Consider the following 115343-nt stretch of genomic DNA (forward strand, 5'->3'; position numbering starts at 1 on the left):
GACGATGCTGGATGCTTGTTGGATGAGGCCTGGAAGCTTTATGAGAAGCACTGGACGTCAGGCAGGCCGATTCGGCTTCTAGGGATTACGGGCCAAAATCTAGTAGCAAAGCAAGAAGCGGCCGTACAGTTGGATTTGTTTGATTTCGAGCGTCAGCCGAAGCGAGAGCAATTGATAGAGACGATGGATCGGATACGAGATAAATATGGAGAAAATGCGATTGTTACGTTAGGAATGCTTGGAGATGATCCTTCTACATTGCTTCGCAATCACCGTGTTCGGGGTACTTCCCTTCAAACCGATACACTGCATGGATCAGACGAGTAATTAATAATTTTCAAATCATTTAAAAAAGTTGGAAATCGTTTGAATTCCAAGCTTGTTTGTATTATATTGATAACGGAGGAACCAAGAAGATCTGTACGATTACAGGAGGGAACTGACCAATGGCAAAATATACTTGGGTTGATAAAGACACATGCATCGCTTGTGGAGCATGTGGCGCTACTGCACCTGACATTTATGACTACGATGATGAGGGTATCGCAGAAGTTATTTTTGAAGGTGACAACAACCAAGGGGTAACCGCTATCCCAGACGATCTGTTTGACGATCTGCAAGATGCTGCAGACGGCTGCCCAACAGATTCTATTAAGATTGCGGACGCACCATTTAACTAATCTACTGGAAGCATACTACACACATAGAGAGAGAAATACCTACACGATCCCCGCGCCTCCCGCGGGGATTTTATTATATCTGCTCACCTCAACTAATTACTGCATCAAAGCAACAATTCGCAAAATTCGACAAAATTCAGCTTGAAATAACCAATATCATCGTATACGCTCATACAATATGATAGATTAAATATAGCAGAATATATCATTCTTGATTGTAGCAATAAACTGGTTCATGCTGCCAAGGTGAAGTAGGTGATTTCGAGATGAGAAAATTCGTTGTCCCGGCATTGATCGTATCGCTGCTGACCATGATTATGGTATATGTGTACACTCATGGAGCTGGTGGCGTGTTTCATATGGCGGAGCAGGCATTTCGTGATGCTTTGCGAACGAAGAGTATTGAACAGCGGCAGCCCGATGATCGAATCAAGATGATAGCGATTGACGAGCCTTCATTAGCACAACTCGGCTCTTTTCCATGGTCTCGCTCCTATTATGCCGAATTAAGTGCAAGGTTGATGCATGCCGGTGCCCGGGCGGTCGTCATCGATTTACTGATGCTTGATCCCTCTATGCATGAAGAGGAGGACGAACGCTTATCTGAACAATTGAGTACATACCCGTCAATATACTTGCCGGTGCAGGTTTCACTTCTTCCTTTACAAGAGAATGCCCATTCTCTCGAAGCGTCTGGTGTTGAGCGGCCTCCATCTTCCATTCGAGTTGCTGATAGTCAACTCGGACATGTGAATGTAATTCCAGACGGTGACGGCGTTATTCGAAAAATTAGTTTAGGCATTCCGGATGAACATGGAAAGATGATTCCTTCTATAGATGTTCTAGCCGCGAATCAGTTATTGCCAGAAGATAAGCAAATTCGGTGGGATGGGTTAAGCGGCCGTTGGTATCGGGGGGAGAAGGTGATTCCGACAGAGAATCGGGATCAAGTCGCATTCGATTATTTCTCTTCCATTTATGGCGATAGCACGGACAATCTGTACGGCTATGATCGTCAGTCGTTTGCAGATGTATGGAATGGTACTGTTGATCCTTCCTATTACAAGAACTCCGTCGTCTTAATAGGCCCCTATGCAGCCTCATTAAGCGACCGGCACATGACGCCGCTTAGTCGATCAATGACACTTTATGGCGTGGAGATTCACGCGAATATGGTTCAATCGCTAGTGGAAGGTCGCTTTTATAAGGAAGCTCCGTTTTTTTGGAATGTGATTGCATTACTTCTAGGAATTAGCATTGTAGGTTGGAGCGCATCGCGAATTCGAGGCGTTCAAGGTGTTGCTGCAGCAATAGGTATCGTCTTTGTATTTACAATCGTATGGATTGGTATTTACGAGAGTGGCTCTGTCTTCATTCCCTACTTTACTGAGCTTTGCGGAATGGGGGCTTCTTTTGTTCTCATCGTTGCCTATCGGGGCCGAGAAGAACGCAGAGCAAGACAGCATGTTGAAGATTTATTTGGCAGGTATGTATCACCTGCGGTTGTGATGAAGCTGCTGGAATCACAAGCACCTGTTAAGGCAGGAGGAGTACGTACTGACATTTCGGTTATGTTCATTGATGTAAGAGGATTTACTCCATTGTCTGAAAGGCTCGCTCCTGAAGTAACGATCCAACTTCTGAATCAATACTTGCATTTGTGTGCAAACACGATATTTAAGCATAATGGAACCTTGGATAAATTTATGGGCGATGGCGTTATGGCAATCTTTGGAGCGCCGCAGCATCTTGATAATCATGCTGAACACGCAGTACGAGCCGCATTAGAGCTTCAACGCTGTGCTGAGCAATTGCGTACTCAATTATTGCAGGAAATTGAGCTGAGTGACCGATTTGGAATCGGTATCGGTATTCAGAGTGGGGAAGCGATAGTTGGAAATGTCGGTTCTGAGCAACTGCGCTTGGACTATACGGCCATCGGAGATACCGTCAATGTAGCTTCGCGATTGGAATCACGAGCCTTGCCGGGGCAAATTGTTGTTGGAAAGGAAACCTATTTGAGAATTTGCAATCGTTTTGAAGTGACAAGTATTGGAGCACTTCAATTAAAAGGGAAATCGGAACAAGTATTAGCTTATGAAGTTCGTGCTGAGCGGGAAGGAAACTGAGTTGGATAGATTCGCCAACATGTTCATGATAGCGGTTCTAGAAATGAATCTTATGTCTGAGAAATGAGGAGAGCATGGAAGAATGCGAAAGAAACGCTTGTTGCAAAGCAGTCTCGCCTTTATGGTGGTGTTTTTTACACTGTTTGGAGCTGGATCATGGGGAACTGCATATGGTGCAGAGGGTGCAGCCAAAGCCGTACGAGTGGGTATTGTGAAGGAATGGAAAGGCAGTGTGTCGGTTACCAAGGCCGGAGGAGATAAGCCGATTCAAGTATTTAAAAAAATGAGTATTAATCAAGGAGATCGCCTTCGTACCGGAGATAAATCCCGAATTGTCATTCAATTGGTCGGGGGAGATAAAGAGGATGAACTGACGATTGGCGCAGATGCAGATGTTAGCTTTACCGAGTTAAAAAAGGACGGCGGTGTGAAGACTCGCATCGGTGTATGGGCAGGTTCCGTCTTTACCAAGGTAAAGTCTATTGCAGGAATCGATGATCGATTTGTGCTGGAGACGCCAACAACGGTTATGGCGGTTCGCGGCACGCAATTCGGGGTCAAGGTCTATCCCTTAAATGGACTGACACAGTTGTATGTTACAGCGGGGATTGTAAGAACGGAATTCCCAATCAAGGTCAGCAGCAGTTCTGATTTATCAGGCAGCCAGCCGCAAAAAAAGGATACATCATTCGGTAAAAGTAAGGTCGTGACAATCGGCCATCAAGATGTATTTCCTGCACAAACGGCTGCGTTTACTTTATCAGGGTTAGGAACTGACTATAAATATGGGTATGCGGATGCAGGGACACTGCTTACACAATGGGATATGGCAGTTGTGAAAGCGATGATTGCTGGTGCGGCAGATGCAGAAGAGGAGAATAAGACGACCATGAAACAGTGGTCAGAGGGAAAATGTGAAGGAGCCAGTCTACAGTTGCGTGCATGTGAGGTTCTTCAATCTTATGGGATGCTGCAGGGGAAATTTAGCGGGATACTGCGCGGAGGCTCTGATCAACTTATCGAGAATATTGCGAATAGCGGCAAGGCGGAACCACTTGAGAAACGGGTCGCTCATAATATGAGCAGCTTCATTGCTTATGTGGTTCGAACTGCTGTAGAGTATGGAAAGCTGACAGAGCAGGAAGCGAACCTGAGCGGGTTACCATGGAAAACAGCAACGCTATTATTGACAAAGGAAGAATCTCAGCAGCAGACCTTCATACATAAGCATGTAGAGGAACAGGCGGGGTTGGGAGAGCTAGAAGCAAATGATGGGCTGAAAAAGGAAGGAGCCCTTGAGCAGCAGCGAAAGGCTGCGGAGCTTCAAGAACAGGGACAAGTAGAGAAGAATTATGAGGCCTCACTGAGCTCGGAACTTATGAAGCAGCAATTTATAGAAAATTTAAAAAAAGCTCAACTGGAAGTATGTGAAAATGCATACGAAAATCGAGTATGTCAGGAATCTAACAAAGATAAGGATTTTCAAGGCGGAGCGGTCAATCCGAGTTCCCCTGATCCAAGTCGTCCGGATCCAGAGAAACCAGATCCAAAGCCAGATCCGAAACCGGATCCAAAGCCGGATCCAAAGCCACAAGAACACGTTCTTGAACTGGCCGCTGATAAGGATGAAGTCAAGTCAGGTGATCAATTCATTGTGACGGCGATACTGAAGCGCCTAACCGCCCCTGTAAACGCAGCTTCATTGCAGTTCACCATTGAGATAGAAAAGGGAGCTGAACTAGACACAGGGGAATTGCAAGCAAATAAAGAGAAATATCGAGATGGCGGTGGCAAATTTCAAATTGCACACCAACCTGGAGATTATGCAAAGAGCAATAGTGTCGATTCCGTGGTGACCGCAACCCAGTCATTAATCACATATCGCATTATGATGACTACATCTGGATATGTAGCACTCAACAGCGACGATACGCTCGTCAAGCTGCCGTTTAAAACAAATGGAAGCAATAATCCAGTGTCATTAAAATTGACGAATGTTCGTTTTTATGATGAAAAAGGTTTGCTGCTGCAAGTTAATACGATGGAGAAACCGCTCGAAATCAAGCTTATTCCGTAACGGTTGAAGGAGATATTGGAAATGAAAGTCGGACAAATCACGGGAAAAATGCATCTTGTCATCGTCTTCATATTAATAGCTGGTACTGCAGCGATGGCATCCTCTGTCGAGGTATATGCAGCAGCCCCATCGTTGAACAAGAAGTCTGAACAGGCTCAAGCCTTTGAACACTTTACTTCCCCTGCAATCGAGATGACTGCCTGGAAGGCCGCATCACATTGGTATGAAACGGTGCACCTATCTGGCAAAGCAATGGCCAATAAGCAAGTGGAGCGCCTGCAATTCCCCACAGGAATTGCAGCAGGGGAAAATCAATCGATTATTGTTACCGATACGCGTAATCATGTACTTCGTCGCTTGGATGCTGAGGGACGCATAACGGCAACTATAGGAATGATCAATAAGCAGGGCTGGGAGGATGGAGAGCAGGCTCAGGTACAATTCGATCAGCCGACAGGACTTGCAGCAGATAAAAAAGGAAATCTATACGTGGCGGATGCAGGAAACCATGTCATTCGTAAAATAGATGGGGCTGGAAAAGTGACCACAGTAGCCGGCGATGGTATTCCTGGCTGGAAGGATGGTGCAGCAGGGACAGCGCGCTTCCATACGCCGCGAGCCATAGCCGTAGCGGATGATGGAGCGATATATGTTACCGATTCATTGAATCACGTTATTCGACGAATTGATGCAATGGGGATGGTCACTACATTAACTGCCCGTTCTTCCCGTATCGTGGAATATTCACCGGGGTCAGTAACAGGAGCAGGTGATTTTAAAGACGGCAACCTGACAGAAGCGATGTTCAATGAACCGAGCGGGATTGCCTTGATGAATGATGGCAAACTAGCTGTTGCAGATACGGGCAACCAGCGTATTCGTCTCATTGATTTGAAACAGGGAAGTGTATCAACGATTGCAGGGAGCAGTTCTACTGCCGGGTATACCTTACCAGGTGTCCAGCGAGTACTGTATGCGCCAGGAGGATATCGCGATGGCGCTGCTTCGAATTCGATATTCAATAGCCCTACAGGAATTGCAATTACGAATGAAAATGGGATTGTAGTCGCAGACAGATGGAATCATGTTGTCCGATATATATATAAGGGAGAGGTTGTTACACTAAGCGGACAAGCTGGCAAAAGCGGTGATTTGGACGGAATTACTTCTTATGCTAAGCTGCATGAGCCGACAGCCGTTGCTGTGCTCGCGAATGGGTCAATAGCGGTGGCAGAAGGATTTAATAATGCAATCCGACTTATTCGCCGTTATGAGCTTCCTGAATGCGTTATGGGACCTTTGGATCAATCGCGCGCATCTCAGGTTCAGTTAGTATACAATCGTATGCCTTTGTATACGGATACGGCGCCGATTATTCAGGGCGACAGAACCTTTTTGCCATTAAGGGTTCTGGCAGAAACCTTGGGTTATAAGACGGAGTGGCGAGCAGGTAAGCGAGTGGTTCTTCAACTTGGGGAGAGCAGCATCGAACTGCGTCCAGGAAGCAACCAAGTGAATGTGGAAGATAACGGTACATCATCTGTATTGAAGCTTCCTACAGCTCCCTTCATACAGAACGGCAGAATATTAGTGCCTGTCCGCTTTGTGGCTGAACAATTCGGCTTCGATGTCCAGTGGGTTGCACAAGCAAGGGCAGTCGTAGTAAGAGACCGAATTTTCCTGCGCTATGCGGCAACGGGAACGTGCTTCCCGCCTCAGCGAATAACAGCTAAATAATGTGCCGGAGGGAGGAATGTAATTGACTTCTTCATCGGATGGAAAACATCCACTCGGATCGAAGAAAGACCAAGCATATATAAAGGAGTATATTGAGTCGCATCCGGATAATCGGATGGCCTGGTATCTGCTAGGCAAGCAATATGAGCGAAATGGTGAGCAAGGCAAGGCGAATTATTGCTTCAAGGAAGCAGGGGACATCTATCATGCCTTTGAGAATGTGCCTCGTCTATCTGAGGAGATTGAGGAATTGGCAGAGAACACCGAGCGGCAGCAAGCAGCATCACACATCTCCCGAAATGGGAAGAAGCGAATTGGCATTGCTATTCTGCTCTTTCTGCTGCTCGGCTCGATAGCTGGTGAAGTGAAAGCTCCTTCTCGAATGTATCCTGCTTCTGTTGAGAGTGAAGCTGGGGAAGCAAAAGACGATGCGATTTCTAAAAAAAAGGATGTGCATCTACCGAATGGTGCTTTATCGATTCCATCTCAAGCAGGCATACTCGTTCCGGAACAAGACGATGCTGCATTCGGCCATGCGTTGAAGGATGCCAAACACATTGCCTCCAAAGTGAATCATGTTCACTATCTGCTTCATATTCGCACTCATCAGCAATGGTGGATGTGGAAGGCTCCACTGCGTCCCGACTACCGGCTGTCTGCAGATTCAAACGGGCAAAACATCGTTGTGACTCCGCTGCAAGGCAAGCAGTGCAAGTGTGACGCTGACCGTGTACAGGCAAGTTCATTTGTACAGCAATGGATGCCAAGAAGTGTGGAGCGGCTGGTAGCCAAGTCTGCACTTACGGCTGTATTGCAAATGAATGATCAAGCGCCTAAGCAATGGTCGAAACTAGCAAGCAAATACCCGAACAATGTAGTGTCAGGCATTACTCCTCAAATCGCCCAAGCCTATGACGAGATAGCTGCATCGTATATGTCTCATATGAAAAAGGCGAAGCAGATAGCCCCTAAGAAGGCGAAGCAGCAGGCACTTCAAAATATATGGAGCGATGAATCAGATCCGTTCAGAGAGCCAATGCGTATTTTGGTCGATAGGAAGCATCATCGACTTGCGGTCGTAAGTGGTAAAATTATGCTGAGAAATTACAAAGTTGGTCTTGGTGGCAAACGAACTCCATTGGGCTCGTTTCGAATTACCGAAAAGGTAGTGGATCCGAACGGGTCGTCAATTGGCGACTTTGGCAGTCGGGGGATGACTTTGTCAGATACGTTGTATGCCATTCATGGCACGAATGAGCCGGATAGCATTGGATTGGATAAGTCGCTTGGCTGTGTGCGGATGTCGAAGGAAGATGTTGAGGAATTGTTCGATATGGTGCCGATCGGAACAGAAGTCGTGATAGGTTCTGATATATTGCCAGAGGAGCTGCTTGTGCCGGATAAGGACAGCCGCTATCGACTTAACTTGAGCCCGAAGCAGGACAATCCGAACAAGAGATATCGCTGGCTGTAAATATGATGCTCTTATCAAGAAGAAGAGCCGGAATTCTCAAGTGTGACTTGAGTTCTGGCTCTTCTTCGTAAATAATGGGAAATGCTATCCATTTACAATAAGCAGTGTAGATACGATTATGACAAATAGCAAGAGAACCCCTCCGACCCATAAGATCGCCTTTTTGTTCACTTCTTCTGCATGCTTAGCCGGTATTGTTGGGGATTTGCGTTTCACTGCCATAGGTCATCACCTTTCTTTATAAATCTTCTATAAAACCTCTATATGCCTATTGTAATCGTTTTCTAAATGTTTGACCAGTCAGGGTTGGATGACATATGTACTTTTCTTTTGTGCTAGAAACCTTTAAACTATGACATGGAGCCTTTTTTATGCCCGCCAAGGATGTTACATAGCATATTGTTAGGATTTAAGTATAAGTCTTGCGCGGTACGGTAACTATACGATGTTGTCAGTAATCATGGCTTACATGTATGGCACAATGAACGGAGTGGAACCTTTGTTATATCGCAACATAGCTAAACCGATATTTTTCAAATTAGATCCTGAAAAAGCGCATCACCTCGTTATAGGTGGCATGGCGCAAGCAGCGAAGGTGCCCGGTGCGCTTGCCATGATGCGTGGAATGTATGGAGTCAAGGCAGATCCCGCCATGACGACTTCACTGTTCGGTCTCACATTCCATAGTCCGATTGGACTTGCGGCAGGACTAGATAAAAATGCGGAGGCCGTCCGCGGATTCTCTTCCATTGGCTTCGGATTTATGGAAGTGGGTACTGTCACGCCCAAAGGACAGCCTGGCAATGATAAGCCGCGCATGTTCCGGCTTCCTCCAGACGAAGCGTTAATCAATCGAATGGGCTTCAATAATGAAGGAACGGAAGCTATGCACGAGCGATTGACAGCGATAAAGGAGCGACCAATTCCGGTATGGGTCAATATCGGTAAAAATAAAGCTACCCCGAATGATAAGGCGTATGAAGACTACTTGAAATGCATACAAACGATGTATGATGTGGCAGATCTGTTCGTAGTCAATATCAGTTCACCAAATACGCCCAATCTGCGGAATTTACAGCATGGTGACGAGTTGAGGGCACTATTGAACTTAGTCGTAGATGAAATGAATCGCCAAAATGCGGCTCATGGCCAAAATAAATCTATTCTCGTCAAAATCGCTCCGGATGTATCGGATAGCGAATTGGAAAGCATGACCGAGACGATTGTACAGAGTGGAGTATCGGGGATCATTGCTACAAATACTACGCTGTCTCGCATGGGAGCAACCCATGTCCATCGCTTGGAAAATGGGGGATTAAGTGGAAAGCCGCTGACAGAACGCTCGACTGAAGTTGTGTCGCAAGTATATCGTATGACCAAAGGGGCCATCCCAATTGTTGGGTCGGGTGGCATATTCACTGCAGAAGATGCGTATCAAAAAATTCGTGCCGGTGCGAGTCTGGTCGAAATATATACGGGTCTCATTTATAAGGGGCCTGGAATTAACCGTGAGCTGGCTTCAGGCTTGAAGCGACTAATGAAGCAGGATGGATTCAAGCATATTTCAGAAGCTATTGGGGCTGATCATCGATAAGAAATGGTCGTATCGTGATACACCACAGGTTCACTGAACGAATGGTTGGAATGGACAGGAGGCATACAAATGGACGGAAGAGATTGGGGAAATTTTTTGCTGCCTTATGCACAGGCCGTCGAAGAGCTGAAGGTCAAGTTCAAAACGTTGCGAACTGAATTGAAGAAGCGAGAAGAATATTCACCTATCGAGTTTGTAACGGGCCGGGTGAAGAGAATTTCCAGCATACTAGAAAAATCGAAGCGCCTTGAGGTGCCCCTTGATCAACTGGAGCGGGGAATTGAGGATATCGCAGGCATTCGGATTATGTGCCAGTTCGTCGATGATATTCATCGAGTGGCAGACTTAATTCGCAATCGCCAGGACATGAAGGTCGTATATGAGAAGGACTACATTACCAATTATAAGGAAAGCGGTTATCGCAGTTTCCATATGATTATCGAATATCCGGTTCAAACGGCGCTTGGCCAGAAAATGATTTTGGGAGAAATCCAAATTCGTACCCTGGCGATGAATTTTTGGGCGACGATTGAACATTCATTGAATTATAAATACAAGGACAGCCTTCCTGAGGAAGTTCGCCAGCGGCTGAAGACGGCAGCGGAAGCGGCATTTGTATTGGATAACGAAATGTCCAGCATCCGTCAGGAAATTCTCGTCGCACAACAGAGCTTCGAAGATAAGTCGAAGATTGTGCAGAAATGCCTGTCCTTTATTCAAGAACTGTATTATTATCACCGTATTTCTGAAGCCATTCAATTCCAGAATCGCTTCAATGAAGTATGGGAGAAGGATGATATTACAGAACTGAAAAATTTAGAGGAAGAGATCACGAGGGAGCTGGAGAGTGCGAAGAAGAACGGGGACATTCAGCTATGAATGCCGAACAGGCTCTCCCTTATGATAGGCTGTATGTTCAGTTCATCAAGCTGTTCAATGAGGAGCGGGACTACTATCAATGTCATGATGTCATGGAAGAGTTATGGCTTGAGGAGGGGCGGAAGCCTCTTCTCCAAGGCCTGCTGCAAGTAGCGGTTGGACTGCATCATTTTCAGAACGGCAACCGTTCCGGAGCGGTCAAGCTTCTTGTGGCCGCGCTTCAAAAGCTGCACGCCTATCCTAATCTTGTGCTGGGGATTGACTTACATCAACTGCGCACCGATGCAGAAGAAGTGTTGGACGCCTTGCAGCAGCATGAGGATAATTTGCCGCCATTTCAAGACATTACGATTCGGATTGTCGATCAAGAACTTCATTTCCTTATTTCGAGCTGTGAGTTGCCATCCTTGCATGACTAAACATGTCATATTCGAATAAACGGAGATACAGAACACCATTTCATGACGAGGTCGGAAATGGTGTTCTGCTGTAATATCTACAGTTTTTACGAATTAGGCAATGACAAGGGTTCCGAGACTGTTAGTTGGAGCGATCACCAGAGTGTCACCCGGCAAAAACGTTCTTGTAAATGTCAATGTCAGTAAGAAGATACTGTTCAGTGTTCCAAACGGAACGCATTGTTTGCTATTAAAGAGAGTCAGGAAGTCTACATCAAGTGATATTACAGGCGGGCTCAATACCAATGTTTTTGATTCGAAAGTTGTCTGCACTTTCAATGAGGCGAGCTGTGGCGGGATGCCAAGGTTATTCTTAGTAGCAATGTGAAGGTCGCATAGACTTTGATTTATGCCATTTTGAAGCACAAGCTCAAACTTATTTCTACCTACGAGCAATTCAGACAAATTATCGAATATTAGTGTTCTATTAAACAAAATAGCCATCACTTCACCCCCAATCTTGCCGGTCTGCAAAATTATTATATGAGCGGTAGAATGAGGTGGCTTGTATGGTTACACCGGATGCGATGATTTCATACAAAATTGGTTCTACAGCGTATAGGAGAGCATGCGCTCGTGCAATGACGCGTGATGATGTTATTTTTCTGGAGGACTGGAATATCAATAACGATAGAAGTCATTTTCCGACTGTAGAGGCTTTTGTTTTCCTTTCCTGGAACCTGTATAATATGTGGAAATAAGCTTCATATTTTGTATCTAAAGGAGACGAATAATGGATTTACCCCCGAGTATCAGCTTCATTTTAGTAGCAATACTGATTATCCTTACCGGCTTTTTTGTAGCCACAGAGTTCGCAATCATTAAAATCCGCTCCAGCCGTGTTGATCAATTGGTTCTGGAAGGACGCAAAAATGCGCTTGCGGTGAAACAAGTGACGAGCAATCTTGATGGCTATTTGTCAGCGTGTCAATTAGGCATTACGATTACAGCGCTGGGACTTGGTTGGCTGGGAGAACCTTCGGTTGAGAAGGTGCTTCATCCCGTATTTGTATGGTTATCTGTTCCACAGCAGGCAGGGTCTATTCTTTCCTTTGTGATTGCATTTATCGTCATTACGTTCCTTCATGTGGTGGTAGGTGAGCTTGCCCCGAAGACACTGGCGATTCAGAAGTCGGAGAAGATCAGCTTGCTGTTTGCAAGACCGATTATCTGGTTTCACAAGGTGATGTATCCGTTCATCTGGTTGTTGAACAGCTCTGCAAATGGATTTATCCGCTTATTTGGATTGAAGCCTGCGAAAGAACAGGAAGAAGCTCATTCCGAGGAAGAGCTCCAAATTATTTTGAATGAGAGCTATGAAAGCGGTAAAATCAATAAAACCGAGTTTGGATATGTAAGCCGCATATTTGCATTTGACGAATTGCTGGCTAAGGAAATTATGGTGCTTCGAACCGATATGATCTGCTTGTCGGAAGACTTGCCTGTCGTAGAGAGCATCCCCGTAATGAAGCGAGAGCAGTATACCCGATATCCCATTATCCGTGGAAGCAAGGACTTTATTGTGGGCATGATCAACACAAAGCAGTTGTTCCTGCAGTATGATGAAGCGGCTGATAAGAAATTGTCTGACATCATGCTTCCTGTTCTTACCGTCTCTGAATCTACACCGATCAATCAACTCCTGAAGCGCATGCAGAAAGAAAGCACGCATATGGCGATCCTGATTGACGAGTATGGCGGAACATCAGGCATGATCACGATTGAAGATATATTGGAAGAAATCGTTGGCGACATACGCGATGAATTCGATAAGGAAGAGCGTCCTGAGATTGAACGAGTGAATGAGCACACCTTCATTTTCGATGGCAAGGTGCTGCTTACCGACGTGAATAACTTGCTCTCCACTGATCTTGAGCATGAAGATATCGATACAATCGGAGGATGGTTGTATGATCGAATGCCGGACTGCAAAAAGGGTTCTCAGTTGGAATGGAATGGCGTTCAATTCACCGTGCTTGAGCGGGAAAAACATCGAATTCGCAAAGTTCAGATTGCGACAGGTCAACCTGTTACGATGCTGGAGTTCGATGACATAGAAGCTGAGCAATCTTCGCTCTAATGTAAAAAGAAGCACCCTCAGAACCATTTAGGTTTTGCAGGGTGCTTCTTCGTTTCATCTAATCAAACTGAACCGCATTATGCTCTATACCGCTAATTTCAAAGAAAGTACGAATTATTGCAGTACGACCGTATCGCCTTCTTTAAGTCCTTCCAGCACCTCGGTCTTTTCACTTGTCTCCAAGCCAACCTTGATATCTTTACGCTCTACTTGACCATTTCCTTTATCCAGCATGACGTAGACGCTGTCCTTCTCACGCATTACCGCAACAGTAGGAACGACAATCGCATTCTCTTTACGCTGCGTCTCGATTTGGCCAGTAAGGCTAAGGCCGGCAATCAGGTTCTCATTGGCATCGAGTCCGATGATGACTTCGAATTGTGCAGGCTGATTGCTTTGTTCTTCGGATACAGCCTTAGCGAACTTGGACACCTTTAGAACTTTACCTTGAAGCTTGACATTCTTCATGGCGTTCATCTTTACCTCAACAGCCATGCCAGGCTTAATCCGGAATACATCTTGTTCGCCAACAAGAGTGACGAGCTGCAATTTCTTCAAATCTACGATTTTACCGACGCGATCATTTTCCTTTAATGCTTTCGGAATTTTGTTCGGGTCATCATACAGGAAAATGCCAGGCGAAGGGGCGATGTATTCGGATGCATCCACCTTTTTCTGCTTCTGAGCAATTTCCTTGCGTTGAATATCGACCGTCACATTGTTAAGCTCTTGCTGCAGCTTGGTCGTTTCTTTTTCGACGAATTTTTTCTTCATTTCGGCCTCCGTGGAAGGAAGGGCTTGATCTTCTTCCCCGAGGGCGGATTGGTATTTCGCAAGCTGTGTTTCCAACTGCTGCTTCTTGATGGCAGCTTCCGCTTGTGCGATTTCATTCGTTAGCGAACTTGGATCGAGGCGGAAAATGAGGTCGCCCTTTTTCACCTGCTGTCCGTCTTTCACTGCCCATTGCTTCACCTCGGCACCGAATGGAGCATATACGATTGTTTCCTTCTCGTATGTCGATTTTCCCTTTACCTCGATATGGTTGACAAGTGTTTCCTTCGTAACGGGGAAGGTGATAGCACCTGCATTATCCATTGGAACTTCCGGCTGCGCAGGGTTGGCGAATCGGTACAATCCAAAGCTGATACCGCCTAAAATAAGTATGATAATTGACCATTTTAATATCGATTTCATATGGTTATGTCCTCCTCTATGTGGAACAACTGCGGACTGCAATTGAACGATGGCACTTAGTCTCGCTTAATAGCGGTTAGAGCATCGGTACGAGAGGCGCTGATGGCTGGATATATACCAGACAGAATGCCTGTCACGATCGCAAAAATAATTCCGATTGGAATATTGGATAAGGAGATGAAGATAATCGCATCTCCTGTACTCTCTGACATTGTACTTGCTGTCACCCCGTTAATGGCCCATACGATCCAGTAAGACAGCATAACTCCAATCAATCCGCCAACCAATCCAAGCAGTGCCGCCTCAATGATGAACATATTGCGAATTTGTCTCAGGTTCGCCCCGAGTACCTTCATGATGCCGATCTGTCGGCGCCGCTGATAGGTTGACATGGTCATCGCGACCACAATCGAAATGGAAGCGATGAAAAGAACAAATAGGCCAATGCCCAGTGCAATCGTTTTAATAATGGCGAAGTTCTCCTGCAAACGATCCTTCTGGTGCAGGTTTGTTTGTGTGTTCAGCGTTAGCTTCTTAATTTGCTTCTCGACTTGTCCTACATTCGCTTGATCGTCTACTTTCACGATGACATTGTTATATGTACCATGTTCTTCATTGCCGTTATTCAAGCGCAGCTCTTGCATCAGCATTTTGCCGGTTTCAAGAGATACGTAAAGTTTCTTATCGTATGCTACCTGATTCTCACTGACACCGGCCGGCTTCTTAAGTATGCCAGATACCCGAAGCGGAGAGCTCGTGTAGGTCTTGCTGTCGCCATTACCCAGCATCGTTTTGAGACGTATTTGTCGCTGATACATCGCAGTAGGGATGCGATTAAGATTGTTGTACTGCTCCATTAGTGAATCGTCATACGGATTGTTAGACAACTGTTCGATCAGGTTATCCATCGTTTCTTGATCAACAAGTCCTAGGGTTCCTCCATAGTTTAAGATGACGGTACCATCGAGGTCGGAAGGAGAACCCTGCATAAATTTGTTGTCAAATTGAGTTAACGAATTGAGATCTGTTGCAAATACTTCAATTCCAGTACGGCGGTCATCCAATGTGCTCATTTCCAAATAACCAAATTGCTGGAATGGCGCCACTGCCTTTACATGAGGGATGTTGCGGATGACCTCAATCTTTTGCGCTGTAATCTTTCCGCGTTCTACGTTCTCGTTATCTGCACCTTTGGCCTGCTGTCCGCCGTTTTTGCCTTGATTTCCGCCTTGGCTGACCCCCGTATTCGGAGTAACCGTAATTTCGTCCATCTTTAAAAAGGAGTTCAATTGTTTTTCTGCAAACATTTGTGCAGATTCCCCGACGCTCATCGCAATAATAATTGCGGCACAGCCAATCGAAATTCCAGCCGCACATAAGCCAGTAACAACCTTACGTCTCTTCAATTGATCCCATGATAGATGGAGGTAGTCTCGTACTCTCACGACTGCTCACCTCCAACGGGATGAAGAACTTTTCGTCCTGAACAGCTTCTGTCGTCAACATTGGACTTACGTGCGTGTGCAATCCGTCCTCGATCAATATGCCATCCTTTAAAGTAATAATGCGTTTTGTTTGTTCGGCCACTTCCATTTCATGTGTGACGATAATGAAGGTGGTGTCTACGGTTTCGTTTAAGTTTTTTAGGATTGCGATGATTTCTTCTTCTGTTCGTGTATCCAGATTACCGGTAGGCTCGTCCGCAAAAACAACCGATGGCTCGGTAATAAGCGAGCGTGCGATACTGACACGCTGCTGCTGCCCACCAGACAATTGAGATGGGAACAGTTCAGCCTTGTCAGGAATACCAACCTGTTCAAGCAGACGGATCGCCTTTTGCTTTCGTTCGGCTGGACGTATGCCTTGGAAAATAAGTGGGAGCTCTACATTTTCACGTACAGTTAAATTGGCTATTAGCTCGTACGCTTGAAATATGAAACCAATATGCTTGCGTCGAAATTCAGCAAGTGAGTTCTCGTTCAGCTTTACAATATCCTGATCTGCAATATAAATGCTCCCTTCAGTTGGCTTCATTAAGCCCGCCATTAAGTTGAGCAATGTGGATTTACCAGAACCTGAGCTGCCTAGCAGTGCAACCATCTCGCCGCGCTTAACTTCAAAATTAATGGAATGCAGTACTTGGGTTGTTTCGGGGCCGTTCTTAAATGAGTGTGACAGACCTTCGACACGTAGCATTCGGCTCCTCCTTTCTTTCTATTACTTCGATGTAGGTATGTATTGATCTAGGAAATGACAGTGTTCCATACGGTGGATAAACGTGAAAGTTTCTTCCTAAGTTGCATTGTGACAATATTGTAAGGAGAACTCGAGAATTGTCACGCAAATTGAGGATTCGTTGTTATTCGCGATGTCGGCATGGTATGCTGTAATGGCATGGCTTAAGAAGGCATGTGTACATTTTGACATAAAACCTGGATCGAAGAAGCACATCAACCCGTGCAGCATGGAGGTGAGCATGCAGTGGCAAAAAAATGAGGTTGGACAAACTATTAGGACATATGGGCTGCGGCAGTCGCTCAGAAATTAAAAAGTGGGCAAAAAGCGGCTTGATTCAAGTCAATGGGCGGTTAATTAAGGACAGCGGTGTACAGGTAGATCCTGATATAGATGAAGTGATGCTTGACGGTGAACAGATTCGATATCGTGAATTTGTGTACATTATGCTGAATAAGCCGCAGGGCGTCATTTCAGCAACGGAGGATTTGCGAGAGCGTACGGTCATTGATCTGCTGCCAGATGAGCTTCGTCATTTTGAACCCTTCCCGGTAGGACGGCTGGACAAGGATACCGAAGGCTTGCTGTTGCTTACGAATGACGGCAAGCTGGCACATGATCTGTTATCTCCGAAGAAGCATGTTCCAAAAACATATGTAGCGACCGTTAGAGGACGGGTCGACAATGATGATGGAGCGGCGTTTCGTCAAGGTGTCGAACTTGATGATGGGTATGTGACAAAGCCAGCGCATCTTGTAATCTCCGGTCATGAGGAGCAAGCAGATGGAACGGTGCATTCCTTTATCGAACTGACAATTACGGAGGGGAAGTTCCATCAAGTGAAGCGAATGTTCGAGTCGGTAGGGAAGCAAGTAATTTATTTGAAACGTATCCAAATGGGAACGCTAGATTTGGATCCCGTACTCAAGCTTGGTGAATGGAGAGAGTGTACAGCAGAAGAGCTAGAAGCACTTCAGCAGCATCAGCAATAAGGAAGGTTTAATGATTGAAAATTCATATGGCTGACAACATATAAAGGCTAGAGAGAAAAGGGAGAGATCAATGATGAATTATCGCATTGTAGCGTTAGATATGGATGGAACACTGCTGCATGATGATCATACGCTGTCCAACGCGAATGCGGAGGCGATTCGCAAGGTCGCTGCTCAAGGCGTGGAGATTGTATTGTGCACGGGAAGAAGCCCAATTAGTACACTTCCATACTTAGAAGAGCTTGGCCTTGATGGTGTGGTAATTACCCACAATGGCGCTGCCACCGTCGCTTCAGAAGGACGCAAACTGCTTCATCGCTTCGATATTCCAAGTGCAGGATTGGAGCCTTATATTCAATACTGTCGTGAGAATGGGGTTCACTTTGATATTAATACCGCTTTCGAATTATATGTGGACAAGCTGAATGAACTGACCCCGGAGATGCTGCATTTATACCGCCAATTCCTAATTGAGCCGAAGCAGTTTCCAGGTTGGACGGGCTTGCCGCATGCGCCTGTGAAGCTGACAATGAGCGGACATAAGGAAGAGATAGATCAAGTAGAGCATGAATTGAATGAATGGACACATGAGCACAATTTTATTCGCTCAGGGGACTACTTTATCGATATTATGCATAAGGATGCAACGAAGGGAAATGCGCTCAAGCAGCTTGCTGCGATGCGCGGCGTACCGCGTGAACAGGTGCTCGCCATCGGCAACTATTATAACGATATGACAATGATCCAATTTGCAGGCATGGGCGTAGCCATGGATAATTCCCCGCTTGAGGTGAAGGCTGCAGCACAGGAAGTCACGTTGTCGAACAACGAGGATGGAGTGGCTGCTACCTTGCTGAAGTATTGCTAGTGGCTGGTTCTGTCTTTGGGAGATAGGGGGGCGTAACCCCGTTCAAGGTAAAGGGGTGCTACCGGCTCTTTCATCCATCCGATTGCAATAGCATGATCGATGAATAATAAGCCGCTGTCCTTGCACAATCGAAGCTTCAGCTTGAAGCATCTCATTGTGCAAGATCAGTGGCTTTTTCCTGCGTATACAGGAGCTTTTGCTTTCTATCCGGTTGTGCGCAATCCCTTCGGATAATGGTTTTTTAGCTGACCGCCTGATGCTTTGCCGAAGCCAATAGGCAGACCGTCAATAGAAACGAGTGTCCAGCCCTTAAGTTGGGCATTGTCACCTTCTAACGGAAGTGCTTCTCCACGCAAGTATGCCTCAGCAGCGGAATCTGTTGCAGCGAATGAGATGGATTGAGCTGCCTCCTTCGCAGAGCGGCAATACAACGCCAGCGCATGGGCAGGTTCGATGCGATTTTTGCGCAGATGTGCCAGATGCAGACCGGCACGAGGTACGCGAAGTCCTCGCAGCGTTTCGCCGCCTTGCAGTGCATGTATAGCGGAAACATTGCCTTGCGGTAGCCAATACAATTCTTCACCAAACAGCAACGGTATGCCTTGTGGCAGGTGAAGTCCAGGAAGGTACTCGCGTTTCCACGCTTCGAACTGTGAATAAGCAGCTTGGGGATCGCTGACTCGTGAGCCGCTGCTTTTACGTCCCTGCTTACGGCTTCGCATGTTGGTGTTGGATGCTTCCGTAGAAGCAGAATGGTCTGCTTGCCACTGTAATACGGCGACGAAATGACCCTCTCCTTCCGCTTGATGCGGCCAAATGCGCTCCATGCGGAGTAGCTTGAACTGATCGAAGTGTCGGAGCCAATGATCAATAATCTCTTCATTTTCCTGGCGATTGAAGGTGCAAGTGGAATAGGCGATTGTCCCGCCTGGCTTCAACATGGCTACCGCTGCCTGAATGATGTCCCACTGCCGTGCTGCACACATTGCAACATGCTCGGGCGACCATTCGCGTATTGCATCCTCATCCTTGCGGAACATGCCCTCACCAGAGCAAGGCGCATCGAGCATAATGCGATCGAATGCGTGCGGGAATTTCGACGCCAGTGCGTGCGGATCGGACTGGGTGACAATTGTGTTGCCGATTCCCATTCGCTCAATATTTTCAGCCAATATTTTAGCGCGTTGAGGATGGATCTCATTTGCGATCAGGACGCCTTCGCCGCGCATACGCCCTGCAATGTGGGTGGATTTTCCTCCAGGAGCAGCAGCAAGATCCAGAATGAATTCGCCTGGCTGAGGATCAAGCAGGGCGACGGCCGACATTGCCGATGGTTCCTGAATATAATAAAAGCCTGCTGCATGATACGGATGCTTCCCTGGTCGAGAGGCTTCATCATAGTAGTATCCCTCTTCACACCAAGGGACAGGCCGCAGATGAAATAGCTGCTCTGCATTCAAGCGTGCATCAGCATGAGTAATCCATTTTGTGGGGTTGGCACGAAGTCCGAAGGTGCGCGGATCCTTATAACTGAGCAAAAATGCATCCCCATCCTTTGGGAGCATTTGCTTCATTTGTTCGATATAGGCTTGTGGCAATGACAAAGTTGTTGCATCTAGGGACATGTTACAGCTCCTTTCTGAATGGGTATAAAATAATCAGCATTGTATAGTTTACCGGACTGCTAGGCTTCGATGCAACGATGAATGACAGGAAACGTAGTCCAGCCAACCGCTCATTTACTAGGCAGATATTCATTTATGGATATATTCGGATCAGGTTACAATAATGTAAGACTCTTTTGCGAAACGTTAATGTAAGCTTGTACGTATGGAGTAGGTGGCAGGATTGGTGATTGGTATGATCAACTCATGGATACAATTTGACTAGGGGATCTAGAAGTTAGGGGACAGGCTGCGAGAGCGCCGTGTACAATAGGAGAAAGGAGCGGATGAATGGTGAATGATGTCGTTGTAGAACTACAAAATGTTACGAAAAAGATAAAAGGAAAAACCATTATCGATAATTTGTCATTCAGCGTACGACGCGGGGAAGTGTACGGGTTCCTTGGACCGAATGGAGCGGGGAAGACAACAACAATACGGATGATGGTCGGCCTGATGTCCATGACGTCCGGAAATATTATGATTGAGGGGCATAATATACGAACAGATCGCTCCAAGGCTATGGCCCATGTGGGAGCAATCGTAGAGAATCCAGAGCTTTATAAATTTATGACCGGGCGCAAAAATCTCCAGCATTTCGTTCGGATGAGCGGCAAGCCGATTACAGAGGAACGCATCAAGGAGATCGTCAAGCTTGTTGATTTGGAGAATGCGCTGGACAAGAAGGTAAAGACATATTCCCTTGGAATGCGTCAGCGTCTAGGTGTGGCGCAGGCTTTGCTTCATAATCCTTCGATATTGATTTTGGATGAGCCTACGAATGGACTTGATCCGGCCGGGATTCGTGAGCTGCGGGATTATTTGCGCCATCTTGCCAAAAAGGAAAATATCTCGATTCTCGTGTCTAGTCACTTGCTGTCGGAAATTGAACTGATGTGTGATCGTGTCCTGATTATTCAGAACGGCAAGTTCGTCGGAGAACGATCACTTGATCCGAATGAAGAAGGACAACAATCTGCTGCTGTGGCGATCCGCTTTGAGGTAGACAATGCTGCTAAAGCAGCGGAAGTACTGGCATCTGCAGAATGGAAGACAATTGTAGAGGCAGACAGCGCAATTAAGATTGAATTACTACATGACGAGATTCCGGCAGCGGTACAGAAGCTCGTTCAAGCGGGCGTTCTCATTTATGAAGTGCGTGCAGTTGCACCGACATTGGAAGAGACGTTCTTGTCCATGACGAAAGGGGGACGCATTGAATGAGATACTTTGTATCCCTTGTGCAAAATGAATGGATGAAGGCGAACAGCAAGCGCCAGGTTCCATATTTTTATGCGTTTATTGCGGTTATTACTTTGATGGTAGCTGTCGCAATGCGGTTCTTCATTTTTAAAAGTGATCCATATCCGTATATGGCCTTTGCAAGTGACATTAACTTTTTGTTCAGCTCGCTCATTGGCATCTTTATTATGGTCGTCTCTGCGCAAATTGTTACCGATGAGTATCGAGATGGAACGATTAAGCAGCTGTTAATTAGACCAGCGAGCCGCACTATGGTGCTTGCATCTAAGATGGTTACTGTTGTCCTCATCTTGTTGTCGGTCTATGTATTTACTGTCATCTGCAGTATAGTATTCGGAATGATATTCTTCAGCTTCATGTCCGCAGATGTTACATTAGTGGTAATATTGAAAGATATCCTATTCCGGATACCAGATGTCCTGTTCTACGCGGTGCTTGCCATGACAGCTGCTGTGCTTACACGCAGCCTGGGTCTGGCGATTACCGTTCCGATTGTCATTAAGTCTGTCGTTGGAGCAGGAATGTACTTCTTTGCCGGCAAGCCTTGGTACAAGTTTTTAATTTTCCCGAACTTGAACTGGCAGCCATACTTCAATGGTGGGGATAACCTTCCATTCAAGGAAGCGAGCTTCGGATTCAGTGTTACGATCTATGCGGTGTACATGATCGTGCTTCTCGGCGCATCGCTCATCATTTTTAATAAAAGAGATGTGCAATAGTTTATATTTGAAATAACAGTAACGCCTTCCCTTACATGAAGATGCAGGAGAAGGCGTTACTTATTTATTACGACATATCTCTTGAAGCTTTCTGGATGTGCATATAACTCGTAACCTGATTTTTACCGTGAGTTTTAGAATAGTACATAGCCTGGTCGGCTTCACGTACAATATCGTCTGAAGTCATATATTTGCGAAGAGTGCTACGCCCGATACTAATCGTTACGGTTGTCTCTTGTTCCACGCGATGCCGAATCTTTTCTGCGATTTGTTCTACCCGGGCATTACGGTGCGTAAGAAGAGCGACTAATTCCTCGCCGCCGAAACGTCCAGGTATACCGTATTCCTCTACTTCCTCGCGTATAATAAGAGAGACCTGCTTCAAAATTTCGTCCGCTTGATCATGACCGTAGGTATCGTTTACCTTTTTGAAATTGTCGATGTCGCAAAAGATAAATGAAATTTTATACTCATTACGGATATATTGCTGCATCACTTTCATGATATGTCTACGGTTGAATAGTCCGGTCAGCCCGTCTGTAATGGAGGTTCGATAGGTCATGTGCAACAGCTCGACCACGCGCTCGAACAGGATGAAGAACAATAGGGTGTAATAAGCAAGTGGGAGAAGTCGTTCCAGCAGGAACAACTGCTTGTTATTGTACGCAAACAGTAAGGCATTTATAGTTGTTAGTGATATGGTGGCAAAGTATGCCGCTAAGCTGCATATATAAGTGATACGCTGTCCGATTCTTGGGGCTACCCACACATAACAAAATAAAGCCGCAATCATAAGATATAGAAGCAGTGGCCATGCGCTTCCGATGGTTGGTGTAATGTTCCTATCAAAAGGGATGGACAGCATTGCTGCAATTGGGATAATCAACAGCATGCCATAGAAGCGGATTCGATAACCACGCGTTGGCCTTTTATAGAGCCGATATATCGCCATATTCATGAGAATGAAGGAAAACGCTTGCAAGGTGGTTCCGACGACAAACCATTGATAGACCTGGAGGTTCCATTGCAGCCATGGCAGGCTGATCACATCTGTAAACCGTTCTGCAGCCATGAGGAGCAGAGATACAACTAATAAGATATATGCTGGAGAACGCTGCCGGATATAGAGGCGAATGGCCATCAAAATCATGATGAAGGTAATGTAAAGGATACAGGAAGATGCTAGTCCGATCACGTTATTCACGTAAGAAAGGGAATTAGCCGAATGAGTCATGAGTGACAGCTCCATTAGGAAGGTTCTTTACTGAAACATATGTTCTAATATATCATAAAGGTTGAACGGCGAAAAGCGCGAACAAGAAGGAGGCCTCGCATGAATATTTTGCAAGCCTTGTTTTTCCCGCCTGAACAACCGGGAGGAGTATCCTCCATGGTTCCATATATACTGGATCGATTCCAGCCTCCTCATTGGGAGATGGAGATTTTTTCGCTGCCGAAGCGATTACGGGGCAAGGGACAGGAGGAAGTCCATTTTCAAACATTCGATTGGAACCAGTACGGAGAAAGCCCAATCGTACAGAAGTATATTCAGACATACCGTGACTATATCTGGTGGACGAAGCTGCGGCTGAGCAGGCACTACGACCTGATCCATGCCCATCATCCGATTGCGGGTCTTGTTATGAAGCAGTTGTACCCTGATACGCCGGTCATCATGACGATTCACTCCAGCTTTGAGCAGGAGCTCATTTTAAACGGCAAGATTGAGCCGAATGGGCCGGAGCACAAGTTTCTTACGTCTCTTTATGGCGAACTTGAGCATCAGGTGGATGAAATGATGACGGTGTCATATTCATTTAGAACCTATTTGGAGCCTTATGTCCGTCATGCAGAGCGAATAGAGGTACTGCCGAATGGCTTTGATGAAAAGCGATTCAAGCCGATCGCACACGATAATGTTGTCCCTCAACTGATTACGATGTGCCGCTTAGTTCCTGCAAAGGGGCTCGATGTACTGCTTCATGCGTGTGCAGAATTAAAGCGGCGGGGCCATGCTTATGTACTTCATATTATTGGTGATGGGCCGATTCGCAAGGAACTTGAGCAGCTTGCACAAGAGCTGTCAATTTATGATGACACGATATTTTACGGCTATATGCTTCATCCGGAAGAATTTATGCCGTTTTTTGATATTTTTGTACTGCCTTCACGGGCGGAAGCGTTCGGTTCTGTGTTTGCGGAGGCGGCACTGTGCTGGTTATCGCTCATCGGAACGAATGTGGGCGGGATTGCAGAACAGATCGAAGATGGAGTCAATGGACTGCTTGTACCGCCAGATGATCCAATTGCACTCTGTAATGCGCTGGAGCGGGCAATGATGGATGGATCGTTCCGATATGAACTTGCGCGGGCAGCGTGGGCGAAGGCGAAGCAAATCTATTCACTGACACGCATCGTCAATGAGCTTAAACGTAAATATGTACATTATCAACCGAAGCGGGGGTGAAGCATTGATTCCGTTTCGTTTTATCCATGCAGCAGATATGCATGTCGACAGTCCCTTCCGAGGCCTACAGGCCTTGCCGGATAAATTAAAAGAGGAAGTTCTGGAATCAACCTTTGCTGCCTGGGACAATTTAGTTCGTCTTGCGATTCGTGAAAAGGTGGACTTCGTGGTCATTAGCGGTGATTTATATGATGGCAAGGAGCGATCACTTAAGGCTCAGTGGCGGCTTCAACGAGGAATGGAGCAGCTTTACGAGCAGCGGATTCCAGTATACCTCATTCATGGCAATCATGATCCACTTCACCGCGAGGTGAAGTGGGAGTGGCCGGACAATGTCACTATATTCCCTACAAATGCTCCGCAAGCTGTTCTCGTTCCCAATAAGGATGGAGCTATGGTGGCGGTAGTGTGCGGCATGTCCTACGGTGATTCCGCAGTATATGAGAATTTAGCAGCTATGTATCCTGACTCTCCGGAATCTGCTGCTGTGCATAGCGATCATACAGCTCGTCATGATGAATGTGCCCTAGAAGCAAATGGAAATGTAAACGTCAAGATGAAGAGATTACATAGGAACCAGGGAGATGGAAGTCCAAGGCTATTCCGAATTGGTGTGCTGCATGGAACTGTGGATGGAAGAGCCGGACACGATCCTTATGCGCCATGCTCGAAGCGAGAGCTAATAGAGAAAAACTATGATTATTGGGCGCTTGGTCATATCCATATGAGAGAAGTACTGAACGAGTCTCCTTATATTGTGTATCCTGGAAATACACAAGGCAGGCATGTGAAAGAAATCGGCGCGAAAGGCTGTTACATGGTGGATGTAAGCGAGCATGGCAATGTCAGCTTGCAGTTCGAACCTTTGGATACGGTACGATGGCGCCAAGAACAAATCGATGTGAACGGCATCAGCTCCATGCAATCGATTATGCAGCTGCTTGATGAGAAAATGATGGCTTGGAAAAGTGGTACGGAAGGGCGGCTGACGCTCATTCGATTGGAATTAATCGGACGAACGGCATTGTACGCATCCCTCCAGCAGGAAGCATTGGCTGCACAGTGGATGGAAGCATGGCAAGCACAAGAAGTTGACGACTCCTTATTTGAGGGGGCATCAGGCCTTCTGTGGCCAGTTGCACTCCGTGTAAGCTGCACGCCAGATATTGATGTTGAACAGTGGGAAGCTTCCGATAGCTTCCCGGGAGATATGATCAGGATAGCGAGGCAGGCACAGCAGCATGAGGATACAAGCGAGGCCTTGATTCAGGATTCCCTGCAGACGCTTCAGCAGCATCCTCGCATGCGGAATTGGCTTGCTTCCCAATCTGGGGAGATACAGAAAGAGTGGATCGAGGAAGCGATGATGCTGGCAGTCGAATGGCTCCAGCGAGAGGTGAAGCGTTCATGAAAATATTGCGGATACATTTGATAGGATATGGAGGATTCCGTGATACGGTCATCCCGCTTGCCGAACGGGGATCTGGTGCAGGAATTACGCTGCTTCATGGCCCAAATGAAGCAGGTAAGAGTACCATTACTTCTTTCATTCGTGATATGCTGTATGGATTTCCGAAGCGCCGAAGCAATCCTTCCCGATTTATGCCGTCTGAGGGCAGTATGTATGGGGGACGTATGAATGTTCTCGATCGTAGTGGCGCCGAATGGTCGATAGAGCGCTGGGAGCAGGAGGGTGTCTCCCACACGAGCATTCGCAAGATGACAGAAGCAGGGATTGTGACAGAAGCCGATCAAACTCAATTGGAGAATGAATTGCTAGGGGGATTGAGTTCGGGGTTGCATAGCCGCTTATTTGGCATAACACTCGATGAGCTGCAGGAGTTGCAAACGCTGCAGGATGATGAGGTAGGGGCGTATTTATACGATGCTGGCCTATATGGAGGCAGAGGAATTACCGAGGCAGAACGATGGCTGCAGCAATCGATGGATGGGCTGTACAGGCCTAGAGGCCGCAATCAGCATATCAATCAGACGCTGCATGCTATGGACAAGCTGGAGCGGGGACAGCGGGAAGCTCACCGACATGCGGCTAAGCTAGGGGAGCTTGCGGAGCAAGTAACCCTTGTACGGCTTGAACTGAATCGGTGTGTGGAGAAGCGGACGCGGCTGCGTGCGGAGCTGGCGACGGCAGAGCGTGCTAGTGGAGTGGCAGATACATGGATTCGTTATGTAGCTGCCAAGCAGGAGTTGGAGGCTCAGCCAGCAGACTTGATTGCAAGGCTCCCTGAGCTTGCGACCCAATGGAATGAATGCGAACGGAAGCTCTCTGACATTGAAGCGGCTTGCAGAGGAATCGAGGATAAGCGTAAGGCGGCAGTTGCGAATTTGCTGGGGCAAGAGCCGTTCAGCCAACTGCTGGAGATGGAGGCTGAGACAAGACGCCTTGTGCAGTTGACCGATACGGTTCAGCATTGGAGAGAGGCCGCTGGCGAGGCAGAGCTGGAATACAGTGCGGCAGAAGCTGAACTGTGGCGGCTAGCACGCCAGACGGATGCATCGTGGACGCCAGAGAGGTTGCTTTCCAGCAATGCTTTCTCTTATATGGAACAGGTACAAGCGGCAGAGCTGCGTGCTGAAGCGTGCCGTTTAGCGGTTGCTCAATCGGAAGCTGGAATGGAGCGTTCAGCCCGTGAGGCCGAGAGCGCACTTCAGGAATACGAAGATGCAAAGAAGCTTCTCGAACGCTATGAAACTGACGGCGTGAATGGCAGCGGCTTTGCACCATCTGAGGAATGCGCAACTGATATTGCGCATACAGAACAGGCACTGGCTGATGCTGTACGGGTATGGAACGCTTCAACTGACGGTGGGTTGCATGTTCTCACAGGGGAACGCGCTCAGCCTCAGATGACCTCTTACTCACGCATGAATCGTAATGCATCGCGTTCATATAAGGTCTCGCACACGCGCGCGATTTATGGGTTTGGGCTCGGTGTGATGCTGCTTGCTGCCGGCTTGGGATGGATCGGACAGCAATGGCTTATGGCTGGTGTGATTGCTTTGGTAGGTTTGGTCGCGACAATTATTCTTGTATATATATCTTCCCAGTCATTTCCGTATTCTCCATCCCCACAGCATTCTTTTGACACAGCGTATCCGAATGAAAATGTTTCACACGGATTTGAGCATGCGGTATACGCTCATACCGAAGCGCTTCGTCAGCTTTTGCAACCCTATTTCTCCTCCTTGAAACGCAATTCGCATACAGCCGAGCTTGTTGATATCAGGAAGGCGTCTCAAGATGTTGCGGAGTGGCAGCGTGAACGGAAAGGCTTGCAAGAGACATGCCGTTCCTTGCATGAGATGGTAATCTCAGCAGAACGGCGCTATCGGCTTCTTACTGCAGAGCTCGGTGCTGCTCAGAAGAAAGAGGAGGAGCGCTATCGCGATTGGGTTGCCTGGCTGCGACAGGAATCTCTCCCGGAACAGCTCAGCCTGGCTGGAGTGAAAGAACTTGTCAGAAGGTTCGAACAGGCCGAAGAAGTGGAGCAGCAGCGTCTCCGTTCTGCAGAGAAGCGTACTCGTCTGCTTGGGCAGCTGGAGCTGTTCGAGCAGGATTGCAGCAGTCTGCTGCACAGAGCACAGCTGCTTATTTCCAGTCGTTCGCAACAAGAGAATCGGACAGGTTCGAACGAAGGAGGAGCAGTTGCTTCTTTACATGCTGCGACATCTCTTCGAGTGGAAGACGAAGGACTGCTGACCGGCTCTACAATAGGTGGATTATTCCGTTTGTTGGAACGAATTGAGCGTGAAAAGGAACGGGAGCTGGAATATCGCCAGCTGACGCTTCACAGCAACTCTTTGGAAGAAGAGTGGAGGGAACAGCAGGCTCAAGCTTTACAGACACAGGGAGCGATGGACAAGCTTCTTCTGGAAGCGAGGGTAAATACAGGTTATGAACTGCTGAGCAGTGCTGATGCATACAATCATAAGATCGAACTGGAGCGACTTATACGAGACTTGGAAGCAGTGCTGTACCGCGGTGGTAAACGAGCAGCATTTCAGTCAATGGAAGAGCTGTTAATCCACTATGACGGACGGGAGTTAGAGCAGCGGATCACTGAGCTTACATGTGAACTGGAGCTCGTAGACGAGCGCATTCGAGAGCTGGAAGGTCGCAAGGGGAGATTAGAGCAGGAAAGCGAGAGGCTGAAGCAAGAGGTGGAAGGGGCTTCTCACCATCAGGAGTTTGCGCTGCAGGAAGCGAGACTGGACGAGCAGGCTTCACGATATGCTGTTCTCGCGCTCGCCAAAACGCTAATCCAACGTACTCGAAAATTGTATGAGGAAGAAAAGCAGCCTCTTGTACTCAAACGCGCTGCTCATTATATGCTGCAAATGACCGCAGGACGATATACCCGGGTACTCATCCCGTTCGGTGAGAAAACAATTACGCTGGAACGGCGAGATGGTCAACTGGTGCGAAGCCATCATTTCAGCAGAGGAACTGCGGAGCAAGCGTATCTTTCTGTCCGATTTGCACTCGCTGAGGCTTTGGATCATCGAGCATCCGTTCCGTTCGTACTGGATGATATTTTGGTCAATTTCGATCGGGAGCGGGCTGGACTGGCAATTAAGGCACTTACTGAACTGTCTCGTTCACACCATGTCATCATGACGACCTGCCATCCTCATATTGCGCGAATGATCCAGCATGAACCAGAAGCGGCCAATGTAATTGAATTGGAACGATTAGAGTACTGTTGATAAAGAAGCAAAGGCGCAGTTGCCCTGTGAAGGGTAATGCGCCTTTTTTGCGTGGCAATTATCAGCCTTGAGTTTCAGCATTATTTATGATTTTGGCGGAGTCGAATTGCTTTTTCGGCTCACTGGTTGAAGGGGCATCATTGTAGGATAAGCAGCATTGGATGGAGGCCGATTGTTATCATTCAGTGGCGGGCCAGATGATCGAATAAGCAGATAGAGCCAGGCTAGACTAAATAGACCAAAGAGCGGATACAAGAAGGATACAAGCGGTTTGAAGCCGAATTGACTGAACAAATAACAAAACAACATAATCATCAAAATAATGAGCTTCTGATGAATTCCGGTACGCTGTTGAAGCTGCAGTGTAATCCCATATACATCAGCGATGTAGGTTGTAAAGATTTCTGAAAAAATAAGCATGACATAAATCAGTTGAATGAACACGCCGAGACCGGTAGCAATATGCCCCATGGGGATGTCGAACTGCGTTATGCCTGGCATGTGTACAGCCAAAGCGAAATGTCCGGAGAGAAGCAGAACGCCGATAAGTACACCGCCAATAATACCTCCAAGCTGAATGACTCTTTTGTTCGGCATCGAGGCTCCAAGTGGAACGAGAACGGCTTGTGCCATAGCCAAATTGAAGGCCCCGTATAGGAGCGGTGCGCTCCAAGCTGCATAGAAGGACTTGTCCGTGTTCAAGGCAAGCACTTGGGACGCATTGGGCATTTGCAGTGTATGAATGATAATGAACAAGGTAAACGTAAGCATAGTAGGAGCGACAATGGAGTTGAGCTTCAGGATAGCGTCCATGCCTCGGCTTACGAACCAGTAGGAACCAAGTAGCGTGATGAGCAGTCCGATTTGATAATTCATGTGAAGATGCTCTACGAATACGGAGCCTGCGCCAGCCAGCATGACACTGTTCACACAAATGATAATAGCCATCGTGAATAGACTGATGATACCGCCGACTCGATCGCCGAATAGCATTCGATTAATATCCTCGTAGGAACGCGCCTTAATGTCATGAGACAACAGCATTAGCTTGGTGCCGAGCCAGATGAATAGTGCTGTTGTTAACAGAATGGTAAAGGGAGCCCACCACCCGTAAGCTGTAAAAAATTGCAGTATTTCCTGTCCGGTTGCAAACCCTGCCCCCACGACGGTTCCGATATACGTGAATGCAATTTGCATAACTAACACTGATTTTTCAATGAATAGACGCCTCCTTGCCTACCAAGCTTGTACGCTCTACTATAAAAATATGAGCAAGTAGGGCCGGACATGACTGTCTGGATATGATAAAATAGATATCGAATTACGGGAGGGGGCTAACGGTGCATACAGTCATGTGGGCGCTGTCTCATTACGGATACATCGCCTTATTTATGTTATTGGCGCTCGGCATCATCGGCATCCCTGTACCAGATGAAACGCTGATGGTTTTTGTAGGCAGCTTAACGGTTAATGGTCCATTCCAATACATACCTGCTTTTGCTGTCTGTTTAGCAGGGAGCATGACAGGGATGTTCATCAGTTATATGGTCGGACGCAAGGTGGGCAAGCCTTTGCTGGATCGATACGGAAAGAAATTAAAGCTGACGCCGCAGCGGATTGAGCGAACAGAAGAATGGTTTCAGAAATACGGCGGTTGGAGCATCGTTTTTGGTTATTTTGTGCCAGGGCTGCGTCATTTGACTTGTTATTTTGCCGGTATGTCCAGGATGAGGTGGACAACCTATCTTTTTGCGGCTGGATCGGGTGCTCTTGTGTGGGTGACCACTTTCCTGACGCTCGGCCATATCGTCGGAAACCATTGGCGTGAGGCAGTGCGCTGGCTTCACTCAAAGGGGAATCCAATACTATTCGGTGGAATCGCGGTACTCGCGGTGGGTGGTACAATAGTATACTTTGTAATCCGCTATCGGTTGCGGACGAAAAGAACGCCTTGACTCCAAGCGGAATCAAGGCGTTTCTTATTTGTATCATTCAGTGATTACTTATGCGCGCTGATGGGAGAATAGCTTTACTGCCTGAATTTTGTTTGTTTTTGGATCCATATCGAGCCGCAGCAAGCAGTTGTTCAATTCATAGCTCCACACATAATCGGTATCATGATCAGGACGACCGAGCACTTTCGAGGCAGTATCATCATTGTCGCCGATCGTTAAGCCTTGAATGCCTGTCGAGGTATCCTCACCCGATACTTCGATAAAGACGACGCTCCCATCCTGCTTGCAGCCAAATGAGAAGCCATCATACTGATACACATCAATCGGATCGATATCATCCATGACATAGTGATCAGAAGGCTCACCCCACACCTCCTTTATTTCATCATCGTTGGAAGTGAGCGCGATGCCCTTCAATTGAGGGCGGGTTCGGTCAAATTCATGCTCAATATATGTAGAATCACTATGATTAGCTGATTGGTTCTTAGGAGATGCAATTACGGTTTTTTCATTTTGCTTCCCTTCAGGTTTACGATCACCAGAATTCACACGGGTATCTTTCTGATGCGAATAAGGCGTATCCGTTTCAATTGGGGAGACATTGTGCTTCTGGGATGAACATCCTTGAAGCAGCCAAGTCATCATGACTGCGGCCAGTACAACCGTAATACTGCGTTGCCAAGTAGATCGCTGCATCGTAAATCCTCCTTAACCGCCACGCGGCGGGCCTAGAACATATTACCCTATTGTCGGAATATGAATCATTTGCCAATTTGGGCGTTATGAACTAGATATCAACTGTAAATAATATGGATCAAGCCATAATAACCCTTATATAATAGTTAGACGCTTCAAAACCCCATTTAGTTGCAACGAATTGAAAGAATTGTTCTCCTTTTCTCCATTCACCTCTTTGGCATATAATAAAGTATAAGATGGTGAGAGGGGGCGACGCATATGGTGGATGAACCAACAGCTCGCTTTTTGGAAGAAAAAGTGACGGAAGCTAAAAACCATTTTGAACGGGCACTTGATTGTAAACACACGGAGTTTGATGATTTGTACCCGTACATGATTGAACACCCTCAATTTTTCTGGTACAAACGGTATGTCGCTTGGTCAGAACTGCTGACGATCGTGAAGCTGTGCGATCAGCTGCAGGTTGGCTGGACAGGAAAGTTTACGGCACAACAGGTTGCGTATATTAACAAGCGTGTAATGTCTGCTAAGGTGCTTGACTACTGGTTCGAAACGAACGATACGAAGGAACATGTGGGCTATTGAGATGGAGAATAAGTGTGTGCAGGGCCTGCTGACGATGGCAGGCCTTGCATGTTGTACATATCGGAGGTGTAAGTTTTCATGATGGAAGAAGCTGTGCTTGACAGCTACCGGCAGGAAGGAACCCTGGTTAGAGTCGTTCGGGACATGCTGGAAATCAACGACGTCAGAGGTTACGTGGTAGCCTGGGATGATGAATCCGTTATGATTCGCAAGCGGAATCGGCGTGTGGTGAAGCTGAGCCGTGCCTATGCGATTCAGTCGGCTAATGAGCCGCGTATCGTCCCTGAAGTTTGAACCGGATTATATTACATACTGCATGGGCAGCGGGGAGGGGAAACCTGCCAACTGCCATGCAGCTTAGGCGGGAAAACAAGATTTCAAAAAAATTTTAAAAAGCCTTGACGTTTGCCTTGGTGCCATGATATTATATTTCTTGTCGCTGGGAAAACAGTTTGGCGATTCAATGGAAGCAATTAAATATGCGGTCGTGGCGGAATTGGCAGACGCGCTAGATTCAGGTTCTAGTGGTAGCAATATCGTGGAGGTTCGAGTCCTCTCGACCGCACCATACTTTCATCAACGAATCCTCATTTTTATGAGGCTTTTTTATTTTATGCAAATGGAAGCGCCTAGTCGTCGAGCTTCTCGACAGACTGGGTGTTTTTATTTTCCACTTTACCTACGCTTGACACAATTGGATTGACCGTGTATAGTAATGATTACTGATTCCAAATTAACGGATTTGGTAGTTACATATTATGATATGCGGTCATGGCGGAATTGGCAGACGCGCTAGATTCAGGTTCTAGTGTCAGCAATGACGTGGAGGTTCGAGTCCTCTTGACCGCACCACCTTTTCAATTACAGGTTCCTATTCTGTTTTCAGCAGAATAGGAACCTTTTTTGTTTCAAGATTTTTTATAGACTTAAAGATATTCTTATAGCGAAGACTCCGGTTAAGCCTCTCCGGAGTCTATATGTACAATTTTGTGCATTGCCGCTTCTATCGAAATAGGAGGATAGAAAACAGTTACAGCAACAGCAATAGAGTTCCACTAATAAGCAAGATAAGACCTATAAAAGCTTTCAATGATAATTTTTCCTTAAATACGATATAAGCGAAAATAATCGTCACAAGTATGCTCAATTTATCGATAGGCACTACGATGCTCGCCTGTCCTTCTTGCAAGGCCTTGAAGTAGAGCAGCCAGGACATACCGGTAGCTAAACCAGATAATGTAATAAAAATCCAACTCTTTTTGTCGATTTTTTTGATGTCGCCCTGTTTTCTTGTCATGAATACAATCAGCCAAGCCATAATCAGCACGACAATCGTTCGTATGGCAGTACCTAAATTAGAATCAACCCCCTCTATGCCCACTTTTCCTAAAATTGCTGTGATTGCTGCGAAAAAAGCAGAGAGTCCTGCGTACCAAATCCACTTCATGCTGCTGTCTGCGGATTGTGCTGCGTCTTGTTTTTGTATCATCATATACGTTCCAATCCCGATCAACGTCATACAGATGATTTTTAAGAGCGTGACGGGTTCTCCCAGTAAGATGATTGCAAGCAGCATCGTAATAATGGTGCTTGATTTATCAATGGGAACGACAACATTCACATTACCTAATTGAAGCGCTCGGAAATAGAAAATCCAAGAGGCGCCAGTTGTCAGCCCAGATAAAATGAGGTAGAAAAGAGATTTCGAGCTGATGTCAAACAGAGCATGATGCAAGTTTCCTGCAAATACAATCACCCATGCGAAAATGACCACAATCCCGGTTCTAAGGGCGGTAGCCAGATTGGAATCTGTATTTTGAATTCCGATTTTAGCAAGAATAGATGTTAATCCTGCAAACAGTGCTGCGCCAAAAGCATAAATAATCCACATGTATAAAATCCTCCAAACATTTATAACGCTATGTATTGGGTCCTTTTGAATCCCCCCCCCTATCATTGATAATGATAATCATTATAGTGGAAGTGTGCGGAATTGGGAAGGGGAGGCAGGGATGTTAGGTGTGAAAATTAAGGAATCCGACATCGCACAAAAACAACAAAATGGGGACTGACGGTGAAAAAGAAGGAGAGCGACACAAGTACCGAAATTGTTGAAGAAGCGGGCTTTGATCAAATCTCTTCTTATTTTGGCGTCTTGTTGATTGAAGCCTGGGTTGCATCCCGTATCAAGGGGTGATTATCTATTGCATCAGGAATTTTCATGTAGAAAGATTCTATATTTTCCTTTATATAATAATAAACTGAAATTGGGGGCTCCTGATTTTGGGGGAATTAAGAATAATTGCATGCTTGATCTCAAGAAAGCACCTTCTCTTAAGATAAAGCGCATAACGAAGAAAGAGGTGAGTACCATGAAGTTATCCGAATATGCGAGTTATGACGGTCTGGGGCTAGCCGAGCTGGTCAAGCGCGGCGAGGTTACGCCACAGGAACTGACTGCGTTAGCTAGCGAAGCTATCCGGCTGTTGAATCCTAGGCTAAATGTGATGGCCGTTTCGATGCAGGAGTCAGCAGAAAAGGAGAGCATGTCTGCTTTACCGAATGGACCGTTTGCAGGTGTTCCATTTTTGATTAAGGATTCAACACTGCATGCCGCAGGAGTGCCTCTCAACAACGGCAGCCGGTTGGGGGAAGGAATGATTTACCCGTACGATTCCGAGTTGATGAAACGGTTCCGTCAGGCGGGACTCGTGACGCTGGGATCTGCCACAGCGCCGGAATTTGGCTTCAACGCAACAACAGAAGCAGTTCTGTATGGACCGACGAGAAACCCTTGGGATCCGGAGAGGAGTCCAGGAGGCTCAAGCGGCGGCTCGGCGGCAGCTGTAGCGGCAGGGATTGTGCCCGTAGCCCATGCCAATGACGGTGGAGGTTCTATTCGTATTCCTGCCTCTTGCTGCGGACTGGTCGGCTTGAAGCCGACACGCGGACGAACGCCAAATGGGCCTGACAACGGAGAGTCGCTGAGCGGATTTGGCGTTCAGTTTGCCGTAACCAAGACCGTGCGCGATGCGGCTGCGCTGCTGGATGCAGTATCGGGGCCAGACCCAGGAGCATATGCCTGGGCAGAGCGGCCGAGTCGTCCCTTCTTGGCAGAAGTCTCTTCAGCTCCTGGGCGGCTGCGCATTGCTTGGACGGGCAATCCTTATTCGGGCACGGCTGTTGATGCAGAATGTTTGCGTGTCTTGCATGAAACCGTCAGCTTATGTGAAGAGCTCGGGCATGAATTAGTGGAGGCTCAGCCAGAGTTGGATTACGAGCCATTGTTCATGGCGACGATGAACATTTGGGCGGCTAATACTTATCATGGCATTGAACGGCTTGCTAAGGTGCTGAATCGGGTACCGTCAGAACATAACCTGGAAGCAACCATCCTGAAAACGTACCAGTGCGGCGCTGCTCTGTCCGCCAATGATCTGCTGACTGCCTTGGATATCAGTGCGCAAGCATCCCGCTCTGTAGGCCGTTTTTTGAACAGTATGATGTGCTGCTTTCCCCAACGATCGCGTCTTTGCCGTTTCCGCTGGGTCTGTTGAATGCGAACAATCAGGAAATCGATATAAAAGGCTGGACGGAACAGATGTTTACTCACGCTCCGTTCACAAGTCTCTTTAATACGACGGGTCAGCCTGCTATTTCGCTGCCGCTCGGTTGGAGCGCGGACGGCCTGCCGATTGGAATGCAGTTTGCCGGTCGTTTCGCCGACGAAGCCGGATTGCTGAGGCTTGCCGCTCAAATGGAATCCGTCCGGCCATGGAGTCATAAGCGTCCCGTCATTCATGCAGCAAACACCCAATAAGAGATGTCATTCCCGAACATACGAACAGAAACCTAGGTCGACTTGTTAAAAAGCGGACCTAGGTTTCTTGTTTCTTGCTGCTCCCTGACTGGAAAAAAAGACGTGCAGACATGATTCAACCTGGGGAAATCCCTCACTCTTTCTTACATACAGTATGGCTAAAAACAGAGAAAGCCTGTGACCTATCAAGTAGGACAGGGTTTCTCTACACCTGAGGAGTTGTCTCAAAGACAGCTCCTCTCCACTTCTATACGTCTAATCAACCATAATTCCATGAAGGTTGGTACACTGGATAAGGGTATACTCCCATTGATCGTAAATCCACCCGCTGCGCTAATTCATACCTTTGCCATTGTCCACCTTCATACCAATAAGCACCTTGTATTGAACGGTTCCCTCCCAACCACCATAATTCCATACTGTTAGGAATTCTCGATACAGCTGTAATACTTCCGTTAATTGCGGAACTGCCCATTGGGGCTAGTTCATATCTTTGCCATTGTGATCCTTCATACCAAAATGCACCTTGAACGGAGCCGTTTAGTCCTAACCACCATACTTCCATACTGGTTGGAATCCTCGATACGGATGTGATACTTCCAAATGGAGAAGCGCTGCCTGCTGGGGCTAGTTCATATCTTTGCCATTGTGATCCTTCATACCAAAATGCACCTCGCACGGAGCCGTTTGGCCCAATCCACCATACTTCCATACTATTAGGAATTCTCGATACCGCCGTGATACTCCCAACAGTGGAAGCGCTGCCTGCCGGAGCTAATTCATACCTTTGCCACTGCGATCCTTCATACCAAAACGCGCTCTGCACAGAACCGTTTGGCCCAATCCACCATACTTCCATACTATTAGGAATTCTCGATACCGCCGTGATACTCCCAACAGTGGAAGCGCTGCCTGCCGGAGCTAATTCATACCTTTGCCACTGCGATCCTTCATACCAAAATGCGCCTTGCACAGAACCGTTTGCCCCAATCCACCATACTTCCATACTGTTTGGGATCCTCGATAAAGCGATAATACTCCCGTTCCGAGCGGCACTGCCTGCCGGAGCTAACTCATATCGTTGCCACTGGCTTCCTTCATACCAAAAAGCACCTTGTATGGAGCCGTTTCTGCCAATCCACCACACTTCCATGCTGTTCGGGATCCTCGATACTGCTGTGATGCTTCTATTATTAGAGATGTTGTCAATTGTCAATAAGTCACGAAATTGACCTTGTGGAGCCACTTCGTCATATGGATTAATTTGAAATGGTGGTGGAGCTAATTGTCTCACTGTTTAATCCCTCCAATTTTCAGAACATTATATTATAGCGTATAACTTACTGCATACTATGTAGGTGAATATCACGAGGTATTATGTCCAACAAAAAGGATAAACCATTTTGTTTAAGGTTGCATCACACTCCTATGCCGCGTCTATAATACGAATCAAAATGGCTTTTTACCCAATAGTACATCTACATCCCTGCTTCAGTATTCTTTAAATCCGGCATCCGTAACATCGTCTGTTTTGATCGATATTATGGTATAGGAGGGGATGCGATTGAACGATCCATTTTTTAATACAGCAACGATCCATACGATTCGCAACGGTGTCGAAGTGCACGAGTTGTGGCTGCTTATCAACGCGCGATACGATGAGACCGCCAAGCGATTTAAGCGGATCAATATCGACAATTTCAGCTTTGGTTGGCAAATGCAGGCTTGCGGCACGTACCCGGGTGAAGAGAACATCGGAGATTTGGATAATCAGGGAATGAATTTATGGAAGGCTAACGGGAAAAAGGCATACAGTGTAGGGGATCCGGCGCGTGACCAAACCGGAGAAGATATCGGAGCGTTACAGCCGGATGGAAGCTGGCGTGAGTTCGGAATTATGCTAGGGTGGAACAATCTTTTTATGTGTGACTCTTATGGAGGAGTAACGATCGGAGGATCGGGCATTGAAATTGACGGTTCAGGCATATCTCCGCTCAGCAGGCTTTCACTAGGCAAATTCAGCGGTGGAAGCAACGTCCCGCAACGTCCCGTTCAGGACTATGTGTTTGCTTACAACGGAACCTGCTGGAATGTTCAACATGGATTGTGGAACAAAGATATCGGGGAACAGAGCGCTTTTTTCTATGGATTGGCAGCACCAATCAACTACAATGATAAGGCTGATGGCTCGTTCAACTCGAATTCCAACAAGGCGGACATGGACAAAGCAGAAGTGGTCGTTATGAAATTGCCTGGAGGGAGATCTGCCCAGATCGAAAATTGGGAGTATCTTGTACAAATAACGAGCAGCGGGAACGCGAAAGTCCACGGATATGATGTCCCGCTCACTCAAGCCATTACCGTCAATTTAAATCAAGATCATGCGGCTGACGTATTCTATCCGAATTCAACCTGGAACAAGAAGAATGCGCATATCTTAGGCATTAAGGGAGTAAAGGCTGATGGAACGATAAAATCGGTTCAAAGCTATGATGCTTCCTACTATGATTATGGCATATATCTAAGTATGCCTGCTGGATATGCCCAAGCGGAGGTTCTATTGTCAAGAATTGGAGTGTCGTCGGAATGATTATACAAAAGAGCCGCTTGGCTTAATGGCCAGCGGCTCGTCATTTTCTATGAATGAATGATGCTTAGTTTTTAAAAACCCATTTATATTCTGCAGGAATCCATTCAATTTTCTTGTCTTTGTTCAATTTCCCGAATTCCATAGCAACTGTTTTGGTGACTGCTTTGTTGCCGTGATCAATGGCGTAAGTGTAGCGATTACCAAATTTCTCTTCAATGCTTTGAACAGCATCAGCCAAATTAACGACGATGTCTCTTTTAATTTTGTTGTACAACCACAGTGCAACGTGTTGTTCGTTCATCTTCACTTGCTCCCTTCATAAATTGCGTATTCACGGCTGTCAGTTTCCGGTATTTTCGTCCTCTGGCTGCTCCCGTATTTATATATTACTACAAGAAAGTACCCGATCCTGCCATGTAAATGTGAAAATCTTTTGTCATTTAACGCTTATTCGCTTAAGTGCGTAGTTGCTTTACAGCAATAAAATATAATATGTATGACGGTGAGAATCCATTACCATTACTATATCTTATTCGTTAGGTATTGATTTGATTGTGGATTGTCCCGGTTGTATACAATTAATTAACTTGAATGATCTTCAATTTTGGCTATGATAAAGGAGTATGGGATAGGAATTGATCTAAATTTCATAAAAAGTGTTGACATGATTGATTATCGAGTGTATAATAATTATTTAATAGCGCAAGATAATCCCTCATCCGTCATTTCACCGTCCAATTACCAATCCGTGTCTTCCCGTGAATTCGTTACTCACAGTCGGCTTTTTCCCTATTGGTTGTAATTTTGATGTTGTTTTTACTGTTGCCTTTGATAGTATTGCTGATCATTTCGCATGCTTATTTGATGTAAGGTAATCTATCACAATTGTTGGAATGATGTTTGAACATGTTGTAATGCGTTTAAATAAATGAAAGAAAGAAATTTTAAGAAGCCTGACTCATCGAAAATAGAGCTAGGAGGTTTTTTCTTAAGAAGTTGGAGGTATGACAAATGAATACAATACTAGTGAACAATTGGTTGAACCACTTGAGTGACTACCGTGCAAGCCGTGCGTTGAATGAGCGTCGATTGTCTTATCGGATGTCTTATGTTCAAGACATGAAGATGAACATGGCGGGTGTACGCCGTGAACAAGATAAATTGCGTCATGCGATTACACGTGCGAAGGAACAAGAAATGATTTTCCATGCTGCTTGCTCGAAGCTGGATGCTGTGCATCGCGATGCTTTGAACACACGCTATATGAACAATCAACGTGGTATTGAGCCTGGTATCATCTCGGAAGCAATTGATGCTCTTACTGCAGCCTTGCAGGTAATGGAGAAATGCGGCGCGATTCAATATCGTGTAGTTGAAGGTTATGTCATTATGAACTTTGTACAACAGCGCACAGCGTAATGTTGGGTTGTGTACGATGCGAAGAAGGATTGAATGATCGACTGTCATCTCACGGACAGTTTTCGTCCATCTAGCATTTCATTTTAAACGATTGGGTGAGCATATGATTTCGGAACGTTAACAGCCTCTTAAGAATCGAAACTTAAGAGGTTTATTTTATTCCTCCTCACTTTATCCAATTAACTTATTAAAGTATACGCGGCAATTCTCCACTGAAAACTTCCCTACATTTATTATTAACAAAGTTCAGCTTATAAAAAATCAGCGCCCATCATCTCCCTGCTTCCGTTAGAAAGATGAAATGAGCGCTTCCTATGTCAGAACATGGTCTGATAGTGTACGATTGCATCGCAGATCCGGGAAGCGATCAATGTCTGTGTACGTGTTTCCGTTAGCATGCGGCGATCTCGATCATTGCTAATAAATCCTGCTTCCACAATGACGGCTGGCTGCTCGACTCGTTTGAGCAAGTAGTAGGTCGGGCCAAGCTCGGGGTGCTTATTCGATCGAAAGACTGGATTAAGCGATTGCTGTATGAACCAAGCAAGCATCCGGCTTCTTCCTTCGTTCTGATGCAGCACAATCGGACCGCGATTAGCTTTGTTTTTACTCCAATTAACATGAATGCTGATGAACATTGAAACCGACAACTCTTGGCTAAGCTGTCGTCGCTGAGCAAGATCTTTACGATGCCTGGATCGGGTCGCGGACCAACGATTATCATCACTCAGTGCGTAATCTCCTGTTCGGTTGACAATAACCGGAATCCCCTTTGATTTCAGCATGAGGTACAGTTTTTTGAGCGATAGCTAGGTTGATGTCCTTCTCCAATATATCGCCATGACTTGTTCCGCCATCAATTCCTCCGTGACCTGCATCAATTAAGACAAGCTTAGTAAAGGGTAGGCTTGGAACGGAATCCATAGGCAATGAATTGGAGGAAATAGAAATGAGATAGGGTTCCGGAATTACATTCAAGACCGATTCATGAGATGAGGCTTGTCCACAGGCAGCTGCAGCATCCTCGGCTTGCACATTCCCTAGGTAAACGGTACACCCGATGAAAATGGCTGTAATGCCAGCGACCATTCGGCGCAATCTGGTTGCACTTGAAGGTTGTTGTAGCATGAATCAAGCCCTTCTTTCTGTCAATTGGTCAACGTAATACATTCCATCTTTATCGTGCACCGCAATGGTCAACCTCATTCCTGGCAATTCATTAGAATCATGGGTTGGTGCGGCTTATATGTGGGTATCCTAGGAATAACGGGGCGAAGCAGCCTAGATACAACGACGAGAGGAATGTGAACCGTTATGGCAGCTAAGGGAGAAGATTTGATTAAATACATCACGCAGCGCGTTGTTACATATATGGATACACCAGTCGAAGCGCGTCGAGAGCGTCAATTGGAGCGAAAAAATCGCGTGAAAGAACCGTGGCAAACAAAATGGTTCGGAATGGTGCCGTTCGGGGTTAAAATGTGGGCCGGTAAATGGGGAAATGCAAGTAAACCTTTGCTCAAAAAAGCAGGTGAGTTAAAATTGCTCCGTTTGCTGCGCAAGCATGTTAAATCATCTTCAAGCTCTCCTTCATCCGGCTCCAGTACTCCTTCTCAGCCTTAACAAGCAATTAGGCACGTCTTTGGAAGACGTGCCTAATTTGCTGCTCAAGAATGAGCGTATCCTGTTTCTTCTTTAAGATTGCGGAATAAATGAACCAGCCTGCAATGCAGCTGAAGAAGGGAGCCAGCGCATTGATTTCATGTCCTGAGAGCCAACGATTACATATACATTGTCTGGGCGGGGGTGATTGCTGCTTGATGAGTTCGGACTATCGTCCTGTGCAACTGCCGGAAGCCATTTTTGAATCCCGATATAGGAAAAGGGCAGGTTTACAAGACCGCTGTTCATCCGCTGTACGTAAACCCAGTTCTGCTCCTCATAATTTAGGGGGAGATCTGTCTGAACCGGTGCAGATTTTATGATCCATTTCAGATTCTCATACGGATTGAATGGTGCGATATAATTGCTCGAAGAAGCTGTTTCGCGATAGGTTTGCGATGAGGAGCTGTTCGATGAAAGAAGCCTAAACGAATAAAGTTCATCGCCGCTTCCCAAACGATCTGACTTATTAACAGGTGCTTGGCTTTGTAATGAAGAGATGTTGTTGATATCCTTCACTGAGGGGGCCGGTGCGTAGTTTTTGGGAAGAGGCAGCCACTCCCCGCTTTGTGCATCAAGCCAATCCACTGAATGATTGTCCCATTCTACCCTCCATACCGTAAGCAGGGGCGCTAACTGATACGGATAAATGCTAGTCACACGAGGGCTTTTCGTAAGCCCTTTCTTATTCGTATTCAACTGCTGTTTAGAGCTTAGTGCCTGCTTTAAGGTTGACTCATCGAAGGGCTGCTGCTCCCCGAGCCCGTATTCAGCCAGATGAATCCGTCCTTCTTCATCGGATTGTAAAATCATATAGCCGATCTGCTTCTGCTTGTCCATGACTCGAATAAACCATCCATGCATGCCAGGGCCAAGAGGGAAGCGTTCCGTTTCTGCATGTGCCCATTGCTGGAAGGGGGCTTCCTTTGCAAGCTGGTTCAGATAGTAACAAACAGAATCATCGATCTGCTTACTCTGGTTCTCGGTCGGTAGGGCAGTAAATGACACCGTTTGTAGGGAAATGTTCATTTTTGCTGCAGGTGAGAGCAACTGAGCTTCTACTATTTCTGTGGAGGCATTTTTATATAAATGCGGAGCGTGAGCTTCACTCACGATGGTCTCTGTAGCACTGCCTAGAAGCGGCTTCGTAGAACTGGATGCAAGCAAGATGCCGATGGTAACACTACCGGCTACAATAGAAGTCAGTGCAGCGGAAGCGGCGATATAAGCCATTTTCGTCCACCAAGGTTCATTATTCATCTGATTCACCTCTAATTTCCGTTGTTTCACGCTGTCTGTATCGCTTGCTGTTGGTTGATATCCTTTATTGTAAGGGACAAGCTTTAAAAATGGTGTCGTTCCATTGTTTAGGAGCTTGTCCATCGTTCGTTCTATTTTTGCCGTAATGTGGCGGTTCCTTGTCGTTCATGATTGAATGGCTTATGCCATTGTCGAAGGAAGATGAATCAAGCCTGCATTTAGCAAATGTACGGCAATTCGTGGTTCGAACTGCCAGCGTATCTCTTGACATCTCATGTCATACTGCTGCTTGATTACCTCTTGCTTCGAGCGCTGGCTGCTATCTTCAGATTCTGGGTTTGAAGCAGCCTGTATCGTTTCTTGCCGCTTTTTATTTGCAGATGTGCCGGAATCTATTTCGGATTGAGCGCCGGATTGCTGAAGCTGTGGCTCATAGTAGGATTGCAATCGCACCAGTTCCTCATTCAAGCGTTCGGCTGCTTCCACCGCCCATGTATGGTCATAGGTCGAAATGAGTTTGATGAGCTGCTGTTCAACAGCCTCACGAGCTTGCTCAATCGATAAAGACCATGGTGCGACATGCACGTTAGACGGAAGCTTAGGAGACAAGGATATGGAGAGTAACTGCTCCATGAAATCGCTACGAATGCGGCCAGATACTAGTGAAATGCCGTAAGAGTGAATCTCTTCTCGCTTCAAATCACAGGCGAATTCCACATTAAGGTTCATCAGAAGCCACGGTTCATAAGCGGTTGAACGTTTAGTGCCCCGTGGTGAGCGAACAGCGGTTTGATTGCCTGCATGATCTGCGAATAAGCTAATGAAGCGACCCTCTTCATGAGCTGCTTGCATAATGCTAGACAAACGCCGACTGCCAAAGGTGACATCTTCGCGCGGAATTCGTCCAATTCCTCCCCCACCGCCTGTGAAGGCAGGGGCTACGCCGAAGTAGCGGCCCAGAATAGAATCGCCGGCATTTGGATTGGCATCTGACCCCATCTGTGGAGCATTTACTGTTGCCGCTGGCGGGGCAGGTGCAACTCCTGCGGCGGGTACAACTCCTGCTGGCGGTGGCGCATATGGGCCGCGAGGCGGATCAGGAGGCATTGCAGATGGATCGAATACGAAGGTGAAGCGCATCGTGTCGGGTTCCGCCCCAGTACGATCAACGAAGCCCCAATAATAGGGGCGATTCGTCAGCTTGCGATCTGCTCGCTCTGAGAGCTTTACCGTTACACTTGCAGGAGAGAGCTCCATGATGTGGCATTCTGTTGCCTCCAAATAATCGAGCACATATTTGCGAATTTGCTCCGTATTCATTTTGCAGCCTCCTTTCCTTGTCGTTAGCCTTCTACTTCAGCACTCATTCCTTGCAGGAGCTGGTGCAGCGCAGCGCCCTGTGTATCTTCTTCCATATTGATTTCCTCGCGAATGGCATTCAATGAATTGCCGAGCCGCTCAACTTCACTGCGTATATGTTCCTCCGAATCCGCTTCCAGCAAAATTCGAGATAGGCTTTTCTCGAACGAATCCTGCTTCTCAAAGCGCTCCAGAATCATGTCCAGACTGCCGATAACCATCTCGAACATATTGATTTTTTCATGCAGAAGGTTCAAAATATATTCCTCAATCGTACCTGTTGTGGATAAATTATATATTTTCACATCATTGTTTTGTCCTAGCCGATGCACACGACCAATTCGCTGCTCTACACGCATCGGATTCCATGGCAAATCGAAATTAATCATGTGATGACAGAATTGAAGGTTGATTCCTTCGCCTCCAGCCTCTGTTGCGATCATTACCTGGGCGCGTCCACGGAACAGATCCATCATCCAATCCTTTTTGCCCCGATTCATTCCACCGCTGTATGGAACTGCTACTAGCCCTGCATTACGGAAGTATTGCAGCAAATATTCCTGAGTGGCTCTGTATTCTGTAAATACAATAACCTTTTCATTGACGTCACGAATAATGTTCATCGCAGTCTCAGCCTTGGTATTCGCCTGAATCCCCTTAATGAGATCAACAAGATCCCAAATGTAATTGCGAATCGGAGAATCCTCAGCGAGTTTTTTCGATAAGTTCACCAATGTTAAAAATACAGCATCCCGGCTGGAGCATACTTCACGCTGTAAGGTAATCAGCGAGAACATGCTGCCTGCATCGCCGCTGCTTGTTTTATATTGCTCCTTTACAAATCGTGTGACGCCATCATAGAGTGCTTGTTCTTCTGGTGATAGGGTAAGCGGGACGTTTTTGACAATGCGCTTCGTAAAATGCACATTGCCTTCTCCCCTGCGATTGCGCACCATTACCTTGGACAGCGCTTCTTGCAGCATGCCTTCATTTTTCGGCACACGCTTGTCAGCGACGAAGTTCGTGCTGAATTCACCTTGACCGCCAAGCTGACCGGGCTTCAATAGATTAATTAGGTTGTACAGCTCGTTCATATCATTTTGCACAGGTGTTGCTGTGAGCAACAGACAATATTTTTTGCGCAAATGCTGAATGAATTGGTAGTTGGTTGTTTTGCGATTTTTCAGTTTATGGGCTTCGTCAACGATAAGCATGTCATATTCCTGCTCCATAAGAACTTCCTTATGAGGGTCGCGTTTAGCGGTATCCATGGAGGCGACTACAATATCGCTGTGCCACTGATATCCTTTCTTTTGTGCGATCGCAGGAATGCCGAACTTGTGGTTCAGCTCACGAACCCATTGCAGCACAAGAGAGGCGGGCACTAGAATGAGTGCTCGCTTCACAAGTCCTCGAATCATATATTCCTTGAGAACAAGACCAGCTTCGATTGTCTTTCCAAGACCAACCTCGTCGGCCAATATCGCTCTTCCACGCATATCGTGCAGCACTTTGCGGGCTGTTTCTAGCTGGTGTGGTAATGGATCGACATTCGATATATGACTTAGGCATTGCAGCTCGTCGAATGCGCGAATCCGCTGTGCTTGTTTGGCCTCATATGCAAGTCGGAACATGGTCCAGTCATCCCAAGGGCTATTTTTGTTTATTCGGCCAAGAAGCTCATCTGTCCATCCATGATCAATCCTAACGGGTATACGACCAATTGCTGTAACACTAGTTTTCGGTGAAGACAGGTGCACTGCACCATCATTGCCTGCTGTACCCATAGAAGCTCCGTTTCCGGGGCATGCTACTGTTGTCAAAGTGTCGTTCGGCTTGCGAGGCTCTTCCTTTGGCGGCTGATACGCACACATGTTGTCTCCCTCCCTAACTAAAGCAAATCATATCATTACCGAGTAGTATGGACGCTTTCTCCTCATTTCATAACTGCACATGAGCCGGGAACAATGAGGATTAGATGAGGCATTTATCACATCAATTCTATATATAGTATATTATAATCTATTATGAATACTACATATTGTGTTTGTTGCGTTGAAGGAAGCTTGAGTATAAGCCCGGATGCGTCATCATTTGATTGTAAGCAGGAGGTTGTTCTCTTTGAATAAGATATCGAATAAGCGGTTGGAAGGATTAAGTGAGAAAATATTTTTGGATCGTTATGCCAAAAAAGAGGTGGATACGAACCATACCAAGGTTGGGGATGTTGTATTGGTACTAACCAAGGATGATCCGAAGTTTCCGACAAAGGAAGTAGGAGAGGTAATTGCGCGTGACGGACAAAACGTATCTGTCGCATTGCGCAGGGGTGAAACCGTGCAAACCTCGATTGAAAAGTTGACCCTTGCTGTGGAAAAGACGCCAGAAGAAATGTGGGATCGCCTTGCATCCGCCGTTGCTTCTGTGGAATCGACTTCAGAAAAGCAAATCGAATGGACAGATAAATTCCGCTATGTCCTTGATGACTGGAAGCTAGTGCCTGGCGGACGGATTGCTGCAGGAGCAGGGGCGAGTGAAGAGTTGACCTTATTCAACTGCTATGTCATCCCATCACCGAAGGACAGTCGCGGCGGGATTATGCAGACGCTGTCAGAAATGACGGAGATTATGGCGCGTGGGGGCGGAGTTGGTATCAATTTGTCCTCTTTGCGTCCGAGACGAGCGATCGTACGAGGGGTCAATGGGACTTCCAGCGGAGCCGTCTCATGGGGTGGGCTGTTCAGCTATACTACAGGGCTTATTGAGCAGGGCGGAAGCCGCCGCGGTGCATTGATGTTAATGATGTATGACTGGCACCCGGACATTATGGATTTTATTACGGTAAAGCAGACTGCAGGGCAGGTGACAAATGCGAATTTGTCCGTCTGTGTAAGTAATGGATTTATGAAGGCTGTGAAGGAGGATTTGGACTGGCAGTTGGTATTCCCGGATACGAGTGATCCGGACTATGATGAGCAGTGGGATGGGGATTTGGAAAAATGGAAGCGGGCAGGTAAGGCTGTGATCCCGTATCAAACCGTGAAGGCTCGCGACATTTGGCATACGATTATAGAGTCGGCGTGGAAGTCGGCGGAGCCGGGCGTTGTCTTCATGGAGCATTATAATCTGATGTCGAACAGTTGGTATTTTAACCCGATTATAAGTACGAATCCTTGTGGGGAGCAGGGATTGCCAGCGTGGGGCGTCTGTAATTTGTCTGCGCTCAATCTGTCCAAGTTTTATGATGCAGAGAAGCGGGACGTTGCTTGGGAGGAACTGTCGAAGGTAACGCGTTATGCGGTTCGTTTTCTCGATAACGTCATTGACAAAACACCTTATCATTTTGAAGAAAATAAAAACAATCAGCAAAAGGAACGTCGTATCGGACTTGGATCAATGGGCTTGGCAGAATTGATGATCAAGCTAGGAATCCGATATGGAAGCTCGGAATCGCTTGAGTTCCTTGACAAACTGTTTGGCTTCATTGCTCGTGAGGCGTATTTAGCCTCTGCAGAGATCGCGGCAGAGAAAGGATCATTCCCTGCTTTCCAAGCAGATCCTTATTTACAGAGTGGGTTTATGCAGCAGATGACCAGCGTATATCCTGAAGTTGGATCAGCGATTCGGGCGAAAGGAATCCGCAATGTCACCGTCATAACACAAGCTCCAACTGGCAGCACAGGCACGATGGTAGGCACATCAACCGGAATTGAGCCATACTTTGCCTTCAAGTATTATCGTCAGAGCCGGCTTGGGTATGATGAGCAGTTCGTACCGATTGCCCAACAATGGAAGGACGCACATCCGAACGAGGAATTGCCAGATTACTTCGTGACAGCAATGGATCTCTCCGCAGAGGATCATATCCGCACACAGGCAGCGATCCAGCGTTGGGTAGATAGTTCGATATCCAAAACCGCGAATTGTCCGAATGACTTCACGATCGAGCAGACGAAGCAATTATATGAGCTTGCCTTCGATCTCGGCTGCAAAGGGGTAACCATTTATCGAGATGGAAGCCGAGACGTGCAGGTACTTTCGACGGATAAAGGGAAGAATCAGCAAGAGGGTAGTCATTCAGAGTCGGGGCAAGCTGATTCCCATTTGGATTCGCAGCAGAAACAGTATGGGCAGGGTGATTCCAATGCGAGCAATCAGGAAAGTCATCAATTAGGGAACGGCGGCACGTTAAAATGTCAGTCCTCCTCTAATGATGAGACAACGCAGAACGAAGGAACTGCAAATAAACAGCAGCTTCATCGTCGGGACTCCGATTCAGATGATCAAGCTTCATCGGATGCCGCTTCGGGTCAGGAAGATAAAAATCAGCAGAAGAAGAACAATGAGCAGGAAGGAAATAACAGTGCCTCAGTATCGTCTGCTTTGAACCAAGCTGGTACAGAGGAATCTGAAACAAGCTCAAATAATGTGTATAAGCGTCGACCACAAATATTGCGTGGCGCCACATACAAGATTAATACGCCATTTGGGATGGCATACATTACGATAAATGATCTGAATGACATTCCGGCAGAGATTTTCTTGAATGTTGGCAAAGCGGGTTCAGATGTATTTGCCATGGCAGAAGCATTGGGTCGCGTATGCTCCCTGTTCCTGCGATATGGGGATCATGGGAACAAGGTGGAACTGCTTATCAAACATTTGAAGGGTATCGGCGGATCAGGCGCTATCGGCTTCGGGGCCAACCGAGTAGAATCCATTGCGGATGCGGTCGCGAAGGCACTGGAGACGCATATGCAGGAGCAAGCGGATCACAAGGAACAACAGAACCAGAACACTGGTAAAGAAAGCAAAGGCGATCAGCAGCCAAGCAAAAATAACAACCAGCAATCGGACGCCCATAACAATAATCAGTCTAGAAACAATAACAATAAGGATGACGGCCAACAGTCTTACCATTATAAAAATGATGATAGCCAACAGTCGAGTAACAACGAACATCAGTCACACAACAACGGTCAACAAGCTGCAATAGGTAATGAACAGCAAAACAATTCTCACCAGCAGGATGTGGGTGGGCAGACGTCAAGTACAATTTCGGCAGAAGATTCCGTACAAGCTCGGAAAAATATATCCAAGCCGATGAGCGGACAATCCAGAGACTTATGTCCTTCCTGCGGTACAGCTTCGCTTGTTAGTATGGAGGGATGCAAGACCTGTGTGAACTGTGGATACAGCCGTTGTTCGTAAAGAATAAATGGGCAGATGTGATTGGTATAGTGTGTGATGAATCATGAAAGTTGATCATTTGTAAATAAATGATGATGAAATTGGATTAAAGAAAACGATAAAATAAGCAGATATACACTCCACCGCATCAATATATATTGATGTAGTGGAGTGTATTGCTATTTATATTTGTGCTTGCCTATATGGGACTGTGTGTAAGTCAGGTACAGAGAAAGCAGTTCTGATGCATATAGACATAAATTTAGGGAGCCCTTATGTCGTCTTGGTTACTTCTTTTTTTGATTCAAAATATTAGAGAATATCTGTTCCTGCCAAGCAAAACAACTTGGTATCCAGTAGAATCTAGACTTTTATACTTCATCAATTGGTGAACGAGATTTATAGCGAGTATTTGTAGTAATTCTCTACCTTTGGATGAGAAAATTTATGCCAAGGTTTCTGAAGAATATGACAAAGCCTAAGTAAATCATCCTGACAATAGATTAGAAAAAGTAAGTAGAAAAATAGATTTACATCCCAATCAGATCTACATAACAGATACTATAGAAATGTAGTAGTTGGGTATGAGGTAAAAATTAATAGAAAACAAATACAAGAGATAATGGATATGAAAAAATAAGTTTAATTAGAGCTTTAGCAATTGGTTGGGTAATGCCTGCGAAAAATCTTCTTTCCATACCTAAAAGTAGAGCGTCAAGTCACTGTGTGAACTTAGGAACTGCTGAATACCGAGCGGTACGTATGGTGGTGTGGATGGTCGGCTACTCAAATAATGGGTAGCCTCCAACCCGATTCAAGTCAGAAAAAAGTTATTATTTAACAATTGGGATATTGCAATGAAATATCTGGTATGTTAATATTGCGCTAACACTTTCGATAGGAGTTGAAGAGGGTAATGTAAAATTTCTTGCTTACGTGTTTAAAGAATAAAACAAGTTCTATTTGTTCTGTTTTATTCTTTATTGGCAAGAAAGTTACCTTATTCTTTTCACTCAAAATATATCCTTATCTGACTCTGCGTAGGGTTGGGTTTGCTTTATTTTTTTGAGCTGTAAGAAAGGTCGACTTTCTTGCGGCTCTTTTATATTTGAGTATTTTGCATGAATCTGAGCCCTTAATACGCAAGAATTTTCAGTCATAAAAAAGGGACTTCACCCCAACTTGGCGAAGTTTTTTTGATAGCAAACCAAAAATACCCAAGAATGGAGGGATTCACCTTGTGTGTTTTCCAAGAAAGTCTACTTTTCTTTGAAGATCTGCAAAAAATGTATACAAAAGATTGATAGCCTATCTTTTTTAGCGTCTTGGATCTTCGTCCTTACGCGAAAGAGCTGAGAAGCCGTTCACCCCGAGGGGCTGACGGTTACGGTCACTCTATTGTTATAAATAAAGAGAAAGGTGGGAAAGGAGAATGTATTCACCAGTTCTGCTGTCGAAAAGTGCAAAATATTAGCAACTACTGACTACAATTTAGTACATCAGAATTTTAAGGAAAACGAGAGCCCAAGAAGACTAGTATCGCTTAAACAATAAAAACATACGAAATCATGCTCGATACCCAAATAAGGATACTCCTCTGTATTTATAAAACCTCAAACAAATCTTACAACCAGAACTGTACAATTCTCATTAAAACTGACAGACATAGAATTATTCAATTCATTAGCAAGATTAAGGTGAAATTATAGGAAGTTTAAAGCTACATTGAAAGCTACTTTGTTACAATTACCCGCAGCGGAAAGCATCTGCCAATACCAGCATTCCAAGGATTCCAAAGAGAAGGATGGGTATTTATGTCAATGAGCGAAGCCAATCTGCAACAAAATGAAATAGTTTATTACGAGCTTACAGAAGCGCAGCGTCGAATTTGGTACATGGAACTTTTGAATTCGCATACGACAGTTGCCACGCTTAACAGTTTGCTTACTATCAAGGGCACGATACAAGAGGATAAAATCGTAGAGGTGCTGCAAAGCCTCGCTCTCCGTCACGACGCTCTCCGTATGCGATTGCAGCAGAGAGAAGGTGAGGAGCCACTAAGTTATATTGTTCCTTTTACACCAATTGACATCGATATTGTGAATTTATGCGATAGAGAACCAGAGGCATGGAAAGAAGAAGTTGAGTTTCTGTCATGTCAACCATTTCCCCTTTTTGACTCTCATTTATTTAAATTTACGCTGTTTCGGACTGGTGAATCGGAAGCCAGACTGTTCTTGAGCATCCATCATATTATTGCCGACGGCTATTCGCTCAACTTGTTGGGTAATGAATTCGTTGAGGGCTATCATGCTTTGCTTTGCAATAGAGAGCTGCCTCAAGAAGCGGCGCCTGCTTGCACGGATCTGCTCCGTAATGAGGAGGAGTATTTACAATCTTCCCGGTTTCAGAAAGATAAGGCATTTTGGGAGGGCGAGTTCCTTACGCGGCCTTTCATCACACGGCTTGGCACTTCCGAAAACGCTATACAGACGGCCGGCAGCTTGGCGAATTATGCCCAATATGAAATTCCGGCATCTGCATGCAACGACATCCGTATGTTCTGCGAATCACATCATGTCTCTCCATTTAACTTGTTCGTATCTGCCCTTTGCCTGTATATGTCGCGGATTTGCGGAGAAGAAGAAGTTTTGCTTGGAACGATGTACGCCAACCGGACATCTCGAGAACAGAAGTCGATGGTTGCGATGCTCGTCAGCACGACGCCTTTTCGCATGCGCATTGACGCTTCCTGGTCGTTCGCGGACTTTCTTAAACAAGTAAAGAACAAGCAAAGCGAGCTGATTCGGCATCAAAAGTACCCGTTTAACCGGATTGTCCCGGACCTTCGCAACCGTTTCGGTTTTACAGAGGCATTGCTGCCTGTGTTCTTCAATTATCACCCCATGGAATGGGGCACGCTGCCTGACGATGCGCCTTTCCAATACGAGACACTGCCTCTGGGTAATGGGCACCAGGATAACGAATTGACGGTGCACATCCGCGAACATATAGGAACCGGAGAAATGGCCATTCAAATCGATTATTTGACAGATTTGTTTGCGCGCCAAGACATCGATTGTCTGTTCCAAAGATTGCTGCATGTAATCCGGGAAGCGATGTCGAACCCCTTGCAGTCTGTAGGGCAATTGGACATTCTGCCTCCTGAAGAACAGAAGAATATACTCCACACTTACAGCTTCGGACAACGGATCGAGCAACGACTTGACCGTTCTATGCACGAAATCTTTGAGACCCATGCAGAAAATATGCCGGATCAAATCGCTGTTGCGGAACCGGGCGGATTATCGCTGACCTATGGACAATTAAATGAGCAAGCGAACAGGCTCGCTCGGACGCTTCGAAGCCAGGGCATAGGCAGCGGAGAACCTGTCGCCATTCTGGGGGAACGTTCTCCGCTTATCGTAACTGCCGTTCTTGCCGTATTAAAGGCAGGCGGCGCTTTTGTTCCGTTGGACAACTCATTGCCTGCCGAACGCCTGGCTTATATGGTAAGGGATAGCGAAGCCAAAGTACTGCTTACTGCCGACGATGACTTGATGACCGTGCCTGACGGTTGCCGAGTTGTAGATTTGAGGCTTGCGTCAAGCTACGACGACGATTCGACCAATTTACTTCACGGCTGTTCACCTGAGCGACTTGCGTATGTTATCTACACCTCCGGAACAACGGGAAGGCCCAAGGGAGTTATGATCGAGCATCGCAGTTGGATTTCAACCGCATGGTCATGGCATCATGAATACAGGCTCGGAGATATGGATGTACGACTGCTGCAAATGGCCAGCTTTTCTTTTGACGTATTTGCCGGCGATTTGGCCAGAGCATGGCTGAGCGGAGGACAGCTCGTTATATGTTCGAACGAAACTCGTCTCAGCCTGCCTCGTCTCCATGCGGTCATCGTCGAACAAGGCATTACACTGCTGGAATCGACGCCGGCATTGCTTGTGCCGCTCATGGATTATATCTACGAAAATGGTTTAAGTACGGGACACTTACGTTTGTTAATTATGGGCTCAGACCGCTTTGCGGCGAAAGATTATCAGAGGGTATACGGTCGTTTCGGCTCTATCATGCGTATTCTCAACAGTTATGGAGTGACGGAAGCTTGCATTGATGCTTCCTATTATGAGGCAATGGATGGCAGTATACTGCCTCAAGAAGGAAGCGTGCCGATTGGCAGACCGCTCCCGCACGCCAACCTGTATGTGCTTGGTCAGGGCGGGACATTGCAACCCGTTGGTGTGCCGGGGGAGTTGTGCATCGGAGGAACTGGGGTAGCTCGGGGTTACCTGAACAGGCCGGAATTGACGACAGAGCGATTCACTCAAGATCCGTTTGTGACGGATGGACGCATGTATCGCACCGGAGATCGCGCTTACTGGCTTCCGGACGGGAACTTGCAATTTCTTGGGCGTCTTGATGACCAACTCAGTATACGGGGCTATCGGGTAGAGCCAGGCGAGATTGAATCATGCATGACACAAATTGCATCCATCCGTGAGGCGGTTGTCGCCGTCATGCCAGATCGTCAAAGTCAGCAGGTGCTTTGCGCTTATTACACGGGCGAGAGGGAGCTTGAGACAGATGAGCTGCGAGGATTCTTGTCCTCGATGCTGCCGGACTATATGATTCCTGTCGCTTTTATGAAGCTGGATCAGCTTCCTTTGACGACAAACGGGAAGGTGGACCGAAGAGCCTTGCCTGCGCTGGATGAAAGGATTTCCTCCAAACCATACCTGCTCCCGGTAACGGATGCTGAGCAACGGATGGCAAAGCTTTGGCAAGAAGTGTTGGATCACGAGCAGATCGGACTCCTAGATAATTTCTTTGAACTTGGAGGCCATTCGCTGAAAGCGATGACACTGTTGACACGCATTCATGAGGAGTTCAAGATCGAACTGGGTTTGCGGGACATCTTTCAGGCGTCAGTGCTAAAAGAATTAACCGAGGTGGTTGGGTCGGCGGCGAAACGTAATTACGAGTCGCTTGAATCCGCCCCTGAGCAGCTTTATTACCCACTATCGTCCGCACAGAAGCGGTTATTTATGTTGCAGCAATTGGATGTAACAGGGCTAAGCTACAATATGCCGGCTGCCTTTCTAATGGAAGGAACGCTGGACAAGGTACGGTTGGAAGCCGCGTTCCATGCGCTTTTGGCTCGGCACGAAGCTTTGCGTACTTCATTTGCTATTGTAGATGGGGAACCTATTCAACGCGTGCAGCAGCAAGTTGATTTCTTTATCGTGGAAGAGGAGGCAGAGGACGGGGAAGCAGACGCGCCTATTCGGGCGTTTATCCAGCCGTTCGATCTGGGCGCGGCACCACTGCTGCGGGCCAAAGTCGTACATCTCGGGAATCAACGGCATCTGCTCTTATTTGACATGCATCATATCATCTCGGACGGCATTTCTGTGCAAATCTTGACGAAAGAGCTGGCTGCGGCCTATGCCGGTGAAACGATGGAGCCGCTAAAACTGCAATATAAAGACTATGCTGTATGGCAGCAAGCCTATAGTCATACGGAGGATTACGCCAAGGAGGAAGCCTATTGGCTGGCTCAGTTTGCGGAGGAGGTGCCGGCGCTCCGGCTGCCGACCGACAATCCGCGGCCTGCTGTGCGCAGCTTTATAGGCGGCCGGGTAGACGCTGAACTGGGCGGCGAGCTTGTAACGGCTGTGCGCGAGCTGGCTCGCAAGAGCAACACCACTGTGTACATGGTACTGCTAGCCGCATACAGCGCATTTCTGTCGCGTATAGCCGGACAAGAAGAGATCGTTGTCGGCACGCCGGTGGCGGGACGCCAGCTTGCAGGTTTGTCAGGCATGTTAGGGATGTTTGTAAACACTTTGGCGCTCCGCATGTACCCGGAAGGAGAAAAAACGTTTGCCGCCTATCTCCGTGAAGTGGAGCAGACGGCGCTATCTGCGTTTGAGCATGAGAAATATCCGTTTGAGGAACTGGTTCAGCGAATGGTTCAGGAGCGCGATTTAAGCCGCAATCCACTATTCGACGCAATGCTCGTTCTGCAGCATGGGGAAAATGAAGAGCTGAAACTGGAAAATGTCAATCTGACTCCGTATCCGTTGGATTACACGGCAGCCAAGTTCGACTTGACGCTCACTGTAACCGAGCGAGAGGACAGCTTCTTATTGAGTTGGGAATACGATTCTTCTTTGTTTACGCAACATACGATTGTACGCTGGAGTGACTGCTTCCAAGAGCTTCTCCTTCAGGCCGTTCATTTTCAGGACGTCAAACTTGGCGCTTACGACTTGGTTACCGCCCAAGATAAAAAACATTTGCTTGAGCGGTTCGCCGGTAGAGAAGAAACGTATGATCCTGCATTATCTGTACTAACGTTGTTCGAACAGCAGGCGGCGCTAACTCCCGACCTCCCGGCGATTATTGGGGAAGAGGGGGAGCTGAGCTACCGGCAACTAAACGAATGGGCGGAGCAACTGGGTGCCGAACTCCGCAGGCGCGGCGTAGGGACGAATATGATCGCCGCCGTCATGACTCACCGTTCGTTAGAAATGGCGGCAGGTATAATTGGGGTCTTGAAAGCAGGAGGAGCCTACCTTCCGATTGATCCGGAATTTCCCGCGGATCGGATTCGATTTATGCTGGAGGACAGCCGCCCGCAAGCGCTGCTTACGTTCGACAAGTATAAGCCGCTCATTGCCGAGCTTCGTCAGGATGTTTCCGTTCTATATTTTGAAGACAATCCGCTGCAAGAAGAAGAAGTTCCCGTGAAAGAGCAAGGATGCTCGATCGGTCCGAAGCACTCGGCCTACGTCATCTACACCTCAGGCACTACAGGAAGATCCAAAGGCGTTATTATCGAACACGGGAGCTTTGCGAACACCATACAGTGGAAAAAGCGCCACTATCAGTTTGGCCCGAGCGACAGGGCGTTGATGCTGAATCCTTTTATATTCGATTCGTTTGTGACTCACTTTTTTGCGCCTATCGTCTCAGGAGCAGCCGTTGTTATGCTGAGCGATCAGAACAGCAAGGATGCTGCAGCCATTCGTGAAGCTATCATCCATCATCAAATCACCCATTTGCAGAGCCCGCCGAGCTTCTACTCCGCCATGCTGGAAAACATGAGCCGCGAGGATTGGCGTTCGGTGCGCAGTGCGGTAGTAGCAGGCGAGGCCGTAGGCATGCCTTTAATTCGCCGTTTGAAAGCAATGAATCCTGAAATGCAATTGATGAACGAATACGGCCCAACCGAAAATACGGTCGTAACGACGGCTGTGGAATTAACGGAAGAGACTGCTGTTTCCATCGGACGCCCTATTCCCAATACTCGTGTCTATATTGTCAACGCACAGGGAAGGCTGTCTCCATTCGGCGTACCGGGAGAGCTTTGTATTGCCGGTCTTGGTTTGGCAAGAGGGTATGCGAACCAGCCGGAATTGACGGCAGCGAAGTTTGTTTCCGATCCTTTCGTACCTGGAGAGCGTATGTACCGTACTGGCGATTGGGCCCGGTGGCTGCCGGATGGAACTTTGGAGTACTTGGGACGCATTGATCATCAGGTGAAAATCCGCGGGAATCGGATCGAACTCGGAGATATTGAAGCACATCTGCTAACGCTCCCTGGGATAAGCGAGGCAGTTGTGACTGTAATCAATGGATCGGAGGGAAGTGCAAGTCTGTGCGCCTATTTTGTCGCGGATCGGGACTATACGGCGAAGGAACTGAGACAACGGCTTGGCTTTGCGTTACCTTCTTACATGATCCCGTCTTATTTTGTTCCCATGCTGCAAATGCCTCTGACGGTCAACGGAAAATTGGATCGCCGTGCCCTGCCGTATCCTGAGGGCAGCAACCTGGCCGAAAGCGGAAGTTATTTGGCACCAAGATCCGATGCGGAACAACAAATGGCCGAATTGTGGCAAGAAGTGCTTGACGTTCGCCCGATCGGAGTGAGGGATGATTTCTTTGAACGAGGCGGCCATTCGTTAAAAGCGACGGTACTCGTTTCCCGCATGCAAAAAGAGCTTCAGGCTGACATGACGCTCCGGGATCTGTTCCAATATTCCACTGTTGAAGCATTGACGGAGGCGCTCGCTTCCAGATCGGTCAAAGCAATCGATACGCTGGAGCCGGCGGCGCCGATGGATTATTATCCGCTGACATCGGCCCAAAAAAGGATGTACGTGCTGCAGCAGTTGGAAGGCATAGACGTCAGTTACAACATGCCGGCGGTTCTCCGGATGGAAGGCAGTCTGGACCCCACGCGATTCGAATCGGCCCTGCAACAGATCATTCTGCGTCATGACGTTCTGCGAACATCTTTTACATTCATCGACAATCAGCCTATGCAGAAAGTGCACGAGCATGTGCAAGCGTCCGTCGTTTACCGAGCAGCGGAGGAACAGCAGCTTGACGCAAGGATAGCGGAATTTGTACGTCCATTCGATCTGGAGCAAGCGCCTTTGCTGCGTGTCGAGGTTTTAAGTGCGGGAGAACAGCTGCATTACTTGCTGCTTGATATGCACCATATTATCTCCGATGGCGTATCCATCAGTATTTTTGTAGAAGAATTTGCGAAACTGTACGCCAGCCATCAACTAGACCCCCTTCGATTGCAATACAAAGATTATGCCGTATGGCAGCAGCAATACGCTCATAGTGCAGCTTATCAGAAGAATGAGGATTACTGGCTGCAGCATCTGGGTGGCGAGCTGCCTGTGCTGCATATCCCGACCGATTACTCCCGCCCGATGCTGCGCAGTTTTGCCGGAGAACGTGTTGATTTTCATCTTGACAAGGCATTGTCGGAGTCCGTGCAAAGGTTGGCGCTGAATGAAGGGGCGACCGTGTACATGGTATTGCTGGCGGCGTACAGCATGTTTTTATCGCGATTGTGCAGCCAAAACGAGATTATCATCGGCTCCCCGGTAGCCGGGCGTCCCCATGCAGATTTGTCGTCCATGATGGGGATGTTTGTAAATACATTGCCATTGCGTACGTTTCCTTCGGGACAAAAGAAATTTTTGCATTTTATACAAGAAATCAAACAAACGACGATGGATGCCTTAGAGCATGGGGATTACCCGCTGGAAGATTTGGTCGATCAAATTGTCAGAGAGCGGGATATGGGCCGCAATCCGTTATTCGATGCCGTATTTGTACTGCAAAATACCGATTCGTTACCGATTGTGCTTCCTGAATTGAGTGTAGACACGTATTCGTTTGCAGATACAACGGCAAAGTTTGATCTTACGCTTCAGGTTAACGAACACCCGGATGGCTATCGCTGCTCTATGGAGTTTTCTACGGCTTTATTTGCTCGCGAAACGGTAGAGCGTTGGTGCCGTTACTTCACAGTCATGCTGCATGATGTGATTACGGACCCGGATACGCTGCTTGCTGAAGCAAGAATGCTTAATCAAGAAGAACAGATTGAACAGCTTATGACTTATAGCGGATTACCTGTTTCCCCGATGCCGAATGTCTCGATCACGGATCGTTTTGCAGAGGTCGTCCGCAATTACCCGGAACGATTGGCGGTTGTATGCGGTGAACGTCACCTTACCTATGAAGCGCTACAGCATCAGTCAGGCATTCTGGCCGGCAAGCTTCTTAGAGAAGGACTGCCGCTTCATGCGGCTGTCGGGATTTTAGCTGATCGATCCATTGAATTTATTGTAGCTGTCATGGGAGTTTTGAAGGCGGGTGGCGCCTATGTGCCGCTGGACCCTGAAGCTCCAGAGAACCGTCATCTGTATATTCTGGACGATTGCGGAGCGGAATTTTTGCTGGTTGCCGGCAATTTGGGCCCGCCGGAATCGTATGAGGGGGCAGTCATCAAACTCAACGCCGATTGGCTTTTACATGAGGATCCGGTGGCAGAAGTGCAATCGCGTACGGTCGGCGCCGATGATCCCGCTTATATCATGTATACCTCCGGCACAACGGGAAGGCCGAAAGGCGTGCTGGTCACACACGGCAATGTGGTCAACCTGGTGACAGGCGGCGGATATGTACCGTTTCATGAAGGACATCGCTTCGCACAGACAGGTTCGGTCAGCTTCGATGCGGCGACTTTTGAAATGTTCGGCGCTATCCTTCATGGCGGTCAACTATACCCTGTGGAGAAAGAAGTACTGCTGAACGCAAGCCGCTTGGGACAGTTTATCGCAACCAACGGCATTACGGTTATGTTTTTGACGACATCTCTTTTCCACCATTTGGCCGATGCGGATGGTGAACTTTTTACTGGAATTCAGCATTTGATCATGGGGGGAGAAGTGCTGCTGCCAAAGCATGTTCGGGCCGTTCAGCAAGCATGCCCTTCCATCAAGATATGGAACGGATACGGGCCTACGGAGAATACGACGTTTTCAACCGTGTTCACGGTTAGCGAAACGGATGGCATGACAAGTATCCCAATCGGCCGTCCAATTGGCGGAACGACAGCCTATGTGCTGGGCGACGGCGGACAGGTGCTTCCTATTGGCGTTCCTGGGGAATTGCATCTCGGCGGCGCTGGAGTAGCCAAAGGCTACTGGAATCAGCCTGAGCTTACGCGAGAGAAATTCAAACCCGATCCTTTCAACGAAGGCAAAACGATGTATGCAACGGGGGATCTGGCCCGCTGGCTGCCAGATGGCAATCTTGAATATATGGGACGGATCGATCAGCAGGTCAAAATTCGAGGATACCGGATTGAACCGGGTGAAATTGAAGCCCGTCTGCTGCTGAATGCCGATATTCGGCAAGCGTCCGTCGTCATTCGAAAAGATAAGCCTGGACATGCAGTGCTCTGCGCTTATTATGTCAGCGATAGTGCGTTAGATCTGTCCGCATTAAGACATGAAATGAGCCTGGCGCTGCCTGCTTATATGGTACCTGAGCATTACATCCGCCTTGCGGATCTGCCGCTTACTAAAAACGGAAAACTGGATCGATCGGCATTGCCTGTACCTGCCTATGAAACGGCAGCCGTTGCGCCGTACATGGCCCCTCGTACACGGACGGAGGCTCAGCTAGCCGCAATTTGGGAAGACGTGCTGCAAATTTCGCAAGTAGGAGTAAGCAGCAACTTCTTTGAATTGGGAGGCCACTCGCTAAAGGCGATGACGTTGGCATCGCGCATCCATCAAGCGTTGCATGTACAAATCTCGATTCGTGACATATTCCGCTTTGCAACTATTGAAGCGTTGGCTACGCTTGTCGAACGGCAATCGAAGGATCTGTTTAAGGGATTGCAGCCGGCCGAGCCATGCGATTATTATCCGCTGTCATCCGCACAAAGAAGGCTGTTCGTGCTGCAGCAGCTTGAAGGCGCGGAACTAAGCTATAACATGCCTGCGGCTCTGTTATTCCATGGACGCGTGGACTTTACCCGATTGGAACAGGCTTTCAGAGAGCTGCTCGCTCGCCACGAGGTGCTGCGAACTGGGTTTGAAAGGGTAGACGGCGAGCCTGTTCAACGAATTAACGCTGAGGTCGCGTTCGATTTGCCTTATCGGGAAGCCGGGGATAGGAGAGCGGAAGACCTCATTAGGGAGTTTATTCGTCCTTTCGATCTGAGCCAGGCACCGCTGTTGCGCGTTCAGTTGACCAAGCTGACCGATACGCAGCATTTGCTCCTGTTTGACATGCATCATATTATTTCCGACGGAACTTCCATGAGCATCTTGATAGAAGAGGTGACACGGCTGTATGCCGGCGATCGTCTCGAGCCCGTATCGCTTCATTATAAGGATTATGCCGTCTGGCTGGCGGCAAACCGTCATTCGAATACGTATGTTCAACAAAAAGAGTACTGGCTGCAGCAGCTTGGCGGCGAGCTTCCGGTTCTACAGCTGCCATCCGATTTCGCCCGTCCGTCGATCCAAAGCTTTGCGGGCAGCCGACTGGATTTCACGATCGATGCGGAATTGACTGCCAGCATCAAGCAGCTTGCGCAAGACACGGGGACCACGTTATTCATGGTGCTGCTCGCCGCTTACAGTATGTTCTTGGGCAAACTGGCAGGTCAGGACGAAATTATTGTGGGAACGCCGATTGCTGGCCGGCCGCATGCCGACCTGTCCGGCATGCTCGGCATGTTCGTCAACACCTTAGCCATTCGCTCGATGCCTTCTGCTGACAAAACATTCCGAAGCTATTTGGAAGAAATGAAACAACTGGCTTTAACGGCGTTTGAGCATGCGGAGTACCCGTTTGAAGAACTGGTGGAGCACGTCGTACGGCATCGGGATGTGAGCCGCAATCCGATTTTCGATGCGATGTTCGTACTGCAAAATATGAACCGGTCCGAACTGCAGATGGCCGATGTCGAGATCACACCGTACGAGTTGGAAAACCCGACATCGAAATTCGACTTGTCGCTATTTATCCACGAGGCGGGAGAGGAACTGCATGGCAGTCTGGAGTACGCGACAGCACTCTTCGAGGCGGATACGATCTCACGGTGGAAAGATCATTTCATCACGCTGCTGCGGCACACGGCCGCTGACCCGGATGTCACCCTTGGCAAAGCAAGCTTGCTGAACGAACAGGACCGGATGACGCTCCAAGGCTGGATGGACGGACCTGTACAGAAAATGCCGGATGCCTCGGTGCATCAGTTGTTCCGCAAGCAGGCGAAGGCAACACCGGAAGCTGTTGCGGTCGTATGTGCCGATACAAGGCTTACGTACGAAGAACTGGATCGGTTGTCGGATCGCCTGGCTGGTGCCTTGCGCCTGGAACAGATCGGCAGCGGCCGTATTGTCGGGCTGATGGCGGGACGTTCCGCCCACATGATGATTGGTTTGCTGGGCATTTTGAAAGCAGGCGCGGCTTTCCTTCCGGTCGACCCTTCCTATCCGGCGGAACGCATAGCGTACATGCTGGACGATTCGAAAGTGGCATGCCTGCTGTCGGATGCCCCTTCCGCTTCAACGAGAGAAGGTCTTGGATACAGCGGTAAGACGCTCATCATCGAAGAGCTTCTTGCGGCAAGCGAGCAAAGTGCGTGGAGCCGTGATAGCTCTAATAGCTCTAATAACTCTAATAGCCCGGATAGCTCCTACGAGCCGGATAATGAAAGCAGCCGATTGCTCTACGTTATCTATACGTCAGGTACGACCGGGAAGCCGAAGGGCGTCATGTTGGAGCATGGCAACCTCGTGAACTTGATCATGCACCAATACGAGTGTACGTCCATTCCATTTGACAAGCAGGTGCTGCAGTATGCGTCGTACAGCTTTGATGTGAGCTATCAAGAAATCTTTTCTACCTTGCTGGCGGGCGGAACCCTGCATGTCGTCGAGGAGGACATGCGTCAAAATCCGACTGCGTTATTCCGTTATGTAGAGGAACGAGGCATTCCAACCTTGCTGCTGCCGTCGTCGTTCGTCAAATTCGTTTGGAACGATCCGGCCTACGAAGCGAGTTGGTCAACGTGCGTGCAGCATCTGATTACGGCCGGAGAGGCGCTGATTGTCGGTCCGGAGCTGCAGCGCTACTTGCAGGAGCAGGGCGTTACGCTTCACAATCATTACGGCCCTTCGGAGACACATGTAGCGACCACGTACACGATCAGGCCGCAAGAGCCGATGACGGCGCTGCCGCCGATCGGCAAGCCAATCAGCAATTCGTCTGTGTACATTTTGGACGCGTTTGGACAGTTGCAGCCGATCGGCGTAGCGGGAGAACTGTATATTGGCGGCGCTTGTGTCGGCAGAGGGTACTTGCATCAGCCGGGCTGGACGCAGGAGAAGTTCCTGGCCAACCCATGGCTGGAAGGAAAGCGGATGTATCGAACCGGGGATCAAGCCCGCTGGTTGGCCGACGGCAACTTGGAGTATTTGGGCCGTATCGACCACCAGGTGAAGATCCGCGGCTACCGGATTGAACCGGGCGAGATCGAAACTAGACTGTTAGCGTTGGAAGGAATTCGAGAGGCGGCTGTAGTCGCGCTGCCAGATGAGCGAGGCGGGCATGAGCTGTGCGCGTATGTGGCAGGCGAACGCGAATTTACATTCGCCGAACTGCGCGAAGCTTTGCGATTGAACTTGCCGGACTATATGATTCCGGCGTATGTCGTGCAGTTGGAAGAACTGCCGCTGACGAATAACGGCAAAATCGACCGCAAAGCGCTGCCAGCGCCAGAAGAGTCGCTGCGAACGGGAACGGAGTATGCAGCGCCGCGCACGGCGACGGAAGCGAAGCTGGCGCAGCTATGGCAAGAGGTGCTGGGACTGGAGCGCGTCGGCATCCGCGATAACTTCTTTGACATCGGGGGCCATTCGCTCCGGGCGATGACGCTCGTATCGCGCATTCATCAGACGCTGGAGTCGGAGGTGCCACTGCGGCAATTATTCCTCTCACCAACGATAGAAGGCTTGGCGGCTGCCCTGGAGGCGACGAAGGGCGGCACCTTTGAAGCGCTTGTGCCCGCTCCGATGCAGGCAGCGTATCCGCTATCGTCCGCGCAAAAACGGCTGTATGTGCTGCAGCAGCTGGAGGGCGCCGAACTGAGCTACAACATGCCTGCGGCGCTGCGCCTGACGGGAACGCTGGATCGCCAGCGGCTGGAAGCCGCCTTACAGGGGCTCATCGCCCGTCATGAATCGCTGCGCACAGCGTTTGCGGCGAAAGACGGGGAGCCGATGCAGCGCATCATAGAGGCTCCCGGCTTCACCGTCGCGTACGAGGAGGCTAGAGGAGCCGATGTGCAGGCGTCCATTCGCAGCTTCCTCCGTCCGTTTGACCTTGGCGTTGCGCCGCTGCTGCGTACGACGGTGGTGCGGCTGGACGAAACGGATCACGTGCTGCTGTTCGATATGCACCATATCATTTCTGACGGCACCTCGATGAACATTTTGGTGCAGGAATTAACGAAGCTGTATGCCGGAGAAGAACTGGCACCGCTGCGTTTGCAGTATAAAGATTATGCGCTCTGGCAGCAAGGTTACCGGCAAAGTGCAGCCTACCGGAAGATGGAAAGCTACTGGCTGAGCCAGTTTGCAGGCGAGCTGCCGGTGCTGAGCCTGCCGACGGATGCTCCGCGACCGGCGGTGCGCAGCTTCGAGGGGGATCGGGTGGACTTCGAGCTGGACAGTGTGCTGGCCGAAGCGGTCAGAGAGATGGCGCGGGAAAACGGCGCGACCGTGTACATGGTGCTGCTGGCCGCGTACAGCGCCCTGCTGGGGCGGTTAAGCGGTCAAGAAGAACTGATCGTCGGTACATCGATCGCCGGGCGTTCCCATGCGGACCTGCAAGGGATGCTGGGGATGTTTGTGAACACGCTGGCGCTGCGGATGAACCCGTCCGGAGAAAAGCCGTTCTCTGCTTACTTGCAGGAAGTGAAGCAGACGGCGCTCGGGGCCTTGGAGCATGGGGACTACCCGTTCGAGGAACTGGTGGAGCAGGTGGTGAAGCAGCGGGATATGAGCCGCAATCCGTTGTTCGATGCCATGCTGGTGCTGCAAAACACCGAGCAGGCTGATTTAGAGCTGGCGGGCCTGCAATGGACGCCGTATCCGATGGAGAGCGGAGCAGCGAAATTCGACTTGACGCTGTCGGTCAGCGAGCACGAGCAGGGGATGCGATGCACATTGGAATATGCGTCAAAACTGTTCGAACGGACGACGATCGAGCGCTGGGCGGGTCACTTCACCGAGCTGCTGCGCCAAGCGGTTCGTCATCCGCAGGCGATGCTGGGAAGCATCGAGGTACTGACGGCCGACGAGCGGGAAGAGTTGCTGGTGACATTCAACGATACGGCGGTTGAGCTGCCGGCGGAAGCATCGGTGCATGCGCTGTTCGAACGGCAGGCTGCACGGACCCCGGATGCGGTAGCTGTGGTATTTGAAGATAGGCTGCTGACGTACCGAGAGTTGAACGAGCGGGCTAACCGCTTGGCGAGAAGATTGCAGGCGCGAGGGGTGCAGCGTGAGCAATTGGTAGGCATCATGGCCGAACGCTCGCTGGAGATGATCGTAGGCATACTGGCGATACTAAAAGCCGGCGGAGCATATGTGCCGATCGATCCCGAGTATCCTCAGGAACGCATCTCCTATATGTTAGAGGATTCCGGGGCGCAGGTGCTGCTGATTCAGAAGCAATTGAAGGAGAAGGCTTCTTTTGCGGGGATCAAGGTGGAACTGGAAGAGGAGCCGTTGTCCGGCACAGAAGAATACCTTGAAAGCAGTGCGAACTTGGCAGTGGCGGCATTGGCTGATGATCTGGCGTACATCATCTACACGTCGGGCTCAACAGGAACGCCTAAAGGGGTATGCGTGACGCATCGCGGGGTTGTCAGACTTGTTTCGTCATCAAATTATGTGGACATTAGCGAACAAGACGTATTTTTGCAGGGATCAACGATTTCCTTTGATGCTGCGACGTTTGAGATATGGGGCAGTTTGCTGAATGGTGCGGCGCTGGCGATTTTGCCGCCCGGAAAATTGTCGCTAACGGACTGGGTGCAGGCGATTCAGCAGCATCACGTCAGTATTTTGTGGCTAACGGCTGGCTTGTTCCATGTGATGGTGGAGGAGCAGTTAGAAGGTTTGTACGGGGTGAAGCAACTGCTGGTTGGCGGTGACGTTGTTTCAAGGCCGCATGCGAAAAAAGTGTTGGAGCGATTCAGCGAAATACGGCTGATCAACGGTTACGGTCCGACGGAAAACACGACGTTTACGTGCTGCCATGAAATCCGAATGTCGGATGTGGAGCGCGCGTCGATTCCGATTGGCCGTCCGATCAGCAACACGCAAGTATACGTGCTGGGCAGAGCCCAAGAGATATTGCCTATTGGCGTGATTGGAGAGTTGTATACCGGCGGCAGCGGACTAGCGCGCGAATACTTGAACAATCCGGAGTTAACAGCGGCGAAGTTTGTGGAGCATCCGTTTGCGGCGGGCGAGCGGTTGTACCGAACAGGCGATTTGGCCCGCTGGCTGCCGGATGGAACAATAGAGTATGCAGGTCGCATGGACGATCAGGTGAAAATCCGCGGTTACCGGATTGAGCTTGGAGAAATCGAAGCACAGCTTCTTCGTGTAACGGACGTTCAGGAAGCGGTGATCATCGCCCGCGAGGACGAAACCGGCCGGAAAACGCTGTGTGCCTACATCAAAGCGACACGTGATCTAGAGGCCGATGAACTCCGAAACCCTCTGGCGCAAAAACTGCCAGGGTACATGATCCCGTCGTACTTCGTGCAGCTTGCGCAGATGCCGCTGACGCCTAACGGCAAAGTGGACCGCAAAGCACTGCCGGCGCCGGAAGCAGGCATGAGTGCGGGGACGGAATACGTCGCCCCGCGCACGGGCGAGGAAAAAGCGCTCGTGTCCGTTTGGCAGTCGGTGCTGGGCGTAGAGAAGATTGGCATCCTAGATCATTTCTTTGAGCTTGGCGGTGATTCAATCAAAGCGATTCAAGTCGCTTCACGGCTGCTGCAAGCCGGGTATAAGGTCGAGATGAAAGATCTGTTCCGCTATCCGGTCGTCGCCGAGCTTAGCTCCCAGATGACGGCGGTCACTCGCCGCGCGGAACAAGAAGAGGTGTATGGCCCCGTGCCACTTACGCCGATCCAGCGCTGGTTCGTGCAGCATGACCCCGTGGATCTGCATCATTTCAACCACGCGGTCATGCTGCACCGGGAAGACCGGTTCGACATTGGAGCGCTGCGCCTGACGATGCAGCGCATTGCCAAGCATCACGACGCGCTGCGGATAATTGTAACGCAGACGGAAGACGGCTATGCCGCTTGGAACCGTAGTGTGGAAGACGGGGAAAGCTATCGTCTGGACGTATTTGACTTCCGTGGCGAAGAAACATGGAGCCAGCGGGTTGAGACGGAGGCCGGCAAGCTGCAGGCCAGCTTCTCGCTGGCCGCCGGTCCGCTCCTGAAACTGGGCTTGTTCCAGTGCCCGGACGGGGATCATTTGCTGATCGCGATTCATCATTGGGTCGTCGACGGAGTCTCATGGCGCATCCTTTTTGAGGATATCGCGTCAGCTTACGAACAAGCGGCGCAAGGACAGGACATTCGGCTGCCGCTGAAAACGGACTCGTTTCAAACATGGTCGCAGCAGCTTGGCGCCTATGCGGCAAGTCCGGCGTTGGAGATGCAGCGTGCTTACTGGCAGTCGGTTGTAGAGAAGGATCTAGTGCCTCTGCCTAAAGATGATGAGCAAGGCGCGTCCACGCTGGCCGCCAGCCGGTCGCTGACGGTGGAGTGGTCGCAGGCACAGACGCAGCAATTGTTGAAAGAAGCACACCGGGCCTACGGGACGGAGGTCAACGATCTGTTGCTGACTGCACTGGCCATGGCGGTTCAAGCGTGGAGCGGACTCGAACGCGTGGCGGTCTTGCTGGAAGGACACGGCAGAGAACCGATTGCGGCGGATGTGGATGTTAGCCGGACGGTCGGCTGGTTTACGAGCGCGTATCCGGTGGTGCTGGAGATCGAGCCGGAAATGAGCCTGCCGCAGCGGATTAAGCGCGTGAAGGAAACGCTGCGGGCGATTCCGCATAAAGGGATCGGCTACGGTCTTCTGCGCTACATGTCCGTGCCGAATGAGACGGAGTGGGCGTGCGATCCTGACATTTCGTTCAACTATTTAGGACAGTTCGATCAGGATTTGGAGCACAGCGCGCTGCGAATCTCGCCGCTTTCTACGGGCGAGGCGATAAGCGGCAGAAGACAGCGTGCAGCGGCGCTGGAATGCAACGGCATGATCGCGGAAGGAGCGCTTCGCCTGCACATCAGCTACAGCGCGGAGCAGTACCGCCAAGCGACGATGGAGCGCTTCGCGCACGAGTTACAGATCAGCTTACAAGAGCTGCTGACCCATTGTGTCGCGCAGGAGAGGACAGAACTGACACCAAGCGATCTGCTGCAGCCTGGCATTACGCAAGAAGAACTGGATGCGCTTATGCAGCGCAGCGAAGAGTTAGGCGAGATTGAAGATGTGTACGCGCTGACGCCGATGCAGCAAGGGATGCTGTTCCACAGCCGTCTGGATCCGCAGGCAGGAGCTTACGTGAACCAGATCCATCTGACCCTGCAAGGCGAGCTGCAGCCGGCAGCGTTTGAACAAAGCTGGCAAACCGTCGTGCAGCGGCATGCGGTGCTGCGAACGAGCATCGACAATCAGTGGCGAAGCGAACCGCTGCAAGTCGTGTACCGGAAGCGGCCGTTTATAATCACCTATCGCGATCTGACGATGCACGACGCGGGCGAGCAGGCAGCCTGCATAGCACAGTGGAAGTCGGAGGATCGGAAGCAAGGCTTTGCGGTAGCGTCGGAGAGCCTAATGCGTGTGGCGGTGCTCCGCACAGGAGAGCAAACCCACGAGGTGATATGGAGCTTCCATCACCTGTTGATGGACGGCTGGTGCTTGCCGCTGGTGATGGAAGAAGTATTGGGAATCTACAACGCCTTGCGCGCCGGAGAAGAGCCGCCGTTACGCAGCGTCCGCGCGTACCGCGACTATATCCGCTGGCTGTCCGAACAGGACGCGAATTCGGCACGAAGCTACTGGAAGGAGCAGTTGGAGGGCAGCGAAGCGCTATCTGCGCTGCCGAAGCGGCAGCGTCAGGCGCAAGGCTATGAAGCGAAACGCGTGAGCTGGAGCGTCCCTCAGGAGCAGAGCAAAGCCATCGCACTGGCGGCCACTGCGCACGGCATAACGGTAAGCACGCTGCTGCAAACGGCATGGGGACTGGTGCTGCACGCCTACAGCGGCAGCAGGGATGCGGTATTTGGCGGCGTCGTTTCGGGCAGACCGGCAGACCTGCCTGGCGTGGAAGGGATGATCGGACTGTTCATCAATACGCTGCCTGTCCGGGTAACGTGCGAGGGCCGGGAAACGGTTGCGAACCTGCTGCGCCGCATGCAGGCGCAGGCGCTGGCTGCGCAAGGTTACGCCTACTATCCGCTGCACGAGATTCAGGCGCAGTGTGCCGGAACGAGAGAGCTATTCGACCATATTCTTGTGTTCGAGAATTACCCGATGCAAACCGCGCAGGCGGAAGCGTCAGCGGATGCAAGCGGACTGGAAATTACGGGGGTTCAGGCGGACGAACAAACGAATTACGACCTGAATGTGATGATTCAGCCGGGAGAAGAGCTGCACATTCATTTTGACTACAACGGACAGGTGTACGAGCAAGGCACGATGGAGCGCTTGCAAGGTCACTGGATGCGGATGGTAGAGCAGATCGTGTCCACCCCGAACGTGGCGGTAGAAAAGCTGGAACTGCTGACGGCGGAAGAACGGGAAGAGCTGCTGGTGACATTTAACGATACGGCGGTGGAGCTGCCGGCGGAAGCAACGTTGCATACGCTGTTCGAACAGCAGGCTGCCCTGACGCCGGAGCAACCGGCGCTCGTAAGCGGAGAGGCCGTATGGACGTACGGCGAGCTGGAAGCGCAAGCCAACCGCATCGCCGGTTGGCTGCGTGCGCACGGGGTGAGAAGCGAAGACCGTGTCGGGGTGCTGCTCAGCCGTTCGCCGCAACTGATCGCCGGTCTGCTGGGCGTGCTGAAAGCTGGCGCGGCCTATGTGCCGCTGGACCCGGCGCTGCCGGCAGCGCGCATCAAGGGAATGATCCAGGATGCCGGTATCCAAATCTTGCTGAGCGAAGGGGCACAGATGGAAACGGTGGCAGACTGGGAAGAAACGCCGCTGCGACATGTCCTGTTCTTGGATAAGGAACGTTTGGCTGTTACGTGCTTGGATGAGGAACGCTCTGCCGTTACGGAAATAGCCGCTGCGGCTGTTGAAGGGAAGAAGGAACACTTGGCCGCCACGGATGCCGAAGGGCAGAAGAACTGCTTCGCCATGGTGAAATTCTCCTCTGCGGAAGAACTGGAAACCTATTCGCCGGCATCGGGATCAACAGATGTACAATCGGATGTACCGACAACGCCGATAAAAAGCGCGTATGTGATCTACACGTCGGGCACCACCGGCAAGCCAAAAGGCGTGGTGGTGGAGCACCGGAACGTCGTGAACTTTATCGCGGGGATGGTGCGCTCGCTGCCGTTTGCGCCATCTGCGTCGATCCTCTCGGTCACAACGGTATCCTTCGACATCTTCGTGACCGAGAGCTGGGTACCGCTCAGTTGCGGGATGCAGATCGTTCTCGCCAATGAAGCGGAGCTTCAGGACCCTGCGCTGCTGAGCGATTTGCTGGAAGAGCATCCGGTACAACTGATGCAGACAACGCCTTCGAGGCTGTCGATGATGCTGAAGCAGGAGCACAGCGCCGAGCAGTTGCGCCGTATACCAGCCCTGTTGATCGGCGGCGAGCCGCTTTCCGCGGCGATGCTGAAGCAGCTTCGGGCGCAAACGAATGCGTCGCTGTACAATATGTACGGTCCGACGGAAACGACGGTATGGTCTACGTTTGAACATCTGAAGGAAAGCGAAGGAGAAAAAGTCAGCATCGGCCGTCCGCTGGCGAACACGCAGGCGTACGTGCTGAACGAAGCGCTGCAGTTGCAGCCGATCGGAGCCGTAGGCGAGCTGTGCCTCGGAGGCGCCGGGGTCGCCCGCGGATACTGGGCGCGCGAAGAGCTGACCAGGGAGAAGTTTGTCGATCATCCGTACCTCCCCGGGGAGCGTATCTACCGGACCGGTGATTTGGCCCGCTGGCTACCGGATGGCCGACTGGAGCATTTGGGACGGATCGACCATCAGGTGAAGATCCGCGGGTACCGGATCGAACCGGGCGAGATCGAAGCACATCTGCTGCGAATCGACGGCGTCAAGGAAGCGGTCGTAACTGTTGCCGCTGGGGAAACGCAGGAACTGTGCGCCTATGTAACGGGCAGCGGTGAGCTCACGGCGCAGGCAATGAGGAGCAAGTTGGCGGCGGGCCTTCCGTCATATATGATCCCCTCGCACTTCATTCGCTTGGAGAAGATGCCGCTCACGCCAAACGGGAAGCTGGACCGCAAGGCACTGCCAACGCCGGAAGGGGCGCTATGTACGGGAACGGAATATATAGCGCCGCGCACGACGACGGAAGCGAAGCTGGCGCAGCTATGGCAAGAGGTGCTGGGACTGGAGCGCGTAGGCATTCACGATAACTTCTTTGACATCGGGGGCCATTCGCTCCGAGCGATGACGCTCGTATCGCGCATTCATCAGACGCTGGAGGCGGAGATTCCGTTAAGAGACGTGTTCCGTTGTCCGACAGTCGAAGAGCTGGCGCAGGCGATCTCCGGGTTGGAGCAGAAGGAGTACGCAGCCATTCCTCTCATCGAAGCAAGGGACTACTACCCGGTGTCATCGGCGCAGAAACGGATGTACATTTTGCAGCAGATCAACGGGGCAGAGCGTAGCTACAACATGCCGGGCATGCTAATACTTGAAGGAACGCTAAACCGCAATCGCTTCGAAGAGGCATTCCGCAGTCTCATCGCTCGTCATGAGACGCTGCGCACAGGCTTCGAGATGGTGCAAGGCGAGCCGATGCAACGCGTGTACGAGACGGTCGACTTTGAAGTAGCCTTTTCACAGGCTGGCTGGAATGAGGAAGAGACCATTATACGCGACTTCGTGCAGCCGTTCGACTTAAGCAAAGCGCCTCTGCTGCGGGTCGGTTTGATCGAATGGGCAGCGGATCGCCATTTGCTGATGTTCGACATGCATCACATCGTTTCCGATGGCATATCCATGGATATTTTGGTTGAGGAGTTTGTCCGCTTGTACAGCGGTGAGGAACTGCCTTCGCTGCGCATTCAGTACAAAGATTACGCGGTGTGGCAGCAATCTGAGGCCCAGAAAGAACAAATGAAACAGCATGGCTCCTATTGGATGAAAGCATTAGGCGGAGAACTGCCTGTGCTGGAAATGCCAACAGATTATGTACGTCCTGCGATACAGAAATACGAGGGCAGCTCTCTGGAATTCAAGATCGACTCAAAGCAAAGGGATGCATTGCACCAACTTGCCGCCCGAAACGGCGTGACGCTATATATGGTGTTGCTGGCCGTCTATAAAGCTTTTTTGCATAAATATTCGGGGCAGGAAGACATCATCATTGGTGTGCCGATTGCGGGGAGAACCCACAGCGACTTGCAAGGTTTGATAGGTATGTTTGTCGGGACATTGGCCATCCGCAGCTATCCAGCGGGAGAGAAGCCGTTTCTGTCTTATTTGAAAGAAATCAAGGAAACGATGCTGAGCGCCTATGAACACCAGGACTACCCGTTCGAAGAACTGATTGAACAGGTGCAAGTCAATCGAGACTTGAGCCGCAACGCGATCTTTGACACGATGTTTGTTTTGCAAAATACAGAAAGCAAGCCGTTTGGACTCGATCAGCTCCAGATGAAGCCATATCATACCGAGCATAAGACAGCAAAATTTGATTTAACCTTGCAGGCGGTGGACGAAGAAGCCGGAATAGCTTTCCATTTGGAATACGCAACTTCATTGTATAAGCTTGAAACCGTGCAGCGGTTTGCGAGACACTTTGTGCAGTTGATCGCCTCAGTGATCGAAAATCCGCAGGCGAGCCTTGCAACGCTGCAAATCGTGGCGGATGAAGAACGGGTGCAACTGATCAGTTTGTTTAACGATACCCAATTACCGTATCCTCAAGAGCTTGCCATCCATCAACGGTTTGAGGAGCAGGCCGAACGAACGCCACATGCACCTGCCGTTTTATTCGGGGAGAAGCAATGTTCCTATGGAGAGTTGAACGAGAAAGCAAATCGTTTGGCGCGGACGTTGAGAAGAGCCGGGGTTGAAGCGGAACAGTTGGTAGCCATTGCGGCTGAACGTTCTATTGAGATGATTGTCGGTATACTGGCAATCCTGAAAGCGGGAGGAGCCTACGTGCCGATCGACTCTCACTATCCGGAGGAACGCATACGTTACATGATGCAGGATGCAAATGTTCGCGTACTGCTAATCCAGAGCCATTTACAACAAACTGCCTTTGCTGCCGAAAAGGTTGTGCTTCTCGATGACGAGCTAGCTTACGACCAAGATGGTACCAATCTGAAGCCGCTCACAGGGCCGACTCATCTGGCGTACGTCAACTATACTTCGGGCTCTACAGGAACTCCCAAAGGAGTCTGCGTCACACAGCGCGGGGTTGTACGTCTTGTTGCCCAAGCAAATTACGTAGACATCTGTGAAAGTGACGTCTTTCTGCAAGGGTCAACCATTTCCTTCGATGCTGCGACATTTGAGATTTGGGCCAGCTTGCTGAATGGAGCGTCTTTAGCGCTCATGCCTCCAACCGGCTTGTCGCTGGAAGATTGGACGCAAGCGATTCGGAAGTATCAAGTCACGATTGTATGGCTTACGGCAGGATTGTTTTCGGTTATGGCTGAACATCAACTCGAAGGATTGGCAGGGGTCAAGCAATTGCTCGTGGGGGGCGATATTGTATCGAAACCGCATGTGAAAAAAGTTTTGGAACGCTACCCGAACCTGCGATTAATCAACGGGTACGGCCCGACGGAAAACACAACGTTTACATGTTGCCATACGATCAGCTTGGAGGATATGGATCGATCTACCATTCCGATCGGTCGTCCAATCAGCAATACACAAGTGTATGTGCTGGATCGAGCAGGCATGCTGTTGCCTCTGGGTGTGGTGGGAGAGCTGTATGCGGCTGGAGACGGCGTAGCTCGCGGTTATTTGAATCTGCCTGAACTGACAGCGGAGAGGTTTGTAGACAATCCGTTTACACCAGGTGGAAAAATGTACCGAACAGGCGATCTCGCTCGCTGGTTGCCAGACGGTACCCTCGAATACGTGGGACGAACGGATCAACAGGTAAAAATTCGCGGGTACAGGATCGAAATTGGAGAAATCGAGGCGTTGCTTGGACAAATCGATGCTCTGCGCGAAGCCGTTGTGATCGCAAGGACTGCTGAAAACGGAGAACGGCAGCTATGTGCGTATGTTGTAGCCAATCGGAAACTGGCTGCAGGCGAACTGCGAGAACACTTAGCTCAGCGATTGCCAAATTATATGATTCCTGCGTACTTCGTGCAGATCGATCGGATACCGCTGACGGCAAATGGTAAAATCGATCGAAAAGCGCTGCCGGCGCCGGAAGAAAACCTTCTGGCTGCGGCTGAATATGCAGCGCCCCGAACTCGCGTCGAAGCGCAGCTCGTGAACATTTGGCAAGAAATACTTGGTCTTGACCGCGTAGGTGTGCGCGACAACTTTTTGAAATCGGCGGTCACTCTTTGCGCGCTACGACCATGGTGAGCCGTCTGCACAAAGAACTGCAAGTGAACGTACCGTTGCGGGATGTATTCCGGTTCTCTACCATCGAGCTGCTGGCCGAGGTCATAGCAGATAGAGAGCAGCAGACGTTCACTGCTATCGAACCTGTCGAAGAGCAGGCGTATTATGCAGTGTCTTCCGCGCAAAAGCGGCTGTATATCTTGCACCAGCTCGAAGAAACGGGACTGAGCTACAATTTGCCTATAGTGCTGGAACTTCAAGGAGCGCTTGATCGGCAGCGGTTTGAATCCGCGCTTCACAAGCTTATTGCCCGTCACGAGACGCTGCGCACAAGCTTTCACATGGCAGAAGGCGAGCCTGTACAATGTGTTCATCATGAGGTTGGCTTTACTGCGGAATACGTGCAAGCAAGCGAAACGGAAGCCGCGGAAGCTGTTCGGACATTTATTCGCGCCTTTCATCTGGAGCAGCCGCCGATCTTGCGCGTCGGGCTGATAGAGCTTGCGTCTGAACGCCATTTGTTCGTGCTCGACATGCATCACATCATTTCCGATGGCGTATCGATGGGCATTTTGGTAGATGAATTTGCTCGCTTGTATGAAGGGGAAGAACTTCCGCCTCTGCGTATTCAATACAAAGACTACGCGGCATGGCAGCAGTCCGAGACGCAAAAAAAGCGCAAGCAGCAGGAGGAGGCCTATTGGTTGAATAGGTTCTGTGGGCCTATTCCAGTTCTGGAGCTGCCGACCGATTATGTCCGGCCTGTGGTACAAAGCTTCCAGGGAGAATCACTGTCATTTATGCTTGGGAATCCGCTACGCCAGAGCTTGAAACGGATAGCGGCAGAAACCGGATCGTCTCTGTATATGGTACTGCTGGCGATATATACAACCTTGCTGCATAAATATTCGGGTCAAGAGGATATTGTTGTTGGTACGCCGATTGCAGGCAGATCACATAACGACTTGGAGTCACTGGTGGGTATGTTTGTGGGCACGTTAGCGATACGCAGCTATCCGGCAGGCAACAAAACATTTTTATCGTATGTAGAAGAAATAAAAGAAACGATGCTTGATGCCTACGAGCACCAAGGCTATCCATTTGAAGAATTGGTCGAGAAGGTGCAGGTCAAAAGGGACAGAAGCCGCAACCCGATTTTCGATACGATGTTCGTTCTGCAAAATATGGAGCAAAGAGATTTGCAAATCCAGGGCTTGCACATCCAGCCCTATGCAATCGAACATTCCGTAGCGAAGTTTGATCTCACCTTCCAACTGGTAGAGGTGGAGAACGGAATCTCGTGCAGCATCGAGTACGCTTCTTCCTTGTTCAAACGAGAGACCATTGCGCGGATGGCGAAACACTTCGAGCAGTTGATTCATGCGGTTACGGCAAATCCTCAGGCACAGATTGCGTCGTTAGAGATCCTAACTGCGGAAGAGCGCGCACAGCTTGCGGCAGGATATGCGACAGCTTCGGAATATCCTCGAGAAGCAACGGTATACCAATTGTTCGAGCGGCAGGCGGAAAAAACGCCAGAAGCGGTAGCCATCGTTCATGAAGAAGAGCAAGTGACATACAGAGAGCTGAATGCCCGTTCCAATCGCTTGGCAAGGACATTGCGGGCAGCCGGCGTACGAGCGGATCAATTGGTCGGCATTTTGGCGGATCGGTCGGTGGAAATGATCGTCGGCATACTAGGTGTGTTAAAAGCCGGAGGAGCTTACGTGCCGATTGATCCGGAGTACCCGGAACAACGCATTCGTTACATGTTGGAGGACTCCGGTTCGCAGGTGCTTCTCACGCAGCATCATTTACGGGCTCGCGTACAGTTTGAAGGAAAGCTTATCGATCTAAACGATCAGGCCGCCTACAGCAAAGATGAATGGAATCTCGAGCCGGTATCAAGCGCCAACGACCTTGCTTATGTGATTTATACATCGGGAACGACAGGAAATCCGAAGGGAGCAATGATTACTCATCAGGGCCTGACGAATTATTTATGGTGGGCGAAAAACGTATATGCTGACGGAGAAAGGCTGGATTTCCCGCTGTACTCTTCCATTTCCTTCGACTTGACGGTGACATCCGTATTTATGCCTTTGCTTACAGGAAGTCTGATTCGGATTTATAGCGGGGAAGACAAAGCGCTATTAATTGAGCGGATTGTAACTGATAATCAAGTCAACATTGTCAAGCTGACGCCTGCTCATTTAAGTTTGATCAAGGAATTGAAGGTCACGCCCGGATCGAACATCCGAAAGCTGATTGTCGGTGGAGACAATCTTGGCACAGATCTAGCGAGAAGCATCCATGACCAATTCGGTGGAGAAATCGAGATATTCAATGAATACGGCCCGACAGAAACGGTTGTCGGCTGCATGATTTATCGATATGATCCGGCAACCGATACGAGCGGTTCGGTTCCTATTGGCGTACCGGCTGCGAATGTCAGCATCTATTTGCTCAATTCTGATGGCAAGCAAGTTCCGATAGGGGTACCAGGAGAAATCTATATTGCTGGAGATGGAGTCGCGAGAGGGTACCTCAACCGCTCTGACTTGACGGCTGAGAAGTTCGTAGACCATCCACTCGTTCCTGGAAAGCGAATGTACCGCACAGGAGACTTGGCAAAAATGAAGGCTAGCGGAAACTTGGAGTATTTGGGTCGTGCAGACGACCAAGTGAAAATACACGGCTTCCGCATTGAGCTGGGCGAAGTGGAAGCCGCTCTGACGAAAGTGAAGGAGGTGAAGGAAGCGGCGGTTATTGCTCGCGAAAATGAAGCGAAGGAGAAGCTTCTATTCGCATATGTCGTAGCGGATACCGAGCTTGTGGCCGGAGAACTGCGGAGAGCCTTATCCAAGCAGCTCCCAGCCTATATGATTCCGACGCGGTTCGTGCAACTGGATATGATGCCGCTTACAGCCAATGGCAAAGTCGATCGCAGAGGCTTATCTCATATACAGCTCAATGAGCCTCTTCAAGCAAACTATACAGCGCCAAGAAATGCGTTAGAACAAGCGCTTGCCGACATTTGGCAGGAGATTCTCAACTTAGAGAGGATCGGCATTCACGATAACTTCTTCGATGCAGGCGGTCATTCTTTGAAGCTGATTCAAATGATTGGTGAAGCTCGCCGTAGATTGAATGTGGACATATCGTTTAGTGCCGCCTTCGCTTACCCGACGGTTATGGAACTCGCTGATCACCTTCAAAGCGGAAGCAGTTCAGAAGATCTAGCGAAGCAGCCAACGGAAGGAGTGTCCGTGTGGAACGGAAACGATGCAAACGGCATAACCTTGCATTGTTTCCCGCCTATCGTCGGATTTGGTCAAGTATTTACGATGCTGGCGACATTACTGCGAGATACGGCTGCTATTTATGCCTATGATTTTATTAGCTGTGAAGATGCAGCCTCATACTTTGCCCAAAGCGTTCACAAGCTGCAGCCTCAGGGCCCACTTTATTTGTTGGGTTACTCTGCCGGAGGTAATCTGGCATTTGAAGTGGCCAAGCAGTTGGAACAACAAAATCGCGAGGTAGCCGGCATCATTATGCTTGATGCCTACCCAAGAAATTCGCATACCTTGGACATGCCGCAAGAAGAGTACCTGGAGACGCTACAAGAAGAAATTTCTCTATTTCTACGTTATGTTCCAGGACTAGACGCAGAAGAAGTGAGACAAAACATAACGGCTTACAAGAATTGGATCGATAATATGGCAACGACAGGAGAAGTTCGGGCAGACATTTATCTGATTCAATCGTCAGAAGCAACAGGAGAAGTAGAACGCGGATGGACGTCCTGGAGCGAGTTAACAACTGGACAGTTGCACTTCTATTCAGGAAACGGCAAACACGAGCAGATGCTGGAAAGAGACTATGCTCCAACAAACGCATCTATCATAAAAGCGATTTTGGAAAACTCCAAAGCTTACAAGTAAAGAAAAGTTGACCATTGCATGTAAACGGGTACCCATAGACTGGACACTAAGAAAAAAAGGTGTTCAGGCTGTGGGTATCTTTTTGTATAACGAAGTAAGCACGGAAGGGATGACATGAGTAAGAAACTTTTTAGCGAAGCAGACCGTGAACTTTTGTCAATGAACAAATATGTAAGGAAAATTAGCGAAAAATCATAAATTATCATTTTCATTGAGACATTATTTTACGAACATACAAGGGGGGTTAGACCTCATACTTGCAGCTTTTTTACATAGAAAATAGGAGTTGCTTCCGGAGTTTTTGAAGAGTTGACTTAGAGTTATTTTATGGTATTATAACAATATTAGTACTGAAAATACTAAATTGGTACTCTAGGTACGTAGGGGATAAGCAGAGGAGAAAATGAATGGCAGTAACTATGATTTGTTTCTTACCTATCGGGATGACATTGATGATGGAATTTTTTTGTAGTCGGTATGACGCTATATCATTTGGGCTGATGATCGACGTGAGGAACCATTTTGCGTCCAGTATTCAATTTCACGTTCAACGATAGATTACTATCTAACTTGGAGAGACAGAAAGGAAGATGACCATGGCTGAGAAACAATTGAACAAACATGGAGGTAACATTCTGATATCCGATGATGTCGTCGCCACAATCGCTGGTCTAGCTGCGCTTGAAACTCCAGGAATTGCTGCTATGTCAGGCGGACTGTCGGATGATTGGGTAAAGATGTTGAGTGGCAAGAACTTGCAAAAGGGGGTGTCTGTCAAGGTAGGTGAAGTTGAAGCTGCTATAGACTTGCGAGTTATTGTTGTGTACGGTATGAAAATTCATGAAGTGTGTCACCAATTGCAGGTAAACATCCGCGATGCAGTTCAAAATATGACTGGACTTAGCGTTGTAGAGATTCATGTAAAGGTAGAGGAAGTCTCTTTCAAAGATGAGGAGTTGAAGGAAATTCAACGAATTAGCAAATAGGCACTGATATGCAATATTAATGGATAAAAACAATAGGTGAGGTGTAACTATATGTTGGATCCGCGACTCACAAATTTAGCTAATATGCTTGTAAACTATTCTACAAAAGTGCAAAAGGGAGACAATGTATTAATAGATTCAACTGGAATCGACACATCTTTGACAAAAGAACTTGTGAAAGCCGTGCATAAAGCAGGTGGGCACCCATTCGTAAATCTGCGCGAAAACGCTGTACGACGCCAGCTTTTATTAGAGGGGACTGAAGAACAGTTTAAGACCTGGGCTGAAATTGAAAAATATCAGATTGAAAAAATGCAAGCTTGTATTGTTGTCGACGGTGGGCAGATCAACGAGATGTCAGATGTACCCGATGACAAAATGAATCTGTTTTCTTCATTATACCAGCCCGCTATGATGGAGGTGTTTACATCCAAATGGATCTATCTCCGTTATCCGACTCCTTCTATGGCTCAGCTGGCTAATATGAGTACAGAAGCATTTGAAAACTTCTACTTTGATGTTTGCGCGGTGGACTATGCCAAAATGGCACGTGCAATGGAACCTTTGATCGAATTGATGGAGAAGACAGACCGCGTTAAAATCCAAGGGCCAGGTACGGAGCTTACTTTTTCGATCAAAGGTATTCCGGCGATATCGTGTGCCGGTGATAACAATATTCCGGATGGAGAAGTGTATACTGCTCCGGTTCGTAACTCTGTGAATGGAGTTATCACGTTTAACATCCCATCACCTTATCAGGGATTTACATTCGAAAATGTCCGACTGGAGTTTAAAGATGGGAAGATCATTCATGCGACAGCAAATAACACCGAGCGGCTAAACAATATCTTAGATGCGGATGAAGGTGCACGTTACATAGGGGAGTTTGCAATTGGGGTAAATCCAGCCATCAGGGAACCAATGCAGGATATTCTGTTCGATGAAAAAATCGATGGCAGCTTTCATTTCACACCGGGGCGATGCTATGATAATGCATCAAATGGGAATGAGTCAGCAATCCACTGGGACATGGTGATGATCCAACGCTCAGAGTATGGCGGTGGAGAGATTTGGTTTGATGATCGACTGATTCGAAAAGACGGACGTTTCGTGATTCCAGAACTGGAAAAGCTAAACCCCGAAAATCTAAAGTAGTTCAAACGGTGGGTGATCGTTCCTCCGCTGAAGGCACAAATGGCTGAATGTGATTGAACAGGGCTAACTTGGTTGCAGAGTTTGACCCCAAGGAGATAAAGAGTTACACTTTTCTAGTACCTGAAGTACTATAAATGGATCTATGGGTACTACTCTTGGTTTGAGGTGAACTAAGGATGAAAGAACGGATTGCCAAAACTGCTATCGCGCTATTTCATGAAAAAGGAATCAAGTTTACAATGAATGATTTGGCGCGCGAATTAGGTGTAAGCAAAAGCACGCTGTACGAGCATTTCCCGTCCAAGGACGAACTTATAGGTTATGTGGTTCAGCAAGTTAACGAAGAAACGGAAAGACGTTTTCGAGAAGTGATCCAAGATACGAATTTGACCATATCTGAAAAATTAAAAGGGATACTCTTGATTGTCCCTCATGATTTTCAGAACAGCTATGTACGCTTACTGGTCGAACTTCGGCGGTACTACCCCGAACGGTGGAGGGAAATGGAGCAAGCCATTAATGATGAGTGGGATATCATTACTAGCCTCATTGAAGAAGGCATCCATAATGGTGATTTTCGTCCGATGCATATCCCAACACTGATCCAAACCCTCAATTTCTTAATGAAATCGATTTTCGATCAGCGCAATTTAGCTTCCAGCCAAATTACGGTGCAAGAATCTCTTTCCATGATGGTAGATATCATATTGAATGGAATTAGGAAGTGAACGAAGCGCCCATTCGTTAGAGCTGAGAAAAACAATGCTTACAGGTTGCCGTTCTTCTCAGCTTTCTTGTTTTCGTGGATTCATTTAGAGCAAATTTATGCTATATGATAACGTTTGTACTCAAAATAATAATATAGTACTTATAGTACTTGGGTGGAAATGAAGAAAGGTGGGAGAATCCGATGGGATTTTGGGAAATCAGTTTGATCTTTGTTAATTTCGTCCTTCTGGGATGGACTCTATTTGCAGGATGGAAGACAAAACGGTGGTCTGTCACCGCCTTGACGGTTGCATATGGTGTTCTTATCGTACAGCTTATCGCTGAAGGTTTTCGTTGGCAGATGATTCCGGCTTATTTGTCCCCAGCTATATTGACAGTATGTTATCTATTGGCCAGGAGCAAAGAGAGGCCCAAAAATAGAATTACGTTCACGGTTCGTACATTGTTGCTTGTCATCTATTTGTCTGTAGCGGTCGCGATGCCTGCACTCATGCCTGTATCTTTATTTCATAAACCGACCGGCCCATTTATGGTCGGCACAACGCTGTATCATTGGGTTGATAATCAGCGGGAGGAACTTTTTACAAAAGATCCGAATGACCGGCGCGAGCTAATGGTACAGATGTATTATCCTGCAGGTGATAAAGGCGAGGGGAATCGCGATCCCTTTATCCGCAATGCGCATGAGGTTGCAAAGGGACTGGAAGCAGATTTGTCCCTCCCGGCATTCGTACTAGGCCATCTGAATGTGGTGAAATCGAATGCGTTCACGGAAGCCCGGCTCTCAGACGCGGAGAGTCGTTATCCCGTATTGATCTTCTCCCATGGGTTGAACGGTTTTCGCAATCAAAATACGTTTCAAGTCGAAGAGTTAGCAAGTCAAGGTTATATCGTCTTATGTATCGATCATGCCTATGACGCTGCGGCTACCGTCTATCCAGACGGTCGAACCGCATATTTTCAGTCTGCTAATCTAACTGAACTTGCTGAAAGAGATCGCCATATCAAATTATGGCGGGAAGATACTGCTTTTGTGCTAGATCAAGTGGAGAAGCTTAACCGAGGCGATATAGACGACCGCTTTACGGGAAGGATCGACACCTCTCGAATCGGAATGTTCGGCCATTCTTATGGTGGCGCTACCGCTGCGCAAATGCTTGTGGAAGACACCCGCATCCAAGCAGCTATTAATATGGATGGTCTGTTGTATGGGTCGAATGTGCCAGATACGGGAATCGGCAAACCGATTCTGCTCATGAGTGCAGGGATAATCGATGATCCACTTGAAGATATCAAGGTAATAAATAACCGCAACGAGCGTGCGCTTGCCGGCGGTGGCATGTCGATGGTCGTTCCTCACACGGATCATACGAGCTTCACTGATTTTCATCTGATTTCACCTTTATTGCGAAGCCCAGGCGAAGATCCGCGGTACGTTCATCGTATTATCAACGAGTTTAGCCTCGCTTTTTTTGACCTTTATGTGAAACAGACAGGCGACAGCTCAGCACTAGAAAGGTTGGCCGCAAAATACCCGGAAGTTAATTTTAAAGTGAACTGAAAGGTAGGGGAAATAATCAAAAAAAGGAGAGGACAAACATGAAAAAAACAGGAGTACTTATCTTAGCGGCCGCAATAGGATTAGGTTTTAGCAGCAATGTACATATTCCGGTTGCTATTGCAGCCGAGTCGACTCCGACCATCCTGCCGATCAATTTAGCTGTAGACGGGACGGTAACCGCAAGTGGTGAAAATGGGTCGCATGAAGGCAAGGAAAAAGCGTTCGATCAGTATATTTTTTCGAAGTGGTTAACATTCAATACTCCAGCATGGCTGCAATATGAATTCACGAGTGCCAAGATCGTTAACTCGTACTCCATTACAACCGCGGATGATGAGCCGGGGAGAGATCCAAAAAGCTGGGTGTTAAAAGGATCCAATGACGGGATTGTCTGGGATGATCTGGATACACAGCAGAATCAAAGCTTCACCTCCCGACATCAAACGAAAACCTATTCATTTGCCAATACGGCTGCTTACAAATTTGTAAAGTTTGATAACTTTGCTAATCAGTACGATGACGGCGGGATGCTGCAGTTGTCCGAAATTAAGCTATTCGGTGATGATGTGCAGACTTTCAGCACGATCAAGCCTACGGTTACTGCCAGCGGAGAAAATGCGCCAGACGATATCAAGTCGAATCTGGTTGACGGATCAAGCAATACTAAGTGGCTAACTTGGAACAATACGGCATGGTTGCAGTTCGACTTTGGCGAACAGGTTATGATCGATGATTACGCGCTTACGTCGGCTAAATCGTACAACAATAGTCCCGATGCTGATCCGAGAAGCTGGGTACTGCAGGGATCCAATGATTCTACCAACTGGACGGATTTAGACACGAAAAGCGATGAGAACTTCAAGCTTCGTCATCAACGTAAACATTACTTATTGAATAACAATACAAATGCCTATCAATACTATAGGCTCAACAATATCCAAAATCATAGCGGCTACGCTCTGCAAGTAAGCGAAGTTGAATTTTCGCGCACGAATGACATGTGGCATACCGAGAACCCGATCATCGAAGTTCAGAATCTTGCGGGCTACAGTTTATTCGATCAAGCGCTACCCAATGCCCAGCAAGAAATTTTGACGATCTTGCGTAAATTAAATGAAATTTTATACAAGAGTCCGGCAGAAATGCCGGTTAGAGTAAAGAAAATTCTAGTGGAAATCGTAGACACCCCTGGAGTTGCCTGGATGTCAGGAGACAATGAGTTAAAAACGCTAGGTATCAGTTCTCAGTATCTCGCAAGCTTCGCAGCTAATAATCCCAACAACTCATTACGAGATGAAATTATTGGAATCCTTTACCACGAATTGGGTCATGCTTATCAATATAGCGACTTTGATGTGGAAGCAGTAGCTGATAGCTTGCGTTACGAAACGGGTTATCATAATCGTTATGGTATCAGCCCAGGTGGAACTTGGTCTAGCAATGGAACAGCGAACTTCATTCGCTGGATTGAAGATACGAAACATCGCGGGTTCATTCGTGCTTTAAATGCGGAAAGAATTCCTTATGGCATGAATGAGCAGCAAATTCAATTGTGGAAAGAAAGTCAATTTCAATCGATTACTGGCATAGACGTGAATACCCTATGGTCTCAATATCAACAATCACTTTCTAATCATTGATTGGGTATTTCAGTTGCAAAAGAGGTGATAGGCGGCCCTTACATGGAAAAGTAGGGGGCGCTTTTCTGTTTACATTACATTTCTTCCCCAATTTGAGTGATCCAGCTCTCTCCATCTCCGGCTTAACCCATCTAACCCTTCATCTCAATGATGCTCAATAGTAGTCACCTCGGTTGCATGTTTCCTTACACGACAAAGGTCAAAATTTTACCCACACAAGGTCATAATCCATCCTTTGTTCTCCCTTGTCTGCCGCTTATGATGAAGTCAACAAATTATAAGCTGAGGTGACATAAAAAGTGGAAGAGACAAAATCAAGTTATCAGCTTCCAAAACAGCAGGCGGAGAGCGGAGTGAAAAAATTTTGGTCGCCACGGAGAAAGGAAGCATTAGTTGGTTGGCTGTTTTTACTGCCTGAAATTGTGGGCATGTTGATGCTTAATGTATTTGCCCTTGGGTTTTCGTTGTATTTAAGTTTTACGGATTGGGATTTACTGTCTGGGGTATCAGGTATTAAATTTGCCGGTTTGCAAAACTACATTCATCTATTTCAAGACCCGACCATTTGGAAGGCATTATACAACAACTTAGTGTATACGGTGTTAACCGTTCCAATTCCGATTGCGATTGCGCTTGTGCTAGCGGTCGTTATTCATAGTAAAGTCTACTTTAAGGATTACTTTAAAGTCGTATTCTTCATACCTTATATTTCTTCGATTATTGCTGTGGCAGCAGTGTGGAGCATTTTGTTCCACCCATCGCTAGGCCCAATCAATCAATTTCTAATGGATCTTGGTATATCGAATCCTCCGAAATGGCTCGTTGATCCGAAAACATCACTCATCGCGGTCGCCATAATTAGTGCGTGGGCAGGGCTCGGTTATACGATTATTATTTATATGGCGGGACTGTCCAATATTTCCGAAGAATTATATGAAGCGGCAGAAATTGATGGGGCGACAGGGTTGAAGAAGTTTTTCAATATCACGATTCCGCTGCTCCGTCCAACGACGTTCTTCTTGCTTATTACGATGCTAATTGGTTCATTTAAAGTGTTCGATATTATTTCGTACTTGACCGAAGGCGGACCTGATAATTCATCAACGGTCATTGTATTCCGTATTTATCAAGAAGGCTTTGTCAACTACAATATGGGCTATGCATCTGCAATATCTTGGCTGTTATTTGCGATTATTGGTCTGATTACAGCGGCAACGTGGAAGATGCGTCAAGAAGAATCATTTTAATAGAAAGGGAGAATATGATGCTAACCTTACGTAATAAGATTTCTAAAATTATCGCTACCGTGTTAATGGGAGCATTGTCCATATTTTTCATCTTTCCATTATTATGGATGGTATCGTCGGCGTTTAAATTTGAAAAAGATGTGATGCGCTTCCCGATTGAATGGATTCCATCCGCAACCAACTTTATCAATAACTTTAAGGCAGTATGGATGCAAAGGGTACCGTTTGGTCAAATTTATGTAAACTCTATTAAAGTGGCGATTATCGTTACTATACTTTCGCTACTTATATCAACGATGGCAGCTTATTCATTTACGAAACTACAATTTCGCGGCAGAAACCTCGTATTTGCCATGCTGCTAGCCATGATGATTATTCCTGATCAAGCGACGCTCATTCCTCGCTTCATGCTGATTCGTTGGCTAGGACTATATGACACCCATGGAGCGCTAATATTGATGGGTATGTTTTCGATTTATTTTACATTTTTGTTGCGTCAATTTATGGCCGGAGTGAGTGATGATATTTTGGAAGCTGCTAAAATTGATGGTGCAGGGCACCTGCGTTCCTTCACTTCAATTATGCTTCCGCTCTGTCAACCTGTGATAGCGACGGTGGCGATTATTAAGTTCATCTGGTCGTGGAATGATTACCAAAATCCGTTAATCTTCTTGCAAACGAAATCATTGTATACCGTTCCGCTAGGCATGACATTGTTTAGGGATGATTATACGACCAACGATGCGATTATGATGATGGCGTCAGTGTCGGCGATTATTCCTCTGCTGATTGTGTTTATTGTTTTGCAGAAACAAGTTATCAGTGGGATTGCTCTTGGTGGTGTGAAGGGGTAAGCAAATCAGACTCGTGGTAAATCCGTAGGCATCTTTTAGTTTAGAGTCTTCAAAGAGGTCAAAATCGTTATCGTACAAGCACAAAATTATACACGCAAGCAAGTATTAAACGATATATACTGTCTGTAAGCGCTAACAATGGCCTTGATTAAAACAATTCTATCATTCATTTTAGGGGGAAGTTGCACATGGCAAGTAAAAGTAAACGTTATTTTCTTCTGTCAACATGTCTACTGCTAGCACTAATGATGTTTACAAGCGCTTGTGGAAACAAAGCTGACGAATCCGCACAATCGAACGGTACGGAGAAGAAGGAAGTGACCCTTAAGTACTATAACTGGGATAATGAGGCTCAACAAGAGGGGACAGACGCAATGCTGCGTGAGTTTGAAGCAGCTAACCCCGGTATTAAAGTGGAGCATGTCGTGCTCGTTCCAGGTAATTCATTGGAGATGTTGAAGAAATTAGACTTCCTTATTTCCTCAGGGGATGAAGTTGACGTCGTTCAATTACCAAGTACATCAGCGGTCGTTGAAAGAGCAGTTCGCAGTGCATTTACGCCACTCAATGAATTTTATGATAAAGAAGGTTTAAAAGCGGAAGATGAGTATTATGTAAATCCGCAAGTAGACGGCAAATATTACGGGATGCCATATACATCAGGTTATACCTATGTAATGCTCAATAAGAATGCGTTGGATGAAGCGGGACTGCCTGTTCCTAAATTCGGCTGGACATGGGATGACTATCGTGACTATGCGAAGAAGCTAACAAAAGGCGAAGGCGTAGACAAACGATATGGAACCTACTTCCATACATGGGAGTTGTATATGAATGCCCCAGCGCAAACGGTAATGAAAGATCCGTTCCGTTATGACGATGGCAGTACAATTCTGTCTGACCCAACCTATCCATATTTCTTCCAACTGCGCAAAGATATGGAGAGTGTTGATAAGTCAGCGAAACCATATGCGGATGTGCTAGCATCTAAGCTTAATTATCGCAGTGAATTTTTCGGCGGTAGTGCAGCGATGATCATGTCAGGCAGTTTCACGATTCCGGATCCAGGTAATCTTGAGCAGTACCCACATGATTTTGTGACTGCTTTCGCGCCAGTTCCTTTGCCTCCAAAGAATGCTTTGCCTAAAGATTATGAGGGCGGTAAATACTTTGTTGGCAGTTCACAATTAGCAATGGGTGCAACTACAAAGCACAAGGAAGAGTCATATAAGCTGATGCGCTTTATGTCTACAGCAGATTCAACCAATAGACAAGAGTTTTCCGGCTGGAAGAAAGCTGATCAAACAGCACTATTGGAGCGCATGATCGGCAAAAACAAGGACAAGTACGATGTAGAGTCGTTAAAGTACACACTGTTTGGCGACGATATTAAGTATTTGGATGCTTCCAAGGTGCTTACCATTTCGAGTGCAGATTTAACAAAAGTTATCGACGATGGCTTTAGCAAATTTATGCTTAGCAACGAGCCAATTGACAAAGTACAAGCATGGATGGTTGACGAAGCAACGAAGATTATTAATGAGAAAGAGAAGAAGTAACGATTAGGAAGTAACATAATAAATAGAAATCCGCTGAAACAAGGCGTCTCTATATTCCATGCTATATAAAGCGTAAATAGTGGGGAAAGGGACGCCTTTTCTGTATGGTGCTCAGAGAAAGGGTGAAGAGTGATGAAAAGAATACTAAGTTTGTTATTAGTAGTTACGATTGTTGTCACATTCTTGCCTGTTAGCACAGGTATAGCGATGTCATCACATGTTGATAATTTATTTCCAAATGGTGATTTCGAATCAACAGTAGCGCCGAGCGGTACTTGGACTCAATATACGGATACGAACCCTGCACCTGTTAATTGGGACACTTGGATTCCTGTAGGTTCTGGTAAACCAACTGGCAGGACAGTAAGTGTAACGGTCGCTACCTATGATTCTTATAGTGGTCAGCAGTCGATGCTGATTGATGCTTCCGGCACAAGCCGTGTATCCATTAATGCTAAGGCACCCGTTGAGTCTGGGAAATCGTACCGTTTGCAAGTGTGGTATAAAACCGAAAATATTGCAGGCGGCAACGGTGCTTATTTTCGTACTTCTGTGCTGAATGCTTCAAATACAAAATTAATCGATGGACCTACTTCAACGAAGGTGTATGGTACGAACGATTGGACGATGCAACAGGTTTTTATAACGGTGCCAGCCGGTGGTGCCAAATTTTTTGTTGAATTGTTTTTAGAAAATTGCACCGGCAAAGTGTGGTTTGATAACATTCGGCTGGAGGAATATGACGGCATTACGGGGTTAACGCTTGAACCGACGGCAACGACGATGACGGTTGGAGATGTGAAACCGCTTACATTAACCGTCACTCCAAATAACCTGCCATCTCCCAAAGTAATATGGAGTACTAGCGATGAGAACGTAGCTACTGTTGATCAAGATGGCAATGTAACAGCAGTTGCAGCGGGTGTCGCAACAATCACTGTTGCAACAGATGACCAGATGTTAAAGGCACAAAGTACCATTGGTGTAGACTCCACAGAAACAGCAGCTGCCTACAACCAATTGCGTGAACGCTGGAAGCAGAAGTTAGTAGGAGTTGTAGACGATAACCTCGCTTCTGATCCCGCTATTCTAGCATTAGTAGCAGAGATGGACAATAGCGTATCCAATGCCGCTCAGACGGGGTATCTTGATACGCTTAGTGCTAATGATGGCAGCCGCAGATACTTATGGTCAGATCTTGTCGATAACGCTGACACGAAGGTACAGCATGCTAACAACATCGTTAGCGAGTTTACTCGTATCAAAATAATGGCAAACGCTTACAATACAAAGAATTCCAATTATTACCATAATTCGCAGTTGCGGGATGCCATTATAGGTGCCTTGGATTGGATGTACGCTAAGCGTTATAATGAGCGTTTATCCTACAGTAGCGCCAGCAGCTGGTGGGGATTTGAAATCGGTGCACCGCAACTGTTAAATGATTGTTTGATCCTTATGTATGATGAGTTGAATGATCAGCAAATAGGCAATTTTATGCGGACAATTGATAAATATTGTCCTAACCCAACAATGCGGGTGCAAAATAGCTCCGTGATCGAGACTGGCGGCAATTTGCTGGACAAAGCGCTTGTCGTAACATTGCGCGGCGTAATTGGTAAAAATAGCGCTAAAATTACGCAAGGACGGGATTCGATTGGTTCCGAATTCACCTATGTCACGAAAGGTGATGGTGTTTACGAAGATGGCTCACTGGTGCAGCATGCGAATATCGCTTACACTGCTGGTTATGGTGCAGTTTGGCTCAGCCGCACGGCGGACATCACTTATTTGCTCAACACTTCACCATGGCCTGTGACTGACCCGCGTGTGGCTAACATTTACAAGTGGGTAAGTGATACATTCGAACCGGTTATTTACAAAGGGCTGTACATGGATATGGTTAACGGGCGGGGGATCTCCAGAAGAGATTCGGGTACGGCTCGCAGTACGATTGTAGCCTTAGCAAGTTTAGCAGAGGGTGCACCGCCACAGATTAGTGCTACTATTCGCAGTATGGTTAAGGAATGGGTGAGCAAGGATACAACCTTTGATGATTATTATAAAGGCTTGCCAATTTATAGTGTGATGTTGCTGAAGAAAGTGATGAATGATGATACCGTTGCACCTCGCGGTGAGCTGTCGCGCAGTTATATGTTCAACGGAATGGCCCGTGTTGCGCATCATCGTCCGAACTACGCTTTTGGGCTAAGCATGTTCTCAGACCGCATTTCTGCCTTTGAAATGGGCAATAAAGAAAATGTGAAAGGTTGGGATACCGGTCTTGGCATGACCTATATCTATAACGAAGACTTATTGCAATATCGCGATGGATTTTGGGCAACGGTTAATAGTTTCCGCTTGCCAGGCACGACGACAGACGGTTCTGGCGAAGGAAAGATGCCGGGCGAATGGGCGTACTATTACAATACGAAAAGTCATGTTGGCGGTGCAACACTAGATCATTTATATAGCGCAAGCGGCATGGATTTCTCATTGACGAAAGTAACGGGCAGTGATTTAAGTGGTAAGAAATCATGGTTTATGTTCGATGATGAAATTGTAGCCCTTGGTACGGATATTCGTAAAACATCAGCCGCTACAAAAACGGTAGAAACGATTGTTGATAATCGCAAGTTGAATAGCAGCGGTGATAACGCCTTTGTGATTAACGGTGTACAGGTGCCTGCAGCATTGGATTATGCAGCAGATATTAACGATGTAAACTGGGCGCACTTGGCGGGCAATGGTGCAGGTTCTGGTGCGGATATGGGCTATTATTTCCCAACTGCACCCACACTCCATGTCGTACGCGAGGCGAGAACAGGCTCTTGGTATGATATTAACAACGGTCAATCGCAAGATAAGTTGACGCGCAACTATGCCAGCATTGCCTTTGATCATGGGAATAATCCACAAGCAGCTAGTTACGAATATGTGTTGCTTCCGGGTAAGACAACGGCACAAACACAAGCTTATAGTGAACAACCGACAGTTGAAGTGCTGAGCAATACATCAACCGTACAGGCTGTTAGCAATAAGCCGCTTGGCATCACCGCGGCGAACTTCTGGAGTGCGGATACTGTGGGAAGCATCCATGTTAAATCCGCTGCTGCTGTCATCATGAAAGAAGACAGCGGTGAAATGACAATTGCGATATCCGATCCAACGCAAAAGCAGAACACAGTGACGATTGAAGTCCATCAACCGAACTTGACATTGCTAACTGCAGATACGGGGATGAAAGTTACACCGATACAGGATGGAGTCAGCATTGAAGTCAACACTTCGGGATCGCTTGGCAAGACGTACACGGCAACATTTGATCTCGGAAAGAGCTACACCGTAACGGCGGAAGGGGCAACAGCAGATAAACAGACTGCGAAGAAAGGTGAGACCGTAACGGTAACTCTGGATACACCTGTGGGTAAATCGTTCGACAAGTGGATCGTTACGCCAACAAGCTTGACGTTAACCCAAGATTCAACAAACACCAACATGTATGCGTTCATCATGCCAGATGAAGCAGTTAAAGTAACAGCAACGTACAAAGATACTACACCGGTAGACAATACCTCGCCTACATGGCCGACGGGTGCACAATTATTAGCTTCAAGTGTTGGTAAAACGAGTCTATTGCTTTCATGGACAGCAGCAACGGATGATACGGGTGTAATAAGCTATAAGATTTACAAGGATGGTATAGAATACATTCAATTACCAGATACTATCACGAGCTATATAGTCAGTGGTCTTTCACCAAACAAGAGTTATATCTTTGAGGTTAAAGCAGGCGATGCAACTGAAAAATGGAGCGATGGTCTGCGTGTAACGGTAAGGACTGAAGCTGACTCTTCGGGTGGCGGATCGACGCCATCACCGGGCCCGACAACACCAATACCGGATCCAACACCAACACCTGAACCAACTGATCCAATAGAACCTACTGATCCAGAAACTCCTAAAGTAGATTTGTCTGATATCGCAGATCATTGGGCTAAGGCTTCCATTGAAAAATCAGTTGAACTTGGTTTTGTAAGTGGCTATGAGGATGGAACCTTCAGGCCGAATAGGTCGATCACTCGCGGTGAGATTTCAGCCATGTTAGCTAGAGCGCTGAAATTGGAGAAAGTGAATACAGCATTTGGTTTTGCGGATCAAAGTCAAACTCCAGTATGGGCACAGCCATTCATTCAAGCACTTGCTAAAGCGGGATATATTTCAGGCTATGAAAATGGTACATTCCGTGCGAATAAAGAAATCACCAGAAGTGAGCTCGTTGTTATGATTGTTCGTGCACGGGGTCTTGAAGTACATCCAAATGCAACTCTGACGTTTACAGATGCAGATCAAGTGCCAGCATGGGCTAAGCCTTATGTAGCAACTGCAGAAGAAGCAGGCCTGATTAAAGGATATGGAGATGGTAAATTCAATCCTAATGCTTCTACAACCAGAGCTGAAGCAGTTACTTTGATTCTAGGCATGTTAAATGATTTGAAATAAGAGATGCTGACTTTTGTAGGTAAGTACTAGATGATCATCACCATAAACAAGTTGCTTCCAATGAAGAGTTAGTAAAGGTTAAAAGAAACAAAAAAAGCCAAGATCCGATTTTAAGGATCTTGGCTTTCGTTGTTAAGGTCAAAATATTGCATATTTATAAAAAAATAATGCGTGTTTCTACCTATCTTTGATTTGCTATTATTAGCCTAAGTTCGGTTTTTAATTTCTATATAGATACTTATTATATCTTTTTTATATCTTTCAATATGTTGCTTAGAGAAAATGAGGGGGGGTTCAATGGTTATTTACAGCAGTGGAGTTATAAGACCAGAGCAAGTTAAAGCGGCAGCGTTGGTGCGGCCATCGGAACGGCAGTTGGCAATTCAAGAGATGGAGTTTTATGCTTTTATACATTTTACAGTAAATACGTTCACGGATCAGGAATGGGGCAGTGGGCAGGAGCAGCCGGATATTTTTAATCCGACACAGTTGGATGCACGACAGTGGGTGCGCGCTTGTAAGGCTGCAGGGATGAAAGGCCTGATACTAACTTGTAAGCATCACGATGGGTTTTGTTTGTGGCCGAGCGAGTATACCGAGCATTCGGTGAAGAATAGCCCGTGGAAAGATGGCAAGGGTGATGTTGTTCGTGAGGTGGCTGATGCTTGTCGTGAAGGCGGGTTGAAGTTTGGGATTTATTTATCGCCTTGGGATCGTCATGAGGCCTGTTATGGGGATTCGCCAGCTTATAATGAGTACTTTACCAATCAACTGCGAGAATTGTTGACAGGGTATGGGGAAATCTTTTGTGTATGGTTCGATGGGGCTTGTGGTGAAGGTCCTAACGGCAAGCGACAAGTTTATGATTGGAATGGCTATTATGCACTGATTCGTGAATTGCAGCCAAATGCGAGTATTTCGGTTTGTGGACCGGATGTGCGCTGGTGTGGCAATGAGGCGGGGCATTGTCGCAAGTCGGAGTGGAGCGTAGTGCCTGCGGAGCTGCAGGATAAGGAGAGAATTCAGGAAAACTCACAGCAGGAAGATAATGCTGAATTCGCCAAGCGTTTCACTTCAGAAGATGAAGACTTGGGCAGCCGCGATATTATCGCCAATGTATCGGAGCTTGTCTGGTATCCAGCGGAAGTGGATACGTCGATTCGTCCGGGATGGTTCTATCATGCGAGTCAAGATGATCAAGTCAAGTCGCTTGATGAGCTGCGGAATGTGTACTATGGTTCGGTCGGAGGAAATGCTACGCTCTTGCTTAATATTCCTGCCGATACGCGCGGTCTGCTCCACGAGAATGATGTGCAGCGGTTAGAGGAGCTCGGGGCTTGGATTCGCAATACGTTTGAGACGAATGTGGCGCGCGATGCAGTTGCTGCGGCTAGTGAAGCGATGGCTGGACATGAAGCGGCCAATGTATTGGATGGCAATCGAGATACGTATTGGGCTCCTGAGCAAGGTACAGAGGTGGCGAGTATCACTGTCGATTTAGGAACAGTGCAGACGTTCGACCATATCGTACTGCAGGAGTATCGCTATACGCAGAGAATTGAGAGTTTCCGCTTAGAGTATTGGCAAGTCGATGCTGCTGCAACGACAGAGGCAAGCACGGATACAACTGCAGGCAGAGGGACGTGGCAGCCAATACTGGAGGGTACCATTATCGGTCATAAGCGAATATGCCATTTTCCAGCTGTTCGCAGCAGTCGATTGCGTCTTCAGATCACTGGCTCGCGCTGGTGGCCAAACTTGTCCACATTCGAAGTGTACAATAGTCAGGTTCAGGGTGGTGAATGTGAATGAATAATCGAAATGCTCATCCGGAAGTGGTCACCTTCGGGGAAAGTATGGCCTTATTGATCGCCGAGGGAGGAAAAGGTCTTGAATACACATCGAATTTGACGCCATCCTTTGGTGGAGCGGAGACGAATGTAGCGATCGGGTTGTCAAGGCTTGGACATTCCGTAGGCTGGTGCGGCCGGCTTGGAGATGATCCGTTCGGGCAGCGGATTTATAAGATGGTTCGGGGAGAAGGCGTAGATGTTACACGCGTTTCATTCACAGATGAAGCTCCAACCGGACTAATGATTCGAGAGAATGCGGGTGGAAGAAGTTCTGTTTATTATTACCGCAAGCTGTCCGCGGCTAGTAAAATGACTCCTGAGCATTTGGATGAGGAATACATTGCTGGAGCAAAGATTTTGCATATCACCGGGATTACACCTGCGTTAAGTACATCCTGCGCAGAGACGGCGGCAGCAGCTATGGATATTGCGAAGCAGCACGGAGTCAAAGTGAGCTTCGATCCGAATTTGCGTTTAAAGCTATGGGATGTAAAAGCAGCCCAAAAGGTTCTGTTGCCATTGGCGCGAAAAGCAGATTATTTCTTGCCGGGATTAGATGAATTGAAATTGCTGTATGAGACGGAATCGATGGATGAGATCGTTGCCAAGCTCGGTGAGATGTCCGCTGTAAGTATTATTAAAGGTGGCGAGGACAAAACCTATATTCTGGAGAACGGCAAACTGTCAGCGGTTCCTTACTATAAGGTTGATCATGTAGTCGATACGGTAGGAGCTGGAGATGGCTTCTGCGCCGGATTTCTAGCTGGTTTACTGCGGGCATATAGCCTTGAGGAAGCGGTTCGTCTCGGTAATTTAATTGGCTCGCAGGTAATCCAGACGGTTGGTGATTGGGAAGGTCTCCCTAACGGATCACAAATCGAGCGATTGCTTGCCGGTAAGATGCATGTTGAGCGGTAAGATGTGTTTCATTGAGAACTATTAATAGAAACGACATTCGATAAATGGGGAGGAGAACAATATGAAGAAAATGCAGATTACTCAGAAGATTGTACAGGAAGGTGTCGTTGCCGTACTTCGCGGAGAGACGGCAGAAGAAGTTGTTGCAATGGCCGAGGAAGCGATACGCGGCGGAATTAAAGTGATAGAGATTACGATGACAGTTCCGCTTGCGTTGAAAGCGATTGAAAAACTAGCTCAAAAATATAAATGGGATTCGTCGGATGAATCTACTTATGCGATTATTGGCGTAGGCACCGTGCTGGATGCTGAAACGGCACGCGCGGCGATTCTTAGCGGCGCCCAATTCGTAGTGTCTCCTTTCCTAAGCGCTGAGACCGTAACCATGTGTAACCGATATCGCGTACCGGTTATGCCAGGCACAATGACCATCAAGGAAATTAATGAAGCAATTGAGCTTGGAGCCGATATCGTTAAGCTGTTCCCAGGCAACCTGTATGAGCCTTCTGTAATCAAGGCGATCAAAGGCCCATTGCCGCAGGCTAACATTATGCCGACTGGCGGTGTGTCGCTGGACAACCTTGGTGATTGGGTGAAAGCCGGAGCGGTAGCGGTAGGGATCGGCTCCGATTTGACGAATGAAGCCGTAAAGAACAAAGATTTCTCGTTGATTCGGAAGAGAGCTGCTGCATATGTAAATGCCTATCGTCAGGCAAAAGGAATATAAATATTCGAAATGATATACGCAGATCGGACGAGTCAGGATGAATGAATCGTCCGATTTTTTTGTGCAGCCAGACCAGGAAATAGAGTGACGAGTATAGGTTGATATATGATTCAAATTGATCATGATGTACGCAACTGAAGCCTACGATATGTCAATAAACGACACATACATGGTCATAATCGTGCATCTATTTATAGGCAGGATGTCGATATAATGGTGCGAAGTACGATATTCAGGATAGGATACGAGCTATTACACAGATTCTTTACAGAAATGAGGGTAGCTTAATGAATCATATAAACAACTATTATTTGCTTGAGCGAACAGCGGCCAGCAAATGGACGGAAGCATTTCCAATCGGTAACGGGCGCTTAGGGGGCGTTGTATATGGTGGGATACAGCGCGAGCAAATTCAATTGAATGAAGATTCGATTTGGTATGGTGGTGCAAGGGATAACGATAATAGAGCTGCGCAAGCAGCGTTGCCGGATATTAAAAACTTGTTGCTGCAGGGTAACGTGCGCAAGGCAGAAAAGCTAGTGTTGAAGCATATGACGAACGTGCCACAATATTTCAACCCTTATCAGACATTAGGCAACTTGTTCTTGGATTTTGAACCGAATATAGAAGTTCATGCAATCAATCAATATTGCCGTAAGTTAGATTTGGATCATGCTTTGGTTCAGGTAAATTATGAAGTGGGACGGCAAGATAAGGAAGGCAGAACGGCAACTCAGGCAACTGGTGAAGCTCAGAAAGAGGCAATTCAGTACAGCCGCGAGATATTTTCTAGTGCTGCTGATCAGGTGCTGGTAATCCGGATGACAACGACCGATGAAGCAGGCTTAACCTTTGCAGCTAAATTCGATCGCCGACCATTCACCGGTGAAATGGTTCAGACAGATGATGGACAGGGTATTGCCATGCAAGGACAATTAGGAGCAGATGGCGTACGTTATGCTGTTGTGTTGCAGGCAGTAGTTGAGGGCGGACAGTGTCAGACGGCGGGCAATTATCTTGATATTCGCCAAGCTCGTGCAGTCACGCTTATTGTAGCAGCGCAGACTTCATTTCGCTGTGCGGATGCTTATGCTGTTGCTTGTCAGCAAGCGATACAGGCAGCAAAAGTGCCATATGAGAAATTGAAGCAGCGGCACTTGGATGATTATAAGCCGCTGTTTAACCGTGTGACGTTGGATTTGGAAGCGGAGGAAGGAGAAAGAACTGAGCCACAGCAGCAGGTTCCTGGACAGCAATGCTTGTCCACGTCGCAGCGGTTAGAACGCTACCGGCAAGGTGCAACTGATAATGGGCTGGAGGCTCTGTTTTATCAGTACGGGCGTTATTTGCTGCTTGCCAGCTCCAGACCGGGAACGCTGCCAGCTAACTTGCAAGGGATTTGGAACGATAGTTTTACTCCGCCATGGGAATCGGACTATCATCTTAATATTAACTTGCAAATGAACTACTGGCTTGCCGAGACGGGGAATTTAGCCGAATGTCACATGCCGCTATTTGATTTTATTGAACGCTTAGTCATTAATGGACGCCAAACCGCGCGCAATATTTATGGTGCACGTGGATTTGTTGCTCATACGAGCAGCAATCTGTGGGCGGATACAGGCATTTACGGTGAATATGTGAGCGCCAACATGTGGCCAATGGGTGGCGCATGGATTGCGCTGCATATGTGGGAGCACTATTGTTATAACGGCTCACTTTCGTTTTTGCGCGAACGTGCGTATCCCGTGTTGAAAGAAGCGGCGTTATTTTTCTTAGACTTCTTATTGGAGTTGCCATCAGGACAGCTGGTGACCGTACCATCACTATCACCAGAGAACTCGTATCGCAGTGAACAGGGGGAAGTCGGGGCGCTATGCTATGGTCCGTCGATGGACTCGCAAATTTTGTATGCGTTGTTTACAGCATGTATCCGTGCTGGCGAGCTGTTGCAACTGGATGAGGAAGGGCATTTGAAACAGGGGTTCCATGAGGACAAAGATTTACTGGCACAGTGGCAGCAAGTGCGCAGTAAGCTGCCACAGCCGCAAATCGGCCGCCATGGACAAATTATGGAGTGGGCAGTTGATTATGAGGAAGTAGAGCTGGGGCATCGCCATATTTCTCATCTATTCGCTTTGCATCCAGGAGAACAGATCATTCCCCATCGCAGTCCTGAACTTGGACAAGCTGCTAAGTTCACGCTGCAGCGGCGCCTAGCCCATGGCGGAGGACATACGGGCTGGAGTCAAGCGTGGATTGCTAACTTCTGGTCAAGGCTGGAAGAAGGAGATCAGGCACATCTGAGTTTGCGCAATCTATTAAGCAAAGCGGTACATCCGAACTTGTTCGGCGACCATCCTCCATTCCAAATTGATGCCAACTTTGGTGGAGCAGCAGCGATGCAAGAGATGCTATTGCAATCACACGGGGATGAAATCCGGTTACTGCCGGCTCTTCCGCTTGCGTGGCGGCAGGGTCATGTTACTGGCTTGCGTGCCCGCGGTGGATTTACCATTGATATGGCTTGGCAGGCAGGCAAGCTGCAGCAGGCGCAGATAACGTCTGCGCTTGGTAAGCCTTGTGTTATTTATAGCACGGTTCCGCTTGCTTTTGAAACTGGTAAGCCATCAATGGCAGTGGCCGTAACACAGCCTGCGCCACATACGTATCAGTTGGATATCCCGCTTGGAGCTACGGTTACAGTACGCTTAGCGTAGGCTGCGCTTGAGTTAATACACAAAAAAGGAAATATAAAAGTCAAATAGGCAAAAAGGTCAAAATTGTTCACAATCGAGCAAAATAATTGACTTACTATTGCTGGGAGCATTTACTATGATGGTTGTAGGTTCAATATCGAATGATCATCATTGTTCATTGTGATGAATCCAAGTCTATGAAATCGGGAGGAACTAGAAAATATGCAAACTATGGAGACACGCTACGCGTATGCGCCACAATCGATCGCACGCATGACAACAGAAGAATTGCGCAAGGAGTTTTTAGTGGAGCAGGTGTTTGTTCCCGGTGAAATTCGCTTGACTTACTCGCATAATGACCGTTTGATCTTTGGTGGCGTAACACCTACGAAAGAGCCGTTGGAGATTAAGCTTAGTAAAGATTTGGGTGTGGAGTATTTTCTAGAGCGTCGCGAACTAGGTATCATTAATATCGGTGGTCCTGGGTTTATAACGATTGACGGTGTACGTGAATCGATGAGCAATCAGGATGGCTATTATATCGGAAAAGAAACGAAAGAAGTGCTGTTTGCTAGTGCAGATGCAAGCAATCCAGCGAAATTTTATATTGCTTCTAGCCCGGCTCATCACAAATATCCGAATGTGCGTATTTCGATTGATAACATTAAGCCAATGGAGACAGGTGCTGATAACACAATGAATAAGCGCAAAATTTATCAGTACATTCATCCGAATGTGTGTCAGTCATGCCAGTTGCAAATGGGCTATACGCACCTAGAAGAAGGAAACGCTTGGAATACGATGCCATGCCACACGCATGAGCGACGCATGGAAGCGTATGTATACTTCGATTTGGAAAGTGACAACAAGGTATTTCATTTCATGGGCAAACCTGATGAGACGAAGCATCTCGTAGTCGGCAATGAGCAAGCGGTTATCAGTCCAAGCTGGTCCATTCACACTGGCGTTGGCACTAGCAACTATACGTTTATTTGGGCAATGTGCGGCGAGAATATCACATATACCGATATGGATATGGTCGCTATGGACGATCTAAAGTAGATAGATGAATAGATAGGGTATATAGAGAAGGGAGTATTAAAATGTCACAATTTTCGGTAGATCGTTTTCGCCTTGATGGTAAAGTCGCTCTCGTAACAGGTGCAGTGTACGGGATCGGATTTGAATTGGCAAGCGCTATGGCGCGTGCGGGTGCAACAATTGTATTTAATGACCGTAAGCAAGAAGGAGTAGAGCGCGGTATTGCTGCTTATAAGGAAATCGGCATTGAGGCACACGGATATGTATGCGACGTGACCGACGAGTCAGGTGTACAAGCGATGGTGCAACAGATTGAAGCGGAAGTTGGAGTCATTGATATTCTTGTCAACAATGCTGGCATTATTAAGCGGATTCCAATGATAGAAATGACTGCGGAAGAGTTCCGTGAAGTCATTGATATTGACTTGAACGGACCATTTATTGTTTCCAAAGCGGTTATTCCAGGAATGATTAAAAAAGGCGGCGGTAAAATTATTAATATTTGCTCGATGATGAGTGAATTAGGACGGGAAACGGTGTCTGCTTATGCTGCTGCCAAAGGCGGCCTCAAGATGCTAACCCGCAATATCGCTTCTGAGTATGGCAAATATAATATCCAATGTAATGGTATCGGACCAGGCTACATTGCTACGCCGCAAACAGCGCCGTTGCGTGAACTTCAAGCTGATGGCAGCCGTCATCCGTTTGATTCCTTTATTATTGCGAAGACACCTGCAGAGCGTTGGGGAGAAACGGAAGATTTAGCAGGTCCTGCAGTATTCTTGGCTTCACCAGCTAGTGACTTTGTCAATGGACATGTTTTATATGTTGACGGTGGAATCCTTGCCTATATTGGGAAGCAGCCTTAATTTACGAATAGTAAGATGAAAATATTGAGACTAACAGGAGTACGTTGCTGTTAGTCTTTGTAATTTATCTGATGTGTACGATGTGAGCTATGAGGTTTGTTGTGCTGTGAAAACTGTTGAAGGAAGCGTGAATAATCGTGATGGAGAAAATACGTAGCATGCAGTGGAATCATCGTGATGATGTAGCGGAAGCCCTGTTGACGCTAGTGCAGCCGCTAAGGTCGCGGGCAGCAGAACAGCCTGGACACTTAGCATTAGGAAGCCACGGCACGGTCTATACCGAGAATCGCAGAGATGCCGAAGGATTCTTAAGAATCCTGTGGGGATTGGGGCCTTTCCTCGTTCATTATGATGACGAGCAGCTTCAGCATCAATGGATGCGTGGACTAGCGGAGGGATGCAACCCGCACAGCGAGCATTATTATGGCAAGACGATGGATGGCGATCAACTACTGGTCGAGATGGCATCTATCGCTACTACATTGCTGCTTGCACCGCACAAAACTTGGGATACACTTTCGAAGACAGAACAGCAGCATTTGGCGGACTGGTTATGGCAAATTAATGGACGCCGTTTGGCGCCGAATAACTGGCACTTCTTTCGCATCTTAGTGAATGTGGCACTGAAGCGGCTTGGTATGAAGTATTCTCAGGAGAAGATCGAAGAGGATTTTGCCCTGATTGAGTCATGCTATGTTGGCGATGGCTGGTATTTTGACGGTGTGGATCAGCAGTTTGATTATTACATCCCATGGGCGTTCCATTATTATAGTTTAATCTATGCTACGTTTATGGCGGATGAAGATCCGGAGCGGGCAGCTAGGTTGAAAGAGCGGGCTATACTTTTTGCGCGCAGCTATCAGTATTGGTTCGATAGCAAGGGAGAGGCGGTTCCTTTCGGTCGCAGTCTAGCGTATCGCTTTGCGCAAGCAAGCTTCTGGAGCGCGCTTGTGCTGGCCGATGTTGAAGCGCTGCCATGGGGCGTCATTAAAGGTTTGTATGCGCGCAATATGCGAAGCTGGATGAGTCATCCTATTTTTACGACAGATGGCGTCCTAAGCGTAGGCTATCGCTATCAGAACTTGGTGATGGGCGAGGGCTATAACGGTGCGGGTTCCCCGTATTGGGCGTTCAAAAGCTTCTTATTGCTTGCTGTTCCGGATGACCATCCTTATTGGCAGGCAGAGGAAGTAGAGCAAGAGGTATCACCAGGCCGACTGTCGCTGCCGAGCATGAAGGCGATGATTGAACATACGCATCATTCGCGACATGTGCTTATGTATCCGGTAGGTCAATTTATTGGCTATCAGAACCATGCTTGCGCCAAGTATTCTAAATTTGCCTACTCGACTGTGTTTGGCTTTAGTGTGCCGCGCAGTAATTATTACTACTATGAAGGTGCTTTTGATAGTGTACTTGCTGTAAGTGAGGATGGCGTACATTTTCGTGATAAGCCGCTCGATACGAGCTATGAGCTGCATGAAGATCGACTTGTACATAACTGGAAGCCGCAAGTCGGAGTTGCGATTCGCAGTACGATTGTCCCTTGCGGCGACAGCCATGTACGCATTCACGAGTTGGAAACGAGCCGCGCCTTAATTGCCTATGATGCCAGTTTCTCAGCGCCGTTCGCCACAGTTAGCAGTGACGACACAACCGTAGTCGAGACAAGCTGGGCGAGTTACGATTCGCCTGCCGGTACTACCACCGCCAAGGCGGTTACAGGATTCACACAAGCGGAGATGATTCGCACCGAGCCTAACACCAATGTGTTCTATGAGCGTACATTGATGCCTGCACTGCGTGCTGAACTTCAGCCAGGGACACATTTGTTAGTAAGTGTGATGGCAGGAGTGCCTGCTGGTTGCGAGTCGCAGTTGCCTGAGGTGAAGCTGACAGCAGATCGCGTAATTGTGCACTATAACGAGCAAACGATAACGGTTAAGGTGAAATAGATAGAAAGCGAATACAACCAAAAAGTCAAAATTGTTCACATTTCACACAAATAAAGGCGTACATTCTGCGGAATGTATCCGCTATCATAAGATATGCATTGAGTTATTTTTCTGAGAGAGGGCTGAAATGCAGATGTCTACAGAGGGAACGCAAACAACGGTCATGCAAGCAAATCAACTTTACACACAAGCAATTGAAAATATTCTAGCGAAAACGCTGATCAATATTGATAAGTTTGGAACTCAGTTTCCGCATGTTAGCCTGAATGGGAAATATCAATTGAATGATAACAACGACTGGACAAATGGCTTCTGGTCGGGAATATTGTGGTTATGCTATGAATATTCACAAGATGAACGTTATCGGCAGGCAGCAGAAGCTACTGTGGCTAGTTTTCGTCACCGGTTTGAGCAAAAAGTTGTATTGGATCATCATGATATTGGATTCCTATTTAGCTTGTCTTCCAAAGCGCAGTGGATCATAACAGGCGACGATCGTGCTCGTAAGTTGACACTGGATGCAGCTGATCATTTATTGAAGCGTTGGCGTAACACAAGCGATGGAAGCGGATACATTCAAGCTTGGGGAACGAAAGATAACGAGCAAGAAGCGGGTCGTATCATTATTGACTGTTTGCTTAATCTGCCATTGTTGTATTGGGCAAGCGAACAGACTGGTGATCCGAAGTATCGAGAAGTTGCAGAAATCCAAGCAGAGAAAACACGGCGCTATATCGTTCGTGGGGATGACAGTTCGTACCACACTTTCTTTTTCGATACTGAGACGGGGGTTCCAATCGGCGGCGCGACTCATCAGGGCTACAGCAACGGTTCGACGTGGACGCGTGGGCAAGCTTGGGGCGTATATGGCTTTGCACTTTCCTATCGTTATACGGGAAATGAGGCATTTTTGGAGACTTCTAAGCGTATGGCGCGCTACTTCCTTGAGCATTTGCCTGAGGACAGTGTTGCTTATTGGGATTTCAATGCGCCTGTAACGGCTGGTACGTATCGCGATAGTTCAGCTTCAGCGATTGTAGCTGCCGGACTGGCGGAGCTTATCTCACATTTGGATGATGCTGACCCCGATCGTCCTTATTTCGAAAAGATGCTGGCAACCAGTATGGAGTCGCTGATTCACAACTATGCTACGATGGATGACGATGCAGCGGAAGGTTTGCTTAAGCATGGCTCGTACTATGTCCATGGTGGCTTGTCCCCTGATGATTATATGATTTGGGGCGATTATTACTACTTGGAAGCGCTGATGCGTCTTGCACGCGGTATTCCTGGTTATTGGTATGAGCGTAAATCGAAATAGGAAGATAAAGTCGATGATTTGGCTTGAACTGTAACGGAAATGATGAAGGATTGAAGGAAGGGAAGTGACGCTAACCTTATGTTCCATTTAACTTACTATAAACGAATGTTACTTTCCTTCATGCTATTTATTATCGTACCGATGGTTGCTGTATCTGTGCAATCTTTTTATTTAATTAAGGAATCGATGCTGGATAAGTTGCATGCAACGAATGAAAACATGTTGAACGTAATCGGTGCAGAATTTAGCAAAACGATTGATGATGCTACGTTTGCCTCCCATTTCATTGTCAACGATGAAGGCTTCAAAACTAGCTTACGTCAATTCGCTGATGTGAAGCATTTAAATAGTTTTGCTGATTATGAGAATTTCTCGCAAATCAAAGCTGTATTTTCGCTTATCAATTCGAAAACGTTGAATAGGCAGACGCAGATGTACTTAATTAACCGCCAGCACTTTATTATCCCTTCAGGAGATGATGAACCGGCGAAACTATTACCGCATTTGTCAGAATTGTATAGCAAAATTAATTTCCAACAGCCAGAACGGCTGCAGTGGCTAGGACTACTCGATGACAAGGGAGCGAGTAAATATTATATTGCTCGTGTCATCTATGATCGTGTTAGTAAAGGGCATACGGCCGTGCTGCTGATTGGAATTGAACAGTCCTATTTCGAAAATGCATTACAAGCTGTGAAGTCATGGGATGTTGCTCTCCTGGATGAACATGGTGACCGGATTGCTGGCTCAGCACAATTGCTTGCCTCCGATTCAAATAAGGTGGACGATCGTATGCGTTCGGAAGTCGTGCTGAGCAAAAACGGGTGGAAGCTTGTATATGAGATGAGCAACAACACGTTTAGAGGCATTATTTCAAAGACACTTTATATCGGTTCTGCTGAAGTCATGCTTTTTGTCATTATATTCTCTTTGTTTGCATTGCTGATCTCTAAACGATTGCATCGTCCGATTGAGCAATTACAGCAGGTTGCAGGACAATTTGGCAACGGCAAGCTCGATGTTAGATTGCAAGTTAAGGGAGATGATGAGCTAGCAGCGGTAAGCAAGACGATTAACTTGATGTTGGATCAACTGCAACAGTCCATTTATGAGATGGAGCGGCAACAGGAGCAGAGACGAGTGTTGGAGCTTGAGGCGCTGTTTATGCAAATTCGTCCCCACTTTCTGTTGAATACGCTTAATTCAATTAAGTGCAGCTTAATGTTGCAGAAGGATCGACTGCATAGCGGCATGATTGACTCCTTAATGAGCTTACTGCGTGCCTATATGAATTTCAATGCACTGGCAACACTGCAAGAAGAGTGTGAGTTAATGGCTCACTACATTGATATTATGCAAATGCGCAGTGATATTCCCATCCAACTGCAAGTCGATATAGAGCCACAATTGCAGTTGCTTAAGTTTCCAAAGTTATTACTACAACCGTTAGTTGAAAATGCAATTATACATGGCTTTGTCGATACTGATGTAGATATGGAGGGCAATGATACTAGGAGCCAGCAATCTCAAATTTGGATCTCCGTCTATCATGACGCGGATACCATCGTTATTGAGGTTGCCGATAACGGAGCAGGTATGGACGAGTCTTTGTTGCATCGACTGAATGAAAGTGTGTTGCGTTGCAGTGATGAACCTGATCCTAGTTATAAGCGGGTCGGATTGGTTAATGTTGCTCAACGCTTGAAACTGTCTTTCGGTTCAGAGGCTGCGCTTTCTTTTGCTCCTAACAGGTATGACGGTATAACGGCACGAATGCAGATTCCAGTGACATCAAGCGGGGGGACAACCAGTGATATACAAAGTGATGCTTATTGATGATGATGTGCCAATGCTCAAATTATTGCAGCAAATGATTGATTGGGAACAATTACAGTTGAAGGTTGTAGCTGCGACCTATTCCAGCGTCAAAGCAGTACACCTGTTTCAGCAGACCGTTCCCGATATTGTGATAACAGATATTGGCTTGCCGCAGAAGAATGGGATTGAGTTAGCAGAACAGTTTCGCCAAATCAAACCTGACGTGCGCGTCATTTTCTTAACCTGTCATGAAGACTTCAACTACGCGAGACAAGCGCTTAAGCTTCAGGCTGACGATTATTTAATTAAAGATCAATTAACAGATGAACAGTTGCAACAAAGTTTGCATAAGTCGCTGCGCTTACTGAAAAAACAATCATCGTCAGTAAGTGTACAACCTTCAAGCTACAATCAACAGTTGCTCAAACAAGGTTTATTACAGAGTGTGCTTGATCGAACGAATGTTGACGAGATCCTTAAATATGCCGCTGGCATTGGAGTAAGGTGGAGCTGTCCTTGGTATATGCTCAGTCTTGTGCATGTACAATATGCCAGTTACGATGAACATTACTCACAGCAATCGTTATCGTTAATTTGCTATGCCGTCTACAATATTGCGGAAGAGCTAGCACGCAAGTATGAAGGGATCACGCCATTTTTGCAGCAACATCATCTTGTCATTGTGTATAACTATCACGATAATTTAGCAGATAACAACGTGTTGCACTTCAACAGCTACTTGCAAAAATTGAAAGAACGAGTTGCACAATATATGAAATTGCAGCTGGTAAGCGTCACGGTTAGTGATAAGTTGCAACTGAAGCAAATGGGTACGTGTTATCACTCCTTATTGCGCCATAAATATGAGTTTTATGTTGGGGAGTCGATGCTGATTGCCGATCGGCGGCAGGCAATGGAATCAACATGGCTGAAATTGCCTGCTGGGGAGTTGGACAACTATAAAGGTGAACTAAAGCAGGCGCTAGCTATCCATGATATAGAGGGTATCCAACGTATTATTGGGAATATGAAGGAACATTTTCAAGCGAGAATGATTGAACCTGCTTCATTCATGCATGAGCTGCAAGTTTGCTTACGCGAGCTGACGATTGCAGCTTCGGTTAGACTCGATGAAGCGATCTTCAATTATATGGAGCAGGCACGGACCCTTGTTGATGTGCTTGCATTAGCGGAACGCCCGCTAACTGCGATAGCAATGTCTAACGATAAAGAGGGGAAACAAGGGCGAGGTACACTAGCTAGCAGCTATGAACCGAAGTTACAGCAAATTCAACATTATATCGAACAAAATTTAGCTGATAGTATTACTTCCATTGATATTGCGCGCTATCTGTATTTGAATCCAAGTTACTTCTCACGCTATTTCAAACGCATGACTGGCAGCAATTTCACGGATTATGTCCATCAGTATAAAATGAACATTGCTTCACAGATGTTGAAAACATCTGGGCATACGCTGGAACAGATCGCACTGACACTAGGATACTCAGACCGTACCTATTTCTCTAAAGTGTTTAAGAAGTATATGGGCGTAACACCGAGTGATTATAAGAACGAATGCTCGTAAATGTTTCACAAATAACGGAAGAAAGAGATGATCATCTTATGACACCACTAACGCAGTTTACGATTGAAATTCACGATGCAAATCATACCGTATTGGCAACTGCTTCTGATCAGGGGCAAGCCCAGCTTGTATATCATCAACCTTATCAAGAGGGTGACCAAATTGTTGTAAAGAGTGAGCAGCCCCACCAATATGTCATGTTGCAGCTTGATGATACGATGCCGGAAACGTTCGTATATTTAGCAACAACTTGCTATCGGCTTACGATTCCATTTGGAGAGAAGAAAATTTCCTATAATCCAAAATCATATAGTGGTGATATCCATGCGCTTAGCGTGCGTCTAGCGACTGAAGCGGAAATCTCCAGTTACAAAAATGTAGCCCTGAATCCATTCGACCAACATGAGAATGACAGTTGTTATCCGCATGCGATTGCGAATGTGGAAACGCGTGGAGAGTCCGTGTTTGCCGCTCGCAATGCCATTAATGGCAATTGCTTTAATGCAGGTCACGGGGCATGGCCATTTGAGTCATGGGGGATTAACCAGCAAGATGACGCTGAAATGAGCGTGCAATTTGGACGCACGGTAGAAATTGACTGCATTGCTCTTACGCTGCGAGCAGACTTTCCTCATGATAACTATTGGGAGCAAGTAACCGTCTGCTTCTCCAATGGCGATTATGAGACGATTCATTTAACGAAAACGCATGCCAAGCAGGTATTTAAGCTTACGCCGCGTCAGGTAGAGTCATTGACAGTAAAGAACTTAATCAAGTCCGCTGACCCGTCGCCGTTCCCTGCACTAACGCAAATTGAAGCTTATGGCTATGAAGTAAAGTGAGTAAATAAAAGATATAGAACTGAGCCTGCTGTGAGCAGGGAGGTCTATATCTTTTTTTGGTGATGTTTTAAAACAATGTTGAAATGATATAACTTTTAAGGGAAGTCATTTTGACTCCCCTTAAAAGCTTTTAAAGTTATCATTTAACGTATATGTTTTTTCAGCCATTGTCTGAAATACTGCAACTGTTCCTCAGTATGGAAATAGTGTTCTCCATTCTCCATTACTTGCAAATTACAGTTAAAAGATTTATTAAATTCAGACACAACGTCAAATTCACATACGTTATCTTCTGAACCATAGAGAATGGAAGTTGGAATATTCCAAGCAACAATAGGATGTTCTTTCACATAACAGTAGTAATCCCAATAGAGAGTTTGTCCAATAGGTGTAGAAATTTCTTTCTCTATTTTTAGTCTACTCTCACTTATGTTAAACCATGTCATCATATTATTTATGATACGTTCCATATTTACCACAGGAGAGAGAAACAAGCACTGCTTCAACGGCTCATGGCTATATTCTAATAGACTAAAATACGCTCCCATGCTGCAAGCAAAAAGGCTTATATGATTTGATAATGTTTTTGCATGGGTCATAATTGTATGAAGGTCTTGAACACAGTTTTGAACGTTGCAAAGATAAGTTTCATCCTTACGATCACCATGTTGAGGTAAATCAAAACTAAGCACTTGATAACCTACTGCTGTTGCTTCTTCTGCAAATACAATAATCGAGTCATCTGCCTTGTTTGACATGTTACCATGCACCACCACAAATAACTTATCTGATTTGTCGCCCCACAAAATCGCTGGAATATTTTCTATTTTCAAATTATTTTTTAACATTACAATTCATCCTCCATAAAATACAAGTAATTGCTGATTTATTTAGTTGCAACACCATTAAACGTATTCATCCACTTTTTTAATTTGCTGTGTACAGCATTCATGTGCCCGATATGGTGAGTTCCTCCTTTATGTATTCCTCTTTGTATGCGCTTATGTTCCAATGGTCATCGAGTCTTTCTAATTCTTGGTATGCCATTCTACTTCTTTATAGTAATCCATAATCGATTTAAAAACGCAGCCTTTTTTGCAGCAAAGGTCAAAATTTTACCCGTGGAAGGTCATAATCCGTCCTTGGGTCTCCCTTCCTCGCTGAGTATGATGGTATCAACAATCAGTTATGTGGAAGGAGCATGTTTCAAATGGGCGAGCAGAACCAGAACAAACAAGGCAGAGGGCGCCTCACCATCCCTACCGATCTTGATGTCGTAGGAGAAACGCTGAAAACGATGGAGTTGTGGGGAGCTGATGCTGTGCGCGATGCAGACGGCACAACTTTTCCGCAAGAGCTAGCTGAATGTGGAGCGAAAGTATACGCTACTTACTATACAACCCGCAAAGACAACAATTGGGCGAAAGCAAACCCTGACGAAGTACAGCAATGCTATATTTCAACGAAATTTGTTGCTGCTACAGATGCTGAGCTTTCTATTCGGTTATTGGAAGGGATCAGCGAAGACTTATTGCAAGTTAACAACCGCGATGATATATACCGCTGGTGGGAAGTTATCGATCGTACTACTGGCGAGGTCGTACCTACGAATCACTGGCGCTATGATGAAGCTAGCGGCTGTGTAATGATTAATAATACGATACCTTACCATGAGTATAGCGTGAGCTTCTTAACCTATCTGATTTGGGATCCTGTTCATATGTACAATGCCGTCGTGAATGATTGGAAGGATTTCGAACGACAAATTACGTTTGACGTACGTCAGCCTAAGACACGGGAATACTCCAAAGGCAGACTGCGTGAATTTTTGCGGGACAAGCCTTATGTAAATGTAGTACGGTTCACAACGTTCTTCCATCAGTTCACGCTTATATTCGATGAACTGCGTCGGGAGAAATATGTGGATTGGTACGGCTATTCCGCTAGCGTCAGCCCTTATATTCTCGAACAGTTCGAGCGTGAAGTTGGCTATAAGTTCCGTCCGGAATATATTATTGACGAAGGCTACTACAACAACCAGTATCGGATTCCGTCCAAACAATACTTGGACTTTATGGCCTTCCAACGGCGCGAAGTGGCGGGGCTAGCTAAAGAGCTCGTTGATATTACCCATGAAGAAGGTCGCGAAGCGATGATGTTCTTAGGGGATCATTTTATTGGCACTGAGCCTTATATGGATGAGTTTAAAACCATCGGACTGGATGCAGTCGTCGGCAGCGTCGGCAATGGTTCGACATTGCGCTTAATTAGTGATATTCCTGGGGTGAAATATACAGAAGGGCGCTTCTTGCCATACTTCTTCCCGGATACGTTCCATCCTGGCGGGAATCCAACGGCAGAAGCTCAAGAAAACTGGTTGACAGCTAGACGAGCTATTTTGCGTAAGCCTGTAGATCGCATTGGCTATGGCGGTTACTTGAAGCTGGCGCTGGACTTCCCAGACTTTGTTGATTATGTCACGAAAGTTGCCGATGAATTCCGTGATTTATATGAGAAGGCACGCACGAAGCCGCTGTGCTTAGCTAAAGTTGCTGTACTGAACTGCTGGGGGAAAATGCGCTCTTGGGGCTGCCATATGGTGCATCATGCACTGTACCAGAAGCAAAACTACAGCTATGCGGGCATTATTGAGATTTTGAGCGGCGCTCCTTTCGATGTATCGTTCATTAGCTTTGACGACATTCGTGAGCAGCCGCAGCTGCTCAATGATATCGATGTCATTATTAATGTCGGTGACGCGGACACCGCACATACCGGCGGTGACAACTGGAAAGACCCGTATATTGTTGAGCAAATCCGTGCATTTATTGCTCGCGGAGGCGGCTTTATCGGGGTAGGTGAACCATCCGCTGTTCAACATCAAGGCCGTTTCTTCCAACTGGGCGATGCTCTTGGCGTAGAGCTGGAGCGCGGCTTCACCCTCGGCTACGATAAATACAATTGGGATGTAAAACCATCTCACTTTATTACTGCCGATATGAATGGTGACATCAATTTTGGTGAAGGCAAGAAAAATGTATACGCGACGAGCGCTGATATTTTAGCTTGCAAGGATAAAGAAGTGCAGTTTGCAGTCAATAACTACTTTGGCGGTCGATCTGTCTATCTCGGCGGACTGCCGTACAGTGCAGAGAACGCCCGCTTGTTGCATCGTGCAATATTGTGGTCGTGCAGCAAGGATCATGAATTGCACAATTGGTTTAGTTCGGATGCGCATACGGAAATCCATGTCTATCCGGAAACAGGTACGTATTGCGTTGTCAACAACACGGCAGAGCCGCGCAACACGACTGTGTACGCGAATGGCAAGAGCTTCGAATTGGAGCTCAAGGGCGGCGAATTGCGCTGGTTTGATATGTAAGTTTACGTCGCATTCACATTGCGATTGAAGAACAATTAGATTAGGCTGGGCAATTAGTAGCTAATTGTTCCAGCCTAATCCTGTCTAATCCTGTAGAGCGATCCATTTATCTCAACTCTATGCAGTACCTTAGTTCTTCTGCCCTCTGCTCGAATCCGAGCGATTCGTACAATCGTAATGCTGTTCGATTGTCGGTTAATACCTCCAGGCTAGCACGTGGCAAGCCGTGAGACTGGGCATAATGCAATGCCTGAGCAAGCAGGAACTTCGCAAGGCCCTGACCCCGCCATTTCTCGCGAACGAATACATTATCGATTTGGACATAATCGTCTTCTTTCCAAATCAATAAACCGGCTACGACCGTATCTCCTTGGCGGACAACCATAGAAGTCCAGAGCGGATACTGCCTGTATTCATTCAGTCTCTCCAATCCAAGCGGATTATCTGGCCAAATTTCTGTATCGATATCCAGATAGGCATGAGCTTCTTCAGACGTATCTAAATTCCAATAAGAAAATTGATAAGCTTCTGGCAATTGCAGCTCTGGAATTGGTGCTTCTATCATTCGTTCCATTTGATATAGACTAATCAGATGACGGTAACCACGCTGCAGGAAGAATTGACTGTTCGCCTCTTCTGTTGAATCATTGCCAACACAGAGTCTCGTTCCGTATTCGGCAGGAAGTATTGCCTTCAACTCGATGGCTCTGGCGTACAGCAGATTATAAATACGGTCAAGCAACACATAGTCATGCTCACGTTCTGGGATAGCTTTGATATTCACGTAAATGGCATGCTTGTTCTCTTGAGCCCGGCCGGGCGGTACAATATTAATGATACTGACCTGTCCCTTGGCAACCATCTTGCCGTGCTCGAAGGCACATACTACATTGCACCAATTTGCTTCTTCGCCTACCCACCAAAATATTGCATTCGGTCGCGAAGTAACAGATCGATATAATTCCCCTAGCAAAGGCATGTCCTCTTGTTGAAAATTACGGATCTGAAGCTCAGACGATAGTAAATTCACAGAATTCCCCTCTCTTTTTTTCAGGTGAGTCTAGCTTAAAACGTCATTCCTTCCTCATAACTATAGGGTACAAAATATGGATTGACAATATATTCCTTGATTGTGTACCATCTATTTTAATAAACATCTAATTAGATGTTTATTCAATTTGTATAATGCCACCTGTGATCATGACTTCACATTTCATAATCGAATGTTTTTATTGCCTGTTTCATATTGAGCTTCCCAGATCGAACAGAGGAGGAATACCCCCAATGCAGGTAGAGAAAGTAGTTGCTTATCATAAAGCGTTGGCCGATCCTACACGCATCAAAATGCTTATTTTACTGGCGGAAGGCGAGCGTAACGGTCAAGACTTGGCGGAGAAGCTGTTCGTTACACCAGCTACGATTACCCATCATGCATCCAAGCTTCGCGAAGCGAGCCTCATTAACGAACGAAGAGAGAAGAACATGATTTATTTTTCATTAAATGACTATTTTCTGAAAAACAATGCCGTTGCCGCCATGAATCTCATTTATCGCAGAGCTGAAGGAGGTACTGAAATGTTGAATGAGGATCACCAGCGGATGAAAGATTCGGTCATTCGCAATTTTATTTCCAAGGAAGGCAAGTTAAAGAACATCCCTTCCCAGCTAAAAAAGAAGCTTATTGTACTGGAACATATGGTGTCTAACCTTGAAATGGGGCGGAAATACAGCGAGAAGGAAATCAATGAATTCATTAAGGCCTATCATGAGGATTTTGCTACGATTCGCCGGGAATTTATTATGCATCAATTTTTGTACCGAGAAAATGATCTCTATGAGATGAACCCGCGGGAGTTGTGGGCCAATTGGTCAACCTTATCATGAACAAAGGCTGGGTACTTCACAGCCAATTAGGTATAGACAGTGCACGTAACAGTTGGTCAGGATATGTGGATTCTCAGGCTGGATGGTATACTAATGGACAGCACATATGGGAAGGAACTGACACAGGATGAACCAGAACTCCAAGAAGAATATTATTGATAAATTGAATTTGAATAAATACCCGATGAAGCTGATTTTGAACAAGCCGAGCGATATAGCAGAATTCGATGAATTGGATTATGACAATGCAATCCGCAAGGAGAACTATGATCTTATTTTTGCATTTATCTTCACGCTAGAAGAATTTACAGAGCTCGTACAGATGGTTATCGATAAGCAGTTGTTGAATAACAAGGGGTATCTGTTCGTCGCTTATCCGAAGAAAAACAATCCCAAATATGAGCAATATATTGAACGTGACAGCTTTTTCAATATTGGATTCGTCAATGAGGATGGCTATGTAGCAAACAGCGCTATTAAATTTGCGCGGATGGTTAGCTTGGATGACGTGTTTACGGTAATCGGGCTGAAGTCGGAAACGAAAAAACAACCAAACCAGCAGGAGCTACAAAGAGCCAGTGTGTAGATGACTACGTGGATCATATCGCTGACATTCAGAAATACCTGGCAAACAGCGCGCAATTGGAGTTTTACAACAACTTGACGCCAGGCTATCAAAAGGATTGGGCGCGTTATGTGTATAGTGCCAAAAAAACAGAAACGCAGCAAAAAAGGCTAATAGAGATGGAGTCCATTTTGGCCAAGGGATACAAATCATTTGATCTTTATCGAAGACGAGGAAAATAACATATTGTGCAGGATCGGGGAGAGTCAGCCAATGAGTTTCGCTTTTACAAAGGAAATCAAGAATTGGAATTCATGGGGAGCCGTTTATCAATCAATTGAAGATTTTCGACAGCTCATCGAAGTCATTTACGAGAAAGAAGATTTGAGCGGCGCAGAGCAAATATCGAATGTAACTCCAGGCACGAACGCGGTATTTCGGGCAGGCAGCTACGTGATTAAAATTTTTGCGCCCAAGGAATCTGGAGCGAATACCGACGCTGATTACGATGCAGAAATCAGTGCAATGGAACGTGCTCTCCAGCAAGGCATTCACGCGCCGAACATTATCGCGGCATCCTTTATTAAAGATAAATATTTGTTCCGTTATATCATCATGGACTTTATTCAAGGGCAGGAAGCGGGCAAGGTACTGCCTAATTCAACATCCTCCCAGAAGGCGACATTCGTTAAGCAACTGCTTGCTA

73 protein-coding genes, 2 tRNA genes and 2 pseudogenes (2 of these 77 cut by a window edge) are annotated in these 115343 nt (G+C 47.4%); 57 read left to right on the plus strand and 20 right to left on the minus strand.

Going from position 1 to position 115343, the window contains the following annotated elements; genetic code table 11:
* The 6 genes from PAV_RS11070 to PAV_RS11095 form a co-directional block, all read left to right on the plus strand.
* Positions 1 to 327, plus strand: the end of a protein-coding gene (locus PAV_RS11070; protein ID WP_005546101.1) for a DNA polymerase IV. 978 nt of this gene lie to the left of the window's left edge; 327 of the gene's 1305 nt are visible here — the last part of the coding sequence; its start codon lies off the left edge, out of view; the stop codon is at positions 325 to 327.
* Between the two features lie 119 nt (positions 328 to 446).
* A complete protein-coding gene (locus tag PAV_RS11075; RefSeq protein WP_005546103.1) occupies positions 447 to 680 on the plus strand; it encodes a ferredoxin in 234 nt (77 codons plus the stop codon).
* Between the two features lie 266 nt (positions 681 to 946).
* Positions 947 to 2809, plus strand: a complete 1863-nt coding sequence (locus tag PAV_RS11080; RefSeq protein ID WP_005546105.1) for a CHASE2 domain-containing protein — start codon at positions 947 to 949, stop codon at positions 2807 to 2809.
* 82 nt (positions 2810 to 2891) lie between these two features.
* Complete coding sequence (locus tag PAV_RS11085; RefSeq protein ID WP_005546107.1) at positions 2892 to 4886, plus strand: FecR family protein; 1995 nt, start codon at positions 2892 to 2894, stop codon at positions 4884 to 4886.
* Positions 4887 to 4907: 21 nt separating this feature from the next.
* Entirely contained in the window at positions 4908 to 6623 is a 1716-nt protein-coding gene (locus tag PAV_RS11090; RefSeq protein ID WP_005546108.1) for a stalk domain-containing protein, read from the plus strand.
* Positions 6624 to 6645: 22 nt separating this feature from the next.
* On the plus strand, positions 6646 to 8097 hold the full coding sequence (locus PAV_RS11095; RefSeq protein ID WP_005546111.1) for a L,D-transpeptidase: 1452 nt from the start codon (positions 6646 to 6648) through the stop codon (positions 8095 to 8097).
* 84 nt (positions 8098 to 8181) lie between these two features.
* On the opposite strand, the gene PAV_RS35265 is transcribed toward PAV_RS11095, so the two are convergent.
* Positions 8182 to 8319, minus strand: coding sequence for a hypothetical protein (locus tag PAV_RS35265; RefSeq protein ID WP_005546113.1), 138 nt, complete (start codon positions 8317 to 8319; stop codon positions 8182 to 8184).
* Between the two features lie 277 nt (positions 8320 to 8596).
* Between PAV_RS35265 and PAV_RS11100 the strand changes: the two genes are divergently transcribed.
* From PAV_RS11100 to PAV_RS11110, 3 genes are all read left to right on the plus strand, one after another.
* Positions 8597 to 9691, plus strand: coding sequence for a quinone-dependent dihydroorotate dehydrogenase (locus PAV_RS11100; RefSeq protein WP_005546114.1), 1095 nt, complete (start codon positions 8597 to 8599; stop codon positions 9689 to 9691).
* Between the two features lie 69 nt (positions 9692 to 9760).
* Positions 9761 to 10570 (plus strand): GTP diphosphokinase, encoded by an 810-nt coding sequence (gene yjbM / locus PAV_RS11105; protein WP_005546116.1) that lies wholly within the window; start codon positions 9761 to 9763, stop codon positions 10568 to 10570.
* Positions 10567 to 10989, plus strand: a complete 423-nt coding sequence (locus PAV_RS11110) for a DUF309 domain-containing protein (protein ID WP_005546118.1) — start codon at positions 10567 to 10569, stop codon at positions 10987 to 10989. The genes yjbM and PAV_RS11110 overlap by 4 nt, the downstream gene beginning before the upstream one ends.
* Before the next feature lie 93 nt (positions 10990 to 11082).
* Here the strand turns inward: PAV_RS11110 and PAV_RS11115 are convergent, their stop codons facing one another.
* Positions 11083 to 11472, minus strand: coding sequence for a hypothetical protein (locus PAV_RS11115; RefSeq protein ID WP_005546119.1), 390 nt, complete (start codon positions 11470 to 11472; stop codon positions 11083 to 11085).
* 289 nt (positions 11473 to 11761) lie between these two features.
* On the opposite strand from PAV_RS11115, the gene PAV_RS11125 reads away from it, so the two are divergent.
* The gene (locus tag PAV_RS11125; RefSeq protein ID WP_005546124.1) at positions 11762 to 13108 is read left to right on the plus strand and encodes a hemolysin family protein; all 1347 of its coding nucleotides are present in this window, start codon (positions 11762 to 11764) and stop codon (positions 13106 to 13108) included.
* Positions 13109 to 13222: 114 nt separating this feature from the next.
* Here the strand turns inward: PAV_RS11125 and PAV_RS11130 are convergent, their stop codons facing one another.
* From PAV_RS11130 to PAV_RS11140, 3 genes are read right to left on the minus strand one after another with little or no spacing between them, the layout of a single operon-like run.
* Entirely contained in the window at positions 13223 to 14302 is a 1080-nt protein-coding gene (locus PAV_RS11130; RefSeq protein ID WP_005546125.1) for an efflux RND transporter periplasmic adaptor subunit, read from the minus strand.
* 56 nt (positions 14303 to 14358) lie between these two features.
* A complete protein-coding gene (locus PAV_RS11135; RefSeq protein ID WP_005546128.1) occupies positions 14359 to 15747 on the minus strand; it encodes an ABC transporter permease in 1389 nt (462 codons plus the stop codon).
* Positions 15695 to 16498, minus strand: a complete 804-nt coding sequence (locus PAV_RS11140; RefSeq protein WP_005546130.1) for an ABC transporter ATP-binding protein — start codon at positions 16496 to 16498, stop codon at positions 15695 to 15697. The genes PAV_RS11135 and PAV_RS11140 overlap by 53 nt, the downstream gene beginning before the upstream one ends.
* A 296-nt stretch (positions 16499 to 16794) precedes the next feature.
* Here PAV_RS11140 and PAV_RS11145 point away from each other — a divergent pair, with 296 nt between their 5' ends.
* Together PAV_RS11145 and PAV_RS11150 are read left to right on the plus strand one after the other, a co-directional pair.
* Positions 16795 to 17529, plus strand: coding sequence for a pseudouridine synthase (locus tag PAV_RS11145; protein ID WP_005546132.1), 735 nt, complete (start codon positions 16795 to 16797; stop codon positions 17527 to 17529).
* 73 nt (positions 17530 to 17602) lie between these two features.
* Positions 17603 to 18397, plus strand: coding sequence for a Cof-type HAD-IIB family hydrolase (locus PAV_RS11150; protein WP_040735804.1), 795 nt, complete (start codon positions 17603 to 17605; stop codon positions 18395 to 18397).
* 203 nt (positions 18398 to 18600) lie between these two features.
* Here PAV_RS11150 and PAV_RS11155 read toward each other — a convergent pair whose 3' ends face one another.
* Positions 18601 to 20022 (minus strand): RsmF rRNA methyltransferase first C-terminal domain-containing protein, encoded by a 1422-nt coding sequence (locus tag PAV_RS11155; RefSeq protein WP_005546135.1) that lies wholly within the window; start codon positions 20020 to 20022, stop codon positions 18601 to 18603.
* Positions 20023 to 20355: 333 nt separating this feature from the next.
* On the opposite strand from PAV_RS11155, the gene PAV_RS11160 reads away from it, so the two are divergent.
* Both PAV_RS11160 and PAV_RS11165 read left to right on the plus strand, forming a co-directional pair.
* Positions 20356 to 21285 carry an ABC transporter ATP-binding protein gene (locus tag PAV_RS11160; protein WP_040735866.1) on the plus strand — a complete coding sequence of 310 codons (930 nt, stop codon included), beginning with the start codon at positions 20356 to 20358 and terminating at the stop codon, positions 21283 to 21285.
* Complete coding sequence (locus tag PAV_RS11165) at positions 21282 to 22043, plus strand: ABC transporter permease (RefSeq protein ID WP_005546137.1); 762 nt, start codon at positions 21282 to 21284, stop codon at positions 22041 to 22043. Before PAV_RS11160 ends, PAV_RS11165 begins: the two co-directional genes overlap by 4 nt.
* Positions 22044 to 22110: 67 nt before the next feature.
* Here PAV_RS11165 and PAV_RS11170 read toward each other — a convergent pair whose 3' ends face one another.
* Positions 22111 to 23277 carry a GGDEF domain-containing protein gene (locus PAV_RS11170; protein ID WP_005546138.1) on the minus strand — a complete coding sequence of 389 codons (1167 nt, stop codon included), beginning with the start codon at positions 23275 to 23277 and terminating at the stop codon, positions 22111 to 22113.
* Positions 23278 to 23376: 99 nt separating this feature from the next.
* Between PAV_RS11170 and PAV_RS11175 the strand changes: the two genes are divergently transcribed.
* Genes PAV_RS11175 through PAV_RS11185 form a run of 3 tightly spaced genes read left to right on the plus strand, consistent with a single transcriptional unit; the run spans position 23377 to position 29238 of the window.
* Complete coding sequence (locus PAV_RS11175; protein ID WP_005546139.1) at positions 23377 to 24510, plus strand: glycosyltransferase family 4 protein; 1134 nt, start codon at positions 23377 to 23379, stop codon at positions 24508 to 24510.
* Between the two features lie 4 nt (positions 24511 to 24514).
* A complete protein-coding gene (locus tag PAV_RS11180; protein WP_005546140.1) occupies positions 24515 to 25921 on the plus strand; it encodes a metallophosphoesterase family protein in 1407 nt (468 codons plus the stop codon).
* On the plus strand, positions 25858 to 29238 hold the full coding sequence (locus PAV_RS11185) for an AAA family ATPase (protein ID WP_157266777.1): 3381 nt from the start codon (positions 25858 to 25860) through the stop codon (positions 29236 to 29238). Before PAV_RS11180 ends, PAV_RS11185 begins: the two co-directional genes overlap by 64 nt.
* Before the next feature lie 84 nt (positions 29239 to 29322).
* On the opposite strand, the gene PAV_RS11190 is transcribed toward PAV_RS11185, so the two are convergent.
* A complete protein-coding gene (locus PAV_RS11190) occupies positions 29323 to 30456 on the minus strand; it encodes a YkvI family membrane protein (RefSeq protein ID WP_040735805.1) in 1134 nt (377 codons plus the stop codon).
* 122 nt (positions 30457 to 30578) lie between these two features.
* Here PAV_RS11190 and PAV_RS11195 point away from each other — a divergent pair, with 122 nt between their 5' ends.
* A complete protein-coding gene (locus PAV_RS11195; RefSeq protein ID WP_005546143.1) occupies positions 30579 to 31193 on the plus strand; it encodes a DedA family protein in 615 nt (204 codons plus the stop codon).
* Between the two features lie 48 nt (positions 31194 to 31241).
* Here PAV_RS11195 and PAV_RS11200 read toward each other — a convergent pair whose 3' ends face one another.
* Entirely contained in the window at positions 31242 to 31889 is a 648-nt protein-coding gene (locus tag PAV_RS11200; protein WP_005546144.1) for a hypothetical protein, read from the minus strand.
* Positions 31890 to 32150: 261 nt separating this feature from the next.
* Here PAV_RS11200 and PAV_RS11205 point away from each other — a divergent pair, with 261 nt between their 5' ends.
* The 4 genes from PAV_RS11205 (at position 32151) to PAV_RS11220 (ending at position 33329) form a co-directional block, all read left to right on the plus strand.
* Entirely contained in the window at positions 32151 to 32477 is a 327-nt protein-coding gene (locus PAV_RS11205) for a hypothetical protein (protein WP_005546146.1), read from the plus strand.
* Between the two features lie 78 nt (positions 32478 to 32555).
* Complete coding sequence (locus PAV_RS11210; RefSeq protein ID WP_005546148.1) at positions 32556 to 32771, plus strand: hypothetical protein; 216 nt, start codon at positions 32556 to 32558, stop codon at positions 32769 to 32771.
* Positions 32772 to 32958: 187 nt separating this feature from the next.
* A tRNA-Leu gene (locus tag PAV_RS11215) sits at positions 32959 to 33045 on the plus strand.
* A gap of 197 nt (positions 33046 to 33242) precedes the next feature.
* Positions 33243 to 33329 (plus strand) — tRNA-Leu (locus tag PAV_RS11220).
* 178 nt (positions 33330 to 33507) lie between these two features.
* On the opposite strand, the gene PAV_RS37860 is transcribed toward PAV_RS11220, so the two are convergent.
* Positions 33508 to 34368 (minus strand): EamA family transporter, encoded by an 861-nt coding sequence (locus tag PAV_RS37860; RefSeq protein WP_005546150.1) that lies wholly within the window; start codon positions 34366 to 34368, stop codon positions 33508 to 33510.
* 183 nt (positions 34369 to 34551) lie between these two features.
* Between PAV_RS37860 and PAV_RS36870 the strand changes: the two genes are divergently transcribed.
* From PAV_RS36870 to PAV_RS36095, 3 genes are all read left to right on the plus strand, one after another.
* Positions 34552 to 34674 carry a hypothetical protein gene (locus PAV_RS36870; protein WP_262866562.1) on the plus strand — a complete coding sequence of 41 codons (123 nt, stop codon included), beginning with the start codon at positions 34552 to 34554 and terminating at the stop codon, positions 34672 to 34674.
* A 175-nt stretch (positions 34675 to 34849) separates the two neighbouring features.
* Positions 34850 to 36034: an amidase gene (locus PAV_RS11230; RefSeq protein ID WP_238555805.1), complete on the plus strand. Its 1185-nt coding sequence runs from the start codon at positions 34850 to 34852 to the stop codon at positions 36032 to 36034.
* Positions 36010 to 36297: an amidase family protein gene (locus PAV_RS36095; RefSeq protein WP_238555806.1), complete on the plus strand. Its 288-nt coding sequence runs from the start codon at positions 36010 to 36012 to the stop codon at positions 36295 to 36297. The genes PAV_RS11230 and PAV_RS36095 overlap by 25 nt, the downstream gene beginning before the upstream one ends.
* 259 nt (positions 36298 to 36556) lie before the next feature.
* Here the strand turns inward: PAV_RS36095 and PAV_RS11235 are convergent, their stop codons facing one another.
* The gene (locus tag PAV_RS11235) at positions 36557 to 37591 is read right to left on the minus strand and encodes a PLL family lectin (protein ID WP_005546152.1); all 1035 of its coding nucleotides are present in this window, start codon (positions 37589 to 37591) and stop codon (positions 36557 to 36559) included.
* A gap of 264 nt (positions 37592 to 37855) precedes the next feature.
* On the opposite strand from PAV_RS11235, the gene PAV_RS11240 reads away from it, so the two are divergent.
* Positions 37856 to 38887, plus strand: a complete 1032-nt coding sequence (locus PAV_RS11240) for a hypothetical protein (protein WP_372515393.1) — start codon at positions 37856 to 37858, stop codon at positions 38885 to 38887.
* A 64-nt stretch (positions 38888 to 38951) separates the two neighbouring features.
* On the opposite strand, the gene PAV_RS11245 is transcribed toward PAV_RS11240, so the two are convergent.
* On the minus strand, positions 38952 to 39188 hold the full coding sequence (locus PAV_RS11245; protein ID WP_005546156.1) for a DUF6953 family protein: 237 nt from the start codon (positions 39186 to 39188) through the stop codon (positions 38952 to 38954).
* A 710-nt stretch (positions 39189 to 39898) separates the two neighbouring features.
* On the opposite strand from PAV_RS11245, the gene PAV_RS11250 reads away from it, so the two are divergent.
* On the plus strand, positions 39899 to 40306 hold the full coding sequence (locus PAV_RS11250) for a hypothetical protein (RefSeq protein WP_005546157.1): 408 nt from the start codon (positions 39899 to 39901) through the stop codon (positions 40304 to 40306).
* A gap of 317 nt (positions 40307 to 40623) precedes the next feature.
* Here PAV_RS11250 and PAV_RS33330 read toward each other — a convergent pair whose 3' ends face one another.
* Both PAV_RS33330 and PAV_RS37220 read right to left on the minus strand, forming a co-directional pair.
* On the minus strand, positions 40624 to 41091 hold the full coding sequence (locus PAV_RS33330) for an N-acetylmuramoyl-L-alanine amidase (protein ID WP_005546160.1): 468 nt from the start codon (positions 41089 to 41091) through the stop codon (positions 40624 to 40626).
* Positions 41030 to 41434, minus strand: a complete 405-nt coding sequence (locus PAV_RS37220; protein ID WP_005546161.1) for an N-acetylmuramoyl-L-alanine amidase — start codon at positions 41432 to 41434, stop codon at positions 41030 to 41032. Before PAV_RS37220 ends, PAV_RS33330 begins: the two co-directional genes overlap by 62 nt.
* A 186-nt stretch (positions 41435 to 41620) precedes the next feature.
* Here PAV_RS37220 and PAV_RS11260 point away from each other — a divergent pair, with 186 nt between their 5' ends.
* Positions 41621 to 41929: a YqzE family protein gene (locus PAV_RS11260; RefSeq protein WP_005546164.1), complete on the plus strand. Its 309-nt coding sequence runs from the start codon at positions 41621 to 41623 to the stop codon at positions 41927 to 41929.
* A 72-nt stretch (positions 41930 to 42001) separates the two neighbouring features.
* Here PAV_RS11260 and PAV_RS11265 read toward each other — a convergent pair whose 3' ends face one another.
* Genes PAV_RS11265 through PAV_RS11275 form a run of 3 tightly spaced genes read right to left on the minus strand, consistent with a single transcriptional unit; the run spans position 42002 to position 46374 of the window.
* A complete protein-coding gene (locus tag PAV_RS11265) occupies positions 42002 to 43351 on the minus strand; it encodes a hypothetical protein (RefSeq protein ID WP_005546166.1) in 1350 nt (449 codons plus the stop codon).
* Between the two features lie 57 nt (positions 43352 to 43408).
* Positions 43409 to 44548 (minus strand): YqhG family protein, encoded by a 1140-nt coding sequence (locus PAV_RS11270; RefSeq protein ID WP_005546168.1) that lies wholly within the window; start codon positions 44546 to 44548, stop codon positions 43409 to 43411.
* Positions 44549 to 44571: 23 nt separating this feature from the next.
* Positions 44572 to 46374, minus strand: a complete 1803-nt coding sequence (locus PAV_RS11275) for a DEAD/DEAH box helicase (RefSeq protein ID WP_085981361.1) — start codon at positions 46372 to 46374, stop codon at positions 44572 to 44574.
* Between the two features lie 295 nt (positions 46375 to 46669).
* On the opposite strand from PAV_RS11275, the gene PAV_RS36100 reads away from it, so the two are divergent.
* The 24 genes and pseudogenes from PAV_RS36100 to PAV_RS11390 all read left to right on the plus strand — a co-directional run bounded on the left by PAV_RS36100 (position 46670) and on the right by PAV_RS11390 (position 108806).
* Complete coding sequence (locus PAV_RS36100; RefSeq protein WP_051135111.1) at positions 46670 to 49798, plus strand: adenosylcobalamin-dependent ribonucleoside-diphosphate reductase; 3129 nt, start codon at positions 46670 to 46672, stop codon at positions 49796 to 49798.
* A 1217-nt stretch (positions 49799 to 51015) separates the two neighbouring features.
* Positions 51016 to 51165, plus strand: a pseudogene (locus PAV_RS37565) (transposase); the annotation flags it as partial.
* 426 nt (positions 51166 to 51591) lie between these two features.
* The gene (locus PAV_RS11285) at positions 51592 to 75015 is read left to right on the plus strand and encodes a non-ribosomal peptide synthetase (RefSeq protein ID WP_005546175.1); all 23424 of its coding nucleotides are present in this window, start codon (positions 51592 to 51594) and stop codon (positions 75013 to 75015) included.
* Entirely contained in the window at positions 74994 to 78941 is a 3948-nt protein-coding gene (locus PAV_RS32325) for a non-ribosomal peptide synthetase (RefSeq protein WP_005546176.1), read from the plus strand. The genes PAV_RS11285 and PAV_RS32325 overlap by 22 nt, the downstream gene beginning before the upstream one ends.
* A gap of 596 nt (positions 78942 to 79537) precedes the next feature.
* Positions 79538 to 79927, plus strand: a complete 390-nt coding sequence (locus PAV_RS11295; protein ID WP_005546179.1) for an Asp23/Gls24 family envelope stress response protein — start codon at positions 79538 to 79540, stop codon at positions 79925 to 79927.
* A gap of 51 nt (positions 79928 to 79978) precedes the next feature.
* Entirely contained in the window at positions 79979 to 81082 is a 1104-nt protein-coding gene (locus tag PAV_RS11300; protein WP_005546181.1) for an aminopeptidase, read from the plus strand.
* A gap of 176 nt (positions 81083 to 81258) precedes the next feature.
* Positions 81259 to 81810 carry a TetR/AcrR family transcriptional regulator gene (locus tag PAV_RS11305; protein ID WP_005546183.1) on the plus strand — a complete coding sequence of 184 codons (552 nt, stop codon included), beginning with the start codon at positions 81259 to 81261 and terminating at the stop codon, positions 81808 to 81810.
* 182 nt (positions 81811 to 81992) lie between these two features.
* Positions 81993 to 83372: an alpha/beta hydrolase family protein gene (locus PAV_RS11310; RefSeq protein ID WP_005546184.1), complete on the plus strand. Its 1380-nt coding sequence runs from the start codon at positions 81993 to 81995 to the stop codon at positions 83370 to 83372.
* A 38-nt stretch (positions 83373 to 83410) separates the two neighbouring features.
* Positions 83411 to 85012, plus strand: coding sequence for a basic secretory protein-like protein (locus tag PAV_RS11315; RefSeq protein ID WP_005546186.1), 1602 nt, complete (start codon positions 83411 to 83413; stop codon positions 85010 to 85012).
* Positions 85013 to 85311: 299 nt separating this feature from the next.
* Positions 85312 to 86259: a carbohydrate ABC transporter permease gene (locus PAV_RS11320; RefSeq protein WP_005546188.1), complete on the plus strand. Its 948-nt coding sequence runs from the start codon at positions 85312 to 85314 to the stop codon at positions 86257 to 86259.
* A gap of 17 nt (positions 86260 to 86276) precedes the next feature.
* A complete protein-coding gene (locus PAV_RS11325; RefSeq protein WP_005546189.1) occupies positions 86277 to 87113 on the plus strand; it encodes a carbohydrate ABC transporter permease in 837 nt (278 codons plus the stop codon).
* 188 nt (positions 87114 to 87301) lie between these two features.
* Positions 87302 to 88672, plus strand: coding sequence for an ABC transporter substrate-binding protein (locus tag PAV_RS11330; protein WP_005546191.1), 1371 nt, complete (start codon positions 87302 to 87304; stop codon positions 88670 to 88672).
* A gap of 132 nt (positions 88673 to 88804) precedes the next feature.
* Entirely contained in the window at positions 88805 to 93175 is a 4371-nt protein-coding gene (locus tag PAV_RS11335) for a polysaccharide lyase family 8 super-sandwich domain-containing protein (protein ID WP_005546192.1), read from the plus strand.
* A 297-nt stretch (positions 93176 to 93472) separates the two neighbouring features.
* Positions 93473 to 94987, plus strand: a complete 1515-nt coding sequence (locus tag PAV_RS11340; protein WP_005546194.1) for an alpha-L-fucosidase — start codon at positions 93473 to 93475, stop codon at positions 94985 to 94987.
* Positions 94984 to 95946: a sugar kinase gene (locus tag PAV_RS11345; protein WP_005546196.1), complete on the plus strand. Its 963-nt coding sequence runs from the start codon at positions 94984 to 94986 to the stop codon at positions 95944 to 95946. The genes PAV_RS11340 and PAV_RS11345 overlap by 4 nt, the downstream gene beginning before the upstream one ends.
* Before the next feature lie 61 nt (positions 95947 to 96007).
* Complete coding sequence (locus tag PAV_RS11350; RefSeq protein ID WP_005546198.1) at positions 96008 to 96673, plus strand: bifunctional 2-keto-4-hydroxyglutarate aldolase/2-keto-3-deoxy-6-phosphogluconate aldolase; 666 nt, start codon at positions 96008 to 96010, stop codon at positions 96671 to 96673.
* A 287-nt stretch (positions 96674 to 96960) separates the two neighbouring features.
* Positions 96961 to 99393, plus strand: a complete 2433-nt coding sequence (locus PAV_RS11355) for a glycoside hydrolase family 95 protein (protein ID WP_005546200.1) — start codon at positions 96961 to 96963, stop codon at positions 99391 to 99393.
* A gap of 210 nt (positions 99394 to 99603) precedes the next feature.
* Positions 99604 to 100434, plus strand: coding sequence for a 5-dehydro-4-deoxy-D-glucuronate isomerase (gene kduI, locus PAV_RS11360; RefSeq protein ID WP_085981362.1), 831 nt, complete (start codon positions 99604 to 99606; stop codon positions 100432 to 100434).
* 41 nt (positions 100435 to 100475) lie between these two features.
* The gene (locus tag PAV_RS11365; protein WP_005546205.1) at positions 100476 to 101282 is read left to right on the plus strand and encodes a gluconate 5-dehydrogenase; all 807 of its coding nucleotides are present in this window, start codon (positions 100476 to 100478) and stop codon (positions 101280 to 101282) included.
* Positions 101283 to 101422: 140 nt separating this feature from the next.
* Positions 101423 to 103237, plus strand: a complete 1815-nt coding sequence (locus tag PAV_RS11370; protein ID WP_040735809.1) for a DUF2264 domain-containing protein — start codon at positions 101423 to 101425, stop codon at positions 103235 to 103237.
* Positions 103238 to 103364: 127 nt separating this feature from the next.
* Complete coding sequence (locus PAV_RS11375; RefSeq protein WP_005546208.1) at positions 103365 to 104558, plus strand: glycoside hydrolase family 88 protein; 1194 nt, start codon at positions 103365 to 103367, stop codon at positions 104556 to 104558.
* Positions 104559 to 104636: 78 nt separating this feature from the next.
* The gene (locus PAV_RS11380) at positions 104637 to 106394 is read left to right on the plus strand and encodes a sensor histidine kinase (protein ID WP_005546210.1); all 1758 of its coding nucleotides are present in this window, start codon (positions 104637 to 104639) and stop codon (positions 106392 to 106394) included.
* Complete coding sequence (locus tag PAV_RS11385) at positions 106369 to 107964, plus strand: response regulator transcription factor (RefSeq protein ID WP_005546212.1); 1596 nt, start codon at positions 106369 to 106371, stop codon at positions 107962 to 107964. The genes PAV_RS11380 and PAV_RS11385 overlap by 26 nt, the downstream gene beginning before the upstream one ends.
* Positions 107965 to 108002: 38 nt before the next feature.
* Positions 108003 to 108806, plus strand: coding sequence for a hypothetical protein (locus PAV_RS11390; RefSeq protein WP_005546213.1), 804 nt, complete (start codon positions 108003 to 108005; stop codon positions 108804 to 108806).
* Positions 108807 to 108949: 143 nt separating this feature from the next.
* Here PAV_RS11390 and PAV_RS11395 read toward each other — a convergent pair whose 3' ends face one another.
* Positions 108950 to 109654: an alpha/beta hydrolase gene (locus tag PAV_RS11395; RefSeq protein ID WP_005546216.1), complete on the minus strand. Its 705-nt coding sequence runs from the start codon at positions 109652 to 109654 to the stop codon at positions 108950 to 108952.
* 41 nt (positions 109655 to 109695) lie between these two features.
* A pseudogene (locus PAV_RS34605) lies at positions 109696 to 109818 on the minus strand (IS1595 family transposase); the annotation flags it as partial.
* A gap of 198 nt (positions 109819 to 110016) precedes the next feature.
* Between PAV_RS34605 and gnpA the strand changes: the two are divergent.
* Entirely contained in the window at positions 110017 to 112188 is a 2172-nt protein-coding gene (gene gnpA / locus PAV_RS11400; protein WP_005546217.1) for a 1,3-beta-galactosyl-N-acetylhexosamine phosphorylase, read from the plus strand.
* Positions 112189 to 112294: 106 nt separating this feature from the next.
* Here gnpA and PAV_RS11405 read toward each other — a convergent pair whose 3' ends face one another.
* On the minus strand, positions 112295 to 113218 hold the full coding sequence (locus PAV_RS11405; protein ID WP_005546219.1) for a GNAT family N-acetyltransferase: 924 nt from the start codon (positions 113216 to 113218) through the stop codon (positions 112295 to 112297).
* A 254-nt stretch (positions 113219 to 113472) separates the two neighbouring features.
* On the opposite strand from PAV_RS11405, the gene PAV_RS11410 reads away from it, so the two are divergent.
* From PAV_RS11410 to PAV_RS11420, 4 genes are all read left to right on the plus strand, one after another.
* Positions 113473 to 114072: a DUF2087 domain-containing protein gene (locus tag PAV_RS11410; RefSeq protein ID WP_005546221.1), complete on the plus strand. Its 600-nt coding sequence runs from the start codon at positions 113473 to 113475 to the stop codon at positions 114070 to 114072.
* A 127-nt stretch (positions 114073 to 114199) separates the two neighbouring features.
* Positions 114200 to 114658, plus strand: coding sequence for a hypothetical protein (locus PAV_RS11415; protein WP_005546223.1), 459 nt, complete (start codon positions 114200 to 114202; stop codon positions 114656 to 114658).
* An 8-nt stretch (positions 114659 to 114666) separates the two neighbouring features.
* Positions 114667 to 114879, plus strand: a complete 213-nt coding sequence (locus PAV_RS37225) for a YdeI/OmpD-associated family protein (protein ID WP_338010899.1) — start codon at positions 114667 to 114669, stop codon at positions 114877 to 114879.
* Positions 114880 to 114910: 31 nt separating this feature from the next.
* On the plus strand, positions 114911 to 115343 hold the start of the coding sequence (locus PAV_RS11420) for an aminoglycoside phosphotransferase family protein (protein ID WP_005546225.1). Its footprint extends 503 nt past the window's final position; the window shows 433 of its 936 coding nt (coding positions 1–433); the start codon lies at positions 114911 to 114913; its stop codon lies off the right edge, out of view.

The organism is Paenibacillus alvei DSM 29 (genome assembly GCF_000293805.1).
Lineage (GTDB): Bacteria > Bacillota > Bacilli > Paenibacillales > Paenibacillaceae > Paenibacillus_B > Paenibacillus_B alvei.

Coding starts and splice junctions, on each gene's coding strand:
- PAV_RS11075 (WP_005546103.1), top strand. CDS start 447: ATGGCAAAATATACTTGGGTTGATAAAGACACATGCATCGCTTGTGGA.
- PAV_RS11080 (WP_005546105.1), top strand. CDS start 947: ATGAGAAAATTCGTTGTCCCGGCATTGATCGTATCGCTGCTGACCATG.
- PAV_RS11085 (WP_005546107.1), top strand. CDS start 2,892: ATGCGAAAGAAACGCTTGTTGCAAAGCAGTCTCGCCTTTATGGTGGTG.
- PAV_RS11090 (WP_005546108.1), top strand. CDS start 4,908: ATGAAAGTCGGACAAATCACGGGAAAAATGCATCTTGTCATCGTCTTC.
- PAV_RS35265 (WP_005546113.1), bottom strand. CDS start 8,319: ATGGCAGTGAAACGCAAATCCCCAACAATACCGGCTAAGCATGCAGAA.
- yjbM (WP_005546116.1), top strand. CDS start 9,761: ATGGACGGAAGAGATTGGGGAAATTTTTTGCTGCCTTATGCACAGGCC.
- PAV_RS11110 (WP_005546118.1), top strand. CDS start 10,567: ATGAATGCCGAACAGGCTCTCCCTTATGATAGGCTGTATGTTCAGTTC.
- PAV_RS11115 (WP_005546119.1), bottom strand. CDS start 11,472: ATGGCTATTTTGTTTAATAGAACACTAATATTCGATAATTTGTCTGAA.
- PAV_RS11125 (WP_005546124.1), top strand. CDS start 11,762: ATGGATTTACCCCCGAGTATCAGCTTCATTTTAGTAGCAATACTGATT.
- PAV_RS11130 (WP_005546125.1), bottom strand. CDS start 14,302: ATGAAATCGATATTAAAATGGTCAATTATCATACTTATTTTAGGCGGT.
- PAV_RS11140 (WP_005546130.1), bottom strand. CDS start 16,498: ATGCTACGTGTCGAAGGTCTGTCACACTCATTTAAGAACGGCCCCGAA.
- PAV_RS11145 (WP_005546132.1), top strand. CDS start 16,795: ATGAGGTTGGACAAACTATTAGGACATATGGGCTGCGGCAGTCGCTCA.
- PAV_RS11150 (WP_040735804.1), top strand. CDS start 17,603: ATGAATTATCGCATTGTAGCGTTAGATATGGATGGAACACTGCTGCAT.
- PAV_RS11155 (WP_005546135.1), bottom strand. CDS start 20,022: ATGTCCCTAGATGCAACAACTTTGTCATTGCCACAAGCCTATATCGAA.
- PAV_RS11165 (WP_005546137.1), top strand. CDS start 21,282: ATGAGATACTTTGTATCCCTTGTGCAAAATGAATGGATGAAGGCGAAC.
- PAV_RS11170 (WP_005546138.1), bottom strand. CDS start 23,277: ATGACTCATTCGGCTAATTCCCTTTCTTACGTGAATAACGTGATCGGA.
- PAV_RS11175 (WP_005546139.1), top strand. CDS start 23,377: ATGAATATTTTGCAAGCCTTGTTTTTCCCGCCTGAACAACCGGGAGGA.
- PAV_RS11200 (WP_005546144.1), bottom strand. CDS start 31,889: ATGCAGCGATCTACTTGGCAACGCAGTATTACGGTTGTACTGGCCGCA.
- PAV_RS11205 (WP_005546146.1), top strand. CDS start 32,151: ATGGTGGATGAACCAACAGCTCGCTTTTTGGAAGAAAAAGTGACGGAA.
- PAV_RS11210 (WP_005546148.1), top strand. CDS start 32,556: ATGATGGAAGAAGCTGTGCTTGACAGCTACCGGCAGGAAGGAACCCTG.
- PAV_RS37860 (WP_005546150.1), bottom strand. CDS start 34,368: ATGTGGATTATTTATGCTTTTGGCGCAGCACTGTTTGCAGGATTAACA.
- PAV_RS11230 (WP_238555805.1), top strand. CDS start 34,850: ATGAAGTTATCCGAATATGCGAGTTATGACGGTCTGGGGCTAGCCGAG.
- PAV_RS11240 (WP_372515393.1), top strand. CDS start 37,856: ATGCGATTGAACGATCCATTTTTTAATACAGCAACGATCCATACGATT.
- PAV_RS11245 (WP_005546156.1), bottom strand. CDS start 39,188: ATGAACGAACAACACGTTGCACTGTGGTTGTACAACAAAATTAAAAGA.
- PAV_RS11250 (WP_005546157.1), top strand. CDS start 39,899: ATGAATACAATACTAGTGAACAATTGGTTGAACCACTTGAGTGACTAC.
- PAV_RS33330 (WP_005546160.1), bottom strand. CDS start 41,091: ATGCTGAAATCAAAGGGGATTCCGGTTATTGTCAACCGAACAGGAGAT.
- PAV_RS37220 (WP_005546161.1), bottom strand. CDS start 41,434: ATGCTACAACAACCTTCAAGTGCAACCAGATTGCGCCGAATGGTCGCT.
- PAV_RS11260 (WP_005546164.1), top strand. CDS start 41,621: ATGGCAGCTAAGGGAGAAGATTTGATTAAATACATCACGCAGCGCGTT.
- PAV_RS11265 (WP_005546166.1), bottom strand. CDS start 43,351: ATGGACAAGCTCCTAAACAATGGAACGACACCATTTTTAAAGCTTGTC.
- PAV_RS11270 (WP_005546168.1), bottom strand. CDS start 44,548: ATGAATACGGAGCAAATTCGCAAATATGTGCTCGATTATTTGGAGGCA.
- PAV_RS11275 (WP_085981361.1), bottom strand. CDS start 46,374: ATGGGTACAGCAGGCAATGATGGTGCAGTGCACCTGTCTTCACCGAAA.
- PAV_RS36100 (WP_051135111.1), top strand. CDS start 46,670: ATGCGTCATCATTTGATTGTAAGCAGGAGGTTGTTCTCTTTGAATAAG.
- PAV_RS11285 (WP_005546175.1), top strand. CDS start 51,592: ATGTCAATGAGCGAAGCCAATCTGCAACAAAATGAAATAGTTTATTAC.
- PAV_RS11295 (WP_005546179.1), top strand. CDS start 79,538: ATGGCTGAGAAACAATTGAACAAACATGGAGGTAACATTCTGATATCC.
- PAV_RS11300 (WP_005546181.1), top strand. CDS start 79,979: ATGTTGGATCCGCGACTCACAAATTTAGCTAATATGCTTGTAAACTAT.
- PAV_RS11305 (WP_005546183.1), top strand. CDS start 81,259: ATGAAAGAACGGATTGCCAAAACTGCTATCGCGCTATTTCATGAAAAA.
- PAV_RS11310 (WP_005546184.1), top strand. CDS start 81,993: ATGGGATTTTGGGAAATCAGTTTGATCTTTGTTAATTTCGTCCTTCTG.
- PAV_RS11315 (WP_005546186.1), top strand. CDS start 83,411: ATGAAAAAAACAGGAGTACTTATCTTAGCGGCCGCAATAGGATTAGGT.
- PAV_RS11325 (WP_005546189.1), top strand. CDS start 86,277: ATGCTAACCTTACGTAATAAGATTTCTAAAATTATCGCTACCGTGTTA.
- PAV_RS11330 (WP_005546191.1), top strand. CDS start 87,302: ATGGCAAGTAAAAGTAAACGTTATTTTCTTCTGTCAACATGTCTACTG.
- PAV_RS11335 (WP_005546192.1), top strand. CDS start 88,805: ATGAAAAGAATACTAAGTTTGTTATTAGTAGTTACGATTGTTGTCACA.
- PAV_RS11340 (WP_005546194.1), top strand. CDS start 93,473: ATGGTTATTTACAGCAGTGGAGTTATAAGACCAGAGCAAGTTAAAGCG.
- PAV_RS11345 (WP_005546196.1), top strand. CDS start 94,984: ATGAATAATCGAAATGCTCATCCGGAAGTGGTCACCTTCGGGGAAAGT.
- PAV_RS11350 (WP_005546198.1), top strand. CDS start 96,008: ATGAAGAAAATGCAGATTACTCAGAAGATTGTACAGGAAGGTGTCGTT.
- PAV_RS11355 (WP_005546200.1), top strand. CDS start 96,961: ATGAATCATATAAACAACTATTATTTGCTTGAGCGAACAGCGGCCAGC.
- kduI (WP_085981362.1), top strand. CDS start 99,604: ATGGAGACACGCTACGCGTATGCGCCACAATCGATCGCACGCATGACA.
- PAV_RS11365 (WP_005546205.1), top strand. CDS start 100,476: ATGTCACAATTTTCGGTAGATCGTTTTCGCCTTGATGGTAAAGTCGCT.
- PAV_RS11370 (WP_040735809.1), top strand. CDS start 101,423: ATGGAGAAAATACGTAGCATGCAGTGGAATCATCGTGATGATGTAGCG.
- PAV_RS11375 (WP_005546208.1), top strand. CDS start 103,365: ATGCAGATGTCTACAGAGGGAACGCAAACAACGGTCATGCAAGCAAAT.
- PAV_RS11380 (WP_005546210.1), top strand. CDS start 104,637: ATGTTCCATTTAACTTACTATAAACGAATGTTACTTTCCTTCATGCTA.
- PAV_RS11390 (WP_005546213.1), top strand. CDS start 108,003: ATGACACCACTAACGCAGTTTACGATTGAAATTCACGATGCAAATCAT.
- PAV_RS11395 (WP_005546216.1), bottom strand. CDS start 109,654: ATGTTAAAAAATAATTTGAAAATAGAAAATATTCCAGCGATTTTGTGG.
- gnpA (WP_005546217.1), top strand. CDS start 110,017: ATGGGCGAGCAGAACCAGAACAAACAAGGCAGAGGGCGCCTCACCATC.
- PAV_RS11410 (WP_005546221.1), top strand. CDS start 113,473: ATGCAGGTAGAGAAAGTAGTTGCTTATCATAAAGCGTTGGCCGATCCT.
- PAV_RS11415 (WP_005546223.1), top strand. CDS start 114,200: ATGAACCAGAACTCCAAGAAGAATATTATTGATAAATTGAATTTGAAT.